The sequence below is a fragment of the Luteolibacter algae genome (assembly GCF_042683045.1).
In the GTDB taxonomy this organism is placed as follows: Bacteria; Verrucomicrobiota; Verrucomicrobiia; order Verrucomicrobiales; family Akkermansiaceae; genus Luteolibacter; species Luteolibacter algae.
Map to the genome: position 1 here is coordinate 193,062 of NZ_JBHUIT010000034.1, position 90,738 is coordinate 283,799.

73 protein-coding genes and 1 tRNA gene are annotated in these 90,738 nt (G+C 51.8%); 24 read left to right on the top strand and 50 right to left on the bottom strand.

Annotated features, from left to right (window positions below; genetic code table 11):
- Positions 1–55 precede the first annotated feature (55 nt).
- The 9 genes from secD to ACFSSA_RS15375 all read right to left on the bottom strand — a co-directional run bounded on the left by secD (position 56) and on the right by ACFSSA_RS15375 (position 10,785).
- A complete protein-coding gene (gene secD / locus ACFSSA_RS15335; protein WP_386821508.1) occupies positions 56–2,485 on the bottom strand; it encodes a protein translocase subunit SecD in 2,430 nt (809 codons plus the stop codon).
- A gap of 48 nt (positions 2,486–2,533) precedes the next feature.
- Positions 2,534–2,863 carry a preprotein translocase subunit YajC gene (gene yajC / locus ACFSSA_RS15340; RefSeq protein WP_386821509.1) on the bottom strand — a complete coding sequence of 110 codons (330 nt, stop codon included), beginning with the start codon at positions 2,861–2,863 and terminating at the stop codon, positions 2,534–2,536.
- A complete protein-coding gene (gene tgt, locus ACFSSA_RS15345) occupies positions 2,860–3,996 on the bottom strand; it encodes a tRNA guanosine(34) transglycosylase Tgt (RefSeq protein ID WP_386821510.1) in 1,137 nt (378 codons plus the stop codon). Before tgt ends, yajC begins: the two co-directional genes overlap by 4 nt.
- A gap of 134 nt (positions 3,997–4,130) precedes the next feature.
- Positions 4,131–5,264 carry a molecular chaperone DnaJ gene (dnaJ, locus tag ACFSSA_RS15350; RefSeq protein WP_386821511.1) on the bottom strand — a complete coding sequence of 378 codons (1,134 nt, stop codon included), beginning with the start codon at positions 5,262–5,264 and terminating at the stop codon, positions 4,131–4,133.
- A gap of 48 nt (positions 5,265–5,312) precedes the next feature.
- A complete protein-coding gene (gene grpE, locus ACFSSA_RS15355) occupies positions 5,313–5,885 on the bottom strand; it encodes a nucleotide exchange factor GrpE (protein ID WP_386821512.1) in 573 nt (190 codons plus the stop codon).
- A 218-nt stretch (positions 5,886–6,103) separates the two neighbouring features.
- Complete coding sequence (locus ACFSSA_RS15360; RefSeq protein ID WP_386821513.1) at positions 6,104–7,681, bottom strand: glycerol-3-phosphate dehydrogenase/oxidase; 1,578 nt, start codon at positions 7,679–7,681, stop codon at positions 6,104–6,106.
- Positions 7,678–9,177: a glycerol kinase GlpK gene (gene glpK / locus ACFSSA_RS15365; protein WP_386821514.1), complete on the bottom strand. Its 1,500-nt coding sequence runs from the start codon at positions 9,175–9,177 to the stop codon at positions 7,678–7,680. Before glpK ends, ACFSSA_RS15360 begins: the two co-directional genes overlap by 4 nt.
- 44 nt (positions 9,178–9,221) lie before the next feature.
- Positions 9,222–9,995, bottom strand: a complete 774-nt coding sequence (locus tag ACFSSA_RS15370; protein ID WP_386821515.1) for an MIP/aquaporin family protein — start codon at positions 9,993–9,995, stop codon at positions 9,222–9,224.
- Positions 9,996–10,044: 49 nt separating this feature from the next.
- Entirely contained in the window at positions 10,045–10,785 is a 741-nt protein-coding gene (locus tag ACFSSA_RS15375; protein ID WP_386821516.1) for a hypothetical protein, read from the bottom strand.
- A 276-nt stretch (positions 10,786–11,061) separates the two neighbouring features.
- Between ACFSSA_RS15375 and ACFSSA_RS15380 the strand changes: the two genes are divergently transcribed.
- The 4 genes from ACFSSA_RS15380 (at position 11,062) to ACFSSA_RS15395 (ending at position 16,159) form a co-directional block, all read left to right on the top strand.
- A complete protein-coding gene (locus tag ACFSSA_RS15380) occupies positions 11,062–11,868 on the top strand; it encodes a DeoR/GlpR family DNA-binding transcription regulator (RefSeq protein ID WP_386821517.1) in 807 nt (268 codons plus the stop codon).
- Between the two features lie 73 nt (positions 11,869–11,941).
- Positions 11,942–13,570 carry an NAD+ synthase gene (locus ACFSSA_RS15385; RefSeq protein WP_386821518.1) on the top strand — a complete coding sequence of 543 codons (1,629 nt, stop codon included), beginning with the start codon at positions 11,942–11,944 and terminating at the stop codon, positions 13,568–13,570.
- A 104-nt stretch (positions 13,571–13,674) separates the two neighbouring features.
- On the top strand, positions 13,675–15,678 hold the full coding sequence (locus tag ACFSSA_RS15390) for a right-handed parallel beta-helix repeat-containing protein (RefSeq protein WP_386821519.1): 2,004 nt from the start codon (positions 13,675–13,677) through the stop codon (positions 15,676–15,678).
- 61 nt (positions 15,679–15,739) lie between these two features.
- Positions 15,740–16,159, top strand: a complete 420-nt coding sequence (locus tag ACFSSA_RS15395) for a GAF domain-containing protein (protein ID WP_386821520.1) — start codon at positions 15,740–15,742, stop codon at positions 16,157–16,159.
- Between the two features lie 8 nt (positions 16,160–16,167).
- Here ACFSSA_RS15395 and ACFSSA_RS15400 read toward each other — a convergent pair whose 3' ends face one another.
- Together ACFSSA_RS15400 and ACFSSA_RS15405 are read right to left on the bottom strand one after the other, a co-directional pair.
- A complete protein-coding gene (locus tag ACFSSA_RS15400; protein WP_386821521.1) occupies positions 16,168–16,821 on the bottom strand; it encodes an RNA polymerase sigma factor in 654 nt (217 codons plus the stop codon).
- A gap of 77 nt (positions 16,822–16,898) precedes the next feature.
- On the bottom strand, positions 16,899–17,912 hold the full coding sequence (locus ACFSSA_RS15405; RefSeq protein WP_386821522.1) for an N-acetylmuramoyl-L-alanine amidase-like domain-containing protein: 1,014 nt from the start codon (positions 17,910–17,912) through the stop codon (positions 16,899–16,901).
- A gap of 193 nt (positions 17,913–18,105) precedes the next feature.
- Here ACFSSA_RS15405 and ACFSSA_RS15410 point away from each other — a divergent pair, with 193 nt between their 5' ends.
- On the top strand, positions 18,106–19,116 hold the full coding sequence (locus ACFSSA_RS15410) for an NADP-dependent oxidoreductase (protein WP_386821523.1): 1,011 nt from the start codon (positions 18,106–18,108) through the stop codon (positions 19,114–19,116).
- A 19-nt stretch (positions 19,117–19,135) separates the two neighbouring features.
- Here the strand turns inward: ACFSSA_RS15410 and ACFSSA_RS15415 are convergent, their stop codons facing one another.
- The 4 genes from ACFSSA_RS15415 to ACFSSA_RS15430 form a co-directional block, all read right to left on the bottom strand.
- On the bottom strand, positions 19,136–20,899 hold the full coding sequence (locus ACFSSA_RS15415; protein WP_386821524.1) for a BatA domain-containing protein: 1,764 nt from the start codon (positions 20,897–20,899) through the stop codon (positions 19,136–19,138).
- Between the two features lie 32 nt (positions 20,900–20,931).
- Positions 20,932–21,531, bottom strand: a complete 600-nt coding sequence (locus tag ACFSSA_RS15420) for a HupE/UreJ family protein (RefSeq protein ID WP_386821525.1) — start codon at positions 21,529–21,531, stop codon at positions 20,932–20,934.
- A gap of 76 nt (positions 21,532–21,607) precedes the next feature.
- Positions 21,608–23,374, bottom strand: coding sequence for a TonB-dependent receptor (locus tag ACFSSA_RS15425; protein ID WP_386821526.1), 1,767 nt, complete (start codon positions 23,372–23,374; stop codon positions 21,608–21,610).
- 39 nt (positions 23,375–23,413) lie between these two features.
- Positions 23,414–23,701 (bottom strand): hypothetical protein, encoded by a 288-nt coding sequence (locus tag ACFSSA_RS15430; protein WP_386821527.1) that lies wholly within the window; start codon positions 23,699–23,701, stop codon positions 23,414–23,416.
- An 895-nt stretch (positions 23,702–24,596) separates the two neighbouring features.
- Here ACFSSA_RS15430 and ACFSSA_RS15435 point away from each other — a divergent pair.
- Positions 24,597–26,096 carry a S10 family peptidase gene (locus tag ACFSSA_RS15435; RefSeq protein ID WP_386821528.1) on the top strand — a complete coding sequence of 500 codons (1,500 nt, stop codon included), beginning with the start codon at positions 24,597–24,599 and terminating at the stop codon, positions 26,094–26,096.
- 118 nt (positions 26,097–26,214) lie between these two features.
- Entirely contained in the window at positions 26,215–27,405 is a 1,191-nt protein-coding gene (locus tag ACFSSA_RS15440) for an alginate export family protein (protein ID WP_386821529.1), read from the top strand.
- A gap of 67 nt (positions 27,406–27,472) precedes the next feature.
- Here ACFSSA_RS15440 and ACFSSA_RS15445 read toward each other — a convergent pair whose 3' ends face one another.
- Entirely contained in the window at positions 27,473–28,381 is a 909-nt protein-coding gene (locus ACFSSA_RS15445; RefSeq protein WP_386821530.1) for a LysR family transcriptional regulator, read from the bottom strand.
- A gap of 95 nt (positions 28,382–28,476) precedes the next feature.
- Here ACFSSA_RS15445 and ACFSSA_RS15450 point away from each other — a divergent pair, with 95 nt between their 5' ends.
- On the top strand, positions 28,477–29,526 hold the full coding sequence (locus tag ACFSSA_RS15450; protein ID WP_386821531.1) for a CmpA/NrtA family ABC transporter substrate-binding protein: 1,050 nt from the start codon (positions 28,477–28,479) through the stop codon (positions 29,524–29,526).
- A gap of 240 nt (positions 29,527–29,766) precedes the next feature.
- Entirely contained in the window at positions 29,767–30,528 is a 762-nt protein-coding gene (locus tag ACFSSA_RS15455) for a type II secretion system protein (protein ID WP_386821532.1), read from the top strand.
- A 162-nt stretch (positions 30,529–30,690) separates the two neighbouring features.
- Here the strand turns inward: ACFSSA_RS15455 and ACFSSA_RS15460 are convergent.
- Positions 30,691–30,767, bottom strand: a tRNA-Met gene (locus tag ACFSSA_RS15460).
- Between the two features lie 111 nt (positions 30,768–30,878).
- On the opposite strand from ACFSSA_RS15460, the gene ACFSSA_RS15465 reads away from it, so the two are divergent.
- Positions 30,879–31,766 (top strand): 3-methyladenine DNA glycosylase, encoded by an 888-nt coding sequence (locus ACFSSA_RS15465; protein WP_386821533.1) that lies wholly within the window; start codon positions 30,879–30,881, stop codon positions 31,764–31,766.
- Positions 31,767–31,792: 26 nt separating this feature from the next.
- On the opposite strand, the gene ACFSSA_RS15470 is transcribed toward ACFSSA_RS15465, so the two are convergent.
- Positions 31,793–32,647 (bottom strand): NAD(+)/NADH kinase, encoded by an 855-nt coding sequence (locus ACFSSA_RS15470; RefSeq protein WP_386821534.1) that lies wholly within the window; start codon positions 32,645–32,647, stop codon positions 31,793–31,795.
- 69 nt (positions 32,648–32,716) lie between these two features.
- Positions 32,717–33,766, bottom strand: a complete 1,050-nt coding sequence (locus ACFSSA_RS15475) for an LOG family protein (RefSeq protein WP_386821535.1) — start codon at positions 33,764–33,766, stop codon at positions 32,717–32,719.
- Between the two features lie 81 nt (positions 33,767–33,847).
- Here ACFSSA_RS15475 and ACFSSA_RS15480 point away from each other — a divergent pair, with 81 nt between their 5' ends.
- Positions 33,848–34,291 carry a nucleoside deaminase gene (locus tag ACFSSA_RS15480; protein WP_386821536.1) on the top strand — a complete coding sequence of 148 codons (444 nt, stop codon included), beginning with the start codon at positions 33,848–33,850 and terminating at the stop codon, positions 34,289–34,291.
- Positions 34,288–34,932, top strand: a complete 645-nt coding sequence (gene pdeM / locus ACFSSA_RS15485; RefSeq protein ID WP_386821537.1) for a ligase-associated DNA damage response endonuclease PdeM — start codon at positions 34,288–34,290, stop codon at positions 34,930–34,932. Before ACFSSA_RS15480 ends, pdeM begins: the two co-directional genes overlap by 4 nt.
- A 55-nt stretch (positions 34,933–34,987) precedes the next feature.
- Here the strand turns inward: pdeM and ACFSSA_RS15490 are convergent, their stop codons facing one another.
- The 4 genes from ACFSSA_RS15490 to hisA form a co-directional block, all read right to left on the bottom strand.
- Positions 34,988–36,697 (bottom strand): GMC oxidoreductase, encoded by a 1,710-nt coding sequence (locus ACFSSA_RS15490; RefSeq protein ID WP_386821538.1) that lies wholly within the window; start codon positions 36,695–36,697, stop codon positions 34,988–34,990.
- A 28-nt stretch (positions 36,698–36,725) separates the two neighbouring features.
- On the bottom strand, positions 36,726–37,304 hold the full coding sequence (locus tag ACFSSA_RS15495) for a gluconate 2-dehydrogenase subunit 3 family protein (protein WP_386821539.1): 579 nt from the start codon (positions 37,302–37,304) through the stop codon (positions 36,726–36,728).
- A 109-nt stretch (positions 37,305–37,413) separates the two neighbouring features.
- Positions 37,414–39,393, bottom strand: coding sequence for a transketolase (tkt, locus tag ACFSSA_RS15500; protein WP_386821540.1), 1,980 nt, complete (start codon positions 39,391–39,393; stop codon positions 37,414–37,416).
- 103 nt (positions 39,394–39,496) lie between these two features.
- Positions 39,497–40,264 (bottom strand): phosphoribosylformimino-5-aminoimidazole carboxamide ribotide isomerase, encoded by a 768-nt coding sequence (gene hisA, locus ACFSSA_RS15505; RefSeq protein ID WP_386821541.1) that lies wholly within the window; start codon positions 40,262–40,264, stop codon positions 39,497–39,499.
- A 306-nt stretch (positions 40,265–40,570) separates the two neighbouring features.
- Between hisA and ACFSSA_RS15510 the strand changes: the two genes are divergently transcribed.
- The 3 genes from ACFSSA_RS15510 (at position 40,571) to ACFSSA_RS15520 (ending at position 45,132) form a co-directional block, all read left to right on the top strand.
- The gene (locus ACFSSA_RS15510) at positions 40,571–43,141 is read left to right on the top strand and encodes a tetratricopeptide repeat protein (RefSeq protein ID WP_386821542.1); all 2,571 of its coding nucleotides are present in this window, start codon (positions 40,571–40,573) and stop codon (positions 43,139–43,141) included.
- A gap of 66 nt (positions 43,142–43,207) precedes the next feature.
- Entirely contained in the window at positions 43,208–44,563 is a 1,356-nt protein-coding gene (locus ACFSSA_RS15515; RefSeq protein ID WP_386821543.1) for an LptF/LptG family permease, read from the top strand.
- An 8-nt stretch (positions 44,564–44,571) separates the two neighbouring features.
- The gene (locus ACFSSA_RS15520) at positions 44,572–45,132 is read left to right on the top strand and encodes a hypothetical protein (protein ID WP_386821544.1); all 561 of its coding nucleotides are present in this window, start codon (positions 44,572–44,574) and stop codon (positions 45,130–45,132) included.
- A gap of 33 nt (positions 45,133–45,165) precedes the next feature.
- Here the strand turns inward: ACFSSA_RS15520 and ACFSSA_RS15525 are convergent, their stop codons facing one another.
- The 13 genes from ACFSSA_RS15525 to ACFSSA_RS15585 all read right to left on the bottom strand — a co-directional run bounded on the left by ACFSSA_RS15525 (position 45,166) and on the right by ACFSSA_RS15585 (position 59,716).
- Positions 45,166–45,585 (bottom strand): HIT family protein, encoded by a 420-nt coding sequence (locus ACFSSA_RS15525; RefSeq protein ID WP_386821545.1) that lies wholly within the window; start codon positions 45,583–45,585, stop codon positions 45,166–45,168.
- Entirely contained in the window at positions 45,582–46,142 is a 561-nt protein-coding gene (locus ACFSSA_RS15530; RefSeq protein ID WP_386821546.1) for a PqiC family protein, read from the bottom strand. Before ACFSSA_RS15530 ends, ACFSSA_RS15525 begins: the two co-directional genes overlap by 4 nt.
- Before the next feature lie 15 nt (positions 46,143–46,157).
- Complete coding sequence (pqiB, locus tag ACFSSA_RS15535) at positions 46,158–47,825, bottom strand: intermembrane transport protein PqiB (protein WP_386821547.1); 1,668 nt, start codon at positions 47,823–47,825, stop codon at positions 46,158–46,160.
- A complete protein-coding gene (locus tag ACFSSA_RS15540; RefSeq protein WP_386821548.1) occupies positions 47,818–48,480 on the bottom strand; it encodes a paraquat-inducible protein A in 663 nt (220 codons plus the stop codon). The genes pqiB and ACFSSA_RS15540 overlap by 8 nt, the downstream gene beginning before the upstream one ends.
- Entirely contained in the window at positions 48,477–49,130 is a 654-nt protein-coding gene (locus ACFSSA_RS15545; RefSeq protein ID WP_386821549.1) for a paraquat-inducible protein A, read from the bottom strand. The genes ACFSSA_RS15540 and ACFSSA_RS15545 overlap by 4 nt, the downstream gene beginning before the upstream one ends.
- 15 nt (positions 49,131–49,145) lie before the next feature.
- The gene (locus ACFSSA_RS15550) at positions 49,146–50,000 is read right to left on the bottom strand and encodes a fumarylacetoacetate hydrolase family protein (RefSeq protein WP_386821550.1); all 855 of its coding nucleotides are present in this window, start codon (positions 49,998–50,000) and stop codon (positions 49,146–49,148) included.
- 112 nt (positions 50,001–50,112) lie between these two features.
- Positions 50,113–51,471 carry a hypothetical protein gene (locus tag ACFSSA_RS15555; protein WP_386821551.1) on the bottom strand — a complete coding sequence of 453 codons (1,359 nt, stop codon included), beginning with the start codon at positions 51,469–51,471 and terminating at the stop codon, positions 50,113–50,115.
- 26 nt (positions 51,472–51,497) lie between these two features.
- Positions 51,498–52,841: a hypothetical protein gene (locus ACFSSA_RS15560; protein WP_386821552.1), complete on the bottom strand. Its 1,344-nt coding sequence runs from the start codon at positions 52,839–52,841 to the stop codon at positions 51,498–51,500.
- Positions 52,828–54,315 carry a hypothetical protein gene (locus ACFSSA_RS15565; protein WP_386821553.1) on the bottom strand — a complete coding sequence of 496 codons (1,488 nt, stop codon included), beginning with the start codon at positions 54,313–54,315 and terminating at the stop codon, positions 52,828–52,830. Before ACFSSA_RS15565 ends, ACFSSA_RS15560 begins: the two co-directional genes overlap by 14 nt.
- A complete protein-coding gene (locus ACFSSA_RS15570; RefSeq protein WP_386821554.1) occupies positions 54,312–55,298 on the bottom strand; it encodes a prenyltransferase/squalene oxidase repeat-containing protein in 987 nt (328 codons plus the stop codon). The genes ACFSSA_RS15565 and ACFSSA_RS15570 overlap by 4 nt, the downstream gene beginning before the upstream one ends.
- 3 nt (positions 55,299–55,301) lie before the next feature.
- Positions 55,302–55,928 carry a hypothetical protein gene (locus ACFSSA_RS15575; RefSeq protein ID WP_386821555.1) on the bottom strand — a complete coding sequence of 209 codons (627 nt, stop codon included), beginning with the start codon at positions 55,926–55,928 and terminating at the stop codon, positions 55,302–55,304.
- Positions 55,925–58,564 (bottom strand): hypothetical protein, encoded by a 2,640-nt coding sequence (locus tag ACFSSA_RS15580; RefSeq protein WP_386821556.1) that lies wholly within the window; start codon positions 58,562–58,564, stop codon positions 55,925–55,927. The genes ACFSSA_RS15575 and ACFSSA_RS15580 overlap by 4 nt, the downstream gene beginning before the upstream one ends.
- 162 nt (positions 58,565–58,726) lie before the next feature.
- Positions 58,727–59,716: a hypothetical protein gene (locus tag ACFSSA_RS15585; RefSeq protein ID WP_386821557.1), complete on the bottom strand. Its 990-nt coding sequence runs from the start codon at positions 59,714–59,716 to the stop codon at positions 58,727–58,729.
- 178 nt (positions 59,717–59,894) lie between these two features.
- Here ACFSSA_RS15585 and ACFSSA_RS15590 point away from each other — a divergent pair, with 178 nt between their 5' ends.
- The gene (locus ACFSSA_RS15590) at positions 59,895–63,476 is read left to right on the top strand and encodes a DEAD/DEAH box helicase (protein WP_386821558.1); all 3,582 of its coding nucleotides are present in this window, start codon (positions 59,895–59,897) and stop codon (positions 63,474–63,476) included.
- 186 nt (positions 63,477–63,662) lie between these two features.
- Here ACFSSA_RS15590 and guaA read toward each other — a convergent pair whose 3' ends face one another.
- From guaA to ACFSSA_RS15615, 5 genes are read right to left on the bottom strand one after another with little or no spacing between them, the layout of a single operon-like run.
- Entirely contained in the window at positions 63,663–65,186 is a 1,524-nt protein-coding gene (gene guaA, locus ACFSSA_RS15595) for a glutamine-hydrolyzing GMP synthase (protein ID WP_386821559.1), read from the bottom strand.
- 40 nt (positions 65,187–65,226) lie between these two features.
- Positions 65,227–66,681 carry an IMP dehydrogenase gene (guaB, locus tag ACFSSA_RS15600; protein WP_386821560.1) on the bottom strand — a complete coding sequence of 485 codons (1,455 nt, stop codon included), beginning with the start codon at positions 66,679–66,681 and terminating at the stop codon, positions 65,227–65,229.
- A gap of 56 nt (positions 66,682–66,737) precedes the next feature.
- Entirely contained in the window at positions 66,738–69,116 is a 2,379-nt protein-coding gene (locus ACFSSA_RS15605; RefSeq protein WP_386821561.1) for an ATP-binding protein, read from the bottom strand.
- 54 nt (positions 69,117–69,170) lie between these two features.
- On the bottom strand, positions 69,171–69,419 hold the full coding sequence (locus tag ACFSSA_RS15610) for a hypothetical protein (protein WP_386821562.1): 249 nt from the start codon (positions 69,417–69,419) through the stop codon (positions 69,171–69,173).
- A 31-nt stretch (positions 69,420–69,450) separates the two neighbouring features.
- On the bottom strand, positions 69,451–69,867 hold the full coding sequence (locus tag ACFSSA_RS15615; RefSeq protein ID WP_386821563.1) for a DUF2721 domain-containing protein: 417 nt from the start codon (positions 69,865–69,867) through the stop codon (positions 69,451–69,453).
- Positions 69,868–69,958: 91 nt separating this feature from the next.
- Here ACFSSA_RS15615 and ACFSSA_RS15620 point away from each other — a divergent pair, with 91 nt between their 5' ends.
- A complete protein-coding gene (locus ACFSSA_RS15620; protein WP_386821564.1) occupies positions 69,959–72,910 on the top strand; it encodes a M16 family metallopeptidase in 2,952 nt (983 codons plus the stop codon).
- 42 nt (positions 72,911–72,952) lie between these two features.
- Positions 72,953–73,786 (top strand): DUF58 domain-containing protein, encoded by an 834-nt coding sequence (locus ACFSSA_RS15625; RefSeq protein WP_386821565.1) that lies wholly within the window; start codon positions 72,953–72,955, stop codon positions 73,784–73,786.
- Positions 73,787–73,801: 15 nt separating this feature from the next.
- Here the strand turns inward: ACFSSA_RS15625 and ACFSSA_RS15630 are convergent, their stop codons facing one another.
- From ACFSSA_RS15630 to ACFSSA_RS15645, 4 genes are read right to left on the bottom strand one after another with little or no spacing between them, the layout of a single operon-like run.
- The gene (locus ACFSSA_RS15630) at positions 73,802–74,479 is read right to left on the bottom strand and encodes a ubiquinone/menaquinone biosynthesis methyltransferase (protein WP_386821566.1); all 678 of its coding nucleotides are present in this window, start codon (positions 74,477–74,479) and stop codon (positions 73,802–73,804) included.
- Between the two features lie 59 nt (positions 74,480–74,538).
- Positions 74,539–75,222: a peptide-methionine (S)-S-oxide reductase MsrA gene (gene msrA / locus ACFSSA_RS15635; RefSeq protein ID WP_386821567.1), complete on the bottom strand. Its 684-nt coding sequence runs from the start codon at positions 75,220–75,222 to the stop codon at positions 74,539–74,541.
- Positions 75,223–75,242: 20 nt separating this feature from the next.
- Complete coding sequence (gene trpB, locus ACFSSA_RS15640) at positions 75,243–76,463, bottom strand: tryptophan synthase subunit beta (RefSeq protein WP_386821568.1); 1,221 nt, start codon at positions 76,461–76,463, stop codon at positions 75,243–75,245.
- Positions 76,448–77,173 (bottom strand): L,D-transpeptidase family protein, encoded by a 726-nt coding sequence (locus tag ACFSSA_RS15645; protein ID WP_386821569.1) that lies wholly within the window; start codon positions 77,171–77,173, stop codon positions 76,448–76,450. Before ACFSSA_RS15645 ends, trpB begins: the two co-directional genes overlap by 16 nt.
- Positions 77,174–77,355: 182 nt before the next feature.
- Between ACFSSA_RS15645 and ACFSSA_RS15650 the strand changes: the two genes are divergently transcribed.
- Both ACFSSA_RS15650 and ACFSSA_RS15655 read left to right on the top strand, forming a co-directional pair.
- Positions 77,356–78,435, top strand: coding sequence for a M42 family metallopeptidase (locus tag ACFSSA_RS15650; protein ID WP_386821570.1), 1,080 nt, complete (start codon positions 77,356–77,358; stop codon positions 78,433–78,435).
- 73 nt (positions 78,436–78,508) lie between these two features.
- On the top strand, positions 78,509–79,342 hold the full coding sequence (locus tag ACFSSA_RS15655; RefSeq protein ID WP_386821571.1) for a methylated-DNA--[protein]-cysteine S-methyltransferase: 834 nt from the start codon (positions 78,509–78,511) through the stop codon (positions 79,340–79,342).
- On the opposite strand, the gene glmS is transcribed toward ACFSSA_RS15655, so the two are convergent.
- The 3 genes from glmS to glmM are packed head-to-tail and all read right to left on the bottom strand — an operon-like array spanning position 79,329 to position 83,213.
- A complete protein-coding gene (glmS, locus tag ACFSSA_RS15660; protein ID WP_386821572.1) occupies positions 79,329–81,170 on the bottom strand; it encodes a glutamine--fructose-6-phosphate transaminase (isomerizing) in 1,842 nt (613 codons plus the stop codon). The genes ACFSSA_RS15655 and glmS overlap by 14 nt on opposite strands.
- 7 nt (positions 81,171–81,177) lie before the next feature.
- On the bottom strand, positions 81,178–81,861 hold the full coding sequence (locus ACFSSA_RS15665) for a hypothetical protein (protein ID WP_386821573.1): 684 nt from the start codon (positions 81,859–81,861) through the stop codon (positions 81,178–81,180).
- Between the two features lie 14 nt (positions 81,862–81,875).
- Positions 81,876–83,213, bottom strand: coding sequence for a phosphoglucosamine mutase (gene glmM, locus ACFSSA_RS15670; RefSeq protein WP_386821574.1), 1,338 nt, complete (start codon positions 83,211–83,213; stop codon positions 81,876–81,878).
- 145 nt (positions 83,214–83,358) lie between these two features.
- Between glmM and ACFSSA_RS15675 the strand changes: the two genes are divergently transcribed.
- From ACFSSA_RS15675 to ACFSSA_RS15690, 4 genes are all read left to right on the top strand, one after another.
- Positions 83,359–84,648: a hypothetical protein gene (locus ACFSSA_RS15675; RefSeq protein ID WP_386821575.1), complete on the top strand. Its 1,290-nt coding sequence runs from the start codon at positions 83,359–83,361 to the stop codon at positions 84,646–84,648.
- A gap of 55 nt (positions 84,649–84,703) precedes the next feature.
- Positions 84,704–85,516 (top strand): hydrogen peroxide-dependent heme synthase, encoded by an 813-nt coding sequence (gene hemQ / locus ACFSSA_RS15680; RefSeq protein ID WP_386821576.1) that lies wholly within the window; start codon positions 84,704–84,706, stop codon positions 85,514–85,516.
- Positions 85,517–85,785: 269 nt separating this feature from the next.
- A complete protein-coding gene (rnr, locus tag ACFSSA_RS15685; RefSeq protein WP_386821577.1) occupies positions 85,786–88,140 on the top strand; it encodes a ribonuclease R in 2,355 nt (784 codons plus the stop codon).
- Between the two features lie 86 nt (positions 88,141–88,226).
- Complete coding sequence (locus ACFSSA_RS15690; protein ID WP_386821578.1) at positions 88,227–89,240, top strand: BPSS1187 family protein; 1,014 nt, start codon at positions 88,227–88,229, stop codon at positions 89,238–89,240.
- A gap of 43 nt (positions 89,241–89,283) precedes the next feature.
- Here the strand turns inward: ACFSSA_RS15690 and ACFSSA_RS15695 are convergent, their stop codons facing one another.
- Both ACFSSA_RS15695 and ACFSSA_RS15700 read right to left on the bottom strand, forming a co-directional pair.
- A complete protein-coding gene (locus ACFSSA_RS15695; RefSeq protein WP_386821579.1) occupies positions 89,284–89,913 on the bottom strand; it encodes a hypothetical protein in 630 nt (209 codons plus the stop codon).
- Positions 89,914–89,948: 35 nt separating this feature from the next.
- Positions 89,949–90,738, bottom strand: a 790-nt coding sequence (locus ACFSSA_RS15700; RefSeq protein WP_386821580.1) for a sulfatase-like hydrolase/transferase, incomplete at its 5' end; no start/stop codon positions are given.

The window sequence follows — 90,738 nt, forward strand, 5'->3', positions numbered from 1 at the left end:
GCCCTTTTGAATTTTTCATTTTGCTCTCACAGGACAGAGCATTTTCGTCCGCCGATTACTCCGGGATCTCGCCCTTCATGGATTCCTGGGCGAGCGTTGTAGCGAGAACGTCCTTGCGGAGGTTGCCACCTTTACGCTCGGAGAGCCAAAGAACAATCGGGGAAGCAACAAATATCGAGGAGTAGGTTCCGACTACCAAACCTACCAGGATCGTCATCGAGAAATCACGCAGTGCCGCACCACCGAAGATCGCAAGAATCAGGACGGTAAGGATAGTGGTGGAAGAGGTGAGCAAAGTTCTTGAGAGTGTCGTATTGATTGCCTCATTCATGATATCGCGGACATCGCCCGTGCGGATTAGCACGGTTTCACGAATCCGGTCGAAGACGATGATCGTGTCGTTGATGGAATAACCGGCGATCGTAAGAATCGCGGCAACATGGATCTGAGTAAGTTGCTCGCCGATGAGAACGACAATACCGATGGCGATGAGTATGTCGTGCAGCACAGCCACGATGGCACCCACCGCGAAAGATAGCTCGAAGCGGAGAACAATATAGGTGAAAATTCCGATCACTCCGACGCAGAGGGCTAAAACTGCTTCTTTCAAGAAACTGCCGCCAATGATTGCGGAGACCTGTTCCTTTGATGCTGCCTGCACGTAGCTTCCATCATCGGCTGTTTCTCCTAAAAACGGGATTTCTGCCCGGAGTGTTTCGACAATGCTTTCTGCGTCTTTGCTATCACCGCGGATAGTAAGGAGCGTGCCGCTTCCCGGAATCGTTTGTTCCTGTGGGAAAGCCTCGCGGGTGAGCCTGGCCTTCGAAAGAGCCGCATTCACATCGTCCAACGGGATAACCTCATCACCAATCTGGAAAGTGATGACCGTGCCTCCTGTGAAATCGACGCCCAATGCTGCCTTCTGCTTCACCGCAAATGTCGCAAGAGAGATAACGATCAAAACCGACGAGACAACCGCGCAGGCCTTCGCTTTTCCAACGAAATCGAAGGTGGAGGATTTGATGAGGTTCAAAAACGAAAGGTTCCGCAAAACACCGGTGTCAATTCCCCAGCGGAAAAGGACACGGGTTCCCAGAATTGCCGAGAACATGGAAGCGACGAGACCAATCGTTAGTGTAAGTGCGAAGCCTTTTACGCTGCCGCTCGCCATCGCAATGAGGATAACGCACGAAATCAGAGTGGTCAGGTTGGCATCCAAAATGGAGGAGAATGCCTTTTCGTATGCGGAACCAATTGCGTTTTTGAGAGATTTTCCATTCTCCATTTCTTCCCGGAGGCGTTCATAGATCAGAACGTTGGCATCGACCGCCATACCGATGGTAAGGATCAGGCCGGCAATACCCGGAAGGGAGAAGGTGAAACCGAACATGGCCATGACGCCGAAGAGAATTACCGCGTTAACTACCAACGCGATACATGCAACAAGGCCCGCCGTGCGATAGTAAATGAGAATGAAAATCGCGGTGAGCAGAAGACCGGCAAGACCGGACGAAATGCCTTGCTTGACGAATGCGGAACCGAGAGTCGGGGAGACGCTGCGTTCTTCTTCAACGATGAGCGGGTTTTCCAATGGGTTCATCAGGGCGTTCGCGAGTTTTTTCGTTTCGCCCGGTTCGTTAAGTCCGTTGATCACGAAATTTTTGCCCAGAGGAACACTTTGAACCACTGGAGCGCTGAGCACTTTTCCATCCAAAACGATAGCGATACGATCGATTCCCGGGCGCATTTTTGCTGTGAGTGCGATCATCTTGTCGGTGCCTTCACGATTCAGCGTGATATCCACCGCATCCTGGCGGGATGGGGAAGGATAGGCATTGGCGATATCCGAGCCACCCAGCGCCGCACGGCGGTTGAGGAGGATGGGGGTGGTGAATTCGTTGCCGTCTTCGTCTTCCTGGGTCAACTCGTATGCCCGGTAGCCAGGGACGATTTCATCTCCATCGAGGACTCTCTGAGCCAGGGATTTGCCATCCGGACTGGCTTCGCCATTGCGGGTGGAGACTTCACGGAGTTCCAGTTTTGCGACAGTCTCCAGGGTTTCACGGATCTGGGCGGATTCCTGTGGCTCCACACCCGGCATTTGAACCAGGATACCATCATCACCTTGGCGAGCAATCAGGGGCTCCGAAGTGCCCATGGAGTTCAAACGGCCTTCGATAACGCGGATCGCCTCTTCCACCTGATCTTCAGTGACTTTCATCAACTCCCCATTGGCATCTTCCTTAGGCTGGATACGGAGGGAGAAAGCAGAACCGCCGATAATGTCGATACCACCTTTCAGACGGTCTTTCGGAGGGAATATGGCAAACGCACAAAGAGCACAGATGCCGAGAAGCAATACCGTGCCGATATTGCGCTTGCGGCGCTCGATTTCCGTGGCGAAATACCAGAAAAACAGTATCAGGAGGGTGATGCCTGTCAGGAACAGGACTAATGGATCCTTGAAGAAAATGAGCGCTAACATGGGTGGATTCAGTGGAAGTAAATAGCGGTAATCTGGAAAAGGGATCGCTTAAGCTTCTTTTTTGATGACAGAGGCGATAGCGGCTTTATCAAACTCAAGATTGGTGCCTTCCGCGACTTTCACCATGACGGTTTTTTCTTTCACATTGTGGACTAATCCATGAAGCCCGGCAGTGGTGACGACCTTGTCGCCGTTTTTCAATGCCGCGATGCGTGCCGCCTGCTCTTTGCGTTGGCGCTGCTGGGGACGAATCAGCAAAAAGTAGAACATGATGATCATCACCGCGAACATGAACGGTCCGCTGCCGATGATTGCCTGGATGCCTTCAGGCTTTGCTGGGGCTGTGGCTTGGGCGAGAGTATTGAATAAGTTGATCATGATTCGGTTTGCTTGGCGTTGTATCGTTGGATGAAAGATTCTTTGAATTCTGAAAAGGTTCCCGCCAGTATCGCTTCCCGCGCGTGGCGTGTGAGGGACAGGTAGAAATGCAGATTATGGAAGGAAAGCAATCGTAAAGAGAGCATTTCACCTGCCCGGAACAGATGGCGGATGTAGGAACGGGAAAAACGGGACACATGCGGATGGCTGGATTCGCACAAGGGGCGTTGATCGTTTGCGTGGACGAGATTCTTGATATGTATCGGTCCGTCCAAGGTAAATGCCACACCATGACGAGCGATGCGGGTGGGCATCACACAATCAAACATGTCCACACCGCGCGAAATCATCTCAAGGATCTGTGGAGGTGTGCCGAGTCCCATCGCGTAGCGCGGTTTATCTTTCGGTAAAAATGGCACAGCGTTATCGATCGCACGGAACATTTCTTCTTCCGGCTCCCCGACGGAGACACCGCCGACGGCATAGCCGTCGAAATCCAGCTCCACAAGCTCGCGGGCGGATTGCTCACGCAGATCCGCGTAAATTGATCCCTGGACAATGCCGAAATGGTGTTGTGGCAGAGCGTTGGTGAGAGGCTGGTTTTCGGTGATCCAGTCTTTGCAGCGTTTGGCCCAGCGGGTGGTTAGATCGAGGGATTTCGACGCGTATTTTTCCTCGCAGGGGTAGGGTGGACACTCGTCGAAAAGCATGGCGATATCCGAGCCAAGCGAAGCCTGGATTTCCATGGACAGCTCGGGGGTAAGCATCATTTTCGATCCATCCAGATGGGATTGAAAGCGAACGCCTTCCTCCGTGATTTTGCGCATCTTCGCGAGTGACCAAACTTGGAAGCCGCCTGAATCGGTCAGCATGGGCTTCCGCCAGGTGGTGAAATCATGGAGACCCCCGAAGTTTTTGATCAGCTCATGTCCCGGGCGGAGCCAAAGGTGATAGGTGTTCCCCAGAATTATCTGGGCACCCAGATCTTCGAGCTCCGCAGGATGGAGGGTTTTCACCGATCCCTGTGTGCCCACGGGCATAAAGATGGGTGTTTCCACATCGCCATGCGGGAGAGTTAGCAGACCGGCGCGCGCGGAAGTCTTCTCGTCGGTATGTTGCAATAAAAAAGGCATGAACGATGGAAAGCGTTTGAGAATATAGGGCTGGAGCGCAAGGATTGTGGCTTCCAAAGCCACAAATACCAAGTGAATGGATACCCGCCACCGTTGGGCGAGCTTTCAGTAATTTGATATTTCTCAGCGAAATCCTAGAGCTCGAAAAAACGCTTCGCCTTCTCCAGGAAACCTTCGTGAATCGGCGAGTTGTGATCGCCGATGGATTCTGAGAAAGCGCGGAGTTTTTGCTGTTGCTCTTTGTTCAGCTTCGTCGGCACTTCTACCTGGACAGTGACGTTGAGATCACCGCGATGGCCACCGGATAAAGAAGGCATTCCCTTGTCCCTGACCCGGAAAGTCGTGCCTCCCTGGGTGCCTGTCGGGATTTTGATCGAGGCCTTGCCGTCAAGGGTCGGAACCTTGAGTTCGCCACCGAGGGCGGCTGTGCTGAAAGGTAGTGGAACATCACAGAAAAGCGTTGTGCCCTCGCGCTCAAAGACATCGTGGTCCTCGACGTGGAGGAAAGCATACAGATCACCGGCCGGACCTCCGCGGACACCGGCATCTCCATTCCCCGTGGAACGCAGGCGAACACCTGTGTCCACACCTGCGGGAATGCGCAGCTTGATACGTGTGCTTCGTTCCACACGACCCTCGCCATGACACTCGTTGCATGGATCTGAGACAATTTCGCCATTGCCACGGCATTCCGGACAGGTCGATTGCTGGATGAAAATCCCCGCCTGCCTGCCGACGACGCCGCGGCCACCGCATGTGGAGCAGGTTTTGACTCCGCCCGAGCCTTTCGAGCCGGTGGCATTGCATTTTCCACACGGGACGTTGCGCTCGATCTCAAGCTCCTTTTCCACTCCCGTGGCAGCTTCCTCAAGAGTGATCTCCATGTCATACCGGAGATCAGAGCCGCGTTGCTTGCCGGAACGCTTCCGCGAAGATCCTCCGCCGCCGAAGAATTCCTCAAAGCCACCTCCGAAGGCTCCGCCGAAGACCTGTGAGAAAATATCAGCGGGATCGTGGAAACCACCACGTCCACCGCCCATCCCACCGGAAAATGCATCATGACCGTAACGATCGTATGCGGCGCGTTTGTCCGGATCGGAAAGCGCTTCATAAGCTTGGCCCAGTTCCTTGAACTTGTCTTCGGCGGTAGGATCGCCGGGATTTTTATCCGGGTGGTATTTTACCGCCAGCTTCCGGTAGGCTTTTTTGATTTCTGCAGCGTCAGCCGATTTGGAGACACCTAGAATTTCGTAATAATCGCGAGGCATTCGTATGAAAGAGTAAAAACTTGATGTGTGAAAATACCGTCTGTTTTATCAGGCAGGTTGTTCAGGATCCGCAGCTGCTGCGACGACGACTGAAGCGGGGCGCAGGAGGCGATCACGGATTTTAAAACCACGGCGGGTTACGCGAATGATTTCGCCCTCAGGCTGGTCCGATGGCTCTTGGGAGACCGCATCGTGAAGGTTTGGATCGAACTGACCTACGGTCGAGATTTCCTCAACACCCTGATTGGTCAAAAAGTCGTTGAGCTGCTTGCGGACCATTTCCATGCCAATGTAGATCATGGAAGATGTGTCTTGTGCCGCGGCTAGCATACCCATCTCGAAATTGTCGATCACCGGAAGAAGGTCCTCAAGGAGGCGCTGGTTCGCATAGCGAATGGCTTCCTCGCGTTCGCGGGCGGTGCGTTTGCGGAGATTGTCCATCTCAGCGGCGGTGCGGAGAGAAACTTCCTTCCACTTTGCTGCTTCTGCCTCGAGTTGTTCCCACGGATCGAGTTCTGCAGCCGGCTCAGCTTCCTGGCTTTCCGGATTTGCTGTTGTGGCATCGATCTCCTCCGTGGATTCTGGGGTTTCGTCTTGCGGTTGGGAATCGTCTTGCTTCATGCGGGGTATGTGTAATCAGGATTTTCGCAAGGTCAACCCTTTGGGAAGCCGCCAATTCGCATAATACGCAAAAAAGTTCCAAAATCTCTTCCTGTCGGATCGGGAATGCGAAAAACCCGCCTGGAAAAGATTGCCGGACGTATGGTCGGCAAAGGGAAATTTCCAGACGGGTTGGCCGTAGCCGTTTTTCTTGAGGAAAAGAGTATCTCAGTAATCCATTATGATGTGGCGGGAGCGGCGGTGCTCGCTGGATCACCGAAAACGTAGCCTCTGGCCAGGGTTTCGTAGTCCGCGATCTGTCCGGCTATCCAGTCTTCGCTCTTGTTCAATTCCTCCGCGAGAATTCTTGCCACCTCAGCGGATGCCTCGATGCTTGCTTTGGCATTGAGTAGTAAACAGCGGCTGCGGCGGGCGAGGACATCCTCCACACTTCTCGCCATCTCCTCGCGGGCGTGCCAGCGCACTTCCGCAGCAGTCAGGCTGAGCGACGGATGAATTTGCCTACTATCGTCCAAGGCGCGGATGCCTGCTGCATCAGAACCATAGGGCCGGAGGTTTGCCTCTGGAATTTCTCCACGTGTCCAGCCCCGGATCTGCAATGTCGCGGTTTCACAGGGTTTCTGTTCCACGCCCGAGACCATTTCCGCCTGGTCAATCACGTCCTCCGCCATTTTCCGGTAGGTTGTCCACTTCCCACCCGTGACAGTGATGAGACCGCTGTTGCTGACGACAATGGTATGATCGCGTGAAATCGCCGCCGTATCCGAACTGTCTCCGGAACTGACCAGCGGGCGCAGGCCTGCAAAAATACTGAGAACATCCTCGGGGCGAGGGTCTTTGGTGAGATATTTTGCGGCATGTTCCATGATAAATTCCACTTCGGAAGCCAGAGCACGCGGCTCCAGCGATTTCTCCGGAAGAGGCGTATCGGTGGTGCCAACCACCACGCAATCATGCCATGGCACGGCAAAGAGAACCCGGCCATCCGCGGTCTTCGGAATCATAATCGCGGAGTTTCCAGGTAGGAATTCCTTGGGAAGCACGATGTGTATGCCTTGACTGACGGTTACCATCGGCTTGGCGGTTTTCTCATCCTTCGCACGTAGTTCATCCACGAAGATTCCCGTAGCATTGATCACACAGCGGGCGCGAACCTGGAATGCTTCTCCGGATTCCGCATCCATTGCCTCGATTCCGGAAATGATCCCGTCAGTTTTCAGCAAGCCGGTGCATTTCGCGTAGTTAACGATTTTCGCACCGAGACCAGCGGCCGTTTGAGCGAGATTTACCGCGAGTCGGGAGTCATCGAACTGCCCGTCATGATAAGCAACGCTGCCCGTCAGACTCTCGGTTTCCACGGTTGGAATGCGTTTGATCGTTTCCTCCTTTGAAAGCCAGCGGCTCGGACCAAGGCCAAGCTTACCTGCAAGGTGATCATATACTTTCATGCCGATTCCGTAGAAAGGGCCTTCCCACCAGCTATAGTTCGGAATCACGAAGGATAAATCGTGGACCAGATGGGGAGCGTTTTTAGTAAGTCTGCCACGCTCGCGAAGAGCCTCCAGGACAAGGGATATGTTACCTTGCTGTAAATAACGCACGCCGCCGTGGACGAGTTTCGTTGAGCGTGAGGAAGTGCCTTTTGCGAAATCCGCCTGTTCGATCAGGACGACGGAATGTCCGCGGGATGCTGCGTCCACAGCAGCGCCGAGACCGGTCGCGCCACCGCCGACAATGCAAAAATCGTAGGGTTCCTTGGCGTTTTTAATGTGATTGAGTGATTGTTCTCGTTTCATGATTCTTGTTCTGGGAGTTCCCATGCTTTTGCGCGTTCGACTGCGCGTTTCCATCCGGTTGCGAGTGCGTTCATTTCGGAGTCCTCGCGTTCAGGCTTGAATCTAGCACCTTCTTTCCACCGGGCCACGATGTCTTCCTTGCTTTCCCAAAAGCCTACTGCGAGCCCTGCCAAATAAGCGGCACCGAGGGCAGTGGTTTCGACATTCTCCGGCCGCACTACGTTGAGTTTCAGGAGATCCGATTGGAATTGCATGAGTGGTGTGCTGCGGGAAGCTCCGCCATCGACGCGCAGTTCCGTCATTGGCATCCCGGCATCCTTTTCCATGCAGTCCGCTAGGTCAGCGCTTTGATAGGCGATTGCTTCCAGGGCCGCACGGCAGTAATGCTTGCGATTTGTGCCGCGGGTCATCCCCACGCACGCACCCCGTGCATACGGATCCCAATGGGGTGCCCCCAATCCAGCGAAGGCCGGCACCAGATACATACCCCCTGCATCAGGCACCTCGGAGGCGAGTTGGCTGCATTCCTCCGCAGAGCGGACCAGCTGGAGCTCATCGCGCAGCCATTGGACCACCGCACCGCCCATGAAGATCGATCCCTCAAGCGCATACTCGGTGATTCCGTTGATGCGCCAAGCGATGGTGGTCAGAAGATTATTCTTGGAGCGGATGGCTTTTTCACCGGTGTTCATAAGCAGGAAACAACCCGTGCCGTAGGTGTTCTTCGCCATTCCGGGCTCAAAGCAAGCTTGTCCGAAAAGTGCCGCATGCTGATCGCCCGCGATACCGGCGATGGGGACTTTTTTCGTCGTGTGGCCATAAATCTCGCTGCTGCCTTTCACTTCCGGGAGCATGCAGCGGGGGATATTGAAAATTTTCAGAATCTCATCGTCCCAATCATCTTCGTGGATGTTGTAGAGCAAGGTCCGCGAGGCATTGGTCGCGTCCGTGATGTGGACTTCCCCATCGGTGAGTTTCCACACCAGCCAGCTATCGATTGTTCCAAACAACAAATCGCCGGCTTCCGCCCGCTCGCGGACACCCTTCACGTTCTCCAGAATCCAGCGGAGCTTTGTGCCTGAAAAATACGGATCAAGACGCAACCCTGTTTTGTCTCCGAATTTGTGCTCCAGCCCTTCTTCCTCTTTAAGCTTCGCGCAGTAGTCAGCCGTGCGCCGATCCTGCCAGACGATGGCATTGTAGACGGGTTTGCCGGTGTTTTTGTCCCACACAACGGTCGTTTCGCGCTGATTTGTGATACCTATCGCGGCGATGTCCCGATGGCGTAGATCCGCTTTTCCGAGCGCCTCCGCTTCCACCGCAGTTTGGCTGGCCCAGATTTCCATGGGATCGTGCTCGACCCAACCCGGTTTCGGATAAATTTGAGTATATTCTTTTTGGCTCACTGCCACGACTTCCCCTGCGTGATTCACGACGAGAGCCCGTGAGCTTGTCGTTCCCTGATCAAGGGCTAGGATGAATTGTTCGGATTTCATAATTTTTTTAAGTTATCGTTGGGTTTCTTAGTTTAATAAATTTGTTAGGCCGAAAAGAGGGCGCGATACAGAAATGCACCGGCCACCCCGCCAATCAACGGGGCGATTATCGGGACCCAGGCATATCTCCAGTCCGAGCCACCTTTTCCGGCGATCGGTAGTAATTGGTGGGCGATGCGTGGGCCGAGATCCCGGGCTGGATTGATCGCGTAACCCGTGGGTCCGCCAAGCGAAAGCCCGATGGAAACAACCAGCAAGCCGACAAGTAACGGGCTCCACCAAGTGGCGACCAACGCCTGCAAGAGAGGTGGAACATTGCCCAGTGCTTCAAGTTCAGCGGCAGGAATACCGGCTCCTATTTTCCCGATGGCCAGCACACCGAAGACAAGCATCGCTGTGCCGATAATCTCGGTGATCAGTGCCGGACCGGTCTTGCGGATCGTCGGTGCGGTCGAGAAACAAGCAAGTTTCCCGGCCTTGTCATCAGTCTCCGCCCAGTGAGCCAGATAGGTGAGCCAGACGAGAGTCGCACCCGTCGCGCCACCTGCAATCTGCGCCAGAATGTAGCCCGGCACCTGTGACCAGGAGAAATCACCTATGGAAGCCAATGCCACGGTGACCGCAGGGTTGAGATGAGCGCCCGAGATCCGGCCCACGGAGTAGACTGCCATCGCCACGCCAAGTCCCCAACCAGTGGTTATCACCATCCAGTCGCCATTCTGTCCCTTGCTCTGTTTCAGGACAACATTCGCAACCACTCCGTTTCCCAGAAGGATCAGAATTGCCGTCCCGATAAATTCCGCGAGATATGGATTCATTTGTTAATTATGGGTTTGATATTTATTTTAATCCAGCTGTTTCGAAAATTCAGAATGTGTATGACAGGTTTAATCCTACCCACGCTTCGTTATCAGTATCGAGCGCATCCAGGGCAAAAGAATACCCGGCGAGTGGCTTTACAGTCAGCCCCTCGGCCAGAGTGACCGGAAGGCCGACGGCGAACGTGAGATTGTCCAATCCATTGCCTCCCGTTCGGTAGTTTTCCGAGTATCCCAGCACTCCATAACTGACCAGGGTGGTGGATTTCGAGAGTTCCAGAGAATGGCTTAGTTTTACCTCATGATACCATCCATTACTACGGGCATTATAGGAGAACCAGGCGGAGGTAGCAAAACCGGCCGAAAGATCTCTGGTCAGATTGAAAAAGTATTCTTCGCTATCGATTCCGTCTTCTCCGGGGAAGTGATACCAGATCATCCCTGCGGATGCCGTGTAGGGACCGAAATCATGGTAAAGGTATGCGCTTGGGGTCAGCTCTCCGTATTCGCCATTGAACGAATTGCCATTGAAGAGGTTGAGATGGACATGATCGAAGAAATCAAGATCGATCGCCTCCCAGGCAATTGGGTTTCCGGAGGAGGAGTCCACACCCCTGTAAACGTGCAAACTTTCAAAACCTGCTGTCAACGTTGCCCTGAACCACGGACCTTCCGGTGAAGGATCAACCAAGAAGGAGCCGTTATTGCCGTTATTTTTACTCCCTGCATGCACGGTGGTGGAAACAAGCCCCAAGAGGCCGAGAGCTATACCTAATGAATTGGGTTTCATAATGAGTTTTTGTTTTTTGTTGGATCTTCAATGGCGGAAGAGTCCGGTTCCATCGATTGGTTGAAATCTTTACTTGGATTTCATTGATCACAATAAAAAAGCTTATAGCAAAAGGGATTAATGGCTTAGGTTTAAATCAATAAATCCAAGTTTTGAGCGATTTTTTGAACTTTTTTAGGGCCGAATCCAACTGAAACACGAGTTTTTGTGTTGGAAATTCAATAAAATAAATTGGACTTTATTGGGAAAATAATTCAGAGAATTTACCTCGAAACTATGTTGGTATCCGAACGTCAGCGAAAAATTCTGCAACAAGTGCAATCCGAAGGCTCTGTCCGCACCTATGAACTGGTCGAACTTTATGGTGTTTCCGATGAAACGATCAGAAAAGATCTGAAGGTTTTGGAGCAGCTGGGGAGGCTTGTGAGAAACCATGGCGGAGCTTTGCGCCTAGCTCCGGAACGTTTTGAGCTTCCCTTGCCGGAACGTGTCGCGATCAATGAGCGGGAAAAGGATCTCATAGCACTCTCGGCGGCGGATCTCATCTCGCCGCAGGAAACAATTTTCCTGGATGCCAGTTCAACGGTTTTGCGTCTTGCCGATCATTTGCCGGCACTTCCTTTGACCGTGGTGACAAACGCCCATCACATCGTCGTAAGTCTGGCGGGAAGAAATGATATTTCTCTGGTGTGCACGGGAGGCACTTATGAAAACCAATCCCGCAGCTATACGGGGCCGATGGCGGAAGATGCCTCCAGGCGTTTTGTCATCCGGACAGCTTTTCTAGGTGTCGATGCCTTTGACCCCGAGCGTGGTGCCATGGATCTGAATCACGGCCATGGTGTCCTCAAGGAACGGCTCATCGAGCGCGTCGACAGGGTGGTCGTCTTGGCGGATAGTAGCAAGCTAGGCATCCGTAGCTCATACAGTTTTGCGGAAGCAGGACAGATCGATATTCTGGTGACCGATGAAGGTGCGCCTCCTGAGATCATCGCGCGTTTTGAATCCCGGGGAGTGAAAGTCATGATCGCCGGCAGCAAATTCAAATCAGCGGGGAAAACAAAACGCAAGGATATGAAGTAGGACGCTCGTGGGGATTTTTTTTGTAAATGCAGGTGGTGTTCCCCGCTGAGGGATGATTTCTTGGCGGAGAGCTATGAGAGTTGGAATTGCACAGATCAATGGAGTGGTTGGAGATTTTCCGGGGAATGCGAAAAGGATCCTGGCTGCATATCGCGAGTGCCTTGAGAAGGGCGCGGAGATTGTCGTGACTCCGGAAATGAGCCTGGTGGGCTATCCGCCCCGTGATCTAGTATTCAAGAGTCAATTCGTCCCGAAGTGTTTGCAGGCCCTGGACTATCTGGCCGATGAAATAAAGAATGTCCCACTATTGGTAGGTTATGTGGATTTTCATGAAGGCTGCGTCGGCAAACCGTTCAGGAACGCTGTGGCGTGGCTGGAAAACGGCGAAATCAAACGAAAGATATGGAAGACGCTGCTTCCGACATACGATGTTTTTGATGAACGCCGTTATTTCGAGCCAAATGAAGTCTGTGAACCGGTCGTTTGGAAGGGAAAGCGCATTGGTATTACAATTTGCGAAGATATCTGGACGGAAGATTATCTTCAGCGTCCGTTTTATGACCGGGACCCGGTTCGGGAGCTTTGCGCCAAAAATATCGATCTGCTGATCAATCTCAGTGCCTCGCCCTATCATTTGGGAAAACCTGCGAACCGACGGGAAATGCTCGGTTCGGTTGCAAAGGAATCAGCCGTGCCGATCGTCTATTGCAATTCCATCGGAGGAAATGATCAACTCGTTTTCGACGGCCATTCGATGGCTGTTGACGCTTCGGGAGAAATTGTGGCGCAGATGGGAGGATTTGACGAGGGGTGCAGGGTTCTCGATATCTTCGAAGCAAAGGATGCCGAAATATTGCCTACGGAGGATTCCGAGCAGCTCTATAATGCGCTGGTGCTGGGTCTCAGGGATTATGTCCACAAGTGCGGATTTTCCAGTGTTTGTCTTGGTCTGAGTGGAGGAATTGACTCCGCACTTACCGCTGTTATTGCCGCCGATGCCTTGGGCGCGGAGAACGTCAGAGGTCTCACAATGCCTAGCCCTTATTCATCCCGCGGCAGTGTCGATGATTCCTTTGCCCTGGCGGCGAATCTGGGAATCCGCTGCGATGAGATATCGATTTCCGGAGCGTTCGGAGCGGTCAAAGACGCGATGTCTCCGGTTTTTAAAGGACGAAAGGAAGATGTGACGGAGGAAAACATGCAGGCCAGGCTCCGTGGGCTTTTCCTCATGTCTTTGTCGAACAAGGACAATCATCTATTGCTCACCACAGGTAACAAAAGCGAGCTGGCGGTAGGGTATTGCACAATTTACGGAGATATGTGTGGCGGTCTGGCAGTAATTTCGGATTTGCCAAAAACCAAAGTTTTCGAGGTCTCGAAATGGGTGAATCGGGAGAGCGAGCGGATTCCGTGGAGCACAATTGAAAAGCCACCGAGTGCTGAACTTAGACCTGACCAGAAAGATCAGGATACATTGCCGGAATACGATGTCCTGGATGCGATTCTTGAGCTGTATGTCGAGCGGCAGCTTGGAGCGGAGGAGATTGTGGAAAGAGGCTTCGAGGAGACAATGGTGCGTTGGACCCAGAGGCGCGTGGATTTGAACGAATGGAAACGCCAGCAAGCAGCTCCTGGCTTGCGGGTGACATCCAAAGCCTTTGGCATGGGCCGACGCATGCCGATTGTCCAAAGGTTTGTTTAAGACTTTTTTTCGATATGTCGGGCAATATGAGTCTCGGTCAGAACCTAAATATCCTTATTTGTAGGCTTTTCTTTTAAATGTTCAGGGGGGATAAGGGACACAAGATGACTTTGACAGAGGCACGAAAAATTTTGGGACTGGGACAGGATGAAGATCCACGCCCTCATCTTGAAGAGTTCAAGGCTGTCAGAGAGAAGATTGCGGACATGGTCCGGACCGCCCCGAATGAGGCTCTGGAAAAAAAGTATCAGGAAGGCCTGGTGGAATTTGATAAAGCCCTGGCGGCCGTCAGGGAGTATCTGGAGGCACTGGGGCTGGTGCCGAAGATCCCGGATCAAGCGTCTGGAACCCGCGAGTCCGATGAACCGTCACCCAAGAGAGGGAGTGCGGTTTTTACCCCGGAGAATCGAGTTGTCTCACAGGTCGGGCTGCCGGTGATTTCCCAGGAACTGCCTGCGATCCCAAAGGAAGAGGAAGATATTTCTTCGGGTAAGGCTTTCCGAATGGTTTGCTGGATCCTGCTATTGCTCACGGTGGTGGGTTTCGGGGGATGGAGCTTTCTCAAGGTCCAGAATGACCGGGAGATGGCCCGGCAGGCTCGGATTGCTCTATTGGAGCGGCAGGGGGCTATTTTTATCGAGAACCGGAGGTGGCCGGAGGCGAAAAAGGCCTTCGATGAAATCGAAGAGATTGATCTCGGCTCCGAGCTGGTATCCATCGGACACCGTAGCATTGAAGCCGGGATGATTGAGGAACAGAACCAATTCATTGGCTACTGGAAAGGAGAGGCGATTGCCGCGTTTGAAGCAAGCCGCTGGGATGACGCTGAACAGGCAGCACGGAGAGTTTTGGAGAAATATCCAGATGAAGTCGAAATCACCGCTTTGTTGGACAGAATAGCGGCTTCGAAAGTGGAGGAAGAACGCCAAGCCGTATTTGATTTGGTGCGGGAACAGATCGAAGACCGTAAGTTCGACGAAGCCATTGCTGGTGCGACCGATCTGCTTACTGCGGTGCCGGAAGACTCCCAGGCAAAGCAATTGCTGGCCGAAGCCAGAAAAGCCCAGGCAAAAGCCCTGGTGGATCTGGAAAGGGCCAGAGAATTACTCGCAAAGGCTAAAAAAAGAGATACGTGGGTCTTTGATGAGGAAGCGATAGAATGGCTGCGCGAGGCAATGCTGCTGGCACCCGGGGAAAAGGAAATTTCTGCCAGGTATGAAAAAATGGCGGCCTATACCCGGACTATACGAGTCCCGGATGATTTTGCGACTGTTCAGGAAGCCTTGGACGCTGCGCGGGATCGAGATCGATTGGTCATTGGTGAAGGGATCTGGGAGGGCCCCTATGTTATAAAAGCCGGCGTGGAAATCGAAGGTGTGACAGGAAAGACCATCACCGAGTGCCAGGCTGCCACGGGTAGTGTTTTTACAGTGGTCGAAGGTGTGCGCGGAGCCAGACTGAGTGGATTGACGATACGGCACAAGGAATTCGATGCTGGGGAAAACCGTTATGCGCTGGCCCTGGTGAGAGGAGCCGGAGCTGATTTTTCTGATTGTAGCTTTGAGCGGGGTAGCGGACACGGGCTGGCGATCATCGACGGAGGGCATTCCAAAGTGATGAGGTGCCGGTTCAATGAAAACGGCTGGAACGGCATTGCCGTCGTAGGCGCGGGGAGTTTGCTGGAGGCTGTGGAAAACCAATTGGTTGAAAATTATCAAAACGGAATCGAAAGCTGGAATGGAGCTGCGGTGATCCTGAGTGGCAATAAATGCACGGGGAACAGCCGCAACGGGATACACCTCGATAACGATCAGGCTTCTGCGACGGTTCTCGACAATTCCCTCACGGCGAATCGGGAATATGGAATGGTCCTCAGTAGCGCGGGATCCGGCCAGGTGAGCGGCAATAAGCTGGAGAAAAATATTCTCGGTGGCATGGTAGTGAAACGGAAATCCGCAGAAGTTCTCGTGAAGGAAAATGTGATCACCTCAAACCAGGGGCCCGGACTGGTTATTGAGAAAGGACTGGATTCCGATAGTTTCTCGACTAATCGACTCAGTGGAAATGCGGGCGACGAATTGATGAGCGGCCTCGAATTCTCCCAATGATTTTGGGTTGATTGATAGGTGGGCTATCGACAATGGGTGAGTCTGGATTTAATTTCTCTTCATGAGCAATGCAGTCATGGAATTGGAAGCAGTTTTGAAAGAATTCGGGTGCCAGACAGGCACATTGCATCGTGCTGAGGGGGATTGGTTGTATCTTGTTTCCCAGATCGGAGTTCCGGATTTCCTGCTGGAAAAAATCTCGAAGATCCCGTTCGGAAAAGGGATAGCAGGTGTTGCGGCTTCGACGAAAGAACCCGTGGAACTATGCAATTTACAGGAAGATCTTGGCGGCGTGGCGAAACAAGATGCCAGAAAGACCGGTGTCTCGGGTTCATTAGCTGTCCCGATTTTTCACGAGGACGGCACTACGGTCCGCGGGACGATTGGAATCGGAAAGATGGAGCCTTACGATTTTACCGAGGACGAAAAAGACCGGCTTTCGGCCCTCGGAGGTGAAATGGCATACCTACTGGAAGAATAGTTTGGACACTACTTTTCCATATAATCCGCCAGAGTCTCCCGCAAGGTTGTGCGGGCCCGGAATAGCAGGCTTTTGACAGCGGGCACGGTTGCTCCAAGAACTTGTGCAATCTCCTCATAGGGAAGATTCTCATAGCGCCGGAGAATAACTGCCATGCGCTGGTTTTCGGGAAGATTTTGTATCGCGGTATCGATTGCCAGGCGTAGCTCGGCATTGAGGAGTGTGGAGTCCGGCTGAGCTGAGGAATCGGCCGGGTGCTGAAGATGGTAATCCTCTTCGCGCTGGTCGCTGGATACTGTTTTTTTGCGGGATCTACGGCGGGACTCGTTGTAGACGAGGTTTCTGACAATCGTGTAGAGATAAGTCGTGAATTTATTGTCCGGCTTATACCGTTTCGCGTGTTTCCAGACCCGGATGAAAACTTGTTGCGCAATATCTTCCGAGTCATTTGCGTTGCCCAGCATTTTTGAGACCGTGCCCACCACCGCATTTTGATGGCGTTCTACCAGCTGACGAAACGCCCGATGATCTCCGGTGGTGATTGCCGCCATAAGTTGGTGATCGATTGCCGTATCGGCATCGATCTGAGAGTGCGCTTGGGTTTCCTCCGTCACGTAGCTAAAATGTGGGTTTCCGCTGAGAACCATGTGTTTGATCAACACCGGATCCGAGCAATTGTTGCGGAGAGAGACTAAGTTTTCTCCTGTTATTTGTATGACTGGAATCCGAGGCGTTCAATTCACCTGCCGACGACATTTTTCTGCCATAGAGGGGAGGGGGGGACGTCGAATGGACGGCAAATTACAATTCCTGAATGTTTTGAGGAGCCGGCCAGATAATCGGTGATCGGGCGATCGATGATTGTCATCCGTCCCTTGTCGCGGTCAGAAGTTGCGTGGCAGAAATAAGCGCGGCCCTTGATCCTCATAATCAGCCCGACATGGGAGGTGTATCCATCTTTCCAAGTGGTCGTGATCGCGCAGATATCTCCATTCTGAAGATAATTTTCCGCCGCCCTGACACGATCCTTCGAGATTTCATATACCGGAAGTTTTGACACCTGGGCTTCGATTTTTCCCATAGGCTCGATCAGTGAAGGATTGTTTCTGAGATAGCGGTAGTTCTTCCATTGCACGGTCATCTCCTTGATTTCCCTCCGCATACGGCGTGCGCCGGGAATTCGTGATGTGATGTTCGCCGCGTAGCCGCGCCGCTGATTGTCATGGAAAACTTCTTCCAGATGGTGCAGGCGGGAGAGATAATTTCCGGTGCAGACTCCATCGCGGTAACGCTCGATCTCGACCATCTGCAGCATGTCCTCTGGTTTATATGGGCCGGGCTTGTAAGCGAGCATCCGGGAAATCGCCAACGCATTCTCATAGTATGTCCAGCAATCCATGCCAGTAAGGCTAACCACCGGAGATTCGATTTTATCATCCACTTCCAGACTGTAATTTACGTATGGAACCCCGATCATCTCTCTCGCGATGCGTGCCGTTCTTTCGCCAATCGGAAGCTTTCGCCAACCTTCGCGCTCTGCTTTTGCCACAATTGCGTAAAACTTCGATTCCCCTTTGAAGACCGTGCCAAGCGGCAGGCGTGGTTGACTGGTTGCCGGCACATTTTGCTGCCTTCCGGGTGCTTGCACTTGCAACCGAGTCACTCCATTCATGGTAATGGATTCGATCCTGGGGCCGGCGCAGCCTACGACTCCAAAGGCAAGGAGAACTGGCAAAAGGGCTTTTTTGTTCATGTCATGAGGATAGCTCCAATAGAGGAAATACAAAAGACCGGTTTTAATGGAAAATGACAAGTCGGTGGGGAACGTCCTCCTATGCCATGGGGACGAAAAACGAGCCTGTGCAAGATCTTCCCATTCTGTCGATAATCAGGAAATCAATAATCCTCCGTTTGCCCTTTTACAGGGAGTGTGCAAGTTTGCTGCCATGAGTCATCGGATCTCTCGTCAAATCCAACTAAAGTCCAGACCTGCGGGAATGCCTGAACCGGATAATTTTCAATTTGTGGAAGTTCCATTGCCTGAGCCCGCCGAGGGAGAATTCATCGTTGAAAATAAGTGGATTTCCGTGGATCCATATATGCGTGGCCGTATGAAAGAAGGGGCCAGCTACGTCGAACCATTCGGCATCGGAGAGGCGATGGAAGGCGGCTGCGTGGGAGTGGTCCTGGAGTCCCGAAATGAGAAATTTCCAGTAGGCTGCCACGTTCTGGGAAACTCCGGATGGAGAGATACCTGGATCTCGGATGGAGAGAGGATCGTCCAGGTAGATGCATCATCCACGCCTTTGAGCTGTTTTCTGAGTATTCTCGGAATGACCGGAATGACTGCTTACGCGGGATTACTGGAAATCGGCGAACTTAAGGACGGTGATAATGTCTTCGTATCTGCGGCATCCGGAGCGGTGGGTTCCATTGTCTGTCAAATTGCGAAGCTAAAGGGCTGTCGTGTGGTTGGAAGTGCCGGCTCCCGTGAAAAAATCGAATGGCTGAAGGAGTATGCCGGAGTGGATGAAGCGTTCAATTACCATGATACTTCCGATGTTTCCTCGACGCTGAAAGATCATTTCCCGGATGGAATTGACGTCTATTTTGACAATGTAGGCGGCGATCATTTGGCCGGTGCGATTGATAACATGAGAGATTTTGGACGCATTGTCTGTTGCGGCATGATCTCTGGCTACAACGATGAAAAGCCAAAGCCGGGACCGGCGAATCTTTTCAAGATCATCGGGAAAAGAGTCAAGATGCAGGGTTTCATCGTCCGGGATCACGAGTCACTTCGTGAAAAATTCCTTACTGATATGAATCACTGGATTGACGAGGGTATGATTACCTGGGAAGAGAGCGTAACCGAAGGATTGGAAAACGCGCCCGAGGCTTTCATGGCGCTTTTCAATGGCGATAAGAAAATGGGAAAAGCCTTGGTCAAGCTCTAGGAAGCGACAGCAATCCGACTCAGCTTGCGAGGACATCGGGCTGGCGTAATGAAGTTTTTCTACTGGTAAAAAACCATGCCGTGCACAGAACCGGCAGTAGTAGCAATAGCCAAAGTCTTTTGAATGGGTCAGGGCCTGTGTGGAGTTCGAGCGATGCGGCGGTAGTAATTTCGGAAATTTCCCCGGGAGCGCACGATGTGAGATCGGCCTCGCGGGTATCCGCGAAATGGACTGCAGCCTTGAGCAATGGGTCTCCATTTTGGGATATGGTTAGAAATCCCGGAACCGGGGGTGCGCGGTTTTCTCCGGGTGGGCCAAGCTCTCTCCCTTTCAGATCTGTCGCATTTATTTCCACAGGAGCAGCCTTGATGGTTGCTAAGTTCAGTCTTTGGCCTGTTTCCAGGTTCAGATGCTCTGGAGCAATCTTCTTTGCACGGATGCCTTCGGCAAAACGGTGGAGTAGGACTATGAAAGCAGGTTGTTGAACTGCGTTGGAGAGCCGGAGGTCAAAATTGAAGCACAAGATCTGCCTTCCTGCATTTTCCCTAAGAAAAATCAGCGGACGTTTTTCCTGCCACAGTAGCACTCTGTCTGATGGAAGGCGCGGTAACTCCAGTGTCTCCCGCACCAAAAGTGCCTGCCAGTTCACACCATCCATCAGTGGGTGGGCTTCTGCCAGAATTCCGCCTTTAAGATATTTTCCCTGAGAAGTGGGATCTTCCACAAAGAGGATTGCATTGGTCTCAGGAATCGCGGGATCGAGCGGATCATAGGATGTGATCACAAGATCCGACGAGGTGATGTCGTTGCTGGCCTTGGCGGCATTCAATGAGCGCAGCAGTTTATCCGAAAGCCCTTTGAGACCCGGGGAAACCGCCGTAAATATATCGAGACTCTTTGGCTTCGGAGCGATGAGTGGCAGGGTGTCGTCCAGCGTGAACCCGTCGGGCGTGAGAGAAAGACGAACATCTTGCGCATCGATCGGGAAATCGGCTTGAATGGTCACAAAAGAATTCGGATCGATCTCGAAAGCTCGTGGCTCAGTTCTGCCAGCGGAACTGAGCAATGACCATTTCCGCGAAGCAGGAACTTTATCATAATTGCGAATGATCGCTTGAAAGGTCAGTGCACCCTGTTTCTCCTCGAAGGTAATTCCCGTGAAGCCAACATTGGGGGTCGGTTCTCCAACGGAGATCAGCCGGGCTTCATACGGCAAACCTTCCGACGGGGTATCGGTGAGATAAATAACGGTTCCGTCTCCTGAAACAATCGATCGAGCCAGTCGTAAGGCATAAGATGGATCGATGACTCCGGTATGATGTTCGTAATTTTCCAGAACTCCCAACAAGGCTTCCGGAGAAGATCCTGAGTAAAGTCGGGCCGAGTTCGGAACAGAAGGCAACAGTGTTAACTCCATAGTCGCGGCGATTCCTTGGAGACCGGGGAGTGTTTGCCGGAGTGCATCCACCGCAGCGGATTTGAATACGGACATCGAAGCGGAGGAATCAACTACAATGGCGACTCTATGAACCGAATTCTCTTTCTTGAACCGCGGCTCCACCAGGAACCACGTAAGAAGTAAAATTGCCAGAAGCTGCATCCATAGGGGAACAGAAGGGATAAACCGTTCAAAGCGTCTTCCCGATGTTGCCTCGCGTTGAGTCCGTTCCAACAAAAATAGCGTCGAAACGGGTAGGGTGATCGACTTTCGCTGAAGAAAATGAATCGCAAGGATCACCGGTATGGCGAGCAATGCGAGAAGGCCGTAGGGATTTGCGAACATAGATGAATTTTAGATCAGGAGAGTGTCTGGGACTAAGCGGGCGCGACTGCTTGAACAACCCAATAGATTCCTGAGAGAGCGATTAGACATGAGGCCGGCTTTGCAATAATTCTGCGGTATTTTTCATCGTTGCGCCATGCGGCTGTTAGAAGCCATGCGACTCCGATCACTGCGATCTGGCCGAATTCGATACCCACGTTGAAACTGAAAATAGCGGGTATGAAGTCTTTCCCGTCAGGACGGAAATGACTGAAAGAATGCGCAAAACCCAAACCGTGAACCAGCCCCGAGCCAAATACCATCCATGATCTTCCTGAACTAAGGGAATCCTTCCAAAGGTTTTCCAGAGCAACGTAGCTAATGCTCAGCGCGATGGCCGTCTCTACAAAAATTTCTGGTAAAGCGAGGATACCATAGAGAGAAAGCCCTAGAGTCAGAGAGTGGGCGAGGGTGAAGAGCGTCAGCTGGATGAGAAGATCACCGGCTTTTTTCGTAAGGAAGAACAGCGCTAAGAGAAATAGAATGTGATCCGGTCCTTCGGGAAAAATGTGTCTGAATCCTGACGCAAAATACGCAGGAATTATCGCTCCGGCAGAAGCGAAGATCAGGATTAACAGCGCGATTCGATTCATTTCTCCGGATTTGATAACTGAGATGCCAGCTGCTGTGAAGCTAACAAAATCCACAGCAGCTGGCCCAGACGATCGGCTAGAAGTGTTTCGTCAAATAGATCCGGAAGGTCCGGGGCTCTGCTGGATGGAGATGGATATCGTCCACACCACCTGGAGCTTCACTGGGTAGTCTAGAGGTGTAGAAGTATTCGATATCATTGTCCTCGCGGCCTAGAATATTCAGCACATCAACCGCCAGCTCCCAATCGTTTTTGCGATATCCGACGCGGCCGTTAATCTGCCAGCTGGAGCGCGAATCCACGCTGCCGTCTTCAATCAGCGGACGTGGGCTGAAATAACGCGAGCGCAAACTTCCGAACGCACCTTCGCTTTTTCCAACGGTTATTCCGGTATTCATGGTAATAGGGACTGCTCCGGGAATTTCATCGTCAGAGCCTACATCCAACAATCTGCCTTTGCTGAGAGTTAGTTCATTGTCAAAGCTCAGCCAGTCGGTTGGTTTCCAGTAGAGCGCCCACTCGACACCATATCTCTCGGTAGCCGGGCCCGCCTCCGATGTCCCTGCGTCCCCGACATACAAAAGCTCGGAATCACTATGGAGATAGAAAAACGAGACCGTGCTGACGATGTCATCGAAACGCTCCGTTCGGGCCCCCAGCTCGAATCCATAGGTCCGCACCAGAGGATCCACAGAATCGGTGGGCAGCCCCGTCATCGGATCGATTGTTATACTGGTTCCACGGGCATCGTTTGAGTGGAAGCCGGTGCCGGCACTGGCGTAGACTTCCGTATCTTGCCATGGCCCAAAGATGAGGTTCAGCTTGGGACTGATGATTCCATCTGTGGTGTCTCCAGAATTGGCAGGATTGTTACTATCTACATCGAAGTAAAATCCGTCCGCCCGTAGCGATGGCTGCACGCGGAACCAATCATTCATCCGATAATCGGCTGTGGCATAGATGCCGAGGGAGCTTTCATATACGTCGTCCACTCTCACGGGGCTGGTGCGAACCGTGCCAGTCGTATTATACAGACCGATTCCATCAAGAATATCGTGACGGGTCTGTAGACCGACAGTTACCGAGTTGCCTTCGGAAAATTCCCACATCCGATTAACTTCTCCACCTAGAAACCAACGCTCATCCTGTTGCTCGAACTGATCGCCGTTTGTCGAATCATTGAGAAAATAAGTGAAGTTGGAAAATAGATCCAAATCATACTTTCCGACATAGAAATCGGCGTGGGTTCTGCCGTTGGATTCGTCACGATTCCATTCTCCCATGAGACTATAACGGCTGGAGTCACCCCGAACCGAGTTATCGTAATTTCCGTAGCGTCCGATGCCACCGCTATCGATTAAACGGCGCGGTATCTGATCGGTGGAATCCCAATCCGCGTCGTAGCCCATTGCTGTAAGACTGAAGCTATCTCTACTACTTTTCCTGAAATATTTCAGGAAACCATTGAGCCTTTCAGAGTTTCCTTCGCGATTCCATGGTCCGTCATAATAGTTGTATTCGAAGGCATAAGTCAGCGAGGAACGGACATCCGGGAGAGCGGGGGACTTCGCATCAAATGAAGCAGGAGCGGCTAAATCAATGGAATCCGCGATCAATCCGCGGAAATAATTGTGCTGCCCGATCCCCACGGTGGCAATGCCCTCCGGAAGTGTATCGAAAAAATTGAATTTTGCGCCACCAGCCGTGCTTAGATCGCCAAGTTGCCCGAAAAACGGGCCTTTCCAGTAATCGACGCTTTCAACGAGTTCCGGAATCACTGGGTTGAGATCCGCATAGCCTTGCCCGTGGGCATGAGTGACGAAATTCACAGGTTGACCGTCCATTGATATGGAAAAATCCGTGCCATGATCCAGGTTGAAGCCTCAAACAAAATATTGGTTCGCTTTACCATCGCCGGAATGCTGGGTGATAATGACCCCGGGCACCACTTCCAAGAGCTCGCCACGCCTTAGGTAAGGCCGTTCCATTAGTTCCCGGTAATTGGTTTGGCCAATCGAGGCGGTGCCAGCTTCTCCAATCAGGCTGCCGTCTTTACCTTTGACGATGAGTGTAGAGAGTTTACCTGAAAATTCCGGGGTTTCCTGGGCTTTTGAGATGGGTGTAAAAAATGTAAGAAATAATAGATAGGGGGATTGTTTTAAATAATTCATAGAGTCGAATGGGTTAGGATAAAAAATCAGATAATTCGTTCGGGAAGAATCGGTCGTCCCAAAGCAGCATGGATCACGAAGCTCAAGCACTGTGCGTGATTGAAAATACGTGATGATCTCGACGTTTCCGCCGTCTGATTTATGCCATTCGTGGTGGCGGTCCCGGAGGCGCGTTTGGCCAAGCCGGGGTCCAGGTCCGGATGTGGTTGGCGGTCAGGCACTCAACGGAAAACGGCGGAAAAAGGTTCGTAGCAAAGAACCAGGATGTGAACGGATCTTTCCGAACATCTTTCTTGTGGAGCGATTTTTTTTGCTCACTTGTTGTGCTGAACTTGTCGGGCGCCGCCAATGTGGCTTTCGTGAAAGAATGTTGAAACGCCTCCGAAAGCCACGCTTCCTGAATCGCATTGGCAAATCCGACATCAGGCGCTTCCGTCAAAACCATCTTTGAAAACAGCGTGATATGCAGCAACACGATCGGGCCTCCCAATAACTGGGCGAGCGCCAAAAGGTATAGAAACCGGAGTTTCTTGCTGCGGAAAGGATTCACAGGTGGAAGCTGGTAAAAGACTCCTCGGAGATCAAGATTTCTCGTGTGCTAAATCCGACCGATCCGACAAACGAAATTCTCACCAATCCCATCTTATTTGGACTTTGCATTACATATATTGTAACAAGTTACGATACCTGATTTTTCAGGAGTGTTTTAAACGAGGATACGTCTTCATGGCGCTAGTTGAGCTGTCTTCTCTGGTTTGGATAGTCCGGTGACAAGGATGCGGCATGAATCGTGACAATTCCCGGCCGGAATCCTCTCGCTGGTTTTTTCGAACTTTCCACACCTCTGGTTCTGGAGAAGATTGCTCGAGGTTTATTTCAACGTGTTTCCACTTTTATGCATCCATTTTACAAATCCCTTCTAGTCGTCGCATTTTTCAGCCAAGCAGTAATTGCTGATGATAAGGCTGGAACCCCGCCAGAGAAGCCCGCCAAAGAAGCCAAGACGGCGAGTCCTGTGACAAAGGATGGAAAAATTGTTATCGCGGGAAACGAGATCAGCTATAAGTCAACGGTTGGAAAGCTGCAGTTGCGTGACGATAAGGGCGATGTCACCGCATCGATGTTCTACACGAGCTATGTGAAAAGCGGCGTGACCGAAGGTTCAAAACGTCCGGTGATGTTTGCCTTCAATGGCGGTCCTGGATCGTCTTCCGTGTGGCTCCATATAGGAATTCTAGGGCCGAAACGTGTTTTTTTTCCAGGCGATGGCACACAGCCGATCGAGCCCCCTGCCCGACTGATCGACAATGATCAGAGCCTCCTGGACGTGTGCGACCTCGTCTTTATTGATCCGGTGTCTACGGGCTATAGCCGCGCTGAGAAAAAGGACAATGAGAAGGACTTCCACAGCTTGCAGTCTGACATCTCTTCCGTCGGTGATTTTATACGCATGTGGGTCACCGAGAACAACCGCTGGGCCTCGCCCAAGTATCTCTGTGGTGAATCCTACGGCGGTATACGTGCTGCTGGATTGGCCGAACATCTGCAGGATCATTACGGGATGAGCCTGAACGGAGTGGTTATGCTATCCACGCTCCTGGACTACCGGACCCTGATTCCATCGCAGGGCAGTCAGTTGTCCGCCCAAGTTTATTTGCCAGCCTTCGCAACAACGGCTCATTTCCATGGAAAGGTTCCCGGTGATCGCAATCAGCTATACAAGGATGCCAGTGAATTTGCGTTTGGCGAATACGGAGTGGCGCTTCAAAAAGGCACCAATATCAGTGCCGGGGAAAAAGCGCGGATCGCCGCAAAATTAGCAGCTTTGACTGGAATTTCCGCAGAGATGTGGGAAAGAAAAAATCTGGAACTAGATCCATCGGAGTTTCGTGCTGAGTTGTTGCGCGACGAGAAGAAAGTGATCGGCCGGTTTGATGGACGCGTTGCCTGGGACTCCACTGCTCCGACATGGAATTACGCGGAATACGATCCATCGTATTCTCTCGCGCTTGGAGCATTTTCCACTGCCATGCTGTCGTATTTGGGTGATGATCTGGGCTGGAAAGAAGATCAGCCTTACGAAATTCTTACTTCCGTGAGTCCGTGGAAATTCAATTCCGATAACCGAATCGTAAATGTTGCGGACAGTCTTGCGACTGCGATGCGGGATAACCCAAGGATGCGGGTGTTGGTCATGGGGGCTTATGCCGATTTAGCGACACCACCTCAGAGTATGGAATACTCGTTGCGCCAGATCGATGGCTTTCCTGATGCTCTGAGAAAAAACATCAGTTTTGAATATTATGAAGCCGGCCACATGTTTTATTTAAATCCCCCGGATCTTGTGAAAGCTCGGAAGGATCTCGTGGAGTTCATCGGCCACCCTCAGCCATGATTCGGCCTCACGCCAATGACGCGTGATCTTCATTCTAGAAACTCATTATAGCGAGGCTTTGGCCGGTAAATCGCTTCAATATGTTAACCTCTTCCGCCGAGAGGAAAATTAATATATCATGAAAAAATTTGCCGTCCTGTCATTGTTTCCCGCATTTGCCATCGCAGGGACTCCGATTGAAGAATCAGCCACTTCAGAATCACCGCCTTGGGCAACTCCGAGTCTGGATATCCGAGCACGATATGAGTTCGGCGACGTAGATGGATTGGATCCATCACATGCTTTTAGTTTTAGAGAGCGTCTGGGTTTGACGAGTCGAAGCTGGAATGGACTGAGTGCTTTCGTCGAGGGCGAGTTCACACAATCCGCGGTTGATGATTATAACGGTGGTGCCCCGGGGGTGGATCCGGGGATCGTGGGAAACAGCGTGATTGCCGACCCGGAAACCAACGAATTAAATCAGGCCTATATTCAGTATCAAGGCTTCGAAACGACTTCCAGAGTTGGAAGACAACGAATCATTTACGACAATGCGGCATTTATAGGAAACGTCGGCTGGCGCCAGAATGAACAAACCTATGATGCGATCTCATTGCGCAATTCTTCAATTAGTGGTCTTACGCTCCAATATGCCTATATCAATCAGGTGAATCGGATCTTTGGATCGGATGCCACCGGGTTCGCAGGAGATGTGGGCAGCAGGATTCATTTGATCAATGCCTCCTATGATAGGGTCGAGGGCTATACTTTAGGCGCATATGCATACCTAATGGACTTCGATGGACCAAATGTATGGGATAATAATACCTATGGGGTTTCCGCGAAAACAAATCTGTTAGGTTTGGATTTATTCGGTGAAATGGCCTTCCAGAACGAAGCTGGGACAAATAGTGATGACGAAAGCAATTACGCCCATCTCTCCGTGGCGAAAAGTATGGAAACCCATACTTTTACTGCCGGTCTGGAGTATCTTTCCTCCGGATTTCGCACACCCCTTGCCACTCTCCATGCATTCAACGGTTATGCGGATGTATTCCTCGGCCAGCGGTTGGCTGGAGCCACCGGTGGCCTCACGGATGCATATCTTAGCCACTCAATGCCTCTGGCATGGGGCGTTAAAATGACCAATACGTTTCACGCTTTTGGTGATAACGGGCTCTCCACCGCGCGCGGTTGGGAGATTGATTCTGTGCTGGCTAAAAAATTCGATGAGCATTTTCTAGCTATCGCAAAACTCGCACATTTTGAAACAGAGAGCGCGATACCTACTACAACGCGGTTTTCGTTGGAGTTGAACTATTCATTTTGAAGAATCTGCGCTTGTTGTCTCAAGCAGCGCCATCCTGTTAAATTCTTGACCGGATGGCGCTTAAAAATCAGCTAGGCATATTTTCAAATGCCATTTCACACAGGCCGATAAATGCTTCCTCCACCAAACTCGGCCGACGCTGAACCGAGTGAAATACCCCCCACTCCCGGTCGATTTGAGGACCTGGGATTTTGATCGCTTTCAGGGTGCCATCCGCAATCTCCTTCGATGCGACCCAGGATGCGACGATCCCGACTCCGGTTCCTAGCTTTGCCATTTCCTTGATTGCCTGCATATCCCCCAGCACCAATGGCTTCTTCATCTTTTCCGACATACTGTCCATCCAGGACTCGATGAGACGGTGCGTTTCGGTAGCCTTCGCATAGATGATAAATTGCTGGGCGGATAAACTGCTTTCCATACTGTCCGCTTGTGCCGCCCAAGGATGAAATGGAGAGATGACAAAGGCCAACCTGTCATTGAACATCGGACGATATCCATCGGTGCTATGATTTTTCGGTTTCAGGCCAACGACAAGATCAAGCTCGCCGATAGCCAGTTTTTCCAATAAAACCGCAGTATCGGCAGCCTCAATGTTGGGCTCGCACCGGGGGAAGCAATCCCGGAACTCGCGGAGCACACTTGGCACAACATAGTGGCAGAGACTATGTGGAGCCCCCACGCGGATACGGGTTTGGCCCCACCTACGGAGACCGTCCAAGTCGCGAGTGGCTTGATCCAGCTCTTGCAGAACTCGTTTACATCGTTTCAGCAAAATATCACCTTCGGAAGTGGTCGCTACACGTTTTCCGGATCTATCCAAAAGTTTGCAGCCCAACTGCTCTTCCAGAGTTCGTAGCGAATGACTCACGGCGGATTGAGTTACGAATAGCTTCCGGGCCGCCAGAGTAAAGCTGCCTTCTTCAGCCACTGCTACCAGTGCTCTCAACTGTCTTAAATCAGGCACCCAATCCATAATTAATAATTTTCATTCGAATACTCCCGGGAAATAAGCACCGCTTATGCCAAAATTTAAAAATTGGCATTCTACACGCTTACTTGGCAGGAGTCATGCGTTCCAGCCCACCGATTTCAAAAAAATCCCAGCCGATCCGTCTGGGGTATATCCCGCTAACAGATTGTGCGCCACTCGCCGTTGCCCAGGAAATGGGTATTTTCCGTAAATACGGATTGAACGTTGTTTTGCACCGCGAGCTCGGATGGGCCACTGTGAGGGACAGGCTATTCTATGGAGAGCTCGATGCAGCGGAATCGATCGCCGGGATTGCTTTCGCACTAGGCTTTGGTTTAACGGATCTCCGCTGTGAAGTCGCGGTTCCTCTGGTTCTGAATCTTCATGGAAATGCCATCACGCTATCGACCGAATTGCCTCCGGAAGTGATCGGAAATGGCGTGGGTCTGAAGAATTATCTCGCGCGACAGTGGAAAAAGGACCGGCCCTTCACCCTCGCGGCCACACATCGTTTCTCATCGCATGGAGTATTGTTACATACCTGGCTCAAACGCCACGGATTGGAAGACACGGATGTGGAAATTATCACTCTCCCCCCTTCTCTGATGCCCCGCCATCTGAAGGCGGGCCATATAGACGGTTATTGTGTCGGGGAACCGTTCAATTCCGAGGCAATTCTAGGTGGATACGGTTGGTCTCCGGTCACTTCCGCCGATTTGTCCCATGGCCATCCAGAAAAAGTCCTCCTGGTTTCGGGCGAATTCATTCAAGAGCGGCGAGAGGAATCGATCGCTTTGGTTTCCGCATTGCTGGAGAGTTGTAAGCTGTGTGACGATCCATCATTTCGCGAGGATTTGATCATGATTTTAGCGAAGAAGGAATTCACTGGTGCCTCGCCAGAAATTCTTAGGAATAGCTTGGACGATGTTTTCTTCACTGGCGCAGCGAAGGTCTCCGGCAGAGGATTTCACATGTTTTATGGAAACTCGGTGAATCGACCTTCCACTGACAAGGCATCCTGGATGTTGGCTGGCCTGCGTAGTGCCGGCTCTCTGCCGGAAAGCTCCTGTGGCTCCCTATCCCGATTGTATAGAGAAGACATTTATATGGCGGCACTAGCGGGAGTCTGCGAAACCATTCCTGGATAAATGTTTCTGAATAGATTCTCGCACACAACGTAGGTATCCGGGTCATTGCAGGCAGCTGCAGATATATATGGGGGTCCTCGTCGTTGATCAGATTCATACGAGGATTCGCTATTTATTCCCGACGATCAGCCATTCGATTATCAAAAGCGAAGCGTTACAAGATTAGGTATCGAATACATCTTTACCCAATCATTTCCAGACAGGAGTGATTTCTAAAGCATGTGTTCATTCATGGAACCTATGAAAACGCATCGCAAACCAAAATATGGTTTCACCTTGGTGGAACTTCTTGTCGTAATTACCATCATCGCAGTTCTAGCCGGAGTTGTTTTCAGCGTCGCAAATAGAGCGAGGCTGGCGGCGAAAGCCTCCACCTGCGTAAGTAATTTAAGACAATGCGGGCTATCCGTGCATGTGATACGCGACGAAGGCTTGGAAAACAAAGGACGCACACCACCCGGATATTTTCCCAGCTACGGAGGATGGATCGGAGGGCCCGGAGTTGCCTGGAGACAGTATACGATTTACGACCTGATAGGTGAGCAGATAGGTGCCTGCATTGGTGACGGCGGATCTTATAGATGGACGACCCATCCCCGGGATACCTTTCTCAACAACCCTCTTTCAGAGGTAGAGTTAGCAAAAGGAATTCCTACCGAAGAAATCGATTTCTCAGGTCATCCCGAGCAGCAAATCGGTGGGTTCGGATACAATCATTTGGTGAACGGCTGGACCACCCCCAATAGCGAAGATGATAGTCCCGGCTACAAACGGACCAGTCTCAACACCATCGACTTCCCGAACCGGACGATTTTAATGGCCGAACAACAGACAAATAGTCCAGGAACCATCATTGGCCCTTATCGCCAAGCTCCACATGGAAATTATAAAGACAAGGCTCACTGCCTTTTTGTCGATGGCCATGTCGAAGCAATCGCCAACGACTATCTGCCTACAAACGAAGCGTTCCTGAAATATTTCCGACCGGCCGTGGCAAATTGAACCCTGCGACCGGAGAAAGGTGGTATCGCAAATCCAGATGTGCGATCCACCAGGCTATTTGCTATTTGAAATAAATTAAAGGCGTCTACCGAATCGTCATTGAGAAAAGGTAGGCCCGAAATGGCGAAAGGCGCTAAGTTGTTTAAACTTAGCGCCTTTCATTGGTTGCGGGAGCAGGATTTGAACCTACGATCTTCAGGTTATGAGCCTGACGAGATACCTGACTTCTCCATCCCGCGATTAGGACCTCCGCCTTCCGGCGTGGGCGGACAAACTACACTGAAACAACGGGATATGGCAAGAGTTATTTTGCATGTTTCTGATTTTTCTGGTCAATTTCCGGCAGAAAGATGAATTCCCTCAACATCCAAAACGATATCGTTCCTTTCAATGTATGGGAAAAGCAAGCATCGGAACATTTCCAGAAAGCCAGCAAATTTACCGCAAGTGTGAGAAAACGTAGAGACTGTGGGGAATCGCATCCGGTGGAAGACTTTTTATTCGATTACTACCCCTACCCTTTGTCGATTATCGAGCAATGGCATCCAGAAATCGGCGTCAGATTGGAAATTGGTGATGTGATAACTCTGCCAAAAAGATTTTCCGGCAAACGTTACAGCCATCGGGATCGGACATTTTTCTTGGATCGTGGGAAAATGGAGGAAAAAGAAAGAGCCCGCTTGCTCTGGATCCAAGAACTTTTAATGGCGACACAGAGACACACTCCAAATTTTGCATGTCATGGTTTGCACGAATGGGCAATGGTTTACCAGGCCGAAGAAATCCGGCACTCCGGCCTGGCTCCTTTGCGGCTGAAACAAGAGGAAATTGATAGCCTGATCGAAAGCCGGAGCATTACCTGCACTCACCATGATGCGTTCCGATTTTTCGCGAAGGCTGCAAGGCCTCTCAATAAAATCCAGCCTTCGATTGATACCCGGTTGGAGAACGAGCAGCCCGGGTGCGTCCATGCCAATATGGACTTGTATAAATGGGCGGCAAAATGCATGCCATGGATCGGATCGGGTTTATTGCTGGAGTGCTTTCTTCTAGCCAATGAACTGAGAAACCTGGATATGAGAGCCAGTCCTTATGATCTGTCCAAGTGGCAAGTGATTCCGATCAAAATAGAGACTGCCGAGGGACGGAAGCATTATGAAACCGAGCAGCGAAGGCTGGCTGCCATTGCAGGAGAACTTAGAGGGAAGCTGATTGCTTCTTTGGATCGGGTCCTCTAGTGCGCTTCTTGGTCAAACCTTCGAATTCATACTCCCTGCCAGCCAAGTTTCTGACGTAGAGCTTCATAAAACGAGGTTCCCTCCAGTCTCAGTAGATGGAAGGATCGCTCAGCCTTCACGACGGTCACGCGGTCTCCGGGATCGATACGTGTGGTATCACGTCCATCGACTGTGAAAATCATCGGTCCGTCATCCGCACGTTCCGGTGAGATTTCGACTTCCACATCATCGGAAACGACCAGCGATCTCTGACTGAGGCTGTGAGGACAGATGGGAGTGATAACCATGACCGAGGACTGTGGCGCAATCAGCGGTCCCCCGGCCGAGAGAGAGTATGCGGTAGATCCGGTAGGAGTTGCGACGATAAGGCCATCGGCCCGATAACGATTTAGCCACTCCCCGTCGATCTTGGCTTTCAAAGTCACCAACCGGCCTGTTTCACCGCGGGCCATCGTTACCTCATTCAGCCCGTAATAAGTCTCCTCTTCACCGTTTTTCCGGGAAACGGTTGCCTTGAGCAACATCCGCACACTGATATTGAATGTCCCGGTGGCGACCGCTTCAGCAAAATCGTCGAGCTCTGCGTCCGTGCAGGTCGTCAAAAAGCCCAATGTGCCAATATTGATGCCGGCAACAGGTTTCCTGAAATCGCCGAACCTAGAGACAGCATGCATCATGGTTCCATCACCACCCAAAACTGCCGCGATATCCACTTGATCCGGGAACTCCCGTGCATAAATGCCTTCGTTTTCTCCAGCGAGTTGGGCTGTTTTTCGTTCCAGAACGCACTCACAGCCACGACTCTCCAGTGCTACCCTTAAGGCCAGCAACGTATTCAATCCCCCGGCTTTTTGCGGGTTGAGCAATAATCCGACTTTCACTCGGCTCCAAGGTGTTGGCATGTGCCGCTGCTGACAAGCAACTAAAGGTAATATCTGCAAAAAATTCGGTTATAAGAGCTCCTTCACCGTTGGAATTATTTCATCGAGATTCTCGACCACGGTAAATTCACCGTCATAACACCACTCTCCGAGTAATCGGATCATAGGATCCCAAAAGCGCCTACCGCTTTCATCAGGGCGATTGTAAATAACCACAGGTTTATTGCTCATCCCTTTTTTATTCTGCTGTTTGAAGATCATTAATGCGAGCATCTCCTGGACAGTTCCTGCTCCACCCGGGAAGATCACAAACGCTTCCGAGCGCTCGATCATCACACCCATGCGGGTGTAGATGTCGGGTTTTAGCCAGAAGCTGGAAAGCCCTTCCGGTAGGCCCTCTAGCTCAATGATATGCGGCACGTTTGAGCCTCCCGCCCATCCACCCGCCTCAACCGATCCACGGACCACCTCTCCCATGATTCCGGAATTCCCGGCTCCAGAAATGCAGCCCAGACGATTCTCCGCAAGCATCCGGCCGAAGTCATATCCGTCCTTCAGATAGCCTTCCTTTTCAATCGAAGCGGAACAGAAAACACAAACGTTTCCGATGTTTTCCGCCGGAGGTGGCGAATCAAACGAGGGACCCGCGATTTCGCCTGTCGGTATCCTCCCAATCTCCGGCAGACCCGCCTCTCTAGCTTTTTCCAGAAGCTCCAAAACACCATCCACATGGTCTGTTTCCAATAGGTAATCCGCAGGATTTTGGGCAACAGTCCCTATCTGTCTGAGGTGGTCCAAAAGCTGCAGCAAACCATTCCAGGACCCATCGGTATTGAGTAGAACAGTGGGCTTGTTCGCCAAATTTTTATCCATCGTCTGATACCCGACAAAGATGGAAACCGCCTTGAATAAATCTTCCAGGGTTGCTCCCGGAGTGAAAACAAAAGCATCTGCTTCGATGATTTTTTTCTCGATATTCGAGAGTGAAATTCTTTGATCTCCGTTTGAGTTATATATGTCCCATCCTTTACTGAACAAGCGGTAAAGCAGCTTGGCTCTGGATTGTCTGTTAGGATCTTTCTCGCCGGCTACTGTTCCTGCTAATCTGACTTTTGGCATGTTTTATTATTTGAGGGGGTTGGAAAATCTTGTGTATGTCTTTCCCTAGACAGGAAATGAAAGCCATTCATATTGTCAGGCATGGACATTTTTCTGCAAGCGGCAGTTGAGGAAGCTTTGTCGGGACAGCGAGAAGGCGGTATCCCTATTGGCAGTGTGCTTGTCCACGATGGTAAAATAATAGGACGCGGGCATAACCGGAGAGTTCAGAAAAACAGCACAATTCTTCATGCTGAGATGGATGCATTGGAAAATGCCGGTCGTCTTTCCCCTACTATCTATCAGGAGTGCACTCTGTTCACAACTCTGTCCCCATGCCCGATGTGTTCCGGTGCGGCTTTGCTCTACAAGATCCCAAGGATTGTTATAGGTGAAAACAAGACCTTCATGGGGGCGGAAGAGTTATTGAAAGCCCATGGAGTAAAGTTGAACGTGATGAATGACGAGTCCTGCATCAAGATGATGTCCAACTTCATAAGAGCAAATCCGGATTTGTGGAACGAGGATATTGGTGAGGCTGAATGATTATAAATAAATCGATACAATTGTTGCCGGATTCTGCGGTTCTCATCGAATCCGGATTGAGATTTCTTATCGCGGCAGATTTACATTTGGGGAAATCCGCGGTTTTCCGTGCAAACGGTCTTCCGGTGCCAGAGGGAGACACCCGGAAGGATTTGGAACGCCTGACCCAACTTATTTTAGAATATCAGCCTGACCATCTGGTGATTGCCGGGGATCTGTTTCATGCCAATTCCGGATTCGAAGAGGAGGTTATCGATGTTTTCGAGGATTTCTTACGTCAGATCAGGATTCCTTTCACGTTGGTAAAAGGAAATCATGACGACAAAATTGCCAGCCTCCCAGAATCTTTTGATATGTGTTCCCATCGGGAGATTGGCGATATCCGTATTGTCCATAAACCGCAGGATGCGTCGCCAGAACTTTTCAATATCTGTGGTCACATACATCCGGTGGTCAGAATCGCGGACGGAAAAAACACCGTGTTGCGCCCGGCATGCTTTCATCTCAGGGATAACGTCCTTACATTGCCTTCATTTGGCTCATTCACCGGTGGGCAAATTGTTAAACCCCAGCCAGAGGACCGGTTTTTCGTTTCGCACTTAGGGAAAGTCATCGAGATCCCCGGGAAACTGATCAAATGATAAAACCGGGAGCCTCCACCGTTTCTGGAAGCTCCCGGGGTGCTGAAGTCAGGATCTAGAGGTTACCTTTCCTCATCTCACTGACAGCGAAGTCAGCAGCTCTGGCGGTGAGCGCCATGTAGGTGAGAGATGGATTCTGGCAACCTGCGGAGACCATCGCGGCGCCATCTGTGCAGAATACATTCTCAGCGCCCCAAACTTGATTATGTCTGTTAAGCACCGATTCTTTTGGCGAGCTACCCATCCTGGCGGTTCCCATCTCGTGGATTCCCAGCCCGATGATCGGTTTGCTGTTGTTTGTTCTGATGTTTTCCGCGCCCATGCTTTCCAGCATCTCAGCTGCGTCGTTCATCATATCAATACGCATGTTGTGCTCGTTTTCCTGATATTCGGCATCAGCGACGATCACTGGAAGACCCCATTTATCGGTTTTGTCCTTACTGAAATAGATCTGATTGTTTTCGTAAGGGAGACATTCGCCGAATCCTCCCATCCCCACAGACCATGGACCAAACGAGGTTAGCTCTTTCTTGAATTCCGCACCAAACCCTTCGATATTCCGGCTCCAGTTTTGGCGCATGGCCCCACCTTGGTAGCCGAATCCGCGGAGATACTTCTGATTCGGCTCTTCCTTGAAGTTCCGGTAACGCGGGATGTAAAACCCGTTTGGACGTCTTCCATAATGGATCTTATCCGGATGGGTATCCAGCACCGCACTCGCACCCACTCTCAAATGATGATCCATGAGGTATTTGCCCAGAGAGCCACTCTCATCCATCCCTTCCGGGAAACGGTCGGACTTGGAATTCATCAGGATCGCTGTCGAAGCGATGGTAGACGCATTCAAGAAGATGATTTTCGCATAGTATTCGGTCGTCTCCATCGTCAGCTCATCAATGAGACGCACGCCTATCGCTTTGCTGGATTTATCATCGAAAATGACAGAGTGGACGATGGAATGAGGCCTCAGAGTCATATTTCCCGTATTCTCGGCTGCTTTCAAGGTCGCCGCCTGGCTACTGAAGTAGGCTCCAAAGGGACAACCGCGGGAGCAGAGATTCCGATACATGCAGGACGAGCGTCCCAAGGCCAATTGCTCTGCGGTAGGTGCGGTAAGATGTGCCACGCGTCCGGGAATGAGGGTTCGGCCGCGCCATTTTTTCTCAATGGATGCTTTGAGATCAAGCTCCGGCGGGGTCAGATCCATCGGGGGCTGGAAAATACCATCTGGCAATTGTTCCAATCCCTCGATGGATCCGCTGATTCCGGCGAAGCGTTCGACGTAGTCATACCACGGTGCGAGTTCCTCATATTTGATTGGCCACGGTATCGAAATGCCTTCCTTGGCATTCGCTTCCATATCCATCGGGCTCAATCGATAGCTTTGTTTTCCCCACATAAGGGAGCGTCCCCCCTTATGGTAGCCGCGCATCCAATCGAAAGGTTTCTTCTCTTCGTATGGGTGCTCGATATCGTCCACAAACATCTGGTTTGTGGCAGGTTTGATCGTATATCCGGTGCGGGCCTGCTTGTGCTGGCGCTCCTTCATCTCGCGGGATGCCTTATTCTGCCACTGGAGCTCCCAGGGAGGTGAATTTGTCGTGTCGTAATCGACGATGTGTTTGAGATCCCGGCCACGTTCTAAAACGAGAGTTTTGAGACCTTTTTCGCACAATTCCTTTGCGGCCCAGCCACCGGACATGCCGGAGCCAACCACGATGGCATCGAATGTATGCTCGGCTTTTCCTTTGATATTAAGATTCATTTGGATGATTTGGTTACACTGATGCTGATTACATTGAGTAAGCCTTTTGGCCTGGCTCCAGCGGCATCGACGCCACCCACTTGGTGGGGACGAAAACAAACTCGAAGGCCTTGGTGGCACCGAGCTCGGAGTTCACATAGCAAAACTTTGTGAGCTCCTTGAACTGCTGAAGAAAAGAGTTGCGCGGTTTGAGGCCGTTTCTAATCGCATTTTTGCGCTCTTGCAGTTGGGAGGTATGTAGTTCCGTGAGGAATTTTACCTGCTCTTCTGCGGGTAACTGATCAATGGATTTGCCATATTGTTTCTGGCAGCGCTGTGCGAAATCCACTAATCCCTCGGCAATAACTTTCTGATCGGAAGGCTGAAGGCAATCTTTTACAATGACTTCTATCCAGCCTGGAACACCTGCCTCAATCGCACCGGGGGTATCTGTTTCCGGGATAATTGCTTCCGCAAGCGCGGCGGCATGTTGGCGTTGCTCCGGCGTGAAGAAGGTAAGCTGAGTCTGGTCAAAAGGCTCACCCATTCTCGCAAAAACGCTCTCCGGGAGGGCGAGGCTGCCACCGACCGTCATGGCCATTGCTTTCAATAATTCTCTTCGATCCATGATTTGTTATACTGACTATGTCCTGGGATTCATACGCAAAAAAATCCTTCCGCGGAGCAAAAAAAGCACCAGCGGAAGGATATAAAGAGATTAGGCAGATTTATGATATTTACTTGGAAACCGCCGAAACCACGTCGGCAGCAGTCATTCCAAGCTCCTCCATAACCACGTTTCCTGGGGCGCTGATGCCGAAACGGTCAATTCCAAGGACTTTGCCCTCGGAGCCAACATATTTCCACCATAGCCCGGAAACACCCGCCTCGATGGCAACCCGCTTGGTGCATGCCTTTGGAAGGACACTTTCCTTGTAATCGCATGACTGGCGATCAAAGCGCTCCAAGCACGGCATGGAAACGACGCGGACTCCGTCTCCGAGCTGCTTCGCCGCTTCAACGCAGTGCTGAAGCTCGGAGCCTGTGCCGATGAGGATGGTGGTGAGTTCACCTTTTTCCTTCACTGCGACATAACCACCGCGGAGAACCCCATCACGGCGCACGTCGGAAGTGAGATCATTCATCAGCGGAATTGCCTGGCGGGTAAGAATGAGTGCGGTCGGTCCATCGGTGCGTTGCATCGCTGCAATAAAAGCACCAGCGGTCTCCTCCGCATCGCCGGGCCGGATCACATCCAAGCCAGGGATCACGCGCAGGCCGCTGACGGTTTCCACAGGTTGATGGGTTGGTCCGTCTTCACCGACACCGACAGAGTCATGGGTGAAAATAAATGTCGTTGGGAGCTTGGAAAGTGCTGCCAGACGAATCGCCGGACGAAGGTAATCTGCGAAAACCAGGAAAGTTGCCCCGCTGGAGCGGAAGATACCATCATAGGAAATGCCGTTGCAGATCGCGCCCATTGCGTGCTCGCGAATGCCGAACCAAATGTTGCGACCAGCGGGATTGGTGCGGGAGAAATCGCCCTCACCAGCGAGGTAATTCTTTGTGGAGCCGAAAAGATCCGCACTACCGGTGAGGAATTGTGGCATTGCTTTGGCGACATCATTGATGACCTTGCTGCCTGCCGAACGGGTAGCGTCCTTGTAGTCCGCAGGGAAGGTGGAAATCTTCGAAGACAGGTCGCTTGGAGTCGTGTGGGCTACGCCCTCGCTGAGTTCTTTCGCAAGCTCTGGATTTGCTTTTGCCCAGGCATCGTAGGTGGCTTGCCACTCCTCGAATTTCTTGACGGATGCTTCTGTGCGTGCCGCAAAGAATTTTCTGGTCTCTCCCGAAACGAAGAAATGCTCGTCAGCTGGAAGATTGAGTGCTGCACGGGCTTCTGCGATGAATTTTGCACCGCCTTCGCCGTGTGCTTTCGCTGAACCGGCAACTTCAGGAATACCCTTGCCAATGATGGTTTTGGCGATGATTACCTTAGGCTTGTTGTCTTTGTTGGACTTTGCGATTTGGAGGGCTTTTTCGATAGCCGCTAGATCATGGCCATCGATGGTTGCAACATCCCAACCTTGGGATTCGAAGTATTGTGCGGCATCCTCCCCTTGGGTGATCTCCGCCATGGCGTCCAGGGTCACATCATTGCTATCGTAAATGAGAATGAGGTTATCCAGGCCCGCATGACCGGCGAATGCGATGGCTTCCTTGGCTACGCCTTCCTGCAAGCATCCGTCACCATGAAGCGCGATGACATTGTGATCGAACAGCGTATGTTCTGCGGTATTGAACTTGGCTGCAGCACGTTTGCCGGAGAGGGCGAAACCGACTGCGTTTGCAATTCCTTGTCCAAGAGGGCCGGTGGTTGCCTCCACACCGGGTGTTTCATGGTATTCCGGATGTCCCGGAGTGATGGAATGGAGTTTCCGGAAATTGGCGACATCATCCTTGCTCACAGCGTAGCCGGAGAGATGAAGCCATGCGTAGAGGAACATCGAGCCGTGCCCTGCGGAAAGGATGAAGCGATCCCGATTGAGCCAACGCGGAGCGTCCGGATTGTAATTCAAGCTTTCTCCGAAGAGGACGGCACCGATCTCAGCGCAGCCGAGAGGCAGACCGAGGTGTCCGGAATTGCATGCGTGGATAGCATCCATGGCCAAGCCACGGGCTTCATTTGCGGCAGTAATTAATGCGGTAGTGTTCATAAAAATCTGACCCCGCATCGGTTCATTTCTTGGCGGAGCGAGCAAACCCTAGGAATTAGAAGTATTTTGGCAAGAGCTGATCGGGGAATATGCAATGTTTTGCTCAAGTTCCGCTCATGCCCACCAGTTCTGCGTAACATACTCCAGAGCCTCCGAAGAGATCCAGAGCGCTGCCAACCGTTACATCGATCAAGCCTCTGCCTGCTTTGCTTACAATTTCGATATCACCCATCGTGGCGGCTCCGCCAGCATAGGTTACCGGACATTTTCCCCAGCTGCCCAGAAGCCCGACTAGCTCGGCATCGACTCCTTTGCACAGTCCTTCGACATCCGCGGCATGGATCAGAAACTCATCGCAGAATGGCAAAAGCCGGTCCAGGGTATCGTGGCTTATATCCAGCTCGGTAATCGTTTGCCACCGGTTCATCGCGACCTTCCATCCGCTCCCTATGCGGCGGCAGGAGAGATCAATGACAATGTTTTCTTTGCCAACGGTTTCGACGAGTTGTTCCAGCTCTTCCTGAAGGAATTTCCCGTTAGCATCGAAGAGAGCGGATGTGACGATGACATGACTGGCCCCGGCGTCGAGCCATTGCTTCGCATTCGCGGAGCGTATTCCCCCACCCACCTGTAGCCCGCCTGGCCAAGCGGAGAGTGCTTCTTTGGCTGCCGCGTCATTCCCTTTACCGAGCATGATGACATGGCCTCCGCGTAGATTGTCCGAGCGGAATTTTTCGGCGAACCAGCCCGGGGGTTTTTCCGATACGAAATTTTCGGTTGGCGCAGTTCCATCGTCTCGAAGGCTCCCGCCGACGATTTGTTTAACTTTTCCTTCGTGTAAATCTATGCAGGGGCGGAATCGGCAACTCATTTCGAGCTGACAATCACCTCACTTCCGCATGTTCTGCAAGCGGAAGGATGTCCCGCATAGTAGTTTTGCGGACAGCATTTGCAGGAAGGTTTCATCGTTTCAGGATCCAAGGGTGGATTTACCGAACAGGAAGTAGTCACAGTTGCTACTCCTAATAGAACCATTGCGAAAAAAGCTTTCATGATCATAAATTCTTACTGATCCGAGGACTATCAGTAAGACTAAATATTGACCAGAACTAAAATACTGCTCTTCCCCCCATCTTAATTCTTTTCTGATCAGATCTCCTGTTTCATGTTGGCGGCGGTGAAATACCTCATTGCGCTCACATTACCGATGTTCATTTTCCATTCTGCGGTGGCGGAAACGGCCGAAGATTTACTGGTTTCCGCAAACCACGCTATGGATGACGGACTCTGGGATGTCGCCTCGATGAAGTTGAACGATCTTATCGGATCAAGCGAGTTAGCACCTCAGCAGCAGGTTCAGGCTTTGATCCTTCTTGCCGAGTCCTTGATCCGCGATAACAGGCCTGTAGAGGCAAGCCGGATTTTGGAGATGTCGTTGGTGAGGGAGCATCCGGAGGCTGCGTTTTGGGCCGCTCAGGCGCTTGCCAGTCAGGGACGTTTTACCGAGGCTGTGAACGGCCTTTTACCCATCGCCGGTGACCCGGAGCATAGGTATCGGAAAGAAGCCGCATTTACAGCCGCCAGTTTGCAGTTATCACTATCGGAATCGAACAGTGCCCTTTCCACGTTGAAATTGCTGGCTGAGGATCCGAGCCTTGACACGCGGGTGGAGGCACAGCTGAAACGTATTGAAATCCTAATCGACCAGGAACGTTACGACGAAGCCCGGGACATTTTTCCTGAGATCGGGGATATACCGGAAAAGCTCATTCAATTTGCCAACCTGTTGAATGGCTATCTCACGTTGGCCGAAGGTGACGCGGACTCCGCGGAGATTATTTTCACCAATTTACTTTCAAACCCGACCGGACAGACACTGGCCAATTACAATCTTGCTGCTGTGGGAAAGGCCGACGCCCTGTCCGGCCAGGGAAAAGCTGAAAGCGCAACCGACTCTTTGTTGAATTTCATCCAATCCAATCCGGATACCACGATGCTGGAACCGATGTTTCGTAGGATCACCGAGTGGCTTCCAGAGAAAATCATATCCACGGATAATCCGATTCTTATCCGCCTGAGGGACTGGCTTCCACGCACTTCTCCCTATAGCAACAGTCTTATCAATTTGAGCGATCCTGGCGCGGCGGCGGCCTGGCCCGAAACCTTGAAGCCTATTTCTGATCTGGGGATCTTTTCGATGCACGCTTACGGAATCGCTCTCCGGCGTCTCGGGACCACGACGGCGAAGAAGGAAGCGGAGCACCTGATGCAAAGGATTCAATTGCTCGCTCCGCAGCATTTTCTAGCGCCCCAGGCTCTTTTGACATTGGCAGAATGGAAATTGAACGATGGGGAGACGGAAGACGCTTTCGCGATCTACGATTCGCTCCGCATGAGTGCGAAATCTCCGCTCGTAAAAGGGGAAGCCGCATTTCAGGATGCCCGGATCGCGTTCGACTCGGGAAACCCCGAGCTGGCGGCAGAACTTTTCGCCGAGGCTTCTGCTACTTTGACTGGGAAAAATCGCGAAATGTCCGTGCTCAACGCGGCTCTCTCCCGTCTGAAGATGGATCCCGCCGGCACTTATCTGATCCAGAATGAAGAGGCGCCAATCAGCACCGAACTGACCGCGGATCTGGCCTTGGAAAGAGCCCTTCTCAACTCCGATCCGGAGGCGGCAAAATTCGCTTTGGACGATTTTCTTCGGAATAATCCGGAACATCCAAGGGCAAACGAAGCAAGATTGGCGATCGTTCAAGCGGCACTCGCCGTCAATCCGGCCGATATCTCGATGGCTCGTGCGCAGCTTGATACCCTCAGGATTGCGGAGCCCCCCCTGCCCCCGCATCAGATTCCCCAGCTGGAAATTGCAGAGCTACACCTTCTCGATCATGCCGGAGAAAGCGAAAAGGTAGTGTCTCTGGCAAAAGAGATCATAAAGAACCATCAGGGCTCTACAGCTGCGTCAGACGCCGCGCTTATCCTGGGGAAAACCCTTTTCAAAACGGGCAGTTATAATGAGGCGAGACTCGTATTGGAGAAGCTGGCGAGCAGTGAGATCTCCAACCAACGGGCCCAGGCAGCACTTCTCTTGGCAGCACGTTCCGCAGCATTAGGTGCTACGGCACAGTCCCGCGAGGAGGCTCTGGCGTTGTTCGATAAAACCATAGCAATGGAGGGCCCTCTTACTTCACTGGCCATGCTGGAGAAAGCGCGGTTGAACATTGATTTGAACCAACTTCCAGTCGCAATCCAATCGCTCAGCGAAGCATATTCCGGAATGAGCGAGGATGATCCATCACGTCTTCCAACCGGGCTTTTGCTAGCGGAAGCCATCTACGCGCAAGGAGATACAAAACCTGAAAGCCTCAACCGGGCGCTCAAAATCTACAACGAGCTCCTCACACTCTCTGCAGATAATCCGGCACAGTATTTCCGGCTGCAATACCTGCGTGGGCGCACTTTGGAGAAGCTACCTGAAAGCGAGAGCTCTGACAAAGGTCGCCTGGGAGACGCGATTTCCGCCTATTTTTCCGTTCTGGATCGGCCAACGGATCCTCCGCCACCGGAATGGGAGTGGTTCGAGCGCAGTGGTTTCCGCGCACTGTCACTTCTGGAAAATGCAGAGCGCTGGAGGGCCGCCATTGCTATTGCCGAAAAAATCGCGTCGTTCAAAGGACCGCGCGCAGAGGAGGCCTCGACACGTGCGCGCCAGCTGAGGCTGAAACATATGATTTGGGAAGATTAGCCCAGCACCCAGCGCGATCATAAACTGGACAGTTCCACTCCATCGCGTCACCGTTCCGTCTCTCCCATGTCAAAACTTCCACGCTGGTTACTTCCTCTATCCTTCTTCCTTCTCGGAGTTGTTGCGGCGGCAATTCTTGTCCCCTTGGAGCAGGCATCGGTGAAGGAGCAGCTAACAGGCTTTCCGGACTCCCATATTTTCACCAACGCATTGCGCCCCTACATTCTGCTATTCTTGTGCTTCATGCCAGCGATAGCGGCCTTCGCCTATAGCATAGGATCCACGTTCGACCGTTATCTCTCGCGGCAATTCCTCGCCATCTTCGGCATCTGTCTCGGAGCTCTCTTTTCAATCTGGATGCTCCTGGATCTGAATGACAATCTGAGCGATTTTTCTGGCAGCAAGAATATGGCGGCATCCGTATTCTATTTCTATCTCTATCGCTCTCCTGCCATCCTGTTGGTGCTTTTGCCTTATACCCTTTTGCTAGCCTTGATTTATTGTCTGGGAAAATTTTCAAAGACCAACGAAATCATCGCCATGATTCAGAGCGGCACAGGCATCGTCCGTGTCTCTGCTTCGTTGGTTTTCGCCGGGCTTTGGTGCAGTGTGCTGCTTCTTGGTCTGAATTACCACTGGGCTCCCCATGCGGAAGGGAAGCGGGACGAAATCATCGCGGAAGCCAAGGGTCTACCCATTGTACAGGCGATGAATGTGCTGTATCGGGATCCGGATTCCCACCGGCTGTGGATGGTGGGAGCCTTTCCGGCGAATTACCAAAAAGGAGAAGCTCTCCGGAATGTTGAAATCACCACTTTGAATCCGGACAAAACCCTTAGAAGCCGGATGACATCTTCTTCCGCAAGTTACAACCGGGAGACGCGCCAATGGACATTCGCCGCGCCTTTGATCGGAAGGTTCATCGAAGGAGAATCCCCGGTTTATGAGCAGATGACAGAGCCTTTGATCCGGAAAACGTGGAAAGAGACACCTTCACAGATTATCAAGCCGGGGCTCAGTGTGGAGTATCTCGGGATTCCGGAACTCAGCACTTGGCTGGTATCGCCCCTCGCAAAGCAGGCGACATCGAACCGTCCTGCCTATCTGACGCAATGGCATTATCGATGGGCCTTGCCGATCACCTGTCTGGTGACCGTCCTGCTCGCCGCGCCTCTCTCCATCCACTTTGCGCGGCGGGGTGCCGGCAGTGGAATTTTCCTGGCTGTGGTGCTTTCCATGCTAATGCTATTTGTTTCCAGCATTACCTTGGCACTGGGCGAATCGGCGATTCTGGAGCCCATGATCGCAGCTTGGTTACCCAACATCGTGTTCACGCTGTTGGGGCTTTACCTCTATCATCGTCGTATCACGGGACGACCCATTTACCAATCGGTCAAAAAGCTACTCACAGTTAACAACTGATCAATACAATGGCTTTTCCCGAATCCTGGCATGTCCGTAGCAGGAGCCGCGAGTGCTCTGTCACCGAAGTTCGTTTCAAAGAAGGCGACATCATCATCACCGCACTTTTTCCGGATCCTGAATCCAGTGGATATCTGCGGAAGGATTTCTCCGAGAAGGCCTGGAAAGAATTACCGGAGGATGACAAGAACGCATTTTCATATTGGAAAACCAAGTTCACGCCCGTTGCCGCTGTGGAGAACGTCCAAACCGTCACCAAGCAATCGGCGGAAGATCTACTCCGCACCATGGTGGAGGAAGATCAGGAACATACCGAGAATACCCGCTATATTCTGGCGGTGATGTTGGAGCGGCAAAAACTCCTCCGGGAAACGGATACCCAATCAACTGCTGGAGGAATTCTCCGGATTTATGAACACCGGAAGACGGGCGAAGTCTATATCGTCAAAGATCCAAACATTCCCCTCGATGAAGTGGAGAAAATCCAGGAAGAAGTCATTCAACTTCTATCGCCACCCGCGCCAGAGATAAATTCTGGGGAGATGAATCCGAATACACAGGTGGGATAAAGAAGAGCGCGGAAAAGCGACTCGGGAAATTTCCTAATCCCCCAATGCGGCACGCGCTGCCGAGACAATAGCCTGCGCCTCGTCTTGCGTGTATTTGCGTTTTTCGTCACACGCCCATACCACTCCCGGCCAAGCCGGATCCGACAGATTTCTGGCCACCACGTGAATATGCATTTGCCTCACGATATTTCCGATGCATGCGACATTGAGCTTTTCCGGTTTAAAATACTCCTGAACAAAGATGGATATCCTACGCAGGAGTGAAGTCACCTCACTATAGGTTTTTTCGTCCAACTGATGGAGATCCTCAATACCTTCCGGCACCTCGGGCACGATGATGAACCATGGGAAATTGGCTTCGTTCTTCAGCAAAATCCGGCATCCGGACACCCGGGAGATTTCGTATCCACCGCTCTCAAGACGGTCATTCAGTGTGAAGTTCGTAGTGATCATTTTATCCGATTGGAGATTTCCGCTGAGAGACGACTAAGAAGACGCGACTGAGCAGAGACGAAAGATTCATATTCCTCTTCCTGGATAGCTTCTTTATCAATAAAAGTGGCTGAAGCGACGAGCTTGCGGCTTGGCAGTGCGTAAATGCGCCAGCTGGCATCGATATGGGCGTAGCCGTCATTTCCCGCAACAAACTCCCGGATATCCACGGCAATCTGATAGTCGATTTCGCCATCACTCTGCCAGGGATAAGTGCGGATGTTTCCGGTTTTCAAGCGACGTCCAAGATTGATCGAAAGGACCCGGGCAATGGAATCGTCAAGATCCCCCGCCCAAAGGTGATTTTCCGCTAGCTCCAATTTATTGGGGCTGGTCTGGATCACAAGGTTTTCGCGGTCCACATATTCCGCGAGAATCACTGGGCCCACACCGACACCGATACCACCGCCCGATGGACTGGGACCGTCTGCGCTCAAAGTATAAAACGTCGGGTAGGTCCTCAACCCACAGCTAAGCAGGAGAAATGACAGGCAAAATAGAGCTATAGATTTGAACATGACAAAAGTGTGAATTCAGCGGCGCGGACCCGCGGCCTTGGGCTTGGAGTCCCTTGACGTATCTTTGCCGAAAAGTAGTGAATTGGGCTTTTCCTTGATGGTGTCCGAAAGCGATTCCATTGCCCGCATGGCTGCGCGGAATTCGTCCATCGTGCGCAATAGATCGCCTTGCATGCTTCCCTCCGGTCCCATGCTTCTCACGGATTTGTCGAGTTCGGTCAGGCTTCTCCGGAGATCCTCGGGGAGTTTTTGAAATTCCGGATTATCCATGGTCGCCCGGGCGGAAGCTGCAGCCTTCTCGATTTCCTTGATGGCCAGCTTCGCCTCTGAGACCGTTTTGCTGGTCTCTTCAGCCGCATTGGCGATCTCGGAAATCGCTTTATCCAGCGGAAGAGCTTCGATTTTGTCCAAAATTGATGCCAGCTTGACTTCCAGTTGGGCGAAACCCGAAGGCAACGTGGGCACCACAGGATAATCACCCTTGTAGCCAAGATCCGCAGGCGGATCATCCGGGTAATAGTCGAAATCGACATACATCGCGCCAGTGAGAAGACTGCCGGTTTTGAGCGTGGCGCGAAGCCCTTTGCTCACTGCATCCCCCAGCCTGAGTATTTCCTCCTCGGCGCTGTCATTGACGCCTGCTGCTCGCAGTAGCTTAGGATCGACCTCCACTAGAACAGGAACCTTTTGGTTTTCCTTGTCCGGAACATAGTCAAAGGAAATATTGGTCACCCGTCCTATCACGATGCCGCGGTATTCCACTGGCGCAGATTTTGCGAGGCCACGGACAGTTTGATCGAATAGCAGGAGCAGCTGCAGCGTCGGCTCAAACGTCGAAGTGGCTGCGGATTCGATATCCTCATGCAGCTCGTAGACTCCGCCATCTTTGGCAAGGCTTCCCGGTCTCAATCCCTCGGGAACCGCAAACGACACACCGCCGGAAACCATTGCTTGAAACGAAGGCGTGCGGATCTTGAAGCCGTCCACGCCGGCATCGATATTGATCCCGCTGGTGTTCCAGAACTTGGTGTTTTCTCTTACCAGATTCTGATATTGCTCACGGATGAATGCCTCGTAGACAACCCGGCGCCCATTTGGATCCAGCTTACGGCTTTCTACCCGGCCAACCTCATAACCGCGATAGTATATCGGAGAACCAGTGCTTAGCGATCCCGCCTCGTCAGATACCAAGGTCAAACGAAGCCCGGGCACGCTTCGGCTGGTGGCGGGAGGAGTCTCGCGGCCCCGCCAATAGCGTGGACCCATTGGGCCGGTGCCAGGCTCCAGCTCAATATATACGCCCGTTAGCAGAGTGCCTAATCCTGAGACATCGGATGCGCTCACACGGGGCCTGACGACCCAGAAACGGGTGCCTTTTCTCAGAAGCGTTTCGTTCCCCTTATCCAGGATACAATAGACCAAGACCGACTGAAGATCATCGGACAGCTCCACACGGGAAACCTTTCCCACACTCACCGAGCGGCATCTTAGTTCTGTTTTCCCGGCGACGATTCCGTCTGCGGTTTCGAAGCGGATTCTGACTTCAGGCCCTTTTGAGCTAACGTTTTTATAAAGCATCCAACCACCGATCAAAACGGCTAGAATGGGTATGGTCCAAACGACGTTCCACCGCTGGGCAGATCGGATTTCCGGCTTTGCTACTGTTGGTTCTTTATCACTCACTATCGGAAGATGGTTGCGGAGAGGTTTCAGCACCTTCGCGCTCAAGTTGATCCCAAAGAAGCTTGGGATCAAAGCTCATTGCTGCGAACATGGTAAGAATAACAACGCCGGCAAATGCCACAGCTCCAGGGCCCGGAGTCACTCGCATATAATTGCCAAGCTGAACCATTGTCACCAGAATAGCTACTACGAAAATATCCACCATAGACCACCTGCCGAGCAGTTCCGTGATCCAGTAAACCTTCCCGAGCTGCCTGGCAGAATGTGGCACCAACCCTTTGGCCGCGGCACAAAGCCAGAGCAAGGCGAAAATTTTCATCAAGGGAATAAGAATGGATGCGGTGAAGATAACGATAGCGATGGGATAGGAACCGGCGTTCCAGAACTGGATCAAACCCTCAACAATGGTCGTCTGGGTTAGAACTCCTAACTCACGAATATTCATGATCGGCAGGAGATTCGCCGGAATATACATGGCCGCAGCGGCAACCACCAATGCCATCGTGCGGGTAAGGCTGTGGGGCTTGCGCAGATGCAAATGGGAGCCACATCTGGGACAATATACAAGAGCTACCGGTGAAACTTTCTCGCAGACATGACATTCAGCCAGGTCACGACTCGCCCCCCGTGAAAGATTTTTACAATATTGGCTCATTTGCTTCCCGCGACTTCCAGTCGGTCCCACAGTTCCCGTTTATCAATCGCAGCGACGGCTGCAGCCATGCAAAACATCAGCGCCGTAAATGCCCAAAAGCCTAGCCCGAAATGTAGCTCAGCCAGATGTCCTAATTTCAGAAGACTGACCAACACTCCGAGTAGAAACACTTCGATCATATTCCAGGGTTCGGTCCGGCTCATCCATGCGGTCACAAAAATTGCTCCGGGGGCCTTGCGACCGAACATCAGCGGACCACAAACATAGACCAATCCCCCAGCAAGCACCAATGGTGCGACGATGGTGAACAGCGCCACGCCGATCCCGACAATAGGGGCACCTTCGTGAGCCAAAGTCCATGCCGCACTGGGTAGGGTCAGCGCGGTCCGGATACTCGCCGCATCCATATAGATGAACGGTGCAGTGTGCACGAAAACCATCAAGAGCAAAGCTGTTAACGAGAAAGCGGTTACCCTCACCAGAGATGCGGGACGATTTTGAAACAGGGTGGCCCCGCAACAAGTGCAGCGGGCACTTGTGCCTTCTGGAATCGGCTCAGCCACGTGAATCGTATCGCAGAAATGACAGATCGCGTAATGCGGGCCGCCCTTCGGCTTGGGCCAAGATAGGATGGAAAGGCGTGTTCTCAAAGCGGTCGATCGCCCTTATCTGGATGCTACGACCCTCTGTGTCAACTCTCCCAATTGTTCTATTCCACACTCCACATGGTCACCCGCCTGCAGATACTGGGGCGGATTCATTCCCCCGGCGACGCCGCTTGGCGTTCCGGTGATGATCACGTCACCAGGCAGGAGTGTCATAAACCGACTGATGTAGCTAACAACATCCCTTACGCCGAACATCATGTCCTTTGTCCAGCTATTCTGACGGATCTCATTATTCACCTTGGTCCAAAGACGAAGCTCCTGCGGATCAGCAATCTCCTCCCGGGTGACCAATGCCGGCCCCATAGGAGCGAAGGTATCGGCACTTTTCCCTTTGGTCCACTGGCCGCCGTGCTCTTTTTGGAAGGCTCGTTCGGAATAATCACAGAAAACCGAGTAGCCTGCGACGTGGGACATAGCCTCATCTTCGGCAACGTAGCTCGCCGTCTTCCCGATAATTACAGCCAGTTCCACTTCGTAATCCAGTTTCCGGGCACCGCGGGGAATGAGCACATCGTCATTAGGACCGCTCCAAGCTGAAGTTGCTTTCAGAAACAAGACCGGCTCCGTGGGAATTTCACCACCCATTTCAAGAGCATGTTCGAGGTAGTTTTGACCCACGCAAACGATCTTCGACGGCCGCGCGATTGGAGGACCCAAGCGCACCGCCGGATCAATCTCCACTCCATCCGGGCAACCTTCCTTCACCCATTCGGCCAGGCTGTCGAGCCCTCCCATCGCGAAGAAGCTCTCGTCATAATCCAGAAATTCCCCACTGGCATCTATTCTGCGCCCGTCTTCGAGAATGACTCCCGGTTCTTCCCTGCCTGCTTCTCCGAATCGTATGAGTTTCATATTAAAATTAGCTCCTCTGACAGTAGGCTGGGTTCCCCATCAATCCAGCCAAATTACTTCCGGGATCTTTTAAAAAAAAGCCGTATTGCACTCCTTGTGAATTTTTCCGTATTCACCAATCGTCCCGGAGGCGGATTTCTTCCAGTCCCCGATCGTAAATATTGAATTCGATCTGCTTGAACGAGTTTTTCAAAAACTGTGCATCGCCGAAATTCTGGCTGAATCCGATCAATTTCTCCCCTTCCACTCGATCCAGGCGGAAAACCATTCGCGATCCATCGGCGAGAGTGGCGCGAACATCTCCCTTGTAACGTTTGGGAGTTTCCATGTCAGCGGGCTTCATAAGAATATTCTTCAGCCGGGCCACAGGGAATTTAGCTTCCGCGAGAGGCGTTTTCACCAAGATCATCTCATCCTCGATCTCAAGAATCTCTCCATCGATCGAGTCGCCATTGAGTAACTGCATGCGTCCCTCCGATTGACTTTCAGTCTGCGCCATCGATTCGTTATCCGTCTCTTCGAAGTCCAAGCCTCCCCGGAAGTTTAGATTGGGAAGGCGTTCTCCTCCATTGGGCACATCATCCGTATAACCGTCCCAGCCAGAAACCTTGATCTCTGATATGCGAAGCGGTGCGTTGTCCTGAGTGTTGATATGAAAACCTTTGCCAAACTTGCTGGAGTCGAGATCGTCATCCTGCCACATCTCGACAAACTCTCCGTCCACGAAGAGGAGGATTTTACCGCTCTTGATACTTGCCCGGATCTCGATTCTGGCTTTTTCATTTTGTCTAAGGTCCCCGGTATTGGAGGAATGACCCAGCCAGCTATTGTTTCCCGCTTTTTTCACGTGGACGGAGTTTCCCTGGAATACCATCTCATAACCAGATTTGGGAGTCTGGGAGGTGATATCGTCGGAGAATAAAACGATTCTTGGCCGGAATGCGCCGCGCCACGCCGCTTCAAAGGAAATTCTGCATTCAGCAGGGAAATCCACATTCTTGGCGATACCTCCCGCCCCGGTTGAGTGTAGGGCTCCCGATTTATAGGACCAGCTGTCACTTTCCCCCGTGCGGGTCCATTCTTCCATGCTCGTCGGCCCACGGTAGAAAACTTCTGAAAGGCGAGAAATCTCAACCGATTTGACAATCACCCTCCTGAAACTGAGCTCTCCGGCAAACCAAGTGGAAATTCGAATTTCATCATCGCTTAAGCCAACAAGTTGTCCCTTGACCGTATCGCCATTTGTAAGCCGCAAGGTAGCTTCGTGGGCAGCTTTTGAGGCATCCTTCGGCAATGAGGCTGGCATACTTAAATCCACCACCTGCTTGAGATCAAATTCCGCGGGCTCCTTCAAAACCTCCGATTTCCAGTTGAGCTGTTCCAGCGAGAGACCCAGAGCCGTTCCCGATAGCTGATCGCCATTGGAAAAGCGCACGATGGATTCGTCTTCCTGAGCAAAACAGGAAGCCATCAATGATAATGAAAGTAGCAGCATCCTCATTGGCTTTTCACTGGCTGGGCTTTTGGAATGAACCGCTGTTCGAGCATTGTGATAGCATCGCGCTGTAATTCGATTTTGCCGAGCAAAGGGTGCTCCGCATGAACAATGTTCTCCCCGAACTCACAGGAAGACACGTGAACCTCCCCGTTTCCCTGAAGATGTAAAATCAAATTCTGATCTTTGTTCGTAGAGATCTTGGTTCCCTTTTTCGCGATAAATACCGTCGATACTTCGTCTTCCGGTATCTCAATGGGTGCGGGTTGAAAATCGCTCTTGAATACATAGACACGGCCTTCGTGATCCGAGCGGATCGTCTGCAGAATTCCGCTGAATCTTTCCCCGTTGCGGCCGATCAGAGAATCGGTTTTTGCATTGCCGCGCTTCTCGGTCCGGTGTCTATCGCCCAGATCATGCCACTCACTGACCTCCAAAAAACGTATTTGTTGCTCACTTTCAGCAGGTGCCTGGCTGATGAGCGAAATACCATTGCCAGCAGGGATATCTTCGATTGGATCGGTAAACCGGCCCTCCAGCTCGCCGTTAAGATATAGATGAATCTCTCCGGTGGATCGATCCATACGGATTTCTATATCCAGCCGATTGGTGGAAAATTGCTCGGGAGGTCGGTTCAACATGACGATCGGAATGAAACGGTTTGCTCCCGTTGATTCGCGTTTGATCTCCACTCCGGCTCCGGCGAATTGCAGAAAGTATCGGTCAGCCCGCGCACCCTGCTTTTCAAGGGGATCGGCGAAGGATATGCGGAAATTCGGATGCGTAGCCCAGCTGAGAGTGAACGCGATTACAAATTTCTCGGGAAGTTCAAGCTCCCTGGACAAGGTGCCGGGACCAGTCGCCAAATAGGTGTTATTTTTTAACTCCCAGTTGCGGGAACCATTGAGATCTCTTTTCCATCCGGAAAAATTCCTGGTGCCGCTGTAGACGACGGACTCCGGAAATATTCCGAGTTGAATGGAATCCACAATGTCACGGGGTATGTCCAGCTCTCCGAATGTGTGCGAGCTTGTTTGTAGGAACTGTCCGCTGAAGGTCTCGATGCCCACCGGTAGAACATCGCCGTTAAGGAGGCGAATGCGTTGACTCGGAATTTCGATCGGCTGGGAGCTGAGCGAAAAATTTACCTGCTTCACTGTCCCGGAATGAATGAGTAAAGGTTTTTTTGAAATCGGAGATGCCAGCGTAATCGTGCCGCCGGCATCCATGGCTATCAGATCGCCGGTCAACTTGCTCTCATCCCGCAGCGAAACGTCCGCCGCACCCGCCAGAAAAGTGGCGGAAAAGAATCCAATCAACGATAGTGTATGGTTAAAAATCGACATTCCAATTATCTAAAAAATTTCCCGTTGATCGAAATTCCAACATGGTCGCGGAATCCAGGCTCATATTCAAATCGCCTACCGCGCTATTGAAAAGACGGAGCTCATTCTCGTTTCCGCCCCGTGGTTCCCCGCTGATCTGCCCGATAGGATAGAGCCGGACTTTCATGGAAGTATCATGATTTTCTTCGGCTTGCAGGAGTTTGGATTTAGCAAAACGGATCTCCGCCACGTCTTCCATCGGAAAGCTGAACTTCCCGTAGCGACCGCTCAAAACCAACTCGCCCGAATGAATTCCTTCGATCGTGCCAGAGAATCTGTCGGTGCCGTTGGTCATCAATACGATATCCTGGTCATCCACCTGCATGCTGCGTGCCGCATCCGGCATGCCATTCCATTCAGCGACGACGATCTCGGAAATTCTGGCTGGTGAATTTTCCGCTTGCACCACAAAGCCATACCCGTTTCCGCGGCCTGCATAGCCTTCCTCGGGATGATCTCCCGCATTCAGCTCGCTCCACTGGACCACGAACTCGCCGTTGACGAATAGCACGATTTCTCCGCTGTTTCGGTTGCAGCGGATCTCCACACGCGCACTTCCGGATTCTCCAAGCCGAACATTGATATTGTTTGTTTGCACCCTTTCCAGCCTTGGGCGGCCTTCTTCATCGAAGGCGGTGCGGTATAGCATCACGTAATTCGAATACAGATGCATCACATAACCTTCGCCGAACAAGCCTGGCAAGGAGGCGGGCTGTCCCGGGCGGATCAAATCCTTCTGCTCCTCCGGATTCTTCATCTTGGGGATCACAAAATCGGCGTGAAATGCGACAGCCAGAGACAGCCGATTTTTCCAAGCTACTTCGAACTGAAGGGTGGAGCGATCCGGCATGCCATCCTTCCGAGCCAATGCTGTGCCGACTTTTTCATTCTGCCAATACCAGGCTGATCCTGAAAAGGCCCACATCGGTGACTTGTTCCCGGCATCGTTACCCGCCTCCATTGGAGGAAGTCCTGCCGGGAATTCATGACTAACCTGAGTCCATTCTGCCGCACTGAATGGCCCCTGATATAGCAACCTTCCCGATAATGGTCCGGGAGCGACGAGGCCCACTTGGTTTCTTGGAATTTCAAGAAGTCCCGCAAACTCCGTTTCCAGCAGAAGCCGGGTGTTATCGAGATCACGAACCAAACCCGGAATGCGATCTCCATTCACGGTTCCGATATGGGAAAGTCCCGAAAGGGCCGTTTTCGGGTGCTCTCCGTTCAAGACAATTTGCCGAAGCTCGGAGGCTTTGAATGTGACGGCGTTGTCAATATCAACTCTTTCCCATAGGACACCGCCCTCGGTGGTAATCCCGGAGTAGCTTCCATGAAGTTGATCGCCATTGGTAAAGCGCAGGATGTCTCCTTTTTGCTCGGCATGAGCTCCTGAAGCAATGAGCGCCAGTATAGCTATTATTCCCCGGTAACTCATTTTTCGTAAATCGGTAGATAGCGGTAATTCAAAGCCAGGGAGAGCAATGCGCCCGCTGTGCTGAATGCCTGCCCTTGATTGCCCGGGAACGATCCGTCAGGAGACTGGATCGTGCCCAGATATCGAATATTTCTATTATTCCAGTCTCTCCATATATCCTCATCGGCATGAAATAGAGCCTGGGACATATAATACTCATAATAATAGGGATAGTATCTGTCCCGGTAATCCAGATTCTTCTTCAGATACTCCAGGCTTGCTCGATAGCCTCTGGAGTCTGTCTCTTTGGCAAGCGAAAGGCATAGGGAACCAATCGCCGTCAATGTGGGTTTTCCCCCTGCGGACGAGGTGTATCCGTAAGATCCATCGCTGGCCCTACAGCTTGATAAATAGGCGAGCCCCTTGCGGATAACATCATCCGGGACAGAAATTCCCGCATTTCTAGCTGCAAAAAGACTCACGATCTGGCAACCGGTTACGGTGGTGTCCGCATCCTTGCTCTCGGGAGTATAACGCCATGCCCCTGAGCGATTCCGCTTTTGCGCACTCACGATGAGCTCTACTGCCGATTTCAATGCCTTTGCCAGCTTCGGGTGTTGGATCACTCCGTAAGACTCGGCAAGAGCTTTCGTGGCAAAGGCATGGTTATACATGCTCGTCCCGATATAGCCATTCACTCCGCTTTGCTTGGAGATCAGGTAATCTATTCCTTTCCGGATCACTTCAGCGTAGGGCCCATGATTCGGGTCCTCCCCATGTGCCAGAAATGCAGCGACACACAGACCGACAACACCCGGTTCCGATCCCGCGCCGTCGTTCCAATTGCCTTCGGCGGTTTGTTTTTCGGAGAGGTAGCGCAAACCTCTTTCATAAATAAGGTCAACTTGCGCCGGGATGGTATCGTCCTGACGGTTTAGCAAACCCTGGGATCGCACCGACGCAACGGAGCAAAGGCAAACGGAGATGAAGGAGCGGCGGATCATTGTCTATTTGGATACCTCACCCAGCCCCCGGTTGTAAGCATCAAGTGCTTGTTGAAATTCTCCAGGCAGGTTTTTGCCGGCGATACCAGCCGCCTTGGGGATCCGGCGCTCGACACTATGGCCATTGGAATCGCCAGCCGCCGCACTATTTTCCGCATCGGAATCTCCGTTTTGGCCCTGCCCTGGTTGGGCGCCTGCATTCGCGTTTTTGCCCCTTTCATTGGCGCCGGGTTCCTTGCCCATCATTCGCTCCATCATATCCATCATTGCGCTTCCGGCATCTCCTCCACCTTGTTGATCCTGCTTTGCTTTGGCTGCCTGATGGATTTTCTCGATGATTTCCGTTTGGGCCGCGATGGTTTTGCCGCCCGTGTCCAAGTCCGCCAGATAGTCGGTAGTTTCATCCATGATACCTTCAACGGTGGAAAGTAGTTCAATCACCTCGGATACAGTTTGCTCAATGACGAGTTGCTGGACGTCCGCAGAAAGCTCATCCTGCTCATCGGCCAAACGCTCCGATCCTTCGGCGTGCCGCTCCAGTATCGACTTCTCAGGGGAAATTTCTTCGGCAGCCGCTATGGAGAGCAATTGGGCTGCAGCTAGCAGAGCTATGGGATAAAGGAGCCTCATTTGGTCAATTGTGCGGAATTACGTGCGTCGCGTTTCAGCTGTTCCAGAACCCTCGTCCGGGCTCTGACATCCTGCTGCTTCTGGATCATTTTCATGACTCTGAGCATAAATTCAAAATCTTCATCCTCAGGATCTGCGGCACTACCTCCACCTCCACCGGACCCGTTGTTCTTGTTCATCTCATCGGCCAGAATGGCAGCCCACCCGGACAATTTCTCAGCCCAATATTTGGCTTTTTCTGTCGCAGTATATGAATGATTCTTCTGAAGTTTTACACGGATATCTTCCAGACCGAGATCTATTTTGGTTTCCTGCATTTGATCCAGTATACCCTTGAAAACTTTGTCCCCTGTCCGGGCGTGATAGTGACCGAGATCCTCTTGGATCCATCTGATATCGGAAGCGGTTTGAACTTGCTGACGGGTAGTGTCTGTCAGCTTCCGTTGGTCCGCCGGGTCAATCTGGCTCTCCCTCAGGCCAATAATATTCGGGAATGAGGCGATCAGCACGCCGGCAATGCTATTTTGTTCGGAGGCTGCCTTTTTCAGACGGCTTACAAACGTGCTGGCTTCAAAGCGCTTGTTTGCGTCATTGGCTTGCTCCAGAGCTTTTTTGATTTTCTCAACCACCTTCTTCTGCGCCTCGACAGCATCCTCCACATCGTCTTTGGACTTTTCAGGTGTATTGGAAAGCTCCTGAGCTTCCCGGAGCTTATCGCGCACCTCCGGCATATCCGCATCGGAGAGCTCCTGCATGGATTTCAGCGCCTCCGCCATCTTTTTAAGCGTTTCCTTGTCAATCTCCCCATTGCGGGTGGCACCTTTCATGATGTCCTCCATGCGTTCGGTGAGGTCTTTCATCCGCTGGGTGTTCTCACTTTCAGCCTGTTCCTGCACATCGAGCCGTTTTTGGTTTTCATCGGCTTGCAAATCTCCGGCATCCAAACGCTCGAGCCGCTGGTTCTCATCCAATAGATTCAGTTCCTTACGGGAAAGATCCTCCAACTCGCTAATCGCGCGATCGAATTTACTCTTCAGGATTTGGGAATGTTCTTCACGCGTGAGCACATAGACCACGATAGGCTCAGAATATACGCGGCTTCTTTGAGGAAAAAAATCCTCGGAAAAGGCCCGGAGCACGAGTTTTTGCGGACCCAGTCCGAAAGCCTCTGGCGAAAAGGAAGCTTGCTCCATGATTCGTGTTATCTCTGGACCACCCCCCGGCAGCAAAAGTTCGTTCTTCTCGCCAGTAGGTTTTCCCGAGCCTGGATCAAGTGTCTCCCATTCGATTCCCACCCGCTTCAACCCAAAATCATCTTCACACAAGATCTCGAAGTCTAAAACCTCTTCCGGGAGAATTGCCTTTTGCCGTTCAAGTCCCTGGGTGTAGGCAACCGGAGGATTATCTTTAACTGCATTGACCCGGAGCTTGAAATTGCTCGCGTTAGACAGTCCGTGTTCATCAGCCCATGAAAAAGGCAATTCATAGGAGCTTTGTCCGATTTCGATTGGAGCGGTTTCGGCAGACAACCGATCGAGGACCAAAGGTCCTTGTGACGATTTATCTGCGGCGGTGGCCGGAGCACTCTCCCTGTCTCGCTCAATTTCAATCGGCGGTCCGTAGCTTCCTGATTTCAAAGGCCTTGTCATCTCAAACCGGAATTTCAGTGTGCTCCCTTCCACTGCGCTAACCTCGCCAACCGAAAGATCGGTCTCGCGATCCGGTAGCTGTAGATATTTCGGAGAGCTGACGTAAACCTTCATACCCGTGACGCTCGGGCGCTGCATAGGTTCCACTTTGATGCGATGCACAAGATCTCCGATCTTGAAAATCACGGTTCCCTTTTCCTGCTGTCCTGGAAACCGGAAAATGTAATGATCGCGGTTCAGCTGCGCCTGAATCTCGGGTTGTAGCCCATATTGTGCAGAGCCGCGGGTGGGCTTTTGTTCGGAAGCCGGAGCCAATTTCAGAGTGATCTCAAAAGCCTCACCGTAAGGAACCACGAGATGATCCACAGAATCCTCAAGCTGGGTGAAGGTATACCTCTCAATGTCTGAAAAGGGTTTCAACCAGCGTTCCACGGAGTTGATACCCGCTTTCGGAGCGACTACGAAGGCAAGAGCGGCGCAAGCACTCAGCACCATCGCCGCAAGTGACCATTTTCTGTGACGCGGTGTCGGCAACGCAAGATTGAGGTCTCTCTTCGAAACCTCTGAACTGACGACCTCCATCGCGGCGGCTCGTAATCTCGGTGAGAGGGAATCGTCGTTTTCAAGCTGGGCCTGGAGCTCAATGACTCCCAGTAGCCGGTCTCCCAAACCTGGAAACTTCTTGGCAATGAGTTTGGCCAGTTGTCCTTCGTGACGATGCCTCCAAATCCAGCGGTGTAGCCAATAAGGTGCAAACCCCGCGAAGAATGACACTCCGGAAATTAGAATAATAAAGCGGCACCAGGACGGTGTTTGCCAGATGCGATCCAACCCGAAGATCAGTAAAAAGGACACCAGGAGGCCTATCGCTCCTGCCGCGACGGACTCCATCATTTTGCGCCTCCACAGCACTTGGCGGAAGCTCTCCAGCTGCGTGCGCAAACTGTCCGGGATCTCGTTCGTGCTATTGGCTGGATCGGGTGACATCGGTTCAATACAGCGCTTTCACGCCTTCAATGGTTGCAGCACTCTGACAGAGTTACGGCTCAACTCCAGCAGTTTTCTCAGCCATCGGGGTCGAATTTACATCCCGCTTACAAAGCGAATCCCACGTTCCATAAAAATAACAGAGGGATCGTGCCTGGGAAATCATTCATCCTTGAAAGGCTCGGCACGACGTTCATCGATGCAGTGGTTCAACCACGCGACAAGTTTGTCTGCTTCCTCTGATTCCGAGCGAAGCGAATTCAGCGCCACCCAGTCGAGGTGCGGACGGGACTGGGCTGCAGCTATTTTGTGTATATCCAGCTTTGCCATGATGGCTTCTGTTTCTTTCGGATGGGCGTTCAGGATATTGGCCGGTCTAGGCAGATCGTCCAACACTTCGGGTGTCATTCCAAAAGATGTTACTCCCACTCCATATGCGGCACTGAGTTTGCGCAAGCCATCCGCCAGCGCTTCGTCCGCGATAGGACCAGCGTAGATAAGTTCCCCCCCCTGGGCCCACATTGAGACGGAAAGCGTTTGGAAAAAGTCCTCCCGGTAAGTCATCAATGAAGGTGAAAGTCTTAGTCGTGCCGAATGTAACCGGAACGGAGCAATTCCGAGTCGTTGCTTCAAAGATAACATTCCGCCGTCGAGCGACATTTCCTCGTCCGGGGACCCGCCGGTTTCCCAATCCACAAGCACAAGTTCCGGATATTTCCACAGATTGCCAAGTGGTGAGGTATTGGTAAAGGGATCCCGGAATGCGAAAGGAAAACGTCCGTTCACCTCATAATACCTTGTAACAACCGCCCGGAATTTTCGAATTCGGAGCATCGCGCTATCAACAGAGGAGTCATCACCGCTGATGTCGTCCAGCCGTCCCTGAGTCCAGGCGAGAAGCTCTTGCGCACCGGATAGGGCAGGAAGCGGTTCGCTCCGGCGGTAATATCCTTGGCCCTTCTCGACTTTTGCGATCGCTGAAGTCGGATCGCACGACATGATCGAAAAATGATAGCGGAGGGATGCGTCTGAATAATTCCCTGTTAGGTTGATGCGGGCCAGTCGTATGAGCTCAGTTCCCTTGATCGCCTCCGCAGGATTATTGGGCAACAAGGTTGGTAAAATATCATTTAACTGCTTTCTGAGACTCATAAGGGGAGAAGATTCGCTAATCTCCAGTCATCCAATCTGCCACTACCCTTCCCATCAAGCGCTTTCTTCGCACAAGATGTTAGCCCTTGGTTTTGAAACTTCCTATTGCACAAAATCGGTTTTCTGGCTTAGCCTCCCCCTCCCGACTTTCAGAAACTCGGTTTTTTCCTTCACGCCTATGAATCCGGATCGCGCTACTTTAAATTTCCTAAATTCCTTCCCGGAAGAAGCCCGCAAACGCGGAGATTTACTTCAGAAAGACGGGGCAGTCACCCAAATCTTCGGCAATCACCTCTTCATCCAAGGCCGGGTGGAAGACGAAACGGGCACGTTCCGCACATCGCTCCGGCTTCAGGGAAACCGTTGGTTTGGCTCCTGCACAGCTGAGGACGAGATTGTTTCCGCCGCATGCCAATACGCCACAATGATGGAGCGGATGCATCGCGGTGAGGATCTTCCGGAATCGCCTAACGAATTCGACGATACACCTGTCCTCGATATCATCGAAGACAAGCTGGGCCGCGAGCTGGATGATAAAGAGGCCGAATACGTCACAAAGATCGAAAAACGTTACCGGCGTTATGTGATCGAAGGAGAACTCCACGATCACGATATGGTGCGGATCAATCCACGCTGGGAAATCACCACCTATGAGCCGTTGGAGCTCTGGCCTATGCCGCCGGGTGATATTCTTGAGTTCTGGAATTTCCTGGCCTATGCCTTCTATAAGAAAAAACTCCCTTATCCGGAATTCATGTCGGTGATCACTGATCTGGCATCCGTGCAGAAAAAAATGGCGGAGTGGGAGCAGGAGCGCGAAGTCGCCGCATGGTATGACCGGATAGAGCAAGTCAACGAGCGCCCTCCCCAGGACTCTCCCCTGACCGTGCAGTTTCGCCTCGTGGCAACGATCAACGAGGCCCGCATAGAAATCAGGGAGGATAGACCTAACGCAGTTTTCATCCAGCTGAGGGAAAAAGCCGATATCGAAAGATACGTCGCGCTTCATCAGGAAGGCGCCCTCTTGATGGATGCCTCCTCACAGACACTGTGGGAGCATTACCTCGCCTATTACAGGCGTCATGGAGACACCACTTTGGATTTCGACCAAGAGGAATCCTGCCGGTTCATGAACCGCGTTTTCCAGCAACCAGCCCTCCAAGGGTATCTGGTGAACTTGGATGATCGGCCCTTCAAAGTTTCCGACGAAGGCTTGTCGTGGGTCTGCGAGGATGAAGCCCACGATCCGAATTCCTTTTCCATCCAGCTCGTTACTGCGAGTGGAGAGAATGTATCTCACTCAGTCCGCCTTCTCCCGGGCCGGAAGGAGCTTTACCAGTCTGACGAAACCGTCTTTCCCGGTCCTCCACGCTGGCTGGAGGAAACCGAGGTCATGCCCCGTTACCTGATTCCGCGGAAAGTCATCGACTCTCTGGAAGGTGTGGAGTTTCTAAGAAAAATCGGAGCCACGCTTCCGGAATCGCTCAAAAAACGTGTGGTAGATCTCGAGCTAAAGCCGAAGCTCGAAATGAAACTTGTGGCTGGTCTAACAGCGGCGGAGACCGAACACCTCGTTGTCGATGTCACCGCCATCGAAACCAAAGGTCGCCGCACCGAACGTCTTACCAAAGAAGGCTGGGACCTCGTAGAGCAACAGCCTGTCAAGGGTAAGCAGCTCCTCCGCTTCGCTCGCGAGCCGCTGCACCCGATCCCGCCAATCCTCGACGAAATGTCTCTCGCCTATGACGAGAAGCTGATCTCTTTCAAATCCCGGATTACCAAACAGTTCCCGGAAAAATTCTCCGAATGGATCAGATCCATGCCGCCGGAAATCGAGCTAGATATTGATTTACGTTTGAAATCGATTCTCGATGACCCTGTCACAGCAGCTGTCCGCTTTGAGGTCGTCGGCCAGGACATTGACTGGTTCGATCTTCGTATCGTCATCGATGTCCAAGGGGTGAACCTTTCAAAAGCACAGATCCGCCAGCTCGTAGCAGCCCGCGGGGGATATGTCCGGATGGACGACGGCTCCTGGATGCGTCTTGAGATCAAGCTCGATGCGGACCAGCGGGAGGCTGTTACACGTCTGGGTCTGGATCCCTTCGATCTATCCGGCGAAACCCACCGGATGCATGCCCTGCAACTCGCTGACCCTAAGGCGGCTGAAGTCTTTGATCCGAAAGCCTGGGAACGTATCAAGAATCGTGCCAATGACATCAAGCTCGAGGTAAATCCCGATCTCCCGGAAGGGCTGAATGCAACGCTCCGTCCATATCAGATTGAGGGCTTCCGATTCCTTGCGTATCTGTCGGTTAACAATTTCGGTGGTATTCTTGCCGATGACATGGGACTGGGTAAAACCATTCAATCCCTGACCTACCTCCTCTGGCTATTTGAGGAGCAGAAGAAGTCCGGAGGTCCGCATAAACCCGCTCTCATTGTCTGCCCGAAATCGGTCTTGGACGTCTGGTATAGCGAGGCGGAGAAATTCACTCCAGAGCTGACCGTGAAAATCCTGAAAAACCGCGACGATATCGACGTGGACTATATCCAGAACAACATTGATATGCTTGTTCTCAACTACGCACAGCTCCGTGTTTGTGGTGAAGAACTTACAGGAATCAAGTGGCTCACAACGATTCTGGACGAAGGTCAACAGATCAAAAATCCTGACTCGAAAGCTGCGAAATGCGCCAGGGAGCTGGATTCTCAAAATAGATTGGTTCTTACCGGAACGCCTATTGAGAACCGCCTGCTCGACATGTGGTCGCTAATGGCATTCGCAATGCCTGGAGTTCTCGGCTCACGAGCTTATTTCAAGAAACGCTTCGACAAACGTAAGGATCCCCTGTCGCAGACTCGTCTTGCTTCGCGCCTGCGTCCATTCCTTCTGCGTCGGACGAAATTGCAGGTTGCACAGGATCTTCCGCCGCGGACTGAAGAGGAAGTTTACTCAAAAATGGAAGGGGTTCAGCAGGAACTTTACAAAAACGAGCTTAAACGTATCCAGAAGGCTCTTCTGGGGCTCGATTCCGACGAGGCGGTCAAAAAGAATTCCTTTGCGATTCTCCAAGGCCTGATGCGACTTCGCCAGATTTGCTGCCACCCGGGCCTCATCGATCCAAAATATCTCAAGGAGGAATCCGCGAAGATGGAATCCCTATTCTATCTTCTGGATCAACTGCACGAAGAGGGACACAAGGTTCTCGTATTCTCCCAGTTTGTTTCCATGCTGGACCTCATCAAAGCACGCCTCGAGCTGGAAGCACGGCCGTTCCACTACCTCACAGGCCAGACGAAGGATCGAAAAGGCGAAATCGAACGCTTCCAGACAACCAAGGATCCTTCGGTCTTCATGCTGTCGCTGAAAGCGGGCGGTGCGGGCCTGAACCTCACATCCGCGTCTTATGTTATCCTATACGATCCGTGGTGGAACCCTGCGGTTGAAAACCAAGCAATCGACCGAACCCACCGGATCGGTCAGAAGAATAAGGTTATCGCCTACCGTCTCCTCACCCGTGATACGGTCGAAGAGAAAATCCGTATCCTGCAGCATCAGAAAACCCAGCTGGTGACCAACGTTCTAGGTGATGAAGGTTTCGCCTCCAATCTAGGTATCGATGATCTCCAGTTTATCCTCACCCACAACATCGATGAGGATGAAAACGAGGATGAGAAGGCCAAGGCCGCAAAAGCTGCAAAAGCCGCGAAACCGGCTAAGAAGGGCACCCGTAAAAATATCAAAGACGATCTCTAAATCTATTTTTCCCGGAGAATTTAGCTTATATAAAAATTTGTCTTTTTCAAAGTCTCCGCCCTTTCGGGCGGAGACTTTTTTATGCCCATGTCGAGGGTTTGAAATCAGACAAGAGACCAGGGCAAAAAAATCCCCGGTGTCCGTAATGACGGGCACCGGGGATGGGTTAGAATATTTGGGAAAAATCTATTCCCACTCGATACTTGCAGGAGGCTTGGTCGAGATATCGTAAAGCACCCGATTGATGCCTTTTACATCGTTTAGAATACGCTGGCTGGTCTCGCGTAGCAGCTTTGCGGGGAGATCCACCCACTCGGCTGTCATTGCGTCTTCCGAGACTACTGCGCGAAGATTGGTTGCCCATTCGTAACTTCTTTCGTCACCCTTGACCCCTACGGTCTTAACAGGGATAAGACCGGCATAAGCCTGCCAAACTTTGTCATACCAGCCATATTCTTTGAGCTTCCCAATGAAGATCGCATCGCATTCGCGAATGATCTCCAGTCTCTCCCTGTCGACGACACCCGGACAGCGGACAGAAAGGCCAGGCCCTGGAAATGGATGACGCTGAAGTATATCGTCCTCGATACCCAATGATCTTCCCAAAGCCCGCACCTCGTCTTTGAACAGTTCGGCGAGTGGTTCCAAGACTTTGCCTTGCGCTTGTAATTCAAGAATCTTTGGAACCCGGTTGTGGTGGGTTTTGATCACCGATGCTTTGGATTTCGCATTGGATGCACTCTCGATGACATCTGGATAGAGAGTTCCCTGGGCCAGCATTTCGGCATCACCCACGGCATCCCAGAAGACCTCGATAAACATGTTACCGATGATTTTCCGTTTCTTCTCCGGATCGCCTTCCCCCGCCAAGGCATTGAGGAAGCGTTCCGAGGCATCCACGGTTTCGATATCCACACCCATCCGCTTGAAATTTGCCTGCACCTCAGCAGCCTCGTTTTTACGAAGAAGTCCGTTATCGACAAAAATTGCCCGGGTTTTCACACCTGCTTCTTTTAGGAGAACCGCAAGCACAGTGCTATCAACGCCGCCGGAAACTCCGCATACCACCTGACGCTCGCCGACGGTTGTGCGGATATTATCGATCATTTCCCGTTTGAAATCATCAATTTTGAACGGAGCCAGCTCCTTGGCTTGTTTTAGGAAGTTTTTGAGAATCATCAGACCCTCGTGACTGTGTGTCACCTCAGGGTGGAACTGGATTCCAAAAAATCGGTCATCCCATTGAAGTGAAACCGGAGTCTCATGCTGGTTGGTTGCAATGACCTTGGCTCCATCCGGAATAATCTTCACTGTGTCCGAGTGGCTCATCCATACCTGTGAAATCTCGGAAATTCCATCATATAGAGGCGAATCATTCACCGGAAATAAATTGGCCGGGCCGTATTCACGTCGATCGCTGGCCTCCACCGAACCCCCAAATTTGAGATTCAGCAATTGCATGCCGTAGCAAACGCCGAGCACCGGCACATCAAAGGCTTTGAGCGCTTCGAAATCCAAATCCGGAGCATCCGCATCGCTCGTCGAGCGCGGTCCACCAGATAAAATAATCGCGCCCGGTTTACCGATCTCAGGGAAATCTTCCAATGCGTAAAGCATCGCAAAAAAACCAAGTTCACGGACCCTTCGAACAATCAACTGGGTATACTGTGAACCGAAGTCGATAACTGCCACATGTCCTTTATCGTGCATATAAATATTAATTGAAAAATGTCTCCTCTTCCGAAAGAAATCAGCTGAGAGGTTGATAGTTGGTGGGTTCTTCAGTCATCACGATGTCGTGGACGTGGCTTTCGCGAAGCCCTCCCGTCGTGATGCGGGTAAATACAGCACGCTCACGCAACTCCTGTAAATTGGATGCTCCCACGTAGCCCATGCCGGATTTTAGACCACCCATGAGCTGGAAGATCACATCGGAGAGTGGTCCTTTGTAAGGGACCCGGCCTTCCACGCCTTCGGCCACCAGTTTGCCGGAGCTGTTCTGGCTGTAGCGGTCGCTCGCACCTTTGCTCATTGCTCCGAGCGAGCCCATGCCGCGATAGGTTTTGAAACGGCGGCCTTGATAGAATACACTCTGCCCGGGACTTTCTCTGGTGCCGGCCAGAATGGATCCCAACATCACAAGATCCGCTCCTGCCGCGATGGCTTTTACCACATCGCCGGAGTATCGGATGCCTCCGTCGGCAATCACTTTCACACCTCGCTCACGGCAATAGCCAGCGACGTTTTGGATTGCGGTAAATTGTGGCATTCCTACGCCGGCTATCACCCGTGTTGTGCAGATGGAACCTGGGCCCACACCCACCTTGAGAGCGCTTGCTCCCGCGGATACCAAGTCACGCGCTCCGGCCTCTGTGACAACATTTCCGGCAACGACAGGCCGATCGCTCAAACCACGAAGCATTTCGATGACATTCATGACATGGCGGGTGTGCCCAGTGGCGGCATCAATAAACAGCGCATCCGCACCAGCATCAATGAGAGCTTTTGCGCGTTCCTTCACGTCCGGTCCCACGCCTACCGCAGCACCGCAGCGAAGCTGTCCATTGGAATCCTTGGCTGCGGCGGTAAACGTGATACGTTTCTCGATATCGGAACCGGTAATAAGACCTACTAGCATCCCTGCGGAATCCACAAGCGGGAGTTTTTCAATGCGGTTCTGATACAAAATGCGCCGGGCTTCTTCCAATCCTGTATTTGGCGGTGCGGTAACAACTTTTTCACGGGGCGTCATTACCTCGGATACCAAAGCGTCGGGCCGGTCCAAATAACGAACATCTCTCCCCGTGACCATCCCTTCCAGATGGCCAGCTTCATCGACCACCGGGAATCCGGAAAAACCATTTTCCTCCATGATTGCTAATACCCTGGAGACTGTATCGTGCTTGCTCACGGTGAGCGGTTTATTAATTACCGCGCTTTCCGAGCGTTTCACTTTAGAGACCATAACCGCCTGTTCATCAATGGGGCACGCTCTGTGGATGACTCCCATTCCACCTTCACGAGCAAGCGCGATAGCAAGGTCGTGTTCGGTCACTGTGTCCATCGCTGCGGAAATAACCGGTAACCTCAGGTTCAATCCCTGTGTCAGTTCCGTCGCCAAATCAGCTTCTCCTGGTAATATCGCACTTAGCGCTGGAACCAAAAGCACATCGTCAAAAGACAATCCCAATGAAATCTCTGCCATGCGAAAGTCAATAGAGTCGGAAGCCGCTGGGCAAGCATCTATTCCATTTAGACAAATTATTTCCAAAGAAGCGCGATCCGTTCGACTTGGACATCGGCACGGGTGGGTTTAATCGTCTCTTTTTCCAAGCGCAGATTCGAGGGATCGAAACTTTCTCCAATTTCTTCGATTTTCCGTTCCAGTGTCTCCATGATTTCTTGGATGTCTTCTTGGATATCTTCGATTTTGGCCTCCGCATTCGCCACGTCCCGATGCTGCTTGTAAGCCGTTGTAGCTTTTGAAATGGACGACGAACTGCTCCTGCCGCTTATGGCTGCCATCCCGGACTTTCTTCCAAATACAGCCTTCAAAATATTGCCCAGCACCGATATGCCAGCCTGCATTTTTGCAGAATTTGCCTCTGCGGACTCTTTGGCCAAACGAGCCTCGGCAGTCTTCAGCTTATCCTCCAATGCATTGATCTTTTTCTGTGTGGCCGATTTCAGTTTCCCGATCTCAGCATCGCGGGCTTCTCTGGCTTCGTGGGAAATCCTGACACGGAAATCCGTTTCCTCTTCCCCTATCTTTCCCCATGCCTTCAGTTCAGCGCAAAACCATATTTCTTCGCGCTCCTCGCGATAAAGTTCGTCCTCGAAATCATCCTCGACCTGTTTGTAATTCTTCGCATTCATTGCGTAGCCGGGCAGTTCCGGGAAACCGCATCCACTCTTCGGGTCATGATCAACTTCGCGAACATCCACCGTAGTGGTTTCGTCCCAGTCGATCCCGTTTTCGCCGATAGGATTCAACCGCACGATCTTGCGGCTACCTTCGACATCTGCTTTTCCCAATGAAAAATGCACCGTGGCCTCCCGGAGTAGATACGGCCGGTATACATCACCATCGGGCTCTGCGAAGAGCTCAACGACTCCCGTTCCAACCACTGGCCTCGCGGAGGAGATCGATCCGGCCGAATGGCGCGCCATTGGATTCGGGAAGCTAACCTCCGGATCGCTCGCCTTGAAGGAATCGCGTTTGTCATCCATCAGGCTTTTAATCTGCCCCCTGGATAACGGGCCAGTCAGGTAGCTCATCACCCACCTCACATGGAACAAAACGGGACCATCTTCATGCACATTGTTCATCAGGAAAACCCGATTGCCCAACCCTGATAGAAGGATTTCCATTTCCTTCCGGTTAAACCGGGCATTCTGAGAGCCTGCGGCCCCTTCCAGACCATCGAGAACCCGCATTTTATCACGCTCGGTCTGGAGGCGCCCGAGAAACCACGTTCCTATGTTCGAAAGAGCTTTGTAGTCGAGATCGACTGGATTCTGCGTTGCCAGCAGACAACCCAAGCCGAAGGCCCTGCCTTGTTTGAGCATGGTCATCATGGGCTTTTTCGAAGGTGGATTCGCTATTGGAGGGAGAAATCCGTAGATTTCATCCATATATAGGAGGGCACGCAGCGAGGTCGTTCCCCGCTGGGTTCGCATCCACCCAAGCATCTGATTGAGCAATAGACTGACAAAAAACATCCGTTCCTTATCACTCAGATGTGCGATCGAAAAGATCGAGATGCGTGGTTTGCCATCATCTCTATGCAGCATCTTTGAAATATCCAGAGGAGCGCCTTCCAACCAGGTTCCAAAGCCCGGCGAGGCCAGCAGGCTATTGAACTTGAGTGCTAAAGTTTGGCGTGATTTTTCAGGATAAAACGACTCCAGGTCAATTACGCCAATTTTACCAAATGCCGGGCGTTGTATTTGTCTGATCAGTTTTTCGAGGGTGAGAACTCTTCCGGATGTCCACTCGGACTGAAAAATCGCAGCCAGAAGGACCGCTTCGGGGCTTTGGGTGCCTTCTCCGGATATACCGATCAGAGAGAGCAAGCTTTCAACCGTGCTGCTGATCGTATCCCCGAAGAGTTCGCTATCTTCAAGCACCTCCGGGGGAGGAACACTTAGCGAGCTCAGAATGGAAACCGGGATGCCGGAACTACTTCCGGGAGTAAAGATATTGATATCCACCTTTTCTCTGAAACGGGCGATTCGCTCAGGTTTCTGCCCCCAATCGGACAACCCTTTTTCCCACATCTTCGCAGTCTTTTGAGCATGCTCATCCAGCGAGATTCCCTTTTTCGCCGCATCATCGGGATTGATCCAGGGCTTGAAGCTTTGTCCGTCAAGCTCCGGAAAGGTCAGCATGAGATTGGCGATATCCCCCTTGGGATCGATCACGATCGCCGGGATATTATCCATCGCGGCTTCTTCCAGTAGCGCGATGCACAGGCCGGTCTTACCGGAACCGGTCATTCCCAGCACAACCCCGTGGGTGACTAAATCCTTGGAGTCATACATGACAAGGTCGTCATCGATCTTTTTTGAGTCGAGATCGTATTCCCTTCCCAGATAAAACTGGCCCAGCTTTTCGTAATCGCTAACTTCGCTGCTCATTGTGCGCCTACTTTGCCGCGATCAAAGCAAAGTGCGAGAAAGAATGGAAACCGCTTAAAACAGCCACATGATGGCTTTGATAATTGCGGCGATCACTCCAATAAAGCTTAGAATAACCGCAAGAATACTAAGTCCACCACCGCGGACTTTCGGAGCTAGTGCAAAAACGATTCCCACGGCTCCGAAGATGAAAGCCAATGCAGCAAGAATCAGACCGAAAATAGCTCCGACCTTAAAGCTAAGAATGGCTGCGATAATTGCCAGAATAGACGGGATACTGAAAGACGCTTTGTTTGATTCCATAATCAATTAGTTAAACGTGGATTGAAATTCTTCAACGGTTCTTATCAAGACCGCCCTCTTTTTCCTCCATGGCCGATAGCATGATCCTAAGCGCTCCGCCGGATATCCAAATCTCCCACACCAGACAGGCTAATGACATGGCCATTAGCCCGAGTGCTGTGCTGAATGACCAGATTGCGAGCTTATACATATTTCCTATCACGCTGATCATCGAAATTACGCACAATAGCAGACTGATTGCGCCCAAAAGCTGCATCCCGCGGATCAGGACCAATCGCCGACGAAGATTCTCGATTTGTTTCATCACCAGGCAGTCTCCCCGGGCCACCCAATCGGCGTGCAGATTGCGAATCAATGCTGACAAATGCAGAAAGCGATTGGTATATGAAAGAAAAAGCAAACTTATAGCCGGGAAGAGCAAAGCAGGTGTGGAAACTTCCAGAATCATGGGTCTTCATTAACCAAGAAATTAGACTTTGCAACCACAGGTCTCGTTCCTTCCAACTTGCATTCTAGCCTCTCTCGGCGATTCTCTCCGCATGCGAAACGCAACTCCGCTTGTCCTAGCCCTGATTTTAGGTGTCACCGCTTTCCTATTAGCCATTAAAGAAACTCCACAGCCTACGGCTGCCGAGCAAACAGCAGTTGAGACCAGTGAAAAAACGGCTTCCGCCGACTCTTCGGGAAATAGACCATCTTCGCCGGAAGATGGCTCTGAAGCTGCCGCTGTAGAGCCCACGCCATGGCCGAGCGAAACATCAGATATTCCTCCAGATCCGCAAGCTGTCTTCGGTGCCCTGCCGAACGGCCTCCGATATATGATCTTGCCAAATGACGAGCCTCCGAACCGGCTTTCCATGCGTCTTCACATTGCCGCAGGATCGCTGATGGAAGCTGAAGATCAGCGCGGTCTCGCCCACTTCCTGGAGCATATGGTCTTCAACGGCACGAAATCCTACAAAGATGCGAATCAGCTGATCCGTGAAATGCAAAACCGCGGCATCGCCTTTGGTGCGCACGTAAATGCCTATACCTCTTTTGACGAGACGGTATACATGCTCGATTTACCAGATATCGAACCAGACACTCTTGATCTCACCTTCGGTATCATGCGTGATTTCGGCGATGGAGCCCTCCTCAGCGAGGAAGAAATTGATGCCGAGCGCGGGGTGATCCTCTCGGAAAAGCGGTCCCGTGATTCGGTCGGATACCGGATGCAGCAAAAGCAATTTGATGCGCTTCTGCCCAATTCGCTCATTGCAAAACGCTTCCCGATCGGTGAGGAAAAAGTGATTGAATCGGCACCGCGTGAGCGTTTCCTCGATTTCTACAATCGCTACTATGTGCCTAGTAAGATAACTTTCGTTGTCGTCGGAAATATCGATCCGGCGGATATCGAGATCAAGATCAAGGAGACATTTTCTTCTATGAAGAACCCGGAGAACCCCGGGCAGGAGCCGGATCTTGGTGTGGTCACTACTCCGGAAGGGATAGAGCCCCATATTTTCAGTGACGCGGAGCTAGACTCCACGGATGTTTCTCTACTTCTCGTTCGCCCTTACGATTTCAAACCCGATACAAGGGAGGCACGCGCAGCCAAGATCCCGCTGGAAATTGCCAATTTTGTCATTGGCCGCAGATTCGATCGGTTGGCAAAAAAGGAAAACTCCCCGATTTCCGATGGGGAAGCTTCAAAGTTTGTTCTTTTCAATGATTTGGAGCTCGGCTCGATCTCCGTGACAGTGGCGGATGACCGATGGCAGGAGGCTACCCCTTTGCTCGAGCAAGAGTTTCGCCGCGCATTGGAGTATGGTTTTACCGAGGCGGAGCTTGCTGAAGCGAAGGCAAATCTTCTCAATATCTATGAAGAGTCTGTGAAACGGAAGGATACGCGGAAGTCTGACTCACTTGCCACGGCGATTGCGCGTTCCATCAATGATGAAACGGTTTTCTCGACGCCCGAAGAAAATCTTGAAATTGTAAAAAGCGCATTGGAATCCACTGATATTGCGAAAGTTCATCAGGAATTTGTGAAATTCTGGGAGGCTCCGGGACATCACCTCGTGCTCGCTACCAAAACCGCTTCGGACGAGGCTTCCAATGAGCTCGCTGCCATTTATCAGGAATCTGTGAGTGTTCAGGTAGATCCTCCGGCAGCTCGGGAGATCATCCCTTTCGGTTACACGGACTTCGGAAAAGCGGGAAGAATCGAAAAAACCACCGAGATTGAAGATTTGGAAGTCACCCAGCTCACCCTGACCAATCAGATTCGGGTCAATCTCAAAAAAACTGATTTTGAAAAGAACCGTATTCATGTCCTCGCAAGAATCGGGACAGGACAACTTTCGCAACCAAAGGACAAACCCCTGCTCAATGCTGTGGCTTCCACAGTTTTCAATGCGGGAGGTCTGGGAAAACACTCGGCCGATGAATTATCCGAAATCCTTGCCGGCAGAAACGTTTCAGCGACCCTTTCAATCAGTGAGGACGCATTCATTCTCAGCGGCTCGACGACTCCTGCGGATCTCCTGTTGCAGCTTCAGCTGATGGTCGCTTCCATCACGGATCCCGGCTACCGGCCAGAGGCAATCTGGCAGTTTCAAAAATCCATCCCGGTTCTCTACCAGAATTTGAAGCATACCACCGCTGGTCCTTCCCAAGAGATGAAAACCTGGCTTCATGGCGGAGATTTCCGTTACTCGATCCCAAGCCAAACCGAGCTTTCGAATTACACGATTGAAGAGGTGAAATCATGGCTTACGCCGGAGCTCGAAAAGGGCTATCTTGAGCTCAGCGTGGTCGGTGATTTCGATGAAGAAACGCTTGTGAATAATCTCCTTGCGACTTTCGGCAGCCTGCCTGAACGCAATAAAACGCAGAGCGATAACACGCTCAACACGCGCAGTGTTGAGTTTCCTAATCCTCCCGCCGAAAAGACCTTCACCTATGAATCCAAAATCCCGCAGGCAATGGCCACTGCGATTTGGAAGACGGATGGATTGCGTGGTAATCTGGAGGAATTCCGCCGTCTGAATGTGCTCTCCGATATCTACGGCGACCGGCTACGGGAGGAAATTCGCGAAAAGCTCGGAGCTTCCTATTCTCCGAATGCCGGAGCCAGCGGAAGTGATTCTCTGGAAAATATGGGTTATCTAGTGGGCCAAGCGATCGGCAAGCCCGAGGACATTGCGCTATTGCTCAGCACCATGGAAAAAATCGCTACCGAACTCTCAGAAAAAGGTGCTAGTCAGGACGAATTGGATCGGGCTCTCAAGCCGACCCTTGCCCAGCTAGAAAAAACATTGCGCGATAATTCCTACTGGCTCTCGACGGTATTGGCTCAATCCCAATCCGACCCCAATCGGCTCGATTTAGCCCGGAACCGCGATGAGGACTATCGATCAATCAATATCGAAGAGATCAATAAACTGGCGGAAAAATACTTCGCACCGAGCCAGCTTCTGAAGGTATCCATTCTTCCGGCAGAGTAACTCTCCGTCCGGTCCGCTTGAACTTCAATCCCACACCTGCACATGCTGCGTCTACCATTCCGCAATAAAGTCTGGCGAGGTGCAGCCGGTGACTTTGCCGGCTCCGGCACAGGTGCCTCGATGGATTTCCAGGATCACCGGGCTTACTCCCCCGGCGATGACCCGCGGCATATTAACTGGCAGGCTTTCGCGCGCACCGGTCAATACTCGATGAAACTTTTCCGGGAAGAGATCCGCCCGGTAGTGGATCTGATCCTCGATTCATCCGCCTCAATGTTTTTTTCTCCGGAGAAGGAAAAACGCAGTTCGGAGCTACTTACCTTTCTTACAGAGTCTTCGTTGGCGGCGGGAGCTTCGGTGCGTGTCTATGCGGTCAATGGAGACGCCCAATGTGCGATCGATCCCACGTCCCTGCGCTCCGATCGCTGGAAGGAGGATCTTCGTAGGCTCACTCCTAAGCTACCTACCCTTGCGGCGGCGCCGGAGGTTCAACGACTACCGTTGCGCTCCCACGCTCTACGGGTGTTTTTATCTGATCTACTCTTCTCCTCGGATCCCAATCATTTGCTGCGGACTCTTGCCCAGAAGCAAGGGATGCCGATTTTATTTTGCCCGTTTTTAGGGGAAGAAGCTAATCCCAGCTGGGTCGGCAATTATGACTTCATTGATGCTGAACTGAAAACGAAGCATTCCCACCGGATTGAACCAGCGACATTGCGTCGATACCTTGAGTCTTACAAAAACCATTTTGCCGTCTGGAAAGAGGCTGCGATGAGACATCAGGCACCTTTGGCGCGTATCCCATGTGAAATGGAGCTACAAGCTGCTCTTTATGCGCACGCTCTACCTGTGAAGGCGCTTGAGACCAGTCAGTGACCGGATTGCAGACAATCACTCGCTTTTGACGGCTTCGTAAACGCTCACAACACCGAAAGTCAGCGGATCCGCAGTGTTCTCGATGAAACCGGTCCGGTTCAATAGGGATATCATGTCCGCGCCAGACGGAAACTGCTCAATCGATCCACCCAAATATTCATAGGCGTCTCTTTCCCTTGTCAAAATTCCAGCCAGCTTTGGGAGAACCTTATGCAGATAAAGGCGATAGGGAGTTCGTAGCACGCCATTGGGGATTGAGAAATCCAGGATGAACAGATGCCCCCCCGGCCTGAGAACCCTTCTCATCTCCTTCAGGGCCAATTCGTAATCGCCCATGTTCCGCAGACCAAAGGCTACTGTTGCAACATCGAACTCATGATCCTGGAACGGGAGATCAAGCGCATCCGCAACCAGGGTTGTGCGGACACCCCGGAACGTGGCGTGCTCCAGCATCTCCGCACAGAAGTCGGTCGCAGTGACCGCACAATCCGGAATTTCGTCTTGGATCTTCAGAGCCAAATCGCCAGTTCCGCTTGCCACATCCAGCAGTTTACCGGGAGACAACGCTTTGATCCGCCTTGTCACTACATGGCGCCACCAGATGTCCATTCCCATTGAGAGCACATGATTGGTCATGACATAACGATCTGCTATCCGCGCAAAGGCGCTCCGGACATAGGTAGGATCTGGCATAGATTACGATAAGTTTGCTTTAAAGCAGTGCATGACGGTCTAGGGAGAGGTAAGCGCTTTCAGTGCTTGGCACCATCTTTGAGAAGATGTGGGAATTTCTCCTGGAATTTCTTCAGACGCGGAATTGAAACCCCACGCACATAGGGATTTTCGGGATGTTTCTTCTCATAATCCTGATGATAGTCTTCTCCGATCCAAAATTTTTGAAAGGGAAGCACTTCGGCGGCAACTTCCTCATCTCCCATTTCCTTGTTCAGGGCTGCGATCTTCTCATCAATGATCTTTTTCTGGTCATCGTTTTGATAAAATATGATCGAACGATATTGGGAACCATTGTCGGGGCCCTGGCCATTTGCCTGAGTGACATTCTGGGAACCAAAATATACGTCAACAAGTGTAGCGAAACTCACCACCTCGGGATCGTAGATAATTTCAACCGCCTCCGCGTGACCGGTCTTCCCCGTATTACTGTCCTCATAGGTCGGATTCTCGGTATGTCCGCCAGAGTATCCGGAAATCGATTCTTTTACACCTTTCACGCTCTCGTAAATAGCTTCCACGCACCAAAAACAACCACTTGCGAAATAAGCCCGAGCTAAACCGTCTTCAGACTTAACTTCCACCGGAGTGATCGTTTTCTGAGCCTCGTTCTGAGCGGTTCGATCTGTCTTTTGTGATTGGGAGCAACCAGTTGCCACCATCAACAAAGTGAGTGATATAAATAGAGAGAATGTTTTTTTCATAATCTGTATGGTTTCCAAAATCAACCTAGAGGGATGTCCGGTAGCAGGAACTTCACAGCCTGCTCGACATCCTTGTCTCCACGTCCGGAAAGATTGGCGATAATGATATCCGTTTTCGGTAACGAACCTGCAACTTTCGAGACATAGGCCATCGCGTGGGAGCTTTCCAAGGCGGGAATTATTCCCTCGGTATGAGCAAGTTCCTTGAAAGCTGCGAGTGCTTCCTCATCGGTGGCATAGGTATATTCGACCCGTGCTGAGTCCTGAAGATACGCATGCTCGGGGCCGATCGCCGCGTAATCCAAGCCTGCCGAGACGGAATGAGTCAGCTCAATCTGCCCGTCGTCATTGGCCAGCAACCAGGTTTTCGTGCCCTGTAGGACACCGAGCTTTCCACCTTGAAAACGGGCGGCATGTTGTTCGGGGAAAATGCCGTGTCCACCCGCTTCCACTCCCATCATCCGCACGGAGTCATCATTAAGAAATGGATGGAACATCCCGATGGCATTTGATCCTCCGCCTACGCATGCGATGAGCAGATCAGGAAGCCGCCCTTCACGCTCCAGGATTTGTTCCCGGGCTTCGAGACCGATAACTCTCTGGAAATCACGAACAATCATCGGAAACGGGTGGGAACCCAGAGCTGAGCCGATGATGTAATGGGTATTTTCCACGCTTGCGACCCAGTCACGCATCGCTTCATTTACTGCTTCCTTAAGAGTGGCTTGTCCAGCGGTGACAGCCCGGACCTCGGCGCCCATGAGGCGCATTCTGGCGACGTTCAGCGCCTGGCGCTCCATATCAACTTTCCCCATATAAACCACGCATTCCATGCCGAAGCGTGCGCAAACCGTTGCCGTGGCCACACCGTGCTGACCTGCTCCGGTTTCTGCGATAATACGGGTTTTACCCAGTCTTTTTGCCAATAGGATCTGGCCCATGGCATTGTTGATCTTATGCGCGCCCGTATGAAGAAGATCCTCGCGTTTGAGATAGATTTTTGCTCCGCCGAGTTTCTCCGTCCACCTTTCCGCAAAATAAAGCGGAGTCGGACGTCCCACGTAGTTCTTGAGAAGATCATCAAGTTCTTTCTGGAAAGCAGGGTCTGCCTTTGCCTCCTCATAAGCCTTGGTAAGGTCTTGCAAGGGAGTCATCAATGTCTCGGGGACAAACATTCCTCCGAACTGGCCGAAATGGCCCATGGAGTCAGGTAAAATGGCGGCGGTCATGGTAGTTTCCATAAAGGTTTCAGTTTCTCGTATTCAGCCCGGGGCAGAAGGACGTAAAGCGGACGGCGGTCCGGGTCAACAGTTGCGATAAGCCAGCGCAAGCGATCTTCGATCATTGTGGTGCAACCTGCGGTGGCGGCGGCACCGTCCCGACGCCAGATATGGAAAAAAATCGAAGACCCACCGTTTGGAACAACACGGGGATAAGCGTTGTGGGCGATGAACATTTTCAATGACTGGGGATAGTCATTTTGTTTCATCTGCGCCTTTTTCTCCCAGGCAGTCGCGGGCTCGTGATCCAAACTCAGAAATTGATTGTAGTATTTGGACGATCCATCCTCTACCCAAAGATCCCTGGATGTCACCTGATGATAAAAGGTTTTCGGATGTTTCTTTACGCTCTTGTGAGCGCCCCAGACTCCTCCGATATCAAAAACTCCCGCAGGGGAGCGCCCGTCACCTTCCTGTTTCAGGGACACACCTGATGGATTGGGATGGATCCCCCTTCCCCACACCAGCCCTTTGGAGCCTAGACGGCCTTTCCATATATCGCCGACCCGATACCATTCACCGTTCTTCTTTTCAAAATAGCTCAGACTGACTGTCGAGCTACCCCAGTCATCGGCAATGCCCACTACGCACTGGCTCGAGTCTTGTGGAAGCTGGAAAGCACCGCAAGAGGCAAGTGATAGCAAGAAAGAGATTAAGATACCAAGTCTCATGCGAGCAACATGGCTTCAATCCGACCCACGCGCAACATCATCTGTGATGAAACCGCTGTGATACTTTTCAAAACCATCGCTTCGCCTCGCTGGCGTAGGGCGGTCGATCCTTCCCCCGCATTCTTCCCCGATGGATAAGTTTCTATTTTCAAAGCACGCCTTTTTCGGACATCGTTCTCCGCATGCGAGCCAAAGCACTCTCTCTTCTACAGGAACTCACCGAAGCCCATTCCGTTTCGGGACACGAGGACGAAGTCCGCGCCATCTTTATAGACGAACTATCCGAGATTGGTCCGCTTGCAGCAGATAAAAATGGCTCCGTTATTTGTGCTCATAGCAACGACGGACCGCGGGTCCTAATCGCGGGTCACATGGATGAGGTAGGATTCATGGTGCAGAACATGACACTGGACGGCTTCATTCAGTTTGTCGCGATAGGTGGCTGGTCCACACAGCACATGCTCGGGCAACGGGTTCAAATTCTCACCCGCAACGGCGACAAAATCATGGGCGTGATCGGCAGCAAGCCCGTTCATTTCCTGCCGCCATCCGTGCGGGACCAACCGGTGCCGATCGAGGCGATGTTTATCGACGTCGGAGCCTCATCACGACGCGAACTGAGAGATGATTTTGATATTTCCATTGGGGATCCGATCGCTCCGTGGTCCCCTTTCACTCCCCTTGCGCGCTCGAATAACTATTTGGCGAAGGCGTTTGATAACCGGGTTGGAATGGCGGGCGTGATCCAATCGGCAACCGAGCTCGCCGGAACCGATCACCCCAATGAAATTGTGTTCGCTGGCAGCGTCCAGGAAGAAGTCGGGCTGCGCGGGGCAAGGACTCTCGCTGCTTTTGTCAAACCGGACGTGGCAATCGTTCTGGAAGGTCCACCGGCCGATGATACCCCTGGCTTTAATCTTTCCGAAAGCCAGGGAAAACTGGGAGGTGGTGTCCAGATCAGGCTTTACGATCCGACGGCGATTACCAACCCAAGGCTTGCACAGCTTGCGATTCAGACTGCTGAAAAAGCAAATATTCCCCATCAGGTAACCGTCCGTCGCAGCGGTGGCACAGACGCTGGTGCACTGCATCAGGCAAATCAGGGGATTCCCACGATCGTGCTCGGAGTGCCGGCACGTTACATTCATACCCATAATGCGATCATCGACATCGACGACTATCTGGCGATGGTTTCCCTGACAATAGCGTTAGCCGGAAAACTGGATGATGCGACGGTCGATTCGTTGACACGGTATATCTAACGGCAAGCACCTCCTCGAAATCGCAGCAAGAAACGGGTGGGAAAACATCAGGCTCTTTTGTTGAATTGCGGGCATGAACGACTATGAGAGGATTGCCCGTGTAATCCGCCACTTGGATGAGGCTTTCATGCATCAACCTGCGCTGGATGAGCTGTCACAGGTGGCAGGATTGAGTAGTTCGCACTTCCATCGCATGTTTGTGAAATGGGCGGGAGTCACTCCGAAGGACTTCATCCAGGCCTTGACGATGGATTATGCCATGAAGCTTTTGCGAGATGGCGAAAGCATCCTCCACACATCGCTCGAATCGGGGCTTTCCGGTCCCTCGCGCCTCCATGATCTCTGCTTGAATGTTCACGCTGCCACACCGGGTGAGATAAAGTCAGGGGGTGTGGGGATGGAGATTCGCTGGGGTTTGGCTGATAGCCCCTTCGGTAATCTCTTTCTCGCGATGACACCGAAGGGAATTTCACATCTCTCGTTCTACGATGATTGTGAGGCGGATTCTCTCGAAGCCGTTCACGCCGATTGGCCGCTCGCATCGCTGGTCCGGGACGATAAATCCGCAAGCGACTTTGCCGCGCGGATTTTTACAGACTACCCTGACGCCCGATCCCATATCAGCCTTTTTGTAAAAGGCACTGCGTTTCAGCAAAAAGTCTGGAGGGCACTTCTCAATATCCCAGAGAACAAGCTCACCACCTACGGCAAGCTTGCCAGGGATATCGGCCAGGACAAGTCAGCTAGAGCCGTCGGAAACGCAGTTGGAAGAAATCGCATCTCCTATCTCATTCCCTGTCATCGGGTAATTAGGGAAACAGGCATTTCCGGAGGCTACCGCTGGGGGCAACTCCGGAAAAGAATTATGATTTCCCGGGAGCAAGCGAGGGCCTTTACTCAACGGTAACACTTTTCGCCAGATTCCTTGGCTGATCGATTTCGCATCCCCGCAACCGTGCCACGTGGTATGAGAAAATTTGCAGCGCGACCACAGCCGGGACGGTGGCGACAAGCGGATGGGTTCTCGGAATGGAAATGTAGTCATCCATCACCTCCTCGGCATCGGTATCGCCTTCAGTCACAATTCCCAGAATGCGAGCACCACGTGCGCGGCACTCTTCAACATTGCCCAGGGTCTTGTCCTTGGCCGGTCCTTCGCAAGCTACGGCGATGACCGGTGTCCCCGGTTGTAAAAGAGCAATGGGACCGTGCTTCAGCTCGGCAGCGTGATACCCTTCCGCATGAATGTAGGAAATCTCCTTGAGCTTCAAAGCGCCCTCCAGAGCCACCGGATACATCGGGCCGCGGCCGATAAAGAATGCGTGTTCGTTATCCACGTAATCTTCGGCAATTTTTGCAATGATATGTTCTTTTGCGATCACCCGCTCCACCAGTAGCGGAATCGAGCCGATATCGTGCGCAAGTTTCAGCCCTTCTTCCCGGGAAAACCGCCTACCCCGACCCAGCTTCAAAGCCATCATCAACAAAACGGAGACCTGGCAGGTGAAGGCTTTCGTGGATGCCACGGAGATCTCAGGACCGGCATGCAGATAAACTCCCCGACCGGTTTCCCGTGCGATAGTGGAGCCCACCACGTTGACCAAACTCATCACGAAAGCGCCCTTTTGATGCGCTTCCTTTACGGCTGCGAGAGTGTCCGCCGTTTCTCCGGATTGCGAGATGGCCACCACGAAATCACGGCTGCCCATGATTGGATTCCGATATCGGAATTCTGCCGCTTGCTGGACCTCGGCATTGATATCGGCGATATCCTCGAAAGCATACTCACCAACCATTGCCGCATGCAACGAGGTGCCGCAACCGACCATTACAACCCGGACAAGCTCCGCGAGCTCGCGCTGCGAAGTACTCATTCCCGCCAGAACGGAAGATCCCAGGTGCAGATCCAACCGACCTCGGATGGCGTTTGCCAGAGCTTCCGGTTGCTCGTGGATTTCTTTAAGCATGAAATGCTCAAATCCGCCTTTCTCAGCAGCCGCAGCATCGAGCCCCAGCTCCGCTATCTCGCGGGTGACAGGGACGTTATTGAGATCACGGATATCGACACCGTCGAGAGTGAGCGTCGCAATATCATTGTCATCAAGATAGATGACCCGTTGGGTATGGGCCAGGATAGCGGAAGCGTCCGAGGCCAGAATCACCTCTCCGTCTCCAATTCCAATCACAATCGGGCTGCCCCGGCGGGCGGTAATGATTCTTCCCGGCTCCCGTGAAGAAATCACAGCAATCCCGAAAGTCCCCTCGACTTGATGAAGCGCGTCACAGACCGCTTGGAACAGATCCCCTTTATCGCAATCCCCGATAAGATGGCATAGCACCTCCGTATCCGTTTCCGAATAGAAGTGGTGTCCGCGGCTTTCCAACCGGGTTCTCAATGCGCGGTAATTTTCGATGATCCCATTGTGGACCAATGCGATATCGCCGGACTGATCCAAATGCGGGTGAGCATTGATCTCTGTCGGCGGCCCGTGGGTTGCCCAGCGGGTATGGGCAATACCCGTTCCCGAACGTTTAAATACTTCCGGACTCCAGTTTGTATGCGCCCTCTCGTTCAAACTGGCAACCTTCCCCGCTGACTTGGAGACCAAAATCTCATCGTTATCCAGCAAGGCCAGACCTGCGGAATCGTAGCCGCGGTATTCCAGACGTTTGAGGCCATTGATCAACACGGTGGCCGCATTGGCTTTTCCAAGATATCCTACAATTCCACACATATAATTTTTATTCTGAAAGTTCCTTGGCAGGACGGAGGTCCTTCGCCACCACATCACCCGGACGCGTGGACATATTTGGCCAGATTTTCCGGCCGGGGTAAATCATTGTTCCTATTCCCGTATGGACGCCATCGCCGACGATGACTCCTAGTTTTCTCCTGCCCGTATCCATTAGCTTGCCGTCGACTTCCGAGCGATGGTTTGCGCCGTCGTGACGTAAGTTGGAGACGGTCGTTCCGGCAGCGAAATTCACCTTTTCTCCCAAAATGGAATCTCCCACATAAGAAAGGTGCCCGACATTCGTTCCATTTAGAATGATCGAATTCTTGATCTCCACGGATTGACCGATGTGGCAATTGTCGCCAATACTTGTGTTCCCCCGGAGGTAGCAGTTCGGCCCAATCTTACATCCGGCTCCAATCACTACATTGCCTTCGATGTAGACTCCCGGCAAAATGCGGGACCCAGCTCCCAGGCTTATATTTCCCTCCACCACGGCAGAAGGATGAATATCTCCCGCAATCTCGCCGGATTCCATGCGGCTCACGATATATTCATTGATCGCCAGTAAGTCCCAGGGATAACGGCATGCGGAAATGAGTGCCCGAAGTTCCTCCCCGGCAGTTTTCTCCCATTCGGATAGAGGTAGATTTGCTATCGGAAAATCCCCCAATTCTCGGTCAATCGACAATGGTAGCCCTTCTTTCATCCAAGTTCCTCCGCAATGACTTCTTTGAACTTCCCGATCCATCTTTCTACGGTCGCCGCCTCCTTGTGTTCGACCAGGACTCGGATTTTATTCTCGGTTCCCGAGTAGCGGATCAGTTGGCGACCGCTGTTCTGAAACTCTTGTTCCGCTTCTTTTATCAAGTTCTGCAGCTTTGTCAGACTCTCGAGTGGAGGCTTGCTGCCGACGGAAAGGTTCAGAAGCTCACTCGGATATTCATTCATCACTGAAGCAAGCTCCTCCAGGGTCTTCCCGCTATCGACCATCATTTTACAAACCTGCAGCGCACTCATGATTCCATCTCCGGTGGTCGCAAAATCGGAAAAGATCAAATGTCCCGAATTTTCGCCGCCGAAGCAAAGATCGCTAGCCCTCATTTCTTCCAGAACCAATCGATCGCCCACTCCAGCCCTGATCACATCGATACCTTCCGCTTTCAATGCTTCGTCCATTCCCAAATTGCTCATCACCGTGGCAACCATGGAATTATGACGCAACTTTCCCGCTTTTTTCAGACTCAGGGCACCCAACGCCAGAACTCTGTCGCCGCTTAGAACCTCCCCGTTTGCCGTGGTGAAAATCACTCTGTCGGCATCGCCATCCAAGGATATGCCCAGATGCGCATTCTGCTCGACAACGAGCTTGCCCGCGGCAGCTGCGTGCAACGCCCCACAGTTGGCATTAATATTTTTCCCGTCCGGAGTAACTGCCATTTCCACGACTTCCGCGCCCAATTCGCGAAAAATCCGCGGTCCCGCCTGATATCCCGCTCCGTTGCCCGCATCCAGGACGATTTTCAATCCACCAAGATTAAGTCCATCAACACTGGATTTCGCCATATTGACGTAATCGGAAATTCCCTCTGCATAATCCACTTTGATGTTTCGAGCAGAAAAGTTTCCCGGTGATTCCTCAGCTAATAAGAGAGACTCGATCTTTTCTTCCAAATCATCGGGTAGTTTGTATCCGTCCGATGCGAAAATTTTCATCCCATTATCTTCGAAAGGATTGTGGGATGCGGTCAACATAACGGCGGCCGTAGCATTGAGTTGTCTGACCAAAAGTGCCACAGCGGGAGTAGGGACAACGCCCAGAAGAACGACCTTTGCTCCATGGGAAATCAGGCCCCTCGTGAGTCCTTCCTCCAAAATAGGCCCTGATTCACGCGTGTCTCTTCCGATCAATACCGTGACATCGTCTCCGCCATCTCCAAGGACTTTCACAACTGCTCCACCAAGCTTTTCAGCCATCGCGGCTGTCACCGGATACTCATTGGCTTTCCCTCTTATTCCATCTGTTCCAAACAATTTTCCCATCACTTCGGCTTGTTGCGGATCGCGATCCTGTTCAGTTTCCTTTGAACGAACAAGACCGAATCTTGACCAATCGAAACCATAAAGTTCGGGCTTTCTTAACTCGCCAAGTGCGACCTCTCATTCTAAAACCCTCGTATCAGCCATCATGAGCAACGATTCTTCACCCAACCCCAGAAAATCCAATAAAAGCTCCAGTAGGGATGAAATAGCGAAAGCAGCCCCGGAACTGGATTTATGGGATCTGGATGATGACGAAGACGAAAATTTGATGGAGCCTAAGGATGAGCCCGCCGCGCACCCTGAACATGGGGAGCAGGAAGCTGAGGAGGTGGAGAAAGCAATAGCGGAAAAGCAATCCGTCAATGACGAGGATGATGACTCAGGGAATGGATCGGGCGATCCTGTTGAAGATGCCTTGGCGGAAAAACCTGAAAACGAAGAAAAATTTCCCGGCGAAGATTGGTCGATAGAGGATGAGCCTGAACTGCGGGCAAAGCCTGTGGTAATCGCTCCCAAACCAATCAAAAGAAAGACCGAAACCAAGAAACAGATTGCCGAGGACTCTCCCGTTTCCAAATTGGAAACTCCGGCAAAGCATACTTCCGAAAAACCTCACCGCCATTCTGCCAAACCTATCCCGAAAAGATCGGAAACAGAAAAGATCGGAAAAAGTGAATCTTCATCCGAAATCGCGACCGCTGAGGATTTACCCAAAACCGCACTTGAGGAAGAGCAAACCGAGTCCCACATAGTAGTTGCACACGAGAAAGCCGCCCCAGAAGCCGATAATCCAGGTGCAGTTTCCAATGAAGAATCAACCGATGGCCCGGAAAACCAAACTTCCGGCATTACGGATGATACCCGTTCTCCGCAAGCCCGTTACCTTGGGAATTTCGTGGGCTCGCTATCGAAGATGGAGAAACTCGGTATCGCCGCATTGCTGGCTATACTTGCGATGGGGGCAATATACGGAGTGATTCATTTCACTAAAAGTGTTCCCACGAAACCATTGGTTGCGGAAAAAATCGACCTGCCGATCGACGGAAAATCCTTAACCATCAAAGAGCTGAAAACTTTTTGGCGGGAGCCAATCACCACCGGCGAAAACGCGGACGTGGTTCGAAGAGATGCAGTTCTGATCCCCGTTGTTGCCATTGAGATGGAGCCATCCGGAAGTAAAGCTGCCGTTCGGATTTTGTTCCGTAATGAGAAAGGCGAGGTGGTGGGCGATAATATCACACGGGAAATCACAGGCACCGCTGCTCTCGAGCTCGCGGCAACCGATGGCTATCACGATATCGGAATGCATGCGTCATATCGCACAGGCGATAGTCTGCCGTGGAGCATACAGGTTTTTGAAGCACCACGAGGCAATTCCCCGAGTGAAGAATTCATCAAACTTATCGAGACTGAAATCTCCACAGACGTTCATTGATAACAAAACCGCGAAGTAGCCCGTATTAATTTTTTGCACCAACGAAGACTATTTTATGACACCACTTATCCCCAAAGAAGGCTGGCACGTTCTCCACTTGTTTTACCACATTGATTATTCGCAGTGGTCACTACTGACGGAAGAGGAAAAACGACAAGCCAAAGTCAATTTCACGGAATTGGTTCAGGAAATCCGCGCCACCCCTGACACCCAGCTCCTGACGTTTTCAATCGTTAGCCCGAAATCTGATATTGGTTTCATGCTCCTGACTCCGGATCTGCACATGGCAAATGCTTTTGAAAAGCAACTTACCCTTTCGCTCGGACCGGAGATCCTCACGCCTAGCTATTCTTATTTTTCCCTCACCGAGCCATCCGAATACACGATAACAAAAGAGCAATATATTGCCGAAACTCTCATCGGTGAAAAAAATCTCGCCGAAGGCTCCGAAGAGTTTGAAGCAGGCCTGCGGGAATTTGAAGAGCGTATGGCCCATTACCGCAGCTACAGGGTTTATCCGCAGCTGCCGGATTGGCCAGTCGTTTGTTTCTACCCGATGACAAAGCGCCGCTCGGGATCGGACAACTGGTATTCGCTCGATTATGAAAGACGCCGCGAACTCATGGCGGGACACGCTCGCGTCGGGCGGACCTACTCGGGGCGCATCTTACAGCTGATCACCGGCTCCACTGGATTGGACGAGCATGAATGGGGCGTGACTCTCTTCGCCAAGGACACGGCCGAGGTTAAAGCAATCGTCTATGAAATGCGCTTCGATGAAGTCTCCGCCCGTTACTCGGAATTTGGCGATTTCTACATCTGCCTGCAGCTACCATTGGCAGAACTTTTCAGCAGGCTTTGTTTGTAGCCAAAGTCTGAAACTTTTCGTAATTCTCAACAAAGAGGCCGCCCTGATTCAGATGCGGCCTCTTTTTTTGCACATAATTATATCCCCGGGGAGCATTTCCGTGATCCTGATGTTCCAAAATCGCGCACTTGTATAAACGTATTTTCCAGCATAGCTTGGCACTGGAAAGATTCGAAAACCTCACGTTCTGATACCGTAGAATCTCGGATCCCATACGAACGGCAATCTTTATAGACTGCGGTTCCTCGATATTTTCCTAAACTTTATATATGCGCGAAAAAATTCTCGATCTACTCCGTTCGACTCCGGAGAAACCACTTTCTAAAACCCAAATCGCCAGACGCCTCGAAATCCCGGGCAATCGCAAAGGCGAACTTACCGGTGTCCTCCTGGATCTGGCCGAAGAAAAGCTTATCACGGTAGGTGCTAAAAACCTTTATCAGCTCAAGGTAGCTCCAAAAAATTCTCTTACCGGCTCGGTCAAATTTCTACCAAACGGCCACGCGTTTTTCTATCCTGTCATCGGTGACGAAGCCAATGAGGCCGTGGGCATCGACTTTACCATCCACTCGCGGATCTTTATCCCCCGCGATAAGACGGAAACCGCACTTGATGGCGATAGCGTCAGGATCGCGGTAACTCCACCTTCCGCGAAGCCGCGCCAGCGTGGGCCAGTCCCTGAAGAACAGGAATTACGGGGAAAGGTCATCGAAATCATTTCCCGGAGATCAGGACGAATCGTCGGGACTTTCAGAAAAAAGGCGAAATTTGCCTGGGTGGAGACCGATGACAAAGCATTGGAAGGCAGAATCAATATTACCGGCGATAACACAGCGGAACCCGGCCAGTTGGTCGTTGTGGATCTCATCAGTTGGGATAATCCAGCTTCCGACCCGTTCGGAAAAGTCATCGAGGTCCTTGGTTGGCCGGGTGATGCCGGAGTCGATATTCTTTCCACCATTGCACGTTTCGGCTTACGGACCTCTTTCCCGGAAAATGTTCTGCAGGAGGCTCGTGCAGTCCCGGAAGAGATCCCGGAAGAGGAAATCGCCCGCAGGAAAGACCATCGTAAGAAACTCGTCATCACCATTGATCCCGCGGATGCGAAGGATCATGACGATGCGATATTTATCGCGAAGACAAAGGCCGGCGGGTGGCTGCTTGAGGTGCATATCGCAGACGTCTCCCATTACATAAAGCCCGGTTCGCCAATGGACAAAGAAGCAGCTGAGCGCGGGAACTCGACTTATCTGGTAGATCGCGTTTTACCGATGCTTCCAACCGAACTTTCAAACGGGATTTGTTCGTTGAAACCAGACGTGGACCGCCTCACGAAATGCGCGATTATTGAAATTTCCAAAACCGGACACGTCATCAATACCAAGTTTGTCGATGCGGTGATTCATTCCCGGGCCAAGCTTTCCTATGAAATGGCGCAGGAGATTCTGGATGGGAAACCGGCGCCGAAGGGCTCGGATCCGACTCTTGCGGAATCCATCAGAGAGGCTTGGAAAATGGCCTCACTTTTAAGGAAGAATCGTTTTGCAAACGGAGCATTGGATTTGGAAATGTCCGAAATAAAGATCAAGTTGGATGAAAATGGCCGGGCCTGCGAGGCTCACCAAGTCGTCCATACGGAATCTCACCAACTCGTGGAGGAGTGCATGCTCATCGCCAATCAGGCGGTTGCAAAAATACTTCGTGAGCGCTCAAAGCCGTCCATTTTCCGGATTCACGAAGATCCCGACCCGTCTAGGCTGGACGATTATGCGGAAACTGCCAAACAGCATGGTTATAAGCCCGGCGATTTGACCAATCGCTCACATATTCAAGCCTTGCTGGATTCCGCGAAAGGCACGGCCGAGGAGCATACTATAAAACTCGGTCTCTTGAAATCCCTCAAACGTGCCGCCTATGCCGCAGATCCGCTCGGGCATTACGGTTTGGCTAAAACCGACTACACTCATTTCACCTCTCCGATTCGCCGCTATGCGGATCTTATTGTTCATCGCTCGCTACAGCCCTATCTGGAGAATGCGCCAAAGAACCCGGACCGGACTCCGTCCCAGGCTGACCTGAGGGATATTGCGCGGCATATCTCCGATACCGAACGAACTTCGTCAGAAGCTGAATCCGAGACAAAACAGATCAAGCTCCTAGAGTTTTTAGAACTCATCGCATCTACGGATCAATCGAAAGATCATGGCGATGAAACGACGTTTGACGGAGTTATCACAGACGTTCGTCCGATGGGTCTGATGGTCGAAATTCCCGAAATGAACGTGCGTGGAGTCGTCAAGCGTGAGGATCTGCCAAGCTCCACCAATTGGCGTTTCGAGAACCACAATATGGCATGGACCTCATTCGATGGTCGCCGTTTGGCATTGGGCATGAAACTCCCGTTGCGCATTGTTTCCATCGATAAGGTGAAACGTTTTGTAGACTTCGCCGTTGCCGGACCGCCTACTACGGAAGGAGTAAAAATGTCCGGTAAACCCGTTGCTTCGAAGACATCGTCTTCCGGAGGCACAAAGCAGAAGTTCGCTCGCTCGGCCGACAAATCGAAAGGCAAACGGAAACCTCTTTCAACCAGTCGCAGTAAGAAGCGTAGACCAAAAAGATAATCTTTACCGGTTCATCAGTGCAGCTTCATAGGAAATTGGATCTACGGGTAGCGCGGAATTCGCTGGGAAATCATATTCCAAGCTCCATGAAATTACTTCTCGTATTCGTGGCAATGGTCCTGCCTACCCTTCCGCTCTTTGCCGAAGGAATGTTCTATCGTGCCACCGCTCGTGCTTCTGAAATAGATAGTAGAACCCGCGAATACCCCGAGATTGATTTCACTTTTTCAAAAGCGGGAAAACCATCTGATACCCAGTTGGCGTGCGTGGATACCCGGGTCCCCTCATCCGGCTTCCTGGTGATCTGGCTTATGGCTCCGTCGGAGCAGCTTTTCGATCGTTTGGCAAGCTATGGGCATCATGCGATACAGGTGACCTATCCTCGCGAATGGTTCGCCCGGATGGACGCGATCCGTCCGGCTTCCGAGACACGGTTCTTCTCGGAAATACGCCTTGAGGCTGCCACAGGAAGAGATCATTCGCCATTTATTCAAATCGAAAAACCGGATGGATTAGCCGAACGTTCATTACAGTTCGTAAAGTATCTAGCCAAAGAACATCCGGAAGGAAACTGGAGCCAGTTTCTCAGTCAGGACGGCTTGAAGCTGGATTGGGAAAAAGTAATCCTCAGTGGTTCCTCCCATGGCTCTACAACCGCAGCCAGGCTGGCGAAAGAAGTAAAGGTAGCCAGAGTGGTGATGTTTTCCGGCCCCCGGGATCAGACAGAAACATGGCAATCACTTCCATCTGCAACTCCTCCGGAACGTTTTTTTGGATTTACCCATGTCCTGGATATGGGCTGGAAGAATCATCATTACTGTCGTTCCTGGCTAATGCTTGGCTTGAACAAATACGGTCCGGTAGTGGATGTCGATACTGCGAAACCACCGTATGAAAGCACGCGGCGTCTGATTTCTCATGCTGATGTCAAAAATAATCCTTCCCGGGCTCATGGTGCCTCCACGCCAGGAGGGAATTCTCCGAAATCTGTCGACGGAGAATTCCTTTATGAGGATGTTTGGAAATACCTATTCACCCATCCTACTACGGATGCAGGAAATCCAGTTCCGATTGAGCCAGGGTGTAAGGATGATTTCTAGGAAGCCTCGGATGTTATCCTCAGCTCCTGGAACCATTGCCTACTCACTTCGCTACCACTTCAAAGACGAAGTTATCCAGTCGTCCGATACCTTGTGAGGTGGCCGCTCTGAAACCCACATAGACTACCTTGCCGATATCACCCGCTGTTGTGGTATAGGCTGACTCATTGATATATGGCTCAAATTTTCCGTCCTTTTTAACTTCGGTGAAAGCAACCTTCCCGATTTCGGTAATTGCTTCTGCTTCCGTATAACCATCTACCGCGCCGGATGTGGTGAAGAAGAAAACCTCAACGCTATCCGTTCCATCAATCCATTTCGGGATTGCGTCGCAGAAATCGAACTTGATTTGGAAAATTTCCCCAGCCGCGGCAACTGTGTGGCTTGTATCGTTGATAAACACCGGGCCTTTCAAAAGCAAAGCGTTCCTGGAGCCATCCCCCATCATATTGGCCGATTCCGCACCATCTTTCTTTGTCGCATTCGGACCTGCCTCGCTACCGCTCAAGTTGAACCAATGCGCGGTTTCCAGGAAATGCCGACCGTCTACGTCACTTGTATCGGCGTTGAAATTTCCATTTCCAAGATCGGCTCCGATGATGACCTTCTTTTCTCCGGCATTGACGGTGGAGGAGATTATCACTGCGGCAAGCATCGTTGACCAGTATTTCATATTCGAGTTTTTCATAAGTTGTTGATTCAAAATTGCTAATTCGGTTCGAAGGTTTTTTCGTAGTTTGGCATATCTGCAGCGTGCCATTTCTTCTCTGCCTCAGGGGAATCGAACCATAGAGGTTGAACATGGCTTTCGGCGTATTTTTGAACCTGCTTCACCATCTGTTGAAGGCGCTCGGGATATTGTCCTGCCAGGTCATTGGATTCACCGAGATCCTTGGTGATATTGAAAAGCTTCCATTCCCTATTATGCCTCGTGACCTTCCAATCATCAATGCGGGCACCAACATCCGTATATCCATTCTGATAACGGACCGAGTAGATCATACCGCCCTTCCTCGCCGACTGGCCGGCCAGGAAATCATTCCAGATATCCGTTCCGTCCAGATCTTTCCCATCCGGCACATTTGCTCCGGCCAGCTGGGTGAACGTCGGATAAAGATCAAGCGCACTCACCGGCTGGTCGTAGACACGACCAGAAGGAACCTTTCCGGCCCAATGCACAAGCATAGGCACCCGGAAACCGCCCTCATACGTGTCGCCCTTCACCCCACGGAGTGGTTCGTTTGTAGCTCCTTCATCAGTCCTCCCGCCGTTGTCGCTCATGAAGATGATCAAAGTGTTCTCGTAGCTTCCATTCTCTTTCAAGGCCTCGACAATACGTCCGATTCCCCTATCCATCGCATACACCATTGCCGCATAGGTTTTCCGTTTCCCTTCGAGATTCGGGAAAACTTCAAGGTCCGCTTCGGTGGCAGCCAAGACCGAATGGGTGGCCTGACCCCATTTTCTGGACAGTTCTAAACTAGAGCTAACGTGGCTG

Coding starts and splice junctions, on each gene's coding strand:
- ACFSSA_RS15430 (WP_386821527.1), bottom strand. CDS start 23,701: ATGAATTATTTAAAACAATCCCCCTATCTATTATTTCTTACATTTTTT.
- ACFSSA_RS15445 (WP_386821530.1), bottom strand. CDS start 28,381: ATGGATTGGGTGCCTGATTTAAGACAGTTGAGAGCACTGGTAGCAGTG.
- ACFSSA_RS15605 (WP_386821561.1), bottom strand. CDS start 69,116: ATGAGCAGCGAAGTTAGCGATTACGAAAAGCTGGGCCAGTTTTATCTG.
- guaB (WP_386821560.1), bottom strand. CDS start 66,681: ATGGCAGAGATTTCATTGGGATTGTCTTTTGACGATGTGCTTTTGGTT.
- ACFSSA_RS15650 (WP_386821570.1), top strand. CDS start 77,356: ATGCGAGCCAAAGCACTCTCTCTTCTACAGGAACTCACCGAAGCCCAT.
- ACFSSA_RS15695 (WP_386821579.1), bottom strand. CDS start 89,913: ATGAAATACTGGTCAACGATGCTTGCCGCAGTGATAATCTCCTCCACC.
- ACFSSA_RS15465 (WP_386821533.1), top strand. CDS start 30,879: ATGAATTCCCTCAACATCCAAAACGATATCGTTCCTTTCAATGTATGG.
- ACFSSA_RS15655 (WP_386821571.1), top strand. CDS start 78,509: ATGAACGACTATGAGAGGATTGCCCGTGTAATCCGCCACTTGGATGAG.
- ACFSSA_RS15405 (WP_386821522.1), bottom strand. CDS start 17,912: ATGAACAAAAAAGCCCTTTTGCCAGTTCTCCTTGCCTTTGGAGTCGTA.
- ACFSSA_RS15615 (WP_386821563.1), bottom strand. CDS start 69,867: ATGATTCTGGAAGTTTCCACACCTGCTTTGCTCTTCCCGGCTATAAGT.
- ACFSSA_RS15375 (WP_386821516.1), bottom strand. CDS start 10,785: ATGAAACCCAATTCATTAGGTATAGCTCTCGGCCTCTTGGGGCTTGTT.
- ACFSSA_RS15480 (WP_386821536.1), top strand. CDS start 33,848: ATGGACATTTTTCTGCAAGCGGCAGTTGAGGAAGCTTTGTCGGGACAG.
- glpK (WP_386821514.1), bottom strand. CDS start 9,177: ATGAAATCCGAACAATTCATCCTAGCCCTTGATCAGGGAACGACAAGC.
- ACFSSA_RS15425 (WP_386821526.1), bottom strand. CDS start 23,374: ATGGACGGTCAACCTGTGAATTTCGTCACTCATGCCCACGGGCAAGGC.
- ACFSSA_RS15450 (WP_386821531.1), top strand. CDS start 28,477: ATGCGTTCCAGCCCACCGATTTCAAAAAAATCCCAGCCGATCCGTCTG.
- msrA (WP_386821567.1), bottom strand. CDS start 75,222: ATGAAAAAAACATTCTCTCTATTTATATCACTCACTTTGTTGATGGTG.
- ACFSSA_RS15540 (WP_386821548.1), bottom strand. CDS start 48,480: ATGAGCCAATATTGTAAAAATCTTTCACGGGGGGCGAGTCGTGACCTG.
- ACFSSA_RS15675 (WP_386821575.1), top strand. CDS start 83,359: ATGAGCAACGATTCTTCACCCAACCCCAGAAAATCCAATAAAAGCTCC.
- ACFSSA_RS15490 (WP_386821538.1), bottom strand. CDS start 36,697: ATGAATCTTAATATCAAAGGAAAAGCCGAGCATACATTCGATGCCATC.
- ACFSSA_RS15420 (WP_386821525.1), bottom strand. CDS start 21,531: ATGAATCGAATCGCGCTGTTAATCCTGATCTTCGCTTCTGCCGGAGCG.
- ACFSSA_RS15475 (WP_386821535.1), bottom strand. CDS start 33,766: ATGCCAAAAGTCAGATTAGCAGGAACAGTAGCCGGCGAGAAAGATCCT.
- ACFSSA_RS15390 (WP_386821519.1), top strand. CDS start 13,675: ATGACTTTGACAGAGGCACGAAAAATTTTGGGACTGGGACAGGATGAA.
- ACFSSA_RS15455 (WP_386821532.1), top strand. CDS start 29,767: ATGAAAACGCATCGCAAACCAAAATATGGTTTCACCTTGGTGGAACTT.
- ACFSSA_RS15440 (WP_386821529.1), top strand. CDS start 26,215: ATGAAAAAATTTGCCGTCCTGTCATTGTTTCCCGCATTTGCCATCGCA.
- ACFSSA_RS15380 (WP_386821517.1), top strand. CDS start 11,062: ATGTTGGTATCCGAACGTCAGCGAAAAATTCTGCAACAAGTGCAATCC.
- ACFSSA_RS15610 (WP_386821562.1), bottom strand. CDS start 69,419: ATGGAATCAAACAAAGCGTCTTTCAGTATCCCGTCTATTCTGGCAATT.
- ACFSSA_RS15620 (WP_386821564.1), top strand. CDS start 69,959: ATGCGAAACGCAACTCCGCTTGTCCTAGCCCTGATTTTAGGTGTCACC.
- ACFSSA_RS15360 (WP_386821513.1), bottom strand. CDS start 7,681: ATGAAACGAGAACAATCACTCAATCACATTAAAAACGCCAAGGAACCC.
- glmM (WP_386821574.1), bottom strand. CDS start 83,213: ATGGGAAAATTGTTTGGAACAGATGGAATAAGAGGGAAAGCCAATGAG.
- ACFSSA_RS15520 (WP_386821544.1), top strand. CDS start 44,572: ATGGCTTTTCCCGAATCCTGGCATGTCCGTAGCAGGAGCCGCGAGTGC.
- ACFSSA_RS15495 (WP_386821539.1), bottom strand. CDS start 37,304: ATGGATCGAAGAGAATTATTGAAAGCAATGGCCATGACGGTCGGTGGC.
- dnaJ (WP_386821511.1), bottom strand. CDS start 5,264: ATGCCTCGCGATTATTACGAAATTCTAGGTGTCTCCAAATCGGCTGAC.
- ACFSSA_RS15550 (WP_386821550.1), bottom strand. CDS start 50,000: ATGAAACTCATACGATTCGGAGAAGCAGGCAGGGAAGAACCGGGAGTC.
- tkt (WP_386821540.1), bottom strand. CDS start 39,393: ATGAACACTACCGCATTAATTACTGCCGCAAATGAAGCCCGTGGCTTG.
- ACFSSA_RS15525 (WP_386821545.1), bottom strand. CDS start 45,585: ATGATCACTACGAACTTCACACTGAATGACCGTCTTGAGAGCGGTGGA.
- secD (WP_386821508.1), bottom strand. CDS start 2,485: ATGTTAGCGCTCATTTTCTTCAAGGATCCATTAGTCCTGTTCCTGACA.
- ACFSSA_RS15630 (WP_386821566.1), bottom strand. CDS start 74,479: ATGCCAGATCCTACCTATGTCCGGAGCGCCTTTGCGCGGATAGCAGAT.
- rnr (WP_386821577.1), top strand. CDS start 85,786: ATGCGCGAAAAAATTCTCGATCTACTCCGTTCGACTCCGGAGAAACCA.
- ACFSSA_RS15555 (WP_386821551.1), bottom strand. CDS start 51,471: ATGGCTTCCTGTTTTGCTCAGGAAGACGAATCCATCGTGCGCTTTTCC.
- ACFSSA_RS15370 (WP_386821515.1), bottom strand. CDS start 9,995: ATGAATCCATATCTCGCGGAATTTATCGGGACGGCAATTCTGATCCTT.
- grpE (WP_386821512.1), bottom strand. CDS start 5,885: ATGAAGCAAGACGATTCCCAACCGCAAGACGAAACCCCAGAATCCACG.
- ACFSSA_RS15530 (WP_386821546.1), bottom strand. CDS start 46,142: ATGTTCAAATCTATAGCTCTATTTTGCCTGTCATTTCTCCTGCTTAGC.
- ACFSSA_RS15385 (WP_386821518.1), top strand. CDS start 11,942: ATGAGAGTTGGAATTGCACAGATCAATGGAGTGGTTGGAGATTTTCCG.
- ACFSSA_RS15395 (WP_386821520.1), top strand. CDS start 15,740: ATGAGCAATGCAGTCATGGAATTGGAAGCAGTTTTGAAAGAATTCGGG.
- ACFSSA_RS15570 (WP_386821554.1), bottom strand. CDS start 55,298: ATGATCCGCCGCTCCTTCATCTCCGTTTGCCTTTGCTCCGTTGCGTCG.
- yajC (WP_386821509.1), bottom strand. CDS start 2,863: ATGATCAACTTATTCAATACTCTCGCCCAAGCCACAGCCCCAGCAAAG.
- guaA (WP_386821559.1), bottom strand. CDS start 65,186: ATGCACGATAAAGGACATGTGGCAGTTATCGACTTCGGTTCACAGTAT.
- ACFSSA_RS15415 (WP_386821524.1), bottom strand. CDS start 20,899: ATGTTCGCAAATCCCTACGGCCTTCTCGCATTGCTCGCCATACCGGTG.
- ACFSSA_RS15410 (WP_386821523.1), top strand. CDS start 18,106: ATGAGTCATCGGATCTCTCGTCAAATCCAACTAAAGTCCAGACCTGCG.
- ACFSSA_RS15560 (WP_386821552.1), bottom strand. CDS start 52,841: ATGTCGATTTTTAACCATACACTATCGTTGATTGGATTCTTTTCCGCC.
- ACFSSA_RS15565 (WP_386821553.1), bottom strand. CDS start 54,315: ATGAGTTACCGGGGAATAATAGCTATACTGGCGCTCATTGCTTCAGGA.
- ACFSSA_RS15515 (WP_386821543.1), top strand. CDS start 43,208: ATGTCAAAACTTCCACGCTGGTTACTTCCTCTATCCTTCTTCCTTCTC.
- hisA (WP_386821541.1), bottom strand. CDS start 40,264: ATGAGTTGCCGATTCCGCCCCTGCATAGATTTACACGAAGGAAAAGTT.
- tgt (WP_386821510.1), bottom strand. CDS start 3,996: ATGCCTTTTTTATTGCAACATACCGACGAGAAGACTTCCGCGCGCGCC.
- glmS (WP_386821572.1), bottom strand. CDS start 81,170: ATGTGTGGAATTGTAGGATATCTTGGAAAAGCCAATGCGGCCACCGTG.
- ACFSSA_RS15575 (WP_386821555.1), bottom strand. CDS start 55,928: ATGAGGCTCCTTTATCCCATAGCTCTGCTAGCTGCAGCCCAATTGCTC.
- ACFSSA_RS15590 (WP_386821558.1), top strand. CDS start 59,895: ATGAATCCGGATCGCGCTACTTTAAATTTCCTAAATTCCTTCCCGGAA.
- ACFSSA_RS15435 (WP_386821528.1), top strand. CDS start 24,597: ATGCATCCATTTTACAAATCCCTTCTAGTCGTCGCATTTTTCAGCCAA.
- trpB (WP_386821568.1), bottom strand. CDS start 76,463: ATGGAAACTACCATGACCGCCGCCATTTTACCTGACTCCATGGGCCAT.
- ACFSSA_RS15585 (WP_386821557.1), bottom strand. CDS start 59,716: ATGAGTCTCAGAAAGCAGTTAAATGATATTTTACCAACCTTGTTGCCC.
- hemQ (WP_386821576.1), top strand. CDS start 84,704: ATGACACCACTTATCCCCAAAGAAGGCTGGCACGTTCTCCACTTGTTT.
- ACFSSA_RS15625 (WP_386821565.1), top strand. CDS start 72,953: ATGCTGCGTCTACCATTCCGCAATAAAGTCTGGCGAGGTGCAGCCGGT.
- ACFSSA_RS15580 (WP_386821556.1), bottom strand. CDS start 58,564: ATGTCACCCGATCCAGCCAATAGCACGAACGAGATCCCGGACAGTTTG.
- ACFSSA_RS15645 (WP_386821569.1), bottom strand. CDS start 77,173: ATGAGACTTGGTATCTTAATCTCTTTCTTGCTATCACTTGCCTCTTGC.
- ACFSSA_RS15690 (WP_386821578.1), top strand. CDS start 88,227: ATGAAATTACTTCTCGTATTCGTGGCAATGGTCCTGCCTACCCTTCCG.
- pdeM (WP_386821537.1), top strand. CDS start 34,288: ATGATTATAAATAAATCGATACAATTGTTGCCGGATTCTGCGGTTCTC.